The sequence below is a fragment of the Marispirochaeta aestuarii genome, from assembly GCF_002087085.1.
Lineage (GTDB): Bacteria > Spirochaetota > Spirochaetia > JC444 > Marispirochaetaceae > Marispirochaeta > Marispirochaeta aestuarii.
In genome coordinates this window covers 57672-163418 of sequence record NZ_MWQY01000012.1, presented here as the reverse complement: position 1 = coordinate 163418, position 105747 = coordinate 57672, and the positions used below count along the sequence as shown (strand labels likewise).

At 51.7% G+C, this 105747-nt stretch carries 95 protein-coding genes and 2 pseudogenes (1 of these 97 cut by a window edge); 29 read left to right on the top strand and 68 right to left on the bottom strand.

Translation table 11 applies throughout. From position 1 onward, the window contains the following. From B4O97_RS19520 to B4O97_RS12285, 3 genes and pseudogenes are all read left to right on the top strand, one after another. A pseudogene (locus tag B4O97_RS19520) lies at positions 1-311 on the top strand (hypothetical protein); the annotation flags it as partial. Between the two features lie 122 nt (positions 312-433). Next, positions 434-1582, top strand: coding sequence for an ABC transporter substrate-binding protein (locus B4O97_RS12290; protein WP_083051201.1), 1149 nt, complete (start codon positions 434-436; stop codon positions 1580-1582). After that, positions 1579-3531: a sensor histidine kinase gene (locus B4O97_RS12285; RefSeq protein WP_083051200.1), complete on the top strand. Its 1953-nt coding sequence runs from the start codon at positions 1579-1581 to the stop codon at positions 3529-3531. The genes B4O97_RS12290 and B4O97_RS12285 overlap by 4 nt, the downstream gene beginning before the upstream one ends. A 54-nt stretch (positions 3532-3585) precedes the next feature. On the opposite strand, the gene B4O97_RS12280 is transcribed toward B4O97_RS12285, so the two are convergent. The 8 genes from B4O97_RS12280 to B4O97_RS12245 form a co-directional block, all read right to left on the bottom strand. Then, on the bottom strand, positions 3586-4896 hold the full coding sequence (locus B4O97_RS12280; protein ID WP_083051198.1) for a TRAP transporter large permease: 1311 nt from the start codon (positions 4894-4896) through the stop codon (positions 3586-3588). After that, the gene (locus tag B4O97_RS12275) at positions 4889-5437 is read right to left on the bottom strand and encodes a TRAP transporter small permease (RefSeq protein ID WP_233143041.1); all 549 of its coding nucleotides are present in this window, start codon (positions 5435-5437) and stop codon (positions 4889-4891) included. Before B4O97_RS12275 ends, B4O97_RS12280 begins: the two co-directional genes overlap by 8 nt. Before the next feature lie 123 nt (positions 5438-5560). Then, on the bottom strand, positions 5561-6571 hold the full coding sequence (locus B4O97_RS12270; protein ID WP_083051196.1) for a TRAP transporter substrate-binding protein: 1011 nt from the start codon (positions 6569-6571) through the stop codon (positions 5561-5563). 174 nt (positions 6572-6745) lie between these two features. After that, complete coding sequence (locus B4O97_RS12265) at positions 6746-8272, bottom strand: response regulator (protein WP_083051195.1); 1527 nt, start codon at positions 8270-8272, stop codon at positions 6746-6748. Further along, positions 8257-9768 (bottom strand): sensor histidine kinase, encoded by a 1512-nt coding sequence (locus B4O97_RS12260; RefSeq protein ID WP_083051193.1) that lies wholly within the window; start codon positions 9766-9768, stop codon positions 8257-8259. The genes B4O97_RS12265 and B4O97_RS12260 overlap by 16 nt, the downstream gene beginning before the upstream one ends. Before the next feature lie 7 nt (positions 9769-9775). Then, positions 9776-10219, bottom strand: coding sequence for a sensor histidine kinase (locus B4O97_RS12255; RefSeq protein WP_083051191.1), 444 nt, complete (start codon positions 10217-10219; stop codon positions 9776-9778). A 48-nt stretch (positions 10220-10267) separates the two neighbouring features. After that, positions 10268-11803, bottom strand: a complete 1536-nt coding sequence (locus tag B4O97_RS12250; protein WP_083051190.1) for a monomeric [FeFe] hydrogenase — start codon at positions 11801-11803, stop codon at positions 10268-10270. A 3-nt stretch (positions 11804-11806) separates the two neighbouring features. Further along, complete coding sequence (locus B4O97_RS12245; RefSeq protein WP_143305671.1) at positions 11807-12091, bottom strand: thioredoxin domain-containing protein; 285 nt, start codon at positions 12089-12091, stop codon at positions 11807-11809. Positions 12092-12463: 372 nt separating this feature from the next. On the opposite strand from B4O97_RS12245, the gene B4O97_RS12240 reads away from it, so the two are divergent. From B4O97_RS12240 to B4O97_RS12230, 3 genes are all read left to right on the top strand, one after another. Then, positions 12464-14485, top strand: a complete 2022-nt coding sequence (locus B4O97_RS12240; protein WP_083051187.1) for a copper-translocating P-type ATPase — start codon at positions 12464-12466, stop codon at positions 14483-14485. Positions 14486-14547: 62 nt separating this feature from the next. After that, positions 14548-15246: a response regulator transcription factor gene (locus B4O97_RS12235; protein WP_083051185.1), complete on the top strand. Its 699-nt coding sequence runs from the start codon at positions 14548-14550 to the stop codon at positions 15244-15246. Beyond that, on the top strand, positions 15243-16364 hold the full coding sequence (locus B4O97_RS12230; RefSeq protein ID WP_083051183.1) for a sensor histidine kinase: 1122 nt from the start codon (positions 15243-15245) through the stop codon (positions 16362-16364). The genes B4O97_RS12235 and B4O97_RS12230 overlap by 4 nt, the downstream gene beginning before the upstream one ends. A gap of 69 nt (positions 16365-16433) precedes the next feature. On the opposite strand, the gene ptsP is transcribed toward B4O97_RS12230, so the two are convergent. The 3 genes from ptsP to B4O97_RS12215 all read right to left on the bottom strand — a co-directional run bounded on the left by ptsP (position 16434) and on the right by B4O97_RS12215 (position 19620). After that, positions 16434-18359: a phosphoenolpyruvate--protein phosphotransferase gene (gene ptsP, locus B4O97_RS12225; RefSeq protein WP_083051181.1), complete on the bottom strand. Its 1926-nt coding sequence runs from the start codon at positions 18357-18359 to the stop codon at positions 16434-16436. A gap of 37 nt (positions 18360-18396) precedes the next feature. Next, the gene (locus B4O97_RS12220) at positions 18397-19017 is read right to left on the bottom strand and encodes a class I SAM-dependent methyltransferase (protein ID WP_083051180.1); all 621 of its coding nucleotides are present in this window, start codon (positions 19015-19017) and stop codon (positions 18397-18399) included. Between the two features lie 72 nt (positions 19018-19089). Beyond that, a complete protein-coding gene (locus B4O97_RS12215; protein WP_143305668.1) occupies positions 19090-19620 on the bottom strand; it encodes an SHOCT domain-containing protein in 531 nt (176 codons plus the stop codon). Positions 19621-19914: 294 nt separating this feature from the next. Between B4O97_RS12215 and B4O97_RS12210 the strand changes: the two genes are divergently transcribed. Genes B4O97_RS12210 through B4O97_RS12195 form a run of 4 tightly spaced genes read left to right on the top strand, consistent with a single transcriptional unit; the run spans position 19915 to position 29633 of the window. Then, positions 19915-24321 (top strand): acyl-CoA dehydratase activase, encoded by a 4407-nt coding sequence (locus B4O97_RS12210; protein ID WP_083051176.1) that lies wholly within the window; start codon positions 19915-19917, stop codon positions 24319-24321. Then, entirely contained in the window at positions 24287-27691 is a 3405-nt protein-coding gene (locus B4O97_RS12205) for an alpha-amylase family glycosyl hydrolase (protein WP_083051174.1), read from the top strand. Before B4O97_RS12210 ends, B4O97_RS12205 begins: the two co-directional genes overlap by 35 nt. Before the next feature lie 19 nt (positions 27692-27710). Further along, on the top strand, positions 27711-28358 hold the full coding sequence (locus tag B4O97_RS12200; RefSeq protein ID WP_083051173.1) for a hypothetical protein: 648 nt from the start codon (positions 27711-27713) through the stop codon (positions 28356-28358). A gap of 48 nt (positions 28359-28406) precedes the next feature. After that, positions 28407-29633: a dicarboxylate/amino acid:cation symporter gene (locus B4O97_RS12195; RefSeq protein WP_083051171.1), complete on the top strand. Its 1227-nt coding sequence runs from the start codon at positions 28407-28409 to the stop codon at positions 29631-29633. A 13-nt stretch (positions 29634-29646) separates the two neighbouring features. Here B4O97_RS12195 and B4O97_RS12190 read toward each other — a convergent pair whose 3' ends face one another. Further along, positions 29647-30321, bottom strand: a complete 675-nt coding sequence (locus tag B4O97_RS12190) for a hypothetical protein (protein WP_083051169.1) — start codon at positions 30319-30321, stop codon at positions 29647-29649. Between the two features lie 69 nt (positions 30322-30390). After that, positions 30391-31083 carry a DUF2259 domain-containing protein gene (locus tag B4O97_RS12185; protein ID WP_096348887.1) on the bottom strand — a complete coding sequence of 231 codons (693 nt, stop codon included), beginning with the start codon at positions 31081-31083 and terminating at the stop codon, positions 30391-30393. A 108-nt stretch (positions 31084-31191) separates the two neighbouring features. Between B4O97_RS12185 and B4O97_RS12180 the strand changes: the two genes are divergently transcribed. After that, the gene (locus tag B4O97_RS12180) at positions 31192-31995 is read left to right on the top strand and encodes a hypothetical protein (RefSeq protein ID WP_083051165.1); all 804 of its coding nucleotides are present in this window, start codon (positions 31192-31194) and stop codon (positions 31993-31995) included. 1 nt (position 31996) lies between these two features. On the opposite strand, the gene B4O97_RS12175 is transcribed toward B4O97_RS12180, so the two are convergent. The 10 genes from B4O97_RS12175 to B4O97_RS12130 all read right to left on the bottom strand — a co-directional run bounded on the left by B4O97_RS12175 (position 31997) and on the right by B4O97_RS12130 (position 43540). Beyond that, positions 31997-32539 carry a diacylglycerol/polyprenol kinase family protein gene (locus tag B4O97_RS12175; RefSeq protein WP_233143040.1) on the bottom strand — a complete coding sequence of 181 codons (543 nt, stop codon included), beginning with the start codon at positions 32537-32539 and terminating at the stop codon, positions 31997-31999. Between the two features lie 303 nt (positions 32540-32842). After that, positions 32843-35080, bottom strand: a complete 2238-nt coding sequence (locus B4O97_RS12170) for a methyl-accepting chemotaxis protein (protein ID WP_083051164.1) — start codon at positions 35078-35080, stop codon at positions 32843-32845. A 21-nt stretch (positions 35081-35101) separates the two neighbouring features. Beyond that, positions 35102-35635 carry a chemotaxis protein CheW gene (locus B4O97_RS12165; RefSeq protein ID WP_233143038.1) on the bottom strand — a complete coding sequence of 178 codons (534 nt, stop codon included), beginning with the start codon at positions 35633-35635 and terminating at the stop codon, positions 35102-35104. 83 nt (positions 35636-35718) lie between these two features. Continuing rightward, complete coding sequence (locus B4O97_RS12160; protein ID WP_083051162.1) at positions 35719-36234, bottom strand: Fur family transcriptional regulator; 516 nt, start codon at positions 36232-36234, stop codon at positions 35719-35721. Positions 36235-36305: 71 nt separating this feature from the next. After that, positions 36306-36671, bottom strand: coding sequence for a response regulator (locus B4O97_RS12155; RefSeq protein WP_083051160.1), 366 nt, complete (start codon positions 36669-36671; stop codon positions 36306-36308). A gap of 209 nt (positions 36672-36880) precedes the next feature. Further along, positions 36881-37849, bottom strand: a complete 969-nt coding sequence (locus tag B4O97_RS12150) for a sigma-70 family RNA polymerase sigma factor (RefSeq protein WP_332890544.1) — start codon at positions 37847-37849, stop codon at positions 36881-36883. Between the two features lie 138 nt (positions 37850-37987). Then, positions 37988-38932 (bottom strand): prolipoprotein diacylglyceryl transferase, encoded by a 945-nt coding sequence (gene lgt / locus B4O97_RS12145; RefSeq protein WP_233143036.1) that lies wholly within the window; start codon positions 38930-38932, stop codon positions 37988-37990. A 4-nt stretch (positions 38933-38936) separates the two neighbouring features. Beyond that, positions 38937-41891: a flagellar assembly protein A gene (locus B4O97_RS12140; protein WP_083051158.1), complete on the bottom strand. Its 2955-nt coding sequence runs from the start codon at positions 41889-41891 to the stop codon at positions 38937-38939. A gap of 32 nt (positions 41892-41923) precedes the next feature. Beyond that, the gene (locus B4O97_RS12135) at positions 41924-43066 is read right to left on the bottom strand and encodes a P-loop NTPase (RefSeq protein ID WP_083051157.1); all 1143 of its coding nucleotides are present in this window, start codon (positions 43064-43066) and stop codon (positions 41924-41926) included. Continuing rightward, positions 43067-43540, bottom strand: a complete 474-nt coding sequence (locus tag B4O97_RS12130) for a hypothetical protein (RefSeq protein ID WP_083051155.1) — start codon at positions 43538-43540, stop codon at positions 43067-43069. A 137-nt stretch (positions 43541-43677) separates the two neighbouring features. Here B4O97_RS12130 and B4O97_RS12125 point away from each other — a divergent pair, with 137 nt between their 5' ends. The 4 genes from B4O97_RS12125 to B4O97_RS12110 are packed head-to-tail and all read left to right on the top strand — an operon-like array spanning position 43678 to position 46983. Then, positions 43678-45087 (top strand): S41 family peptidase, encoded by a 1410-nt coding sequence (locus B4O97_RS12125; RefSeq protein ID WP_083051153.1) that lies wholly within the window; start codon positions 43678-43680, stop codon positions 45085-45087. Positions 45088-45089: 2 nt separating this feature from the next. Continuing rightward, on the top strand, positions 45090-45494 hold the full coding sequence (locus tag B4O97_RS12120) for a secondary thiamine-phosphate synthase enzyme YjbQ (protein ID WP_083051151.1): 405 nt from the start codon (positions 45090-45092) through the stop codon (positions 45492-45494). Then, positions 45494-46264, top strand: coding sequence for an RsmE family RNA methyltransferase (locus B4O97_RS12115; protein ID WP_083051149.1), 771 nt, complete (start codon positions 45494-45496; stop codon positions 46262-46264). Before B4O97_RS12120 ends, B4O97_RS12115 begins: the two co-directional genes overlap by 1 nt. Continuing rightward, on the top strand, positions 46231-46983 hold the full coding sequence (locus B4O97_RS12110) for a WecB/TagA/CpsF family glycosyltransferase (protein WP_083051147.1): 753 nt from the start codon (positions 46231-46233) through the stop codon (positions 46981-46983). The genes B4O97_RS12115 and B4O97_RS12110 overlap by 34 nt, the downstream gene beginning before the upstream one ends. On the opposite strand, the gene B4O97_RS12105 is transcribed toward B4O97_RS12110, so the two are convergent. After that, positions 46970-47413, bottom strand: coding sequence for an FxsA family protein (locus tag B4O97_RS12105; protein ID WP_083051146.1), 444 nt, complete (start codon positions 47411-47413; stop codon positions 46970-46972). The genes B4O97_RS12110 and B4O97_RS12105 overlap by 14 nt on opposite strands. A 110-nt stretch (positions 47414-47523) precedes the next feature. On the opposite strand from B4O97_RS12105, the gene B4O97_RS12100 reads away from it, so the two are divergent. Further along, complete coding sequence (locus B4O97_RS12100; RefSeq protein ID WP_158084277.1) at positions 47524-48621, top strand: sigma-54 dependent transcriptional regulator; 1098 nt, start codon at positions 47524-47526, stop codon at positions 48619-48621. Between the two features lie 27 nt (positions 48622-48648). Here the strand turns inward: B4O97_RS12100 and B4O97_RS12095 are convergent, their stop codons facing one another. Then, positions 48649-49125: a hypothetical protein gene (locus tag B4O97_RS12095; protein WP_083051143.1), complete on the bottom strand. Its 477-nt coding sequence runs from the start codon at positions 49123-49125 to the stop codon at positions 48649-48651. A gap of 227 nt (positions 49126-49352) precedes the next feature. Here B4O97_RS12095 and B4O97_RS12090 point away from each other — a divergent pair, with 227 nt between their 5' ends. The 5 genes from B4O97_RS12090 to B4O97_RS12070 all read left to right on the top strand — a co-directional run bounded on the left by B4O97_RS12090 (position 49353) and on the right by B4O97_RS12070 (position 54035). Continuing rightward, positions 49353-49904 (top strand): anti-sigma factor antagonist, encoded by a 552-nt coding sequence (locus B4O97_RS12090; protein WP_083051141.1) that lies wholly within the window; start codon positions 49353-49355, stop codon positions 49902-49904. 73 nt (positions 49905-49977) lie between these two features. Further along, positions 49978-50664, top strand: coding sequence for a response regulator transcription factor (locus B4O97_RS12085; RefSeq protein WP_083051140.1), 687 nt, complete (start codon positions 49978-49980; stop codon positions 50662-50664). 317 nt (positions 50665-50981) lie between these two features. Further along, a complete protein-coding gene (locus tag B4O97_RS12080; protein ID WP_143305666.1) occupies positions 50982-51923 on the top strand; it encodes a hypothetical protein in 942 nt (313 codons plus the stop codon). Then, positions 51920-53641, top strand: coding sequence for a hypothetical protein (locus B4O97_RS12075; protein ID WP_083051137.1), 1722 nt, complete (start codon positions 51920-51922; stop codon positions 53639-53641). The genes B4O97_RS12080 and B4O97_RS12075 overlap by 4 nt, the downstream gene beginning before the upstream one ends. After that, complete coding sequence (locus tag B4O97_RS12070; protein ID WP_083051135.1) at positions 53628-54035, top strand: J domain-containing protein; 408 nt, start codon at positions 53628-53630, stop codon at positions 54033-54035. Before B4O97_RS12075 ends, B4O97_RS12070 begins: the two co-directional genes overlap by 14 nt. Here the strand turns inward: B4O97_RS12070 and murA are convergent. Both murA and B4O97_RS12060 read right to left on the bottom strand, forming a co-directional pair. Then, positions 54032-55315, bottom strand: a complete 1284-nt coding sequence (gene murA / locus B4O97_RS12065; protein ID WP_083051134.1) for a UDP-N-acetylglucosamine 1-carboxyvinyltransferase — start codon at positions 55313-55315, stop codon at positions 54032-54034. The genes B4O97_RS12070 and murA overlap by 4 nt on opposite strands. Before the next feature lie 32 nt (positions 55316-55347). Next, positions 55348-56427, bottom strand: coding sequence for a hypothetical protein (locus B4O97_RS12060; RefSeq protein WP_083051132.1), 1080 nt, complete (start codon positions 56425-56427; stop codon positions 55348-55350). 203 nt (positions 56428-56630) lie between these two features. Here B4O97_RS12060 and B4O97_RS12055 point away from each other — a divergent pair, with 203 nt between their 5' ends. Next, entirely contained in the window at positions 56631-58019 is a 1389-nt protein-coding gene (locus B4O97_RS12055; protein ID WP_083051130.1) for an aspartate kinase, read from the top strand. Next, positions 58019-59338, top strand: a complete 1320-nt coding sequence (gene thrC / locus B4O97_RS12050) for a threonine synthase (RefSeq protein ID WP_233143034.1) — start codon at positions 58019-58021, stop codon at positions 59336-59338. The genes B4O97_RS12055 and thrC overlap by 1 nt, the downstream gene beginning before the upstream one ends. A gap of 465 nt (positions 59339-59803) precedes the next feature. On the opposite strand, the gene B4O97_RS12045 is transcribed toward thrC, so the two are convergent. The 12 genes from B4O97_RS12045 to B4O97_RS19335 form a co-directional block, all read right to left on the bottom strand. Beyond that, a complete protein-coding gene (locus B4O97_RS12045) occupies positions 59804-60889 on the bottom strand; it encodes an HD domain-containing protein (protein ID WP_083051128.1) in 1086 nt (361 codons plus the stop codon). A 52-nt stretch (positions 60890-60941) separates the two neighbouring features. Continuing rightward, positions 60942-61151, bottom strand: a complete 210-nt coding sequence (locus B4O97_RS12040; protein WP_083051127.1) for a YgaP family membrane protein — start codon at positions 61149-61151, stop codon at positions 60942-60944. A gap of 64 nt (positions 61152-61215) precedes the next feature. After that, positions 61216-62055, bottom strand: a complete 840-nt coding sequence (locus tag B4O97_RS12035) for an energy-coupling factor ABC transporter ATP-binding protein (protein WP_083051125.1) — start codon at positions 62053-62055, stop codon at positions 61216-61218. Further along, the gene (locus B4O97_RS12030; protein ID WP_198947076.1) at positions 62056-62934 is read right to left on the bottom strand and encodes an energy-coupling factor ABC transporter ATP-binding protein; all 879 of its coding nucleotides are present in this window, start codon (positions 62932-62934) and stop codon (positions 62056-62058) included. Continuing rightward, a complete protein-coding gene (locus B4O97_RS12025) occupies positions 62913-63662 on the bottom strand; it encodes an energy-coupling factor transporter transmembrane component T (protein WP_083051122.1) in 750 nt (249 codons plus the stop codon). Before B4O97_RS12025 ends, B4O97_RS12030 begins: the two co-directional genes overlap by 22 nt. Positions 63663-63754: 92 nt before the next feature. After that, complete coding sequence (locus B4O97_RS12020) at positions 63755-64342, bottom strand: ECF transporter S component (protein ID WP_158084276.1); 588 nt, start codon at positions 64340-64342, stop codon at positions 63755-63757. 19 nt (positions 64343-64361) lie between these two features. After that, on the bottom strand, positions 64362-65369 hold the full coding sequence (locus B4O97_RS12015) for a nucleoside hydrolase (RefSeq protein ID WP_158084275.1): 1008 nt from the start codon (positions 65367-65369) through the stop codon (positions 64362-64364). Beyond that, the gene (gene rbsK / locus B4O97_RS12010; RefSeq protein ID WP_158084274.1) at positions 65369-66286 is read right to left on the bottom strand and encodes a ribokinase; all 918 of its coding nucleotides are present in this window, start codon (positions 66284-66286) and stop codon (positions 65369-65371) included. The genes B4O97_RS12015 and rbsK overlap by 1 nt, the downstream gene beginning before the upstream one ends. Before the next feature lies 1 nt (position 66287). Then, positions 66288-67292: a LacI family DNA-binding transcriptional regulator gene (locus tag B4O97_RS12005; RefSeq protein WP_083051116.1), complete on the bottom strand. Its 1005-nt coding sequence runs from the start codon at positions 67290-67292 to the stop codon at positions 66288-66290. 121 nt (positions 67293-67413) lie between these two features. After that, positions 67414-69159: a hypothetical protein gene (locus tag B4O97_RS12000; protein ID WP_083051114.1), complete on the bottom strand. Its 1746-nt coding sequence runs from the start codon at positions 69157-69159 to the stop codon at positions 67414-67416. A gap of 12 nt (positions 69160-69171) precedes the next feature. Beyond that, positions 69172-70836 (bottom strand): hypothetical protein, encoded by a 1665-nt coding sequence (locus B4O97_RS11995; RefSeq protein WP_083051113.1) that lies wholly within the window; start codon positions 70834-70836, stop codon positions 69172-69174. Between the two features lie 91 nt (positions 70837-70927). Continuing rightward, positions 70928-72103: a right-handed parallel beta-helix repeat-containing protein gene (locus tag B4O97_RS19335; protein WP_158084273.1), complete on the bottom strand. Its 1176-nt coding sequence runs from the start codon at positions 72101-72103 to the stop codon at positions 70928-70930. 22 nt (positions 72104-72125) lie between these two features. Between B4O97_RS19335 and B4O97_RS11985 the strand changes: the two genes are divergently transcribed. Next, entirely contained in the window at positions 72126-73250 is a 1125-nt protein-coding gene (locus tag B4O97_RS11985) for a glycosyltransferase family 4 protein (protein WP_158084272.1), read from the top strand. Between the two features lie 3 nt (positions 73251-73253). Continuing rightward, positions 73254-74339 carry an MraY family glycosyltransferase gene (locus B4O97_RS11980; RefSeq protein WP_083051108.1) on the top strand — a complete coding sequence of 362 codons (1086 nt, stop codon included), beginning with the start codon at positions 73254-73256 and terminating at the stop codon, positions 74337-74339. A 4-nt stretch (positions 74340-74343) separates the two neighbouring features. On the opposite strand, the gene B4O97_RS11975 is transcribed toward B4O97_RS11980, so the two are convergent. The 3 genes from B4O97_RS11975 to B4O97_RS11965 all read right to left on the bottom strand — a co-directional run bounded on the left by B4O97_RS11975 (position 74344) and on the right by B4O97_RS11965 (position 76018). Beyond that, on the bottom strand, positions 74344-74739 hold the full coding sequence (locus tag B4O97_RS11975; RefSeq protein ID WP_083051106.1) for a type II toxin-antitoxin system VapC family toxin: 396 nt from the start codon (positions 74737-74739) through the stop codon (positions 74344-74346). Next, the gene (locus tag B4O97_RS11970; RefSeq protein WP_083051105.1) at positions 74736-74981 is read right to left on the bottom strand and encodes a FitA-like ribbon-helix-helix domain-containing protein; all 246 of its coding nucleotides are present in this window, start codon (positions 74979-74981) and stop codon (positions 74736-74738) included. Before B4O97_RS11970 ends, B4O97_RS11975 begins: the two co-directional genes overlap by 4 nt. 65 nt (positions 74982-75046) lie before the next feature. After that, positions 75047-76018 (bottom strand): GDP-mannose 4,6-dehydratase, encoded by a 972-nt coding sequence (locus B4O97_RS11965; RefSeq protein ID WP_083051103.1) that lies wholly within the window; start codon positions 76016-76018, stop codon positions 75047-75049. 339 nt (positions 76019-76357) lie between these two features. Here B4O97_RS11965 and B4O97_RS11960 point away from each other — a divergent pair, with 339 nt between their 5' ends. Both B4O97_RS11960 and B4O97_RS11955 read left to right on the top strand, forming a co-directional pair. Further along, positions 76358-76654: a BrnT family toxin gene (locus tag B4O97_RS11960; RefSeq protein WP_083051102.1), complete on the top strand. Its 297-nt coding sequence runs from the start codon at positions 76358-76360 to the stop codon at positions 76652-76654. Beyond that, positions 76644-76934 carry a CopG family antitoxin gene (locus B4O97_RS11955; RefSeq protein WP_083051100.1) on the top strand — a complete coding sequence of 97 codons (291 nt, stop codon included), beginning with the start codon at positions 76644-76646 and terminating at the stop codon, positions 76932-76934. Before B4O97_RS11960 ends, B4O97_RS11955 begins: the two co-directional genes overlap by 11 nt. 11 nt (positions 76935-76945) lie before the next feature. Here B4O97_RS11955 and B4O97_RS11950 read toward each other — a convergent pair whose 3' ends face one another. Then, positions 76946-77629, bottom strand: coding sequence for an AAA family ATPase (locus B4O97_RS11950; protein WP_083051099.1), 684 nt, complete (start codon positions 77627-77629; stop codon positions 76946-76948). Between the two features lie 51 nt (positions 77630-77680). Here B4O97_RS11950 and B4O97_RS19515 point away from each other — a divergent pair, with 51 nt between their 5' ends. Further along, positions 77681-77827 (top strand): hypothetical protein, encoded by a 147-nt coding sequence (locus tag B4O97_RS19515; RefSeq protein ID WP_158084271.1) that lies wholly within the window; start codon positions 77681-77683, stop codon positions 77825-77827. Between the two features lie 38 nt (positions 77828-77865). Here the strand turns inward: B4O97_RS19515 and B4O97_RS11945 are convergent, their stop codons facing one another. The 7 genes from B4O97_RS11945 to B4O97_RS11915 are packed head-to-tail and all read right to left on the bottom strand — an operon-like array spanning position 77866 to position 86122. Then, entirely contained in the window at positions 77866-78723 is an 858-nt protein-coding gene (locus B4O97_RS11945; protein ID WP_083051097.1) for a glycosyltransferase family 2 protein, read from the bottom strand. A 25-nt stretch (positions 78724-78748) separates the two neighbouring features. Then, the gene (locus B4O97_RS11940) at positions 78749-79804 is read right to left on the bottom strand and encodes a phytase (protein WP_083051096.1); all 1056 of its coding nucleotides are present in this window, start codon (positions 79802-79804) and stop codon (positions 78749-78751) included. An 8-nt stretch (positions 79805-79812) separates the two neighbouring features. Beyond that, on the bottom strand, positions 79813-80907 hold the full coding sequence (locus B4O97_RS11935) for a hypothetical protein (protein ID WP_083051094.1): 1095 nt from the start codon (positions 80905-80907) through the stop codon (positions 79813-79815). After that, on the bottom strand, positions 80907-82850 hold the full coding sequence (locus B4O97_RS11930) for a hypothetical protein (RefSeq protein ID WP_083051093.1): 1944 nt from the start codon (positions 82848-82850) through the stop codon (positions 80907-80909). The genes B4O97_RS11935 and B4O97_RS11930 overlap by 1 nt, the downstream gene beginning before the upstream one ends. Continuing rightward, positions 82847-84079 carry a hypothetical protein gene (locus tag B4O97_RS11925; RefSeq protein ID WP_083051091.1) on the bottom strand — a complete coding sequence of 411 codons (1233 nt, stop codon included), beginning with the start codon at positions 84077-84079 and terminating at the stop codon, positions 82847-82849. The genes B4O97_RS11930 and B4O97_RS11925 overlap by 4 nt, the downstream gene beginning before the upstream one ends. Continuing rightward, positions 84072-85238, bottom strand: a complete 1167-nt coding sequence (locus B4O97_RS11920) for an acylneuraminate cytidylyltransferase (RefSeq protein WP_083051090.1) — start codon at positions 85236-85238, stop codon at positions 84072-84074. Before B4O97_RS11920 ends, B4O97_RS11925 begins: the two co-directional genes overlap by 8 nt. A gap of 2 nt (positions 85239-85240) precedes the next feature. Further along, positions 85241-86122, bottom strand: coding sequence for an N-acetylneuraminate synthase family protein (locus B4O97_RS11915; RefSeq protein ID WP_083051088.1), 882 nt, complete (start codon positions 86120-86122; stop codon positions 85241-85243). Between the two features lie 93 nt (positions 86123-86215). Here B4O97_RS11915 and B4O97_RS11910 point away from each other — a divergent pair, with 93 nt between their 5' ends. After that, complete coding sequence (locus B4O97_RS11910) at positions 86216-87298, top strand: hypothetical protein (RefSeq protein WP_143305664.1); 1083 nt, start codon at positions 86216-86218, stop codon at positions 87296-87298. 5 nt (positions 87299-87303) lie between these two features. Here B4O97_RS11910 and B4O97_RS11905 read toward each other — a convergent pair whose 3' ends face one another. From B4O97_RS11905 to B4O97_RS11820, 18 genes and pseudogenes are all read right to left on the bottom strand, one after another. After that, a complete protein-coding gene (locus tag B4O97_RS11905) occupies positions 87304-87825 on the bottom strand; it encodes an acyltransferase (RefSeq protein WP_198947074.1) in 522 nt (173 codons plus the stop codon). Beyond that, complete coding sequence (locus B4O97_RS11900) at positions 87822-88703, bottom strand: hypothetical protein (protein ID WP_143305662.1); 882 nt, start codon at positions 88701-88703, stop codon at positions 87822-87824. The genes B4O97_RS11905 and B4O97_RS11900 overlap by 4 nt, the downstream gene beginning before the upstream one ends. Continuing rightward, entirely contained in the window at positions 88693-89871 is a 1179-nt protein-coding gene (locus B4O97_RS11895; protein ID WP_083051084.1) for a glycosyltransferase, read from the bottom strand. The genes B4O97_RS11900 and B4O97_RS11895 overlap by 11 nt, the downstream gene beginning before the upstream one ends. A gap of 4 nt (positions 89872-89875) precedes the next feature. Beyond that, positions 89876-90856 (bottom strand): glycosyltransferase, encoded by a 981-nt coding sequence (locus tag B4O97_RS11890; RefSeq protein ID WP_083051082.1) that lies wholly within the window; start codon positions 90854-90856, stop codon positions 89876-89878. A gap of 76 nt (positions 90857-90932) precedes the next feature. Then, on the bottom strand, positions 90933-92054 hold the full coding sequence (gene wecB, locus B4O97_RS11885) for a non-hydrolyzing UDP-N-acetylglucosamine 2-epimerase (RefSeq protein WP_083051080.1): 1122 nt from the start codon (positions 92052-92054) through the stop codon (positions 90933-90935). Then, positions 92051-92920, bottom strand: a complete 870-nt coding sequence (locus tag B4O97_RS11880; protein ID WP_083051079.1) for a dTDP-4-dehydrorhamnose reductase family protein — start codon at positions 92918-92920, stop codon at positions 92051-92053. Before B4O97_RS11880 ends, wecB begins: the two co-directional genes overlap by 4 nt. Further along, positions 92920-93930, bottom strand: coding sequence for a polysaccharide biosynthesis protein (locus tag B4O97_RS11875; RefSeq protein WP_332890499.1), 1011 nt, complete (start codon positions 93928-93930; stop codon positions 92920-92922). The genes B4O97_RS11880 and B4O97_RS11875 overlap by 1 nt, the downstream gene beginning before the upstream one ends. After that, entirely contained in the window at positions 93920-95113 is a 1194-nt protein-coding gene (locus tag B4O97_RS11870; protein WP_083051076.1) for a glycosyltransferase, read from the bottom strand. Before B4O97_RS11870 ends, B4O97_RS11875 begins: the two co-directional genes overlap by 11 nt. A 925-nt stretch (positions 95114-96038) precedes the next feature. Further along, positions 96039-96722: a glycosyltransferase family 2 protein gene (locus B4O97_RS11865; protein ID WP_083051074.1), complete on the bottom strand. Its 684-nt coding sequence runs from the start codon at positions 96720-96722 to the stop codon at positions 96039-96041. Between the two features lie 175 nt (positions 96723-96897). Beyond that, positions 96898-98685: an ABC transporter ATP-binding protein gene (locus B4O97_RS11860; RefSeq protein WP_083051073.1), complete on the bottom strand. Its 1788-nt coding sequence runs from the start codon at positions 98683-98685 to the stop codon at positions 96898-96900. Between the two features lie 160 nt (positions 98686-98845). Further along, positions 98846-98989, bottom strand: a pseudogene (locus B4O97_RS19830) (DUF2283 domain-containing protein); the annotation flags it as partial. A 229-nt stretch (positions 98990-99218) separates the two neighbouring features. Further along, the gene (locus B4O97_RS11850) at positions 99219-99551 is read right to left on the bottom strand and encodes a hypothetical protein (RefSeq protein WP_083051071.1); all 333 of its coding nucleotides are present in this window, start codon (positions 99549-99551) and stop codon (positions 99219-99221) included. A gap of 148 nt (positions 99552-99699) precedes the next feature. After that, positions 99700-100434 (bottom strand): ABC transporter ATP-binding protein, encoded by a 735-nt coding sequence (locus B4O97_RS11845; protein WP_083051070.1) that lies wholly within the window; start codon positions 100432-100434, stop codon positions 99700-99702. A 14-nt stretch (positions 100435-100448) separates the two neighbouring features. After that, positions 100449-101750: a hypothetical protein gene (locus B4O97_RS11840; RefSeq protein WP_083051068.1), complete on the bottom strand. Its 1302-nt coding sequence runs from the start codon at positions 101748-101750 to the stop codon at positions 100449-100451. A gap of 3 nt (positions 101751-101753) precedes the next feature. Then, positions 101754-102557, bottom strand: a complete 804-nt coding sequence (locus B4O97_RS11835) for an outer membrane lipoprotein-sorting protein (protein WP_083051066.1) — start codon at positions 102555-102557, stop codon at positions 101754-101756. Positions 102558-102577: 20 nt separating this feature from the next. Then, entirely contained in the window at positions 102578-103885 is a 1308-nt protein-coding gene (locus B4O97_RS11830; protein WP_083051065.1) for an ABC transporter permease, read from the bottom strand. Beyond that, positions 103882-105375: an ABC transporter permease gene (locus B4O97_RS11825; RefSeq protein ID WP_083051063.1), complete on the bottom strand. Its 1494-nt coding sequence runs from the start codon at positions 105373-105375 to the stop codon at positions 103882-103884. The genes B4O97_RS11830 and B4O97_RS11825 overlap by 4 nt, the downstream gene beginning before the upstream one ends. A gap of 21 nt (positions 105376-105396) precedes the next feature. Next, positions 105397-105747 carry the 3' portion of a hypothetical protein gene (locus tag B4O97_RS11820; protein WP_083051062.1) on the bottom strand. It continues 285 nt past the right edge of the window, so only the last 351 of its 636 coding nucleotides appear in the window; its start codon lies off the right edge, out of view; it ends in the stop codon at positions 105397-105399.

The following is a 105747-nucleotide window of genomic DNA, read 5'->3' as shown; positions in this document are numbered from 1 at the left end:
CCCGGGAGACGGTTCAGTTCGCCCGGAACGCGAACAACTGCATGGAGCGGCTTGCAGTCTATCGGCTGTATCACAATTACATCAAGCCGTATCGGATCGGGAAGAGAGAGGAGAGCAGAAAGACCCATGCAGAGTGGGCAGGTATTCCAGCTCAACCTATCGCATCTGAGATGAAGACTGTATTTACCCGGCGCCGTTTTTTCTCAAGGAGCAGATGGCTCTCAAGCAGCGATATCGTAATCTGGCTTCGAGGAATCAGTACACCCATGAAACAGATGGCAGAATACCTTCCCGCCTATTCATGGGCGTAAGATATCCCCACGGTCAGGAACACTAAACCTTCTTTCTCCCGAAAAATTTGCTTCCTTGCCGGCGACAGACTACCATAAAAACTAAGAACACGTTGGTTAACGTGTAAAGAGGTCTGTATTTCATGAAAAGAGAACCTCAGGCAGCAGTGGGTTCAGCCATTCACAGATTACTATTTCTCATGCCCATGATGCTTCTCGTCGGCCTTCTTCTTCAGTCATGTACCGGGGAGGCCTACAAACTCGGCCTCATAAGCGGACTTTCCGGAGGTAACGCCGATTCCGGCGAGGCAGGCCGTAACGGGGCTCTCCTGGCCGTGGAAGAAGCCAACCGTATGGGCGGCGTAAAGGGCCGCCACATAGACCTCCTGATACGGGATGACGGTCATAACCGGATAATGGCTATAACCGCAGCCCAGGACCTGGTGAATCAGCGGGTGGAAGCCATTATCGGGGCTTTCAGCACCACCATGACCGAAGCGGTAATGACTGTTACCGAACACGCAGGGATGCTGGTATTTACCCCCACCTCCTCGGCTTTGCAACTGGTCGGAAAAGATGACAATCTTTTTCGTCTCTGTTCCAGTACAACGGAGAACGCGGAGGATTATGCCGATTTCATGGTCCGCAGGCGGGACTATTCCACTACTACCATTGCCTTTGATCTCCAGAATTTCTCCTTTTCGCAGAACTGGGTCGCTGAATTCGAGAAGGCCTACTCCCGCCTGGGGGGAGAAATTAAAGCACAATCATCCTTTAATTCTCTGGTCCTGACCGGCTATAACGATCTTGTAGAAGAATTGCTGGCACCGGAACCGGAAGCCGTCCTTCTTGTAGCCAATTCGGTTGATGTCGCCAGGCTCGCTCAGCAGATACGTAAAGTGGATATCAGTACCCCGATAATTGCCGTGGAGTGGGCGGGGACCCAGCAGCTTATAGAACTGGGAGGAAAAGCCGTTGAGGGAGTCGAGGTCCTCCAGATCTTCGACAAGTTCGGCACCCAGGAGAGATTTCTTCGCTTTATCGACGAGTATCGTAAAAGATTCAAGATAGAACCAAACTTCTCCGGCGTTATAGCCTACGAAACCGTCCAGGTCATTCTGGTAGCGGAAAAAAATCGCAGACAGGGTGAATCACTGAAAGAGGCAATACTGCGGAACAGTCCCTACCAGGGGCTTCAGCAGGAGTTCATAATTAATGAATACGGTGATACCCGCAGGGACTCTTCCTTCGTTATTATCCGAAACCAGAAATTCGAGAAATCCCCCTTATGAAAATCCGTCCCTACACCTTTCGCTGGTTCATCTTCTGGCTGATTATTTCTTCCTCCATAATAACCCTTCTGATTTCCGGAACTATAATTTTTCTGCTGCGACAGTCCACCTTCGCGGCGGAAAATATGGAGAGAGCCAGACAGGAATCCAAAATACTGGTCAGGCGAACCGAGGGACTGCTGGCCGGGATAGAAGAGAGCATCGGAATCCTGACTCAGGCCAGTCTGAGAATGGATACCGAAGACTTCGCCGATCTGCTGCAGGCCGTACTGCCGCAGCATGAAAGCATCCGGGTCATCTATTTTCTGGACGGAAACGGACAGACCTATGCTGTACATGCAAAGGATCATCGAAACCCTCTGCACGAGGATTTCATCGGAATCGACTTCTCCTACAGTTCTCTCTATTCAGCTCTGCAGAACTCAAATCAATCAGTGTGGAGCGACAAGTTCATCTCCGTTTTATCCGGCGACACTTCTGTGGGAGTGGGCATACGGATGGAAAACCATACTGCCATAGCCGAAATCTCTCTGGAAGCCCTGCTGTCAACGGTAGAGATCGCGGCAGAGAGCTCCGTGCGCCTGTGGGTGGTTGATAAACGTGGTGAACTGATCGTCGATACAGACAACGAATTCAGTACCGGAATTACAAATGTGCTGGGGAACAGAGCGATTCAGCAGGCTCTCGACAGTCAACAGCTTCCTGTTACCGTTACAGTAAACGGAAAAAACTATTATCCCGCTGCGGACATTTCAGAAAAGCTGGGATGGATTTTTATGAACCTTATACCGGCGGGCCTCGACAACAGGTATATCAGGAACACCCTTATAGATATAATCTTTCTTTCGATCTCGTACCTCGTTTTAGCACTCCTTTTGTCTCCCCTCTGGTCATACCGGCTGAATACCCAGGTAATGCACCTGATGCAGCAGTCCCAGAAAATCGCCGAAGGACACCATTACACGCCCCAGAAAGACTGGATGATCCGGGAATTCCATGAGCTTTCTGAAAGCCAGAAAATAATGGCTGACAAGATTTTCGACCGGGAAAAATCCCTGATACGCCTGAACCAGAAACTGGAAGACCGGGTACAGGAGAGAACCCGGGCCCTGGAAAACAGCAACCGGGAATTGCAGGAAACCCTGGAGAATATGAACCGGATGCAGGAAATACTGATCCAGACCGAGAAACAGGCGGCCCTGGGTCGACTCGTTGCCGGTGTGGCCCATGAATTGAATACCCCCATCGGGAATGCAATCATGTCAATCTCAAGCCTTAAGGCAGAGACACACGAACTTGGGAGGGAGGTGTCGTCAGGGCTTAGGCGCTCCACCCTGGAACGTTTTCTCCGTTACTGCGACGAGGGACTCGATATCGCCGAACGTAATGTTTCCAGGGCTGCGGAGCTTATTAACAGTTTCAAGCATGTGGCCAGTGATCAGACAAGTTCTGTACGCAGAAAATTTTTTCTGGATACCATGATTCACGATGTACTTCTGACCATGAATCCGATGATCAGGCACAGCAGACACAGGATGGAAACAGATCTGGAACAGGAGGTCGAGATGGACAGTTATCCCGGCTCTCTGGGACAGATACTAACAAACCTGATCACCAACGCACTGGCCCACGCCTGGGATGACGACGACAGTGGCAGCATCTGGATCAAAGCAGGAAGGATTTCCGAACCCCCCGGAGAAGAAATTCCCATGGTGCAAATCTCAGTTCAGGACAACGGAAAGGGTATTCCTGCAGAGATTCGGAAAAAGATTTTTGATCCTTTTTTTACCACCCGCCTGGGCCGGGGAGGAACAGGGCTGGGACTGAATATCGCCTACAACAGCGCCCGGAACATCCTGGGGGGAACCCTGAACTGCGAAAGTACCGAGGGAGAAGGTACTGTTTTCAAGCTGAAAATTCCTGTGGTGGCGCCTCTCCTCCAGGGATAAAAAAAACCCCGGCCGTCTGCTGACCGGGGTTATGCTGAAAGTATCTGCAGGTTTTTACCCCGCCGTCATGGGCATCAGCACATTGGGGACCAGCATGACCAGGTCCGGCAGGAAGGTGACCATCAACAGAACGATAATCATCATAATATAGAAGGGCAGCATCGCTTTGGTGGCCTCTTCCATGGAGACCCGGCCCACGGCACAGCCGACGAAGAGGGCGGAACCAACTGGCGGCGTACAGAGACCGATTCCCAGGTTCAGCATCAGCATGATCCCGAAGTGTACCGGATTCATCCCCAGGGCACCCACCACAACGGGATACAGTATCGGGGTTGTTATCAGGATCAGCGGGGCCATATCCATGATCATCCCCAACAGGAGCAGCAGCAGGTTGATCAGCAGGAGCAGGGCAACCTTGTTCTGGGTTATTCCCAGAAGAGCCTCCGTTGCCTTTGCAGGGATCTTAAGGTAAGCCATCAGGTAACCGAAGGCGCTGGCTGCGGCAATGAGGCTCATGACCATGGCCAGGGTCTTCAGGGATGAGTAGAGTATCCGCTTGAACTCAGAAAGCTTGATCTCCTTATAGACAAAGAAGGTAATAATAAAGGCGTATACAACCGCTATGGCCGCTGATTCGGTGGCGGTGAATACCCCGCTGATTACCCCTCCTATGATGATTACCGCCGTCAGGAGCCCGAGGAGGGCGTCCTTGGTAATTATCAGGGCCTCTTTCAGGGAGTATCTCTCCTCCTTGGGATAATTCCGTTTAACCGCAATAATCCAGCTTATGATCATCAGGGCGACACCCAGGAGTACACCGGGAATGAAGCCTCCCAGAAAGAGCCTTCCGATGGAGACCCCCCCTGCGGCAAGGCTGTAGATAATCATGTTGTGACTGGGGGGAATAATGATTCCCTGGCAGGCGCTGGTTACAGTAACCGCCGTGGAATAGTCGGCATCATAGCCCTTCTGCTTCATCATGGGAATCATGATCGTTCCGATGGACGAGACATCCGCCACAGCGGAGCCGGAAATCCCCCCGAAAAACATGCTCGCCAGTACGTTTACCTGGGCCAGTCCGCCCCTGAGGCGGCCTATCAGCAGGTTGGAAAACTGGATCAGTCTGCGGGAGATACCCCCCTGCCCCATGATCTCTCCTGCCAGAATAAAGAAGGGAATCGCCAGCAGGGAAAAGGAGTTAACCCCCTGAACCATGCGCTGGATTATAGCCATCAGGGGAATATTCAGATATAGGGCGGTAACAATGGAGGCACAGGCAAGGGTAAAGGTAATCGAAACCCGGAGAACCAGGAGAACACCGAAGATTCCCAGCAGGAGGCCGATGGCAACACTGGTATCACCCATTTTTGCCCCCCTTCAGTATCCTGCCCAGGGAGACGGTCCCAAGCAGATAACCGTCCACCGCCTTATCGTCCGTATCGATACCCAGAAGATCCGTCAGACCTTCGTACATCAGAAAAACCGCGCATACCGGCATTATTATATAGAGCCAGCCTGCGGGAACATGGGATGCCGGCAGTATGGAGCGCATCGTAAAGGCAACCAAGGGAATCCCCCAGCGCAGAAAAATAAAACCGACAAAGATGATTACACAATCGTTGATCTTCCTCAGAATCATATCCACCAGAGGTGGAAGCTTGTTTTCCGGGAGCAGGGTTATATGAATATGAAGATTCTGCTTGACCCCCAGCACCATGGCGATAAAGCTGAACCAGACCGCCATCAGAAGCCCGAGTTCCTCCGACCACTGCAGACCGGAGCTGAAACCGTAGCGCAGTACAACATTGGCAAAGATCGTCAATACCATTACCACCAGCAGAATCTTGGCGAATACCACCAGAAGTATGTGAAGAAGGTTAAAAAACCTCACTATACCTTGCAGCATTTTTCCTCCTGAAAATCGTAAAACTCTGCTCCCGGAAGACAGAACGGAAAGGAGAAAAAATCTTCGCCCCACCCCCATTCAAGAGGCGGGACGAAGATGTTCCGTTCACTGTTCCTGGGAGCCTTATTTGACTGCCCGGATCTTCTTGACGACTTCCTGCAGCTCGGGGCTCAGGGCATTGTACATGGGCTGCATAGCTGCCTGCCAGGCAGAGTTGTCCTTGATCTCGGTAATAACATTACCGGCGGCGCGGATCTTCTCTTCCGCGACCTTTACATAGTCCGCCCACTGCTGGCGCTGGTAATCCATGGAATCCCAGGCTGCCTCCCGAATGATCTCCTGATCCTCCGCGGAGAGCTTGTCCATGCTGATCTTGCTGGCAATGATAATCTCCGGAACCCGGGTATGGGCGTCCAGGGTATAGTACTTCGCCACCTCATAATGGCTGGTGGAATAGTAGCTGGGCCAGTTGTTTTCGGCTCCGTCGATTACACCGGTCTGAAGTCCGGAGTATACCTCGCCGAAGGGCATGGGGGTGGCAACGGCACCCAGGGCGTTAACCATATTCACCATGATGTCCGCCTGCTGGACCCGGATCTTCATCCCCTTAAGATCTGCGGGAGTCTTTACCTCCCGTTTGGAGTTGTAGAAGCTGCGGGCGCCGGATTCAAACCATCCAAGGCCGACAAAGTTGGCGGGCTCAAGGCTCTCCAGGAACTCTTTGCCGATATCGCTCTTCAGGACCTTCCACATGTGCTCTGCGTTCCGGTACAGATAGGGCATCTGCAGGGCATCGAAGTTGGGTGAGAATGCCGACAAGGGAGAAATGCTGACCCGGGTAAAATCGATAGCCCCGAACTGAACCTGTTCGATTACCGGTTTTTCCTCTCCAAGCTGGGATGACGGATAGACCTCGATGGTAATTCGTCCGTTGGTGCGTTCCTTTACCAGGTCCGCAAAGTAGAAATCCCCTTTGGTTGTGGGATAATCCGCTGCGTGGGTTTCTGCCAGACGCAGTACAATGGGTTTCTGGGCTTCCGCAGCCCCTCCAGAACCTTCCTGTCCTCCGCCGGCAAACAGGGTCCCGGCTGCGGTCAAGAGTACGATCAGAACTAAAACCAGATTCTTTTTCATGGTTACCTCCTGAAAAAATGGGTTTATGATTTTATTATAGGAGGACCATGAGAATCCGGGGTAAAGACAATCATCTTATTCAAGGACATTTCGATTCCGTGAATACCTCTGTTCGTTCTGTCAAGAAATCCAGAATCTGGATTATACAATCTTTATCGGACAATTCTGCCATAATTATCCGCTTTTCCCGGACAAACGGTATTCCCTGGGACTCACTCCCGTTTCCCGGCGGAAGACCCGGGAAAAATAGTTCGGGTCTCGGTATCCTGCTGCTTCAGCGATCTGTCCGATGTTCATACTGACATCACTGAGGAGCAGTCTCCTGGCTTCGTCTATTCTGAGACGGGTCAGAAAATCCAGGATACTCGTTCCCAGCTCCTGCCGAAAAAGCCGGGAAAGATGGGAAGGCGAGTGTCCTGCCTCCCCGGCGATGGTCTCCACCGAAAGCTCCTCCCGGAACCTCTGCCTCATGACATCAATGGCAAAGCGTACCGCCGGGTGCCCGATTTCAGCCTGACGTCGCACCCCGTCCCTCAGGCAGCGCAGCATCTCCCGTAAAACGGCCTCCCTCTCCTCATCTGTGGTCTCCCGCAAAGATACCCGGGCACAGGAAGGCAGCTCCAGGCTGGGAAAACGACGGGACAGGTCGTGCCTCAGGACCGCCAGGATCTCATCCAGTTTGTCCAGGGCCGTATCCTTCTCCGGCAGGGAGTCCATCCATCGAAAGACCATACCCACGGCCTGGTTCAGATTGGACTCTTCCCCCCTTTCGATATTCTGCAGCAGGGTCTCCTTGATATTGAGGCTCGAGATTCCTGTCCTTCCTCCATCGGCAGCCACAGCCCGGGCAAGCCGGCGTTCAAGATCACTGAAATCCCTGATTCCTTCCTCGATTGTAAGGGTCCCCCGCAGGGATACCTGCTCCTGTACGGAGCGTTCCAGATCCTCCACAATCTCCGGAGAAAAGAAGGTCTCCGCCTCTGTTCCGCCGACCAGCAGCATCAGAATCTCGCTGTCCAGCCTGCCGGGAATACAGTGGATTCCCGCCTTTTCCGCCTCCCTGCGGAGAAGCTGTTCGCAGCGGGAGAGCAGGACCTCCGAGTGCTTTTCCCGGTCCACCCGCATGGGGTAGCTCTTAAGATCAACCTTGAGAACGGCGATTTCCATCCTCGGAGATTCTATTCCCAGCAGGGTGATAAAATCAGCAAGCTTGCGGGTATCAAGGAAACCCGTTGCCAGCTGTGCGGACAGCTCGATTTCTCGGGCCCGTATCATGCCTTGCAGGGCTTCCAGAGTCCGGTCCAGCTTCTTTTTTTCCTGGTCCTCCTCCCGGAGTCGGCGGGCCAGAAGAGTCAGCAGTTCCAGAACCCGTTCATCCTCCACCGGTTTGACCAGAAAATCCTCAGCCCCCAGACGCAGGGCCTCCCGGGCATAATCGAAAGTATCAAAGGCGGTCAAGAATACGATTTTGCATGCCGGCAGCAGTTCCTTCAGCCGCCGTGCCGCCTCAACGCCGTTGATCCCCGGCATCTTTATATCCAGAAAGGCGATATCCGGCTTTTCCTTTTCTGCAATTTCAATGGCTTCCCTGCCGTTTACAGCTTCGATAATGTTTCCGATCTCCGCAGTACCCCGGCGAATAATGTACTTCAGGGCTTCCCGCTCCAGCCTCTCATCGTCAGCTATCAGAAGGGTATACATCCCTCGCCTCCCTTTTTATCCGCCGGTATGCTTATGGTGACCGTGGTGCCGACCCCTTTCTCGCTGGTAACCAGAAAATCCTCGCGACCGCCGTAGAACAACGCGAGCCGTTCCCTGACATTGGAAATACCGATGCCCGCCCCGTCTCTTTCGCGGGACGCGTGGATCATTCCCTCGGTTTCTTCACTGTCCATGCCGCATCCCGTATCCCGGACCTGTATCTCTATTCTTTTCCTGCGACGTTGTACTTCAACAAAGATTTCACCTCCCTCCTCCCGGGGTTCAATACCGTGTTTCACGGCATTCTCAACCAGCGGCTGGAGAGTAAACGCAGGAACATAGATTTCTTCCGTACGAACGGAGGACTCAATACTGTAGCGCAGCCGATCTCCGTAGCGGTACTGCTGAATCGAAAGGTACTCCCGCAGTATGGTAAGTTCTTCCGCCAGACTGATCCGTTTGCGGGGGTCCCGCAGATGGTAGCGGAAAAGGGTCGCCAGAGACTTTATAAGTCCGCTGGTCCCCTCGGCCCCTTCAAACATGGCCGTCCTGGAGATGGTATTCAAGGCGTTAAAGAGAAAATGGGGATTGATCTGGGACTGGAGCCCCATAAAACGCGCCTCCTGCAGGGAACGCTGCATCCTCTCCATGGAGATCTCTTCTTCGTGAAGCCGCCGTTCCAGATCCGCCTTCTCCTTAAGGCCCTCCACCATCTGCCTGATACTCCGGCTCATGGCGTTGAAGGAGGAAAAGAGGGTACCCACTTCGTCCGCACGCTCCACGGGAAGAATCTCGACCTCCAGGTCCCCACCGGCGATCCGGGAGGAGAGTTCCGCCAGGCGGTGTATGGGACGGGATATTGAGTTGGAAAAGAGTACCGCGAAAAGAAAGAAGGCCCCACCCACCACGGCTGTGGAAATAAAGGAGAGAATCCGCACATTATTGGCCCGGGCGGCAAGTACGGCATAGGTCTGGCTTCCGGCATTGAGGTTGATATTGAGCAGGATTTCCGTGTAACCGGAAACATAATCATAAACCCTCCGGGCATCCACATAGGCACGGTAGTAATTGCTGTCACCGCTGTCCAGCATACGGATCGCATACCCGGCACGTCGAAAAAACTCCGTCATTCCCCGTTCGATTGCCGTCAGCTGAAACTCCGCCTGCAGCCCCGTGTTCGCCTTCAGCTTCATCTGGTGAAAGAACTGCCACAGGGTAGGAATGGAGGAAAAATAGAGTTCCTGCTGCCCCTGCGCCCGATCCCTGAGATAGCGGAAAAAGGATTCGTGGCTGCTCACCCAGGCCAGGCGGTACTCCTGGATATCGTAATAGACTGAAAGCTTCTCATCGAAAACCTTTATATAGCGGAAAGCGGTAAGGCTGACGCTCAGGTTTATGACGAGGATCATCAATATCATGGCCACATAAAAGGAAAGCATTTTGTTCCGGATGTTCAGGGCCCGCCAGGGCCAGCGAAAGCTGAAAGGATTTTTCATGGGAGCCTCACAGGGGGTAGCTCATTTGGACCGGCTCTCCCGGACCGGGGCCGTCACTGACAAGAATTGAGCAGCTCTTTTCCTCCGGAATCGCTTCTATCCGGATCCAGAAACCCTCTTCTCTGCCTGTACGGCAGGCGACCTGTTCCTCCACATGACGCAGAAGTTCTCCCCGGGGAACCAGGATTGATTCGACCCCCGAGGTAAGGAAGTCCCAGGAACAGTCGACACCATACCGGGGCTTGACCAGCCTCAGACACAGCTCCACCGCCCGCAATTCCGCCGACAGTTCCACCGGCTCGCCCTCGCTTCTTCTGCGGTACCGATACAGCTCCGCCATCATGGCAGCGATTCCGCGGGTCTCCCAGGCATTCTCCAGAGCAGCCAGGCGGGCCAGGGAGTTCAGGTCCGAAACAATCTGGTTTATAATCTCATCTTCGCTGCCCGGCATGCAAGGTTTCCCTCCGAATAGTATACTGGAATTCTCTTCCTGGACGGATTACGGATTACCGACTGAAGGTTCCTCATCACAAAGGGGAAAATGAAAGGATGCGGATTCGGCAAACCTGGTAACCTGCCGCGCCGCCTGCTTTAGAGATGACAGCGTCCCCGGACCGCCGACACATCCGCCGGGACACGCCATTCCCTCTATGAGGTCCGGGCTTCTCTCTCCGCGCTTGATTCTTTCCAGCATCGCCCTGCATTCCTGCAGGGTATCGGCTCGTTCAAACTGAATATCGGTTATCCCATGGCTTTTTTCAGCTGTACGGATAATAGCTTCGCCGACACCTCCTGCATTCGCATATCCCCGGCCCAGGACACTGGCATCATCCACGGGCATCTCCCTCGCAAGGGAAAGCAAATCGATACTGAAAGTCACAAACAAAGCCGCCAGTTCCTCGAAGGTCAGGACATGATCAACGTATCCGGCAACTTCTTCGCTCATGGCTTCATCTTTTTTGGCGATACAGGGTCCGATAAAAATAACCTTTGCATCCGCATCCCGTTCCTTGATCTTTTTTGCAGTTTCCACCATTGGGGTGTAACTGTCTGCAATATTCTCCGCCAGGTCCGGATAATATGCCCGTGCCGCCTTGACCCACGAAGGGCAGCAAGAGGTCCCCAGAAACCCGCTCTGCTTTTTTCGGTACCTGTCTGCAAGCAGAATCGTGTCGCAATCCGCACCGTAGGCGACTTCCATAATCTTGTCGAATCCAAGCTTGCTGATCCCTGCGAAAATCATCTCGGGAGAAACCTTGCTTCCGAACTGTCCAGGAAAAGAAGGCGCAACAATGGCATACAATTTACTTTGACTGCTTTTACGGAGCAGACTGATAACCACCTGAACAATCTCCGATTTTTCCGCTATTGCGGCAAAAGGACAGGAGACAATGCACAACCCGCAGCTGACGCAGGTTGCATGATTTATCCGGGCAAAACCTTCGTCGTCGGAATCAATCGCATCCACACCGCAGGCTTCGGCGCAGGGACGCACCATCCTCGTGATTGCCGCATAGGGGCAGACCTGAACACATTTCATACATTTAATGCACTTTTCCTGATCGATAACGGCCTTACTTTCCGGGAACGAGATGGCGTTCCGGGGGCAGACAATGGAACAGGGATGGGCCATGCAGGCCTGGCATTTATCGGTAACAAGAACCACGTCTTCAGGACATTTTTCACAAGCGGCACGAATAACATGCACCAACGGGGCATCGATCACTTTCCTATCGGTGAAGGCTTTTTCGATTCCCCGCGAAACTGGGATGTTATCCCGCTCTTCAATCAGCGCCAACCCGAATGCCAGCCGTATTCGCTGCCGGATTATAGACAGCTCCCGGTAGGAGCAGCAGCGATAGGTCGGTTTACCCATTTCGATAACTTTGAAAGGGATTTCTTCGATTGCAGCAGGTTCTTTCCCTTCCAGAACAAATCCGGCGATTTCCATAAGCAGGCGACGGCGTAAATCCGTAACGGGTGTATAGATCCCCCGCATTCGCTCGAAAACACGCTTTACACCAATCTCTTTCATGCTTCAGGCCTTAATCTTTTTCATCGCGATACGCCGATGGACTTCGTCGAGGATTACTTCCGGGCGTGCCTCCAGAAAATAGTCACCATCTATCCGAACCACCGGAGATCTGCGGGAATGATCACACATATCGTTCTGGCACGAAATCTCATGAATGGTACATTTTTCACGGATTTCTTTATCTGCAACAAGGGCTTCCATGAGCTGCGATGCACCGCGGAACGCACAATTCGTTCCTATGCAGACTGAGACTTCCATCAGTTTGGTTTTCTTCTGCGAATCGCTCATATTATCCCCCCGACAGGAACCGACATGCAGGAAAAGCCCTCCCGGTGCCAGTTTTGAATCTAATCTTGCCTTCATGTAAATCATGGGGGGAAAAAATATACACGTCAAGAGCGCGTATTACCATATTATGGTGGATAATGATTTTTCTTGAATACCCCGGGGGGGTATAGTATATTCTTATAAGAATGATCATAAAATCATCGACGTAACGGATTCGTTAGATCTTTACGCCAGAGATTTTTACCTTTGAAGCGGAGTCTCTGCCGGGCAGAGCATGCGGCTCATTCTTGCAGGTCTGTTCTTTTCCGTCGGATATGCGTTTATATGTAACCGTTCCGGGGATTCCCGCTGCGCAAAACACGGAGGATTTTTATGGCCACAACCGACCATCACGAACATCATGAACACCAGAGTCATCACGACCACAACGAACACCACCGCATGATGATACGGGACTTCAGGAGGCGCTTCTATGTTACCCTTGTTCTTACCGTCCCGATCCTGGCCCTTTCGAAACTTATTCAACAGCTGCTGGGATTTTCCTTCGGGTTCGCAGGGTCGGACTACGTAGTTTTCACACTGGCAACGGTTATCTTCTTCTATGGAGGACGTCCATTCCTCTCAGGTCTGATCAGCGAATTAAAGGCGAAAAATCCCGGCATGATGACTCTTATCGGGTTGGCTATTTCAGTCGCCTACGTCTACAGCGCGGCGGTGACCTTCGGCCTGCAAGGGTCGCCTTTTTACTGGGAACTTGCAACCCTGATAGCAATCATGCTGGCGGGACACTGGATCGAGATGGCATCGGTCCTGAGCGCCTCGTCCTCCCTGGAAAAACTGGCACAGCTCATGCCGAGCGAAGCTCACCGTAAAAAAGGCGACGAAACGGAAGACGTTCCTTTATCAGAAATCCAAAAAGGGGACGTGCTGCTGATCAAACCAGGAGAAAAGATTCCCTCCGACGGCGAGGTCGTCAGGGGCGAAAGCTACATCGACGAATCGATGCTGACCGGGGAATCCAGGCCCGTCAAAAAGCAGACCGGCGACACCCTGATCGGCGGTTCGATCAACGGCGACGGATCTCTGGAGCTTCGGGTCGAAGGCGCCGGCGAGGATTCGTACCTTTCCAAGGTCATCAACATGGTACGCGAGGCCCAGGCAGCAAAATCCAAAACCCAGGCCCTCTCCGACCGGGCGGCCTTCTGGCTTACCATTGTCGCCATAAGCGTGGGGGCCGTTACCCTTGCCGCCTGGCTTATCGCCGGAATGGATTTGCAGTTCTCAATCGCACGCATGGCCACGGTCATGATCATTACCTGCCCCCATGCCCTCGGCCTGGCGATTCCTCTTGTTGTCTCCGTTTCCACCTCGAAATCTGCCCAGAATGGTCTTCTGATACGCAACCGGACAGCCTTCGAAAACGCCCGCAGAATAAGCACCCTGGTATTCGACAAAACCGGAACCCTGACCAACGGGACCTTCGAAGTAACCGCCGTCAACGTTCACAGCGACAGTTACACCGAAGAGCAGATTGTCTCCTTCGCCGCCAGCCTGGAAGGGCATTCCGAGCACCCTATCGGCAAGGGAATTGTTCAGAAAGCCACGACCATGGGGATCAAGCCTGAGTCGGCGGATAATTTCGAAGCCATCAAGGGAAAAGGGGTCTCCGGTATCGTTTCCGGAAAGCAGATAGAGGTAGTCAGCCCCGGATACCTGAAGGAGCAGAATCTTGCGATTCCGGAAGGTGCGGAAGCCAAAGGGGGGGTTACCAGGGTGTTCGTTCTTGTGGACAACACCATTGCGGGATCTCTGGCCCTTTCCGATACCATCCGTCCCGAATCCTACAAAGCGGTGCAGGCCCTGCAGAAACGGGGCATAAAGTGCTGGATGCTTACTGGAGATAACACTGCTACAGCGAAGGCAGTTGCAGAGGAACTGGGAATGGACGGCTTCTTTGCGGAGGTTCTGCCGGACCAGAAACAGGAGAAGATAAAGGAACTGCAGAAAAAGGGAGAATACGTCGCCATGACCGGCGACGGCGTTAACGACTCACCAGCGTTGGCACAGGCCCAAGTGGGTATTGCGGTCGGCTCGGGAACGGATGTCGCGGCTTCCACGGCGGACATTATTCTTGTCAATTCCAATCCCTTGGACATTACCGCCCTGATCCTTTTCGGTAGAGCAACCTATCAAAAAATGGTGCAGAACCTGATCTGGGCAACCGGGTACAACGTCGTGGCTATTCCTCTGGCAGCAGGTGTTCTCTACAACGCAGGCATCGTGCTCTCTCCCGAAGTCGGCGCGATCCTCATGTCCCTCTCCACGGTTATCGTCGCTATCAACGCCCGGCTCCTGCGGGTCAAAAAAGAGGAGCTGGAGGAGGCCACCGCGTGAAGTTTCGCACCCGGCGGCCGGTAGACGGAGTCAATTTCTCCTGAGCGGGGATGAGTAACGCTATGAAGACGGAAAAGCGGGTACTGGTTGTCGACGACGAGTCGGCAATCAGGAAATCCCTGCGGGCGTACCTGGAAAACGAGGGGTATGAGGTAGAGGAAGTTTCCCACGGCAACGAGGTTCTTCCTGCAATGCGCAGGTTCACGCCCTCGGTAATAATTCTGGATGTCATGCTCCCCGGGATCGACGGCATAGAGGTGCTCCGCCGCATACGGCAGGAATCTTCCGTCATGGTTCTGATGCTGAGCGCCCGGGGAGACGAAACGGACCGGCTCCTCGGACTGCGGATGGGTGCCGATGATTATGTTGTCAAACCCTTCAGTCCACGGGAAGTGGCAGCCCGGGTAACGGTACTCCAGCGCCGTGAACGGCATTCGACCAGCGAGGGGGACCGGTCAATCCGGTTCTCCCGGATTACCATCGATCCGGCGGGGCGAAAAGTATGGAAGGACGACCGGCTGCTGCAGCTGACACCGATCGAATTCGATCTGCTGCATGTCCTGGCAACCAACCACGACAGAGTGCTCAGCCGGGACCAGCTCATCGAGCATGTGTGGAAGGACGACTATTACATCGATGAGCGTGTTGTGGATGTTCACATCCGGCGCCTGCGGCAGAAAATAGAGGATAATCCGGCCTCCGCCGGCATTGTCGTGACGGTGCGCAGCGCCGGATACCGTTTTGAGGCGGCAAACGCATGAAAATCAGGAAACCCGTACCTCACCTGCTGGGCTGGAAGCTCTTCCTTTCGCACATTCTGATCGTTGTTGTCGGCAGCCTGGTTCTGGTAGTTACATCCCGGATTCAGGCGCCCAACGCGTTTCTGCACCACATGGAACACATGCGGATCCTTCTGGGACCGGATAATGCAATGGCGGAGGACCTGCGCAGAAATTTTCTGGCGGCAAGCAATGAGATTCTTCTCATTTCCGGGGTTGTAGCCTCTGTTGCCGCGGTACTGGCAAGCAGTTTCATTGCCTGGAGGATCGTCAGCCCCATCCGGTCCCTGATGGAAGCAAGCAAACGCATAGCGGACGGCAATTACAGCGACAGGATACAGACCAAATGGAATGACGAGCTGGGCGAACTGGCCCTGAGTTTTAACCAGATGGCGGAAATCCTGGAAGGAACCGAGCGCCGACGTACGGAGCTGATCGGGAACCTCGCCCATGAGCTCAAGACACCCCTGACGGGAATCCGCAGCATGATGGAGGGGCTTATCGACGGGGTGCTTTCTCCGGATACCGAAACCTTCCTCGATGTCCAGCGAGAAACATCCCGGCTGCAGCGCCTGACCGAGGAACTGAGCCAGCTCTCGAAGGCGGAAGCGGGGATTATTCAGCTAGATCTCGAGCAGACCAATCCGGCGGAGCTCATACGTCGTACCGTATCCCGGCTGGAATCCCAGTTTGAAGACAAAGGCGTGCAGCTTGTCGTGGAAGTATCCCACAACCTGCCACATATCAGGATGGACAGTGAACGGGTACTGCAGATCCTGATCAACCTGCTCGGCAACGCGCTGCAATACACAAACCAGGGTGGAGTTGTACGGCTCAAATGCAGCCTCCTCAACTCTCATCTCCGGTTCTCAATCCAGGATACCGGCATAGGAATTGCGCCGGAACATCTGCCGCATCTCTTCGACCGCTTCTACCGGGTCGATTCTTCCCGGGCCCGGGCCCACGGAGGCAGCGGAATCGGATTGACCATCGCGATCCACCTGGCCCGCGCCCACGGCGGCACTATTACCGCAGACAGCCGGGGGCCCGGCTTCGGCAGCACCTTTACCTTAACCCTTCCCATAGATTCAGATTCCTGATGAGTCCGGAACAACTCGTCATCGTTCATCCGGAGAAAGCAAATCCTCAAGGTCGATTTCTTGCATGAATTAGCGTATATACCTTTCAGGTTTACGGGAAAACTGCTCTAAACATTCCGGCGAACAAAAAAAGTACGTCTCCCTGTCCGTAGTAAACGAGTATAGATTTTCCTGCCTGTGGACTACCATTCCACAAACAGGATCAATGAATCCTGTCCCCCGATTACTGTGGTCGAGAGGCTTCAAGCGATCAGAACCTCCCGATTCGTCCAAGATCGCGTGTACCTCCTCGATTGAGGATGCGGACACACAACGGGCGGCAATATTCTCCAACCCGTCGCTTGAACCTTCAGGCACGGAAAGCCGGACAGAATTAACGGCATGGAAGTCGACACTGAGATCCCTGAACCCCATACCGTAAAGTACAGGAACAAGATACGGATCCGCTGCAATCTCTCCACAGAGAGTAATCTGCTTCCCGGATTCCGATGCAGCGTCAGCAATATATTTCAGCATCCGAAGAGCTGACGGATGCTCGGGTTGGTAGTAATTACTCACATTAATATTACCGCGATCAACTGCAAAATGGTACTGCAACAGATCATTGGTACCGACGCTGATGAAATCCAGCCGTTCCAGTAGATCTTTCAGAATCCATACAGCGGAAGGAACTTCAATCAATACTCCCTGTTTAACGTCATGACGATACGCCGTTCCCTGTTGCTTCATTTCTTCCATCGCAGACGCCAGCAGTTCCTGCAGATATTTGAGCTCCTCAACTGTTTCTATCATCGGGAAAAGAATACGAAGATCAGAACACTCAATACCGGCTCGAAGAATTGCCCGGACCTGATTCATGAAAAGCTCCGGATGAAAGCGATACAGTCGGTGGGCCCGCAGTCCCAGAAAAGGATTATCCTGTGGTCCCAGTGAAAAATACGGTACGGTCTTGTCGCCACCGATATCAAACATGCGGATAGTAACGGGATAACGCTTCCACCGTCTGCAGAGCTGTAGATAGACTGCGTACTGTTCTTCTTCGCTGGGGAATCCTGACAATCGCTCGGTAAGCAGAGACTCACTCCGAAAGAGCCCGATTCCCGCTATAGTATCGCCATGTAACGATTCCGGGGGATGTGAATCCGTATCAACAAGATTGAGCCATATATTCAGGGGCGAGTCGATATATGCTTCATCCGTCGCAGTTGCGGATGCCAGTGCAGCTGACGAAATGTCGTCTTCGTCGGCATGTATCACCAGTCGACCGTTTTCCACATCCACCACGACTATTGCGCCCATCGCTTCATACAGCTTTTCAATACCATTGACTCTAAGTACGGGTATCCCGAATGCTTTCGCCATGATGGCAGCGTGGGAAAATCCTGTTCCGGACTCAACGATAATCGCCGCAACACCGGCGTTTCGAGCCTCCACAACATTCGATACAAAGAGTTCTGGAAAAACAAGCACCAGGGAGGCGTTTCTTACCGGGACGGGCAATTCCCGGATTTGCTCAATTCCGGATAATCGAGACTTAAGACGCTGCATCAGATCCTCAACATCAGCGGATCGTTCACGTATCAGGGCATTATCCGATTCCAGCAGGCGATCTTTCATTTCTCCGAATACACAGACCACCGCTTCCTCTGCAGACTCTCCGTACTCCTCAATTCGGTGCATGAGTCTGGACTTTATTCCTTCGTCCTCAAGCATCAGAACATGCGTATCGAGTATTTTCGACTCCGACTCGAAACCTTCCCGGTTCAGTATTTCCGCCATGGAACGAACTTCATCCCCAAGCAGGGCAATTTCCGTCTCAATGCTATACTTCTCTTCTTCTGCACCGGATGTAGTCGATGTAAACTTTTTTTCCTTCGAGAAGCCTTCAGGTCCGGAAACGCCGGAAACAAGAATGCCGGCCACGGAAGGCCCGCCTGCAATGTCGGTACCTGCAAGAACATAACGTTGTGGTTGCTTCAGTAGGTTGTCATTCATAGTATCGTATATCCTTCCGCACCGGGGTACGAAGAACTCATGCGCCCGGACGGGCAATTATCTGTTTGACGATATCGCGCCACAGGTTTGTTACCTCTATGTGCTGAAAACCGGCCTGCAGCAGATTATCCACAGTCCGGCGGTTTATGTTGGCTCCATACAGATAGAGGGGAAGGGGGTTCAGGAAATCCATAAGGGGACCCATAACAGGTCCCTCACTCCTGACATGCTCGAGCATGAGGACTCTCCCGTCGGGCCTGCAGACTCTCTGCAACTCCCGCAGCCCGTTTACCGGTAGCGGCACCGAGCAGAAAACACAGGTACTGACTATTGTGTCAAAGCTGTTATCCTCAAAGGAAAGCTCTTCCGCGTTCATTTCAATGAGGGTCACGTTATCCAGACCCTGACTCTCCACCCGGGACCGGGCTCGTTCAATCATTTCGCGGCTGAAATCGATTCCCGTTACCGATACATCGGGCGGATAATAGGGAAGATTCTTGCCGGTGCCGACGCCGACTTCCAGAACACGGCCGGCAGCCTTGGTCAGAAGCTGCACTCTCCATGCCACAAAACTGGCTTCCATGGGGCGCTCAAGCAGATCGTACAGGGGCGCTATGCGGTCATATCGGCGTTGTATACGTTCCTGATCGGATTTCATACAGGGTGCTCCGGTAATGAAAAAAGCCGGGGGTTACGTGGCTGATGCGCGTTACCCCCGGCAGGAGGGGCATTATTGCAGATCCTTGAGCATCTGCTGATACTGTTCCCGGGTAATCTCTCCGGCGGCATAGCGCCGCTTGAGGATGTCCTCGGGCGAATTGTAGGGGTTGGAATAATTCTCTACCCCCGAATTGCTCATCAGGCCCCAGCCGCGGCCTATGCCGCCGCCCATCATGCCGCCTCCCATCATACCGTAACCCCCCATACCAGAAGCACCATAGCCGCCGGTAAGATACTGGAAAGCCATCCACCGGTGTGCAGAGTCCAGCGAATCGGAGCCTTCTCCGCCCATCATCCGGTCCATCCATTCGTGCTGCGCTCCACTGCCGACATGACTGGCCATTACAGCGTCACCAAGTTCGAGCATCAGGTTGTCAGGAACCTTTTCCGGATTTATGTTTTCGGTCATGGTCAGTCCCAGGACGTCCCTGATTTCAGACTCCACATCCGCAATGCTCTGATCATGGGTATCAGAATCGCCCCAGACGGCTACGGAAACAAGAATAAACACGGCAAAAAAAACAAAAAAGTAGCGTTTCATACTTACTATCCTCCAGAACACATCTTTCATCCGGGATTCTTCCTCCCGGTGTTCAAGTACAATCTAAGGAATATTTATGAAGCAAATCTGAAGCCTGTATTACATTTATGTTACAAATTTTTTCATTAGTATTCTCACGTCTGACCCTCTGCATAATAGACTGACAGATAGAATCTGCCATACTTTTTATTCCGGAAAACGTTGCCGGAGAATCCTGCATTACCGCGGAATCAGACCCGACTGCTCGACAAAAACCGGAATAATTACTATCATCGGCAGGCAAGAGGAAAAACAATGTCCCGTTCTCAAATTTGGGCCGGACTTGATGTCGGATCCACTACCCTTAAAATTGCCCTTGTCGACCCTGAAACAAAAGAACTTCTCCACGCCGTATACCGTCGTCACGGGGCCAAGCAGGCTGCCTGCGCCAGGGAACTGCTGGCAGAAGCCCATGCGCTCTTTCCTGGAGCCGATTTCAACGTGGCCGTCTGCGGATCCGGCGGGCGGATCATCGCCAAGGCCGTAAACGGACACTACATTCAGGAGGTGGTGGCCAACTCCCTGGCCATACGGGAATTCTTTCCCCGGACCAGGGTCGCCATTGAACTGGGCGGACAGGACGCGAAGGTCGTTTTTTTCCACCACGACGAGAACACCGGCAGGCTGATGGCCTCGGACATGCGCATGAACGGCTCCTGTGCCGGCGGTACCGGAGCCTTTATTGACGAAGTCGCCTCCCTGTTAAAGATTACCTCCACGGAATTCAACAGTTACGCCGAACGGGGAAAGACGGTTTACCCCATTTCCGGGCGCTGCGGGGTATTTGCCAAGACCGATATTCAGCCCCTTTTGAACCAGGGGGTATCCAAAGAGGACATCGCCCTCTCAACCTTTCACGCCATTGCCAAACAGACCATCGGCGGTCTCGCCCAGGGTATGGAGATCGTCCCGCCCGTTATATTCGAGGGCGGTCCCCTGACCTTTAATCCGGTGCTGATCCGGGTTTTTGCCGAACGTCTCGGACTCAAGGAGCACGAGATCATTCTGCCGGAGCGGCCGGAGGTGATTGTAGCCTACGGCACCGCCCTCTCGGTGGGAATCATGTTCGGAGATGATGAAAACCGCTACCAGGAGATCGAGGCCATGAAGGCTCTGGCCCGTCCCCAGGGAGAATACGCCGACAAACGGGATTTCGAGGCGGTTCCCTTCTTCTCCTCCCCTGAAGAGAAGGAAAAATTCCACCGGAGATATCCTCTCACAGCCTTCAGAAGCCCAGCCCATCCCGCGGGAACGGAGCTTTCCGTATATCTGGGTATAGATGCAGGATCCACAACCTCGAAGTTCGTCCTTCTGAACGAAGAGGAAGAGGTGGTCTACCGCTTCTATTCCGGCAATAACGGAGATCCCCTGACGGTAGTACAGCAGGGATTGCTTGACTGCTATCGTCACTTTGAAGCCCAGGGAGTCAAGCTCAGGGTCCTCGGCGCCGGCAGCACCGGCTACGGAGAAGGGCTCTTCGCCGCCGCCTTCAAGGCGGATTATCACACCGTGGAAACCGTGGCCCATGCAGAAGCCGCCCTCCACTACCAGCCGGAGGCGAGTTTCATTCTCGACATCGGCGGCCAGGACATGAAGGCAATCTCCCTCACCGGCGGAATCGTCACCGGCATCGTCCTCAATGAGGCCTGTTCCGCCGGCTGCGGCTCCTTCGTGGAAACCTATGCCAACTCCCTGGAGATCCCGGTGGAGGAGATCGCGGAAAAGGCCTTTTCCTCCTCCGCCCCTGCCAAACTCGGCTCCCGCTGCACAATATTCATGAACTCCTCGATAATCACGGAACAGAAGAACGGCAAGACCCCGGAGGATATTATGGCGGGTCTCTGCAAGTCGATTATCGAGAACGTTTTTACCAAGGTCATCCGGGTATCAAACCTGGACGCCCTGGGAGACTCGGTGGTGGTTCAGGGCGGGACCTTCAAGAACGACGCGGTTCTGCGGGCCTTTGAGCAGTACTCGGGCAAGCGGATAACCCGGGCCCCTTTCCCCGGAGAGATGGGTGCCATCGGTATTGCCCTGCTGACAAAGAAGCAGAATCTTTCCGGAAAAAGCAGATTTATCGGACAGGAGGGCCTTGCCAACTTCTCCTTTACCAAGGAACCGGGGCACATCTGCCCCTTCTGTTCCAATAACTGCAGCCGGACCCTGGTCAGCTTTGCTGACGGATCGAGGTTTATAACCGGAAACCGCTGCGAACGGGGACAGATAATCGGGGACGTAAAAGATCCCGGAGTCAGGGAAAAACTCAAGGCCGCCAGTCAAAAACTGGACACCGTTCCAGACATGATGCGCAGAAGGCGGGAGCTCCTTTTTGCTGATTACAAAACCCGGGAGCTCAGCCCTCCCAAGAATTATACCATCGGCCTTCCACGGGTTCTGGAGTTCTGGCACAGCATGCCCTTCTGGCGGAGCCTATTCAGTTCCCTGGGTTTCAAGGTGCAAATTTCCCGGGAGAGCACCCGTAAACTCTATGAAGCGGGACTGCGCTATGTTCCCTCGGATACCGCCTGTTTTCCCGGCAAGGTAGCCCACGGCCACCTGATGGACCTGATTGAAAAAGGGGTGGACCGCATCTTCATGCCCATGATGCTGCGGATGGAGTCGGAAAACAAAAGCGCCGTCTCCAACTACCTCTGTTCCGTGGTCCAGGGCTATCCCCTGATCCTCAAGGAGAGCCACGAACCGGCCATCCTCCACGGAATCCCCATGGATACCCCGGCCTTCCACTGGTACGACCTCCGGTCCCGGGACAGGCAGCTGGCGGACTACTTTGCCTCCACCTACAACATCCCGCGACAGGTGCTCAAGCAGGCCATTGCCGAAGCAGACAGGGCCCAGGGCGAGTTCAGGCAGACCCTGCAGAACGAAGGCAGGGAGATTATCCGCAGCAGCGAAGAAAAAGGGGATTTCGCCGTGGTACTGGCGGGAAGACCCTACCATAACGATTTTCTGGTCAACCACGACCTCTCCCGCTTTTTCACCCGCCACGGAATCCCCGTCCTCACCGTGGACAGCCTGCCCGGCTTCAACGAGGTGGATCTTTCGGGGGTACGGGGTGAGACGGCAATCAATTTTCACGTGCGCATGTTCGAAGCCGCCCTGATTGCCGCGGAACATCCCGCCCTGGAACTGGTTCAGATCGTCAGTTTCGGCTGCGGGCATGACGCGGTTATCTCCGACGAGATCATACGTATCATGAAGGCGGGAGGGAACAAGGATCCCCTGGTGCTGAAACTGGACGAAAGCGATGTACCAGGCCCCCTGAACATCCGGATCAAATCCTTTGTCGAAACGGTCCGGGCAAAACGGGTGCGGACAGGAAAAAATACGGCCACACACAAGCTTCCGGACCCCTTTCCAGCCAAGTACACCAGGGGACATCGGAGCGAAAAAACGATCCTGGTTCCCAACCTCTCCCCCACCTTTACCCGGCTCACCGCCGCGGTACTCCGCAGAGAAGGATACAGAGCCATCCCCATGGAACTTGCCGGCGAGCGGGCAGTGGAACTGGGAAAAAAATATGTCCACAACGATATGTGTTTTCCCGCCCAGTTGAATATCGGAGAAGCCCTGGCCCATATCGAGGCCTCGGGTCGTCCCGACGATTTCGCCCTGGGCCTGGCCCATTTCGAATGCGACTGTCGACTGGCCCAGTACGCGACGGTGGCACGGAAAGCCCTGGACGACGCCGGGTACCCGCAGGTACCCATTATAACCACCGGAAAGGATAAAAAGGGGATACACCCGGGACTCAAACTCGGCATTAGCTTCCAGTACCGCATGCTCTGGGCCATCCTTATCGGTGACAGCCTGGACGGCATGGCCCGGCGCCTTCGACCCTATGAACAGAATTCCGGCGAAACCGACAGGACCCACAGGTACTGGCTGGAACGTGTCCAACAGGGCTTTGAACGGGGAACCAGGGCCGCCCTGGAGGAGTACCGGTCGGCTGTGACGGCCTTTAACCGCATTCCCCTTGTGGAGGGGGAGCGGAAGCCCAGGGTATTTGTCATCGGAGAGATCCTTATCAACTACCACCCCGTTTCCAACGCCCACATCGAGGAGTACCTGGAGAAAAACGGCATGGAGGTAGTCATGCCCCCCATGATCGACGTATTCAAGAAGGACGCCTCCACGGTTCGGCAGTCCATGCGCCGCTTTCACGTGCGCTTTCCTTTTCTCGAAGCCCTGGAATCCATCGCCACTGACAATCTGATAGACTGGGGTATCAGCCTTATGGAAGGGATCAACCGGAGCTTTCGCTTCTTTGAAACCAGGGAAAGGTACGATGATCTTGCAGTGCACATCGACGGTCTCGTAGACCCGGTCTTCAACTCGGGGAAGGGCTGGCTGATTCCGGCTGACATAATCGATCAGAGTATGCGGGGGGTCAACTCCTTCGTTATAATCCAGCCCTTCGGCTGTCTGCCGAACCACATTACCGGCCGGGGAATAATCAAATCGGTAAAAAAGAAGCTCCCCCACATTCAGGTTCTCTCCCTCGACTTTGATCCGGATACCAGTCTTGCCAACGTGGAGAACAGGCTGCAGATGCTGATAATAAACGCACGAGAGCTGGAAAAACGGAGCCCAGGAGTACCAAGTTATCATGATAATCAACAAGCAATCCCGCAAGACCTATAAACTGGGGAGTCCCCTCCTGGACTCCGCAGGGCGGCCGGATCTTTCGAGTTTTCACGCCGTCCGCTCCATCTGCCACCTGGTAAACTCCTCCCGGGGAGACGAAATCGATCCGGAAAAAATACTCAGAGCCGGAGAGCTTTACGGACTGGGAATGCTGGAGAAAATCTACCGGCTTATCCTAAGAAAACAGGCCGGAGAGGGAGATACCCTTTCGGAAAAGGGTATCCGGAGGATCCTTCCGGATTCCGGAGATGAACGGCAGCTCCGGGAACTGACGGAGCTGGTGAACAGGGAGTTTCCCGCCGAGCCCGACGGTCCCCGGGAGACCCATGAACTGTTGGCGGACCTGATCCTTCTGCGTCTGAGCAACGAGAATCCCGCGGCGGAGAGGGTTCGGGAACTCATCGATGACACTCAACTTACCCGGAACAGCGCCTACGCCGGCCTGATAAATGCAGCGGATACCCTGTTCATTCCTCCCGCCCAGGCTGAATCCGGAGAATCCCTGCTGCAGATGCTGCGCCGTCCCCTGACTCTCCATCCCCGTTCGGTGCGGGAACAGCTCATCTACATCCGGGAGAACTGGAGCGACCTTGTCAGCGAGCTGACCATTCCCCTTTTGAGCAGCCTCGACTTTCTGGCGGAGGAGGAGCGACCCTGGTTCGGCGGCGGACCGGGGGAACAGCACCCCTACTCCTATTCAGAGGGAGACTTCGAGGGCTTCAGTCCCGACCAGGCCTGGATGCCCATGGTGGTGATGATAGCCAAAAACACCCTGGTCTGGCTGCACCAGCTCTCCGTCAAATACGGCAGGAACTACACACACCTGGACGACATCCCCGATCAGGAGCTTTCCCTTCTTGCGGAGCGGGGCTTTACCGCCCTCTGGCTTATCGGTATCTGGGAACGCAGCGGAGCCTCCAAACGGATCAAGCACCTCTTCGGCAATACCCAGGCCGAGGCCTCCGCCTACTCCCTGAAAGCGTACCGCATAAGTCCCGAACTGGGAGGAGAAAAAGCCCTGGAGGCGCTGCGCATAAAGGCAGCCAGGTTCGGCCTTCGCCTTGCCAGCGACATGGTTCCCAACCATACCGGTATAGACGCTGACTGGATCTATGAACACCCGGAGTACTACCTCCAGGTACCGGTATCACCCTATCCCTCCTACAGCTTCTCCGGGGAGAACCTCGCATCCCGTGAAGGGTACACAACCTGTCTGGAGGACCACTACTTCGATCACAGCGATGCTGCGGTGGTCTTCAAACACGTGGAGGATTCCACAGGCCGGGTTCGCTATATCTACCATGGAAACGACGGCACCCACATGCCCTGGAACGACACAGCCCAGCTCAACTACCTGAATCCCGGGGTCCGGGAAGCGGTGGTGCAGACTATTCTCAAGGTAGCCGGGAATTTCCCCATAATCCGCTTTGATGCGGCCATGACCCTGGCCAGACAGCATATACGCCGGCTCTGGTTCCCGGAACCAGGCGAAGGAGGATCTATCCCGTCCCGGGCGGAGCATGCCCTCTCTCAGGCCGATTTTGAACGGGCCATTCCGGAGGAGTTCTGGCGGGAAGTTGTGGACCGGGTCGCCCGGGAGGTACCGGGAACTCTGCTGCTGGCGGAGGCCTTCTGGATGATGGAGGGGTATTTCGTGCGCAGCCTGGGCATGCACCGGGTGTACAACTCCGCATTCATGAACATGCTCAAAAACGAGGAAAACGATAAATACCGCAGCACCCTGAAGAACACCCTGGAGTTCGACCGGGAAATTCTCAAGCGCTTCGTCAACTTCATGAACAATCCCGACGAGGAAACCGCCCTGGCCCAGTACGGCAGCGGCGACAAATATTTCGGTATCTGCACCCTGCTGGTCACCATGCCGGGTCTCCCCATGTTCGGCCACGGCCAGATCGAGGGCTTCAGCGAAAAGTACGGCATGGAGTACAGCCGTGCCTACAAGGATGAAAGCCCGAATCAGGAGCTGATTGAACGCCACGAACAGGAGATTTTTCCCCTCCTCAAACGGCGGGCCCTGTTCGCTGAATCCGAAGAGTTCACCCTTTTCGACTTTATCGGGCCCAGCGGAGTCAACCAGAACGTCTTTGCCTATACCAACCGCTCAGGCGACGAAGTTGCCCTGGTGCTCTACAACAACAGCCTGGAGAGTGCCGCCGGAAGCATCCGGACCTCCGTTCCCTACCGGGACAAGGAACGGGACGGAGAGCTGCACAGGCGCAGCCTTGGAGAGGCCCTGGGAGTACCGGACAACCCCCGGCGCTGGCTCATCATGCGTCAGCATGCCACGGACCTGGAGTTTATACGGAACTGTCGTGATCTGGCCCGCCGGGGTCTTGACGCCGTGCTTCCGGGTTACGGCTGCCAGGTCTATCTCGATATGCGTATCGTTGCCGATGATCCCGATGGAAGCTACCGCAGTATAGCCGAGAAGCTGAAGGGTTCAGGCTGCTCCGGAATAGACCGGGAAATCCGGCTCATGCACATGAAACCCCTGCATCAGGAACTGGCCAGAACCCTGCGCCCGGAGATTATCGCCGTCTTTCAGGAGGCCATGTTCAACCAGAAAAAACCGGAAACCGGCTTTCTTGCCTCCTGGGCGGAGGATTACCGCAGTTTTCTCAGCACGGCATCGGATAAGAAACACCCGCCCCGGAACGTCATGCCCTCCGCCGCCCGGGCGGTACTGCAGATCGCGACCTTCGATCTCTCCTCCCGGGGAGACATCGAGGAAGAGCTGGCAGGTTTCAGGGGCTACCTTCAGCGGGGCCTCGAGATGCGCCCCGAAGCTCCATCGGTATTCGCCGCCTGGTGTCTTACCCACGGTTTGAGCGGGGCCTTCGGTGAGACCTCGAACCCCGGGGTTTCCCGTTCCCTCATCGACGACTGGCATCTTGGGACCCCCTTGAGGGATATCTTCAGCCATGCCGGTTTGAGCTGGCCCAAGGCGGATTATGCCGTGAGCCTTGTCAAGCTGCTTACCTCCTACCAGAACTGGCACCTCAGTGTTCGGGACCGGGATGGCAACCGCTACCTGGCGGAACTTCTTCATGAACAGGAGATACAGGATTTTCTGCTGGTTAACCGTTACAACAACATTCTCTGGTTCAACAAGGATCGCTTCGAGGATATGCTCTGGTGGTTCTTCTGCATTGCCGTCGTACAGCTGACCGAAAAACCGGGGGCCAAGGCCCATCCCCGGATCGACTCGCTCTTCAACACCCTGCATACCTGGCTCGAGTGTGAGGAACGCTCATCCTTCAGGCTCACACGGCTGATCGATCTCCTGAACAGGGAGGAGGGGGAGGAGAAAAAAATGGGTGATTCCTCCTTGAAAGACCACCCTTGAGGGGATAGTATCCTAAGCTATGGGAAAGACGACGCTTCTGATCTCACGACGCAATCCGTTCCCCTCCGTGCTGCTGGATTTTTTTCTGGACCGGGGCGACACTCTCTTTCTGGCCTCTCCGACACTGGAAGAAAACGCCGATGAGATTGAAGGCTACCGGCACCTGGCCTGGAATCCCCGGTCTCCCATCTCCGCCAGGAATACAATGCTGACCATCGAGAATGAGGCTGCCGTAATCGACGAAGCCTATCTTCTGTACGAACACGGCGAAGAGTCCCGGCCCCTGCACCAGGTTCCAGGCACAATTATCGACATCTCCATAGACACAGCCCTGCGGGGAGGGCTTTTTATCTGCAAGGAGATCCTGAACCACTTCGATACCCATTCCCGGGGAGACCTTACCCTGCTTCTTGCAGGTTATCCCTCTTCGGTGCGGCCGTCCCTCGAGTCAGCCATGGAGGGGGCCTTCCGGCAGATGGGCAGCGCCCTCTTCCAGGTCTACGGAGAGAGCAGGATCCGGATCCGGGGCTTCGAGGACCACCGGGAGAATGCCGAGGATTTTTACCGGGAGGTAACGGAAATTCTCAGGGCCAACGATGATAAACGCTGGGGAAAATGGATGCGTCCCGGAGAACGGGGAGGAATTTTCTCCCATTTTTCCCGCTGATACAACCGCATTGACGGTAATACATACTATAGGCTAAGGTCGAGGCACATGAAGATATGGATTAAGGTTCTCCTGGGGCTTGTCATCGGAGCATTTCTGGGGGGATATCTGCCGGAAGACGGGGCCGCTGAGTTCTTCCAGTATGCAGCGGAACTGGTTATTAATATTGGCTATTACGTATTGTTTCCCCTGGTCTTTTTCTCTTTAGCCGTGGGAATATTTGAACTGCGCAAGGAAAACATGACCCTGCGTGTTCTCGGCCGGGGAGTTCTGTATGGTCTGGCTGCAACATTTCTGCTGGTACTGATCGGCACAGCTTCCGTGGTACTCCTCGCTCCGGACCGCATACCTATTATCATTGAGCAGGAGTCGCCCTTCTCCGTCCCGGGAGTGGGAGAAATTCTCAAATCCATCTTTCCCCGGAATATCTTTACGGTATTCACCGGCGCCGGGAGCTTTCTTCTTCCCATCTATGTTTTTGCCCTCTTTCTGGGAATGAATTTCACCTTTGATCGCTCCATAAGCCGCCCGGTGGTGCAGCTTTTTGACGCCTTCTCGCGGATCCTCTATCACGGAAACAAATTCATCGTGGAAATCCTGGGTCTTGGAATGATCGCCCTGACGGCGAACATGGTTTTCACCGTGAACCGGATTCCCCAGTTCGAGCTTTTTGGTCAGCTGCTGCTGCTGCTTTCAATCAACGGGGTATTCATTCTCTTCGGAGTCTTTCCTCTGCTCCTCTACTTTCTGGGAGGCAGGGAGAACCCCTACAAGTGGCTCTACGGGATTATCACCCCCCTTGCTGCGGCAGCGGTCTCCGGGGACGCCTATTTTACCCTTATGAGTCTGATTCACCACGGCCGGGAAAACCTGGGAGTTTCCAGGAGGGTCGGTTCCGCGCTGTTTCCTCTCTACGCCATGTTCGGCAAGGCAGGAAGCGCCATGGTTACCGGTATTGCCTTTATCGTGATTCTTAAATCCTACTCATCCCTGGGACTTACCGTCTCTGCAGTCCTCTGGGTAATGCTTTTCTCCTTTCTGGTTTCCTTCCTGACCGGCCCCTTCCCGGGGAGCGCCGTTTTTATCGGTCTTGCCCTCCTCTGCTCATGGTATGGCAGAGGTATCGAAGAAGGATACCTGATCCTGCGACCAGTTCTGCCCCTTCTGATCAGCTACGGCGTGGTTCTGGATACGGCCACAGCCGCCTTTGCCGGACTTCTGGCGGCCAGACACGAAGATCAGCACCATGAGATCTTTCTGAAGGATTACGTTTAGGGTTCTGAAGGGTTCAGGAGCCGGAGTCCCCGCCGGAGGAGAGTCGAAAACGCAGGGCCGCATCAAAATAGATCAGACTCTGATCGGCCAGGGGATCCCCGTCCCAGAGATGAAAAACCGGCAGGAAAAAGCGCAATCCCGGCCTGAAGGAAATCTTTTCGTTTACCCCGATATCGAGGAATAAGCCCGCCTCGGGAAAGATAAACCTTCCGGCACCCATAAAATAGCTCAGCATGTCGCTGTGAGCAGCCTCTTCGCCCTCGGCGGTAAGCGTTGGAATACGTAGAAGCAGGCTTGGAGAAAGCACCGTGCCCCAGCTGATGCGTTCTGTCCAGGGAAAGGTGAACACAAAGGCGGGATTAAGCAGGAGGGAGACCACATACATCTCCCGGTGCTCTATCTGGGCAGGCCGCGGGCGGTCCCATTCCTGGAATCCGTAATTCAAGCCGAAAACATAAATTCCCGGGTCAAAGCTCAGGCGCTCGTTCAGGGGATAACTCAGGGCGGCCCCGATGGGGGTCAGCAGGGGATCAGGAGCACCGGTGGTCTCATCGTCGGCAGGTTCGTCTATCATCCAGAGAAGCCCGGAATGTACATCGAAAGCAGCCAGATCGAGAGCTTCACACGGAGCGGCCAGAACCAGGGAGAAGAGAACAACCGGCAGTATCAGCAGTGTACTGTTTTTCATAGATGGAGACCCCGAAAACAATATACCACCGATAGTCAGGCTTTTCATCCGTTAATGCTAACCACAGGATCAGCGGATCTTGACGGTTTCCACCATATAGCGGATATCGGAGCCCTCGCCGTCGAGCTCCTCTTTTTCGAGGATGAATACAAGGGAGCTTTCATCGGGAGAATAGCAGACCTGTTTTATTCTGTAGCGCTTTACCCCGGATCTGTAATAATCCGGAAGCCCGACAACATAGTCGCGGGTTTTTCCATTCGCGTCTTTCAGCTTAAGGTTTAAATGAAAGGCGGAGCGTACCGTTTTTCCTGACCCCTCACTCTTCTGAACCAGGTCCACGCTTACACTGCTGTTGCGCTCAAAATCCCGGAACTCAAGATGGGATTTCGGTTCCGCTCCGTTAATCAGCAGATAGACAATCCTGCCGGAACGGAGATGATCTATACCATACTCCTTGATGGTCTCCACGTTGTCCGCAAACAGGGTATACAGAGCACCGGAACCATCCTGTCCTGCGGAAACCTCCACCGGATAGATGCCCCGCATGCGGCCTTCCGGCACAAATTCGTTGGCATGCACATCCACCAGATACATATTGGCATAAGGATTTGAGGTTTTATCGTCAATTCCGTAGTAGCCGAAGAGAAAATAGCGGGAATTTACAGAAAACCCAAGATTGACATAGGTCGCCACGTCACCTGCCAGGCTCGGGACAACCAGCCCGACAAGCAGTAGCAACAGAATACAACCTCTTTTAAACATACCTTGTGCCTCCATACTACAAATATCGAACAAATTCCAAAAAAGTTGAGCAATAAGCATAGCAGGGTTTCGATTGATCAGCTGCCTGTTTTTCGTCACAATAGGGGTATGACCTTAAGTCTGCGAAACGCAATTATTCTTCTCGGAGCCGGGTTCAACCTGCTGCTCCTCGCCGGTTTCTGCCTGAGCCTTTCCCTTCTGGTACCCTTTCCGGCAGGGGTGACGGAGATTCGGGAGTTTCTTGGTACACTGGCTTCGGTCTATAACGCGGATCTGATTTTTCTGTTCATTCTGCAGCTGACATCCCTCATATCCAGCCTTGTTCTGTATAAACGTTTTCGCAAGACAGCATCACCGGAAATATTTTTCTTCATACTTTTTCTGCTGTCCATGGGAATTGAAGGGGCCAGGGTTTTTCCTCCGGCACTGCGGGAACTGCAGGTCCCCGTTTACCTGTATCAACTGGTAATCCGGCTTCTATATATGGCTCGTTTTTTCGGGATTTTCAGTCTCTTTACAGCCGGTCTGTTCGCCAACGGGATGCAGTACCAGAAGGTTTCCATAGCCTATGGGATTTCTCTGCTCACAGCCTTTACCCTCTCGTCCCTTTTGCCGGTTGCGGAAGCATCCCTGCAAACGGATACAGGCCTTGACCTTGTCACCATTGGCGATGTCAGCATAGTGATGATTACCCTGCGCATTCTGGCGGTAATCAATTTCCTCGTTGCATGGATCCGCAATAACAGCCGGGATTTCCTGTGGCTCGGTCTGGGAGGAAGCATTGTTCTCTTCGGATACGATCTTGCCCTTGGGAGTGAAGTCCTGTGGCTTCGCATAGTCGCAGCCGCCGGTATAATCGTCGGTATAAACCTGTTTTCCCGCAGAACCCATGAGATATATCTGTGGATATGAATCAGATCTGCATGTAGGCAAACAGTGCGGCCGTCGTGCCGGCAGTCAGGGGCAGCAGGATATTGTCCAGGTCCTTGAGAGGCAGCATTTCCACCAGGGTGGATACGAAGGCGACAGCCAGAGCCGTCTCTGCACTCGCTCCGACAACCCGGGCGGAGAGGAATATCGCGGCGAAACAGGCTGCACTCCCGGTAATTGTCTTGCCGCCGGTATGGGGAATCCGGATCCTTCCGAAAAGTTTTCCCACCAGACTGGCAAGGCCGTCACCAAAGGCAAGGGCAAATATCGCAATACTCGCAGCGGGAGCCGGGTACAGAAGCAGGGCCAGCATGGTGCCGATTCCCAGGGTCACCGGACCCAGAACAAACCTGCCCAGGTCACGTTCCCGGGAAGCCATGGCGGTCAGGCGGGAGATCAATACGACCCGAACGCCCATGCAGCGCAGCAGTTCCGCGTATGTATAAACAATCGTTCCCGCGGCAAGCAGGGCCAGGGTAATACCCTGATTCAGGGAAGCAGCGAAGGGTACCAGAGCCACAAGCATGTGAATACTTTTCCGCAGAACTTCCGTACGGACAGGAACGGGTATGGATGGAAAATAGTCTAATGGTAATGACAGGATGCCACTCTGCTGTAAATTATTCATATACTATAACTCTATGTTAACTCTGCAATATACATGCCAATTTATCAGGATTCAACAGAAATAATAAGTGTCTGTATTATAGACAGTTATTTGGTATCAACAGCAGTCATCCGGCTCTGTCGGCAAAAAGATATGATTTTTTAGAACCTGAAATTCTTAAATGACTACAGCCCCCTTGAAAAAGGGGGCCGCATATAACATCTAAAAACGATCGAAATCGTCATCGTCGAGTTTAATAACCTCCGATGGATCCACCGGTTTAATTCCCGTCTCCTCGACCTCGTAGCTGTCGTTGTAATTTCGCTTTGCTGCGCTCTGCCTGGATACCGGCTTGTGGGAAGATCTCCCTCCGCTACCATGATAGGTTTGAGCCTTGGGAGCCTCCAGCTGACGCACTGTGCGGGCCTCCAGGGTGAACTGGGCTATCATCTGCTGCAGATGCTGAGCCTGGGAGGCCAGCTCTTCCGCGGCGGAAGCGCTCTCCTCGGCGGAGGCGGTATTGGCCTGGGTTACCTGGTCGATCTGGTCCAGTCCCTCGGTTACCTGGCTGACAGCCTGAGCCTGTTCGCGGCTTGCCTGGGCAATCTCTTCAAGGAAGGTGGCGACCTTGCCGACGCCGCCGACAATCTCCTCCAGCTGAGATGCGGTGGCTTCAGCCGCGTGGTTGCCGCTCTCGATGCTCTCCACCGTCTTGTCCACAGAGACGGTCGTCTCCTTGACAGCCTCGGCAGCCCTGGCGGCAAGGTTTCGAACCTCCTCGGCAACAACGGCGAATCCTCGGCCGTATTTACCAGCCCGGGCTGCCTCTACATTGGCGTTCAGTGCCAGCAGGTTGATCTGGAAAGCGATGTCATCGATGATCTTGACGATCTTCTTGATCTCGTCGGAAGAGGCGTTGATCTCATCCATGGCGGTAATCAGCCCCTTCATCTGGCTGTTTCCGTTTTCGGCGTTTTCGGTAGCCTGTTTGGCCAGAGCATTCGCCTCCAGCGCATTCTTCGCATTCTGCTGGGACTGTCCGTTTACCTCGTTTACCGAAGAGGAAATTTCCTCCAGGGAGCTGGCCTGTTCGGTCGCGCCCTGGGAAAGGGACTGACTTGCCTGGGAAACCTGCTCGCTTCCGGAGGTTACCTGATCAATGGCTACATTGACCTGCCCCAGCAGGTCGTTCAGGGAGTTCCGCATTGTTTCGAGGGACCTTCCCAGGCCGTCTTTCTGGCTGGCAAGCTCCACCTTGCGGCTGAAGTCTCCTGCGGCGAAGTACTCGATCATCTCGGCCTTGTACTGCAGGGACTTGAGCATATCCCGCAGGGCGTCCGCAAGCTTACCTATTTCGTCCCGCTGGTATACATCGAGCTGAGCATCCAGATCTCCCTGGGCGATCTTACCGGCAAAGGCCACACCCTGAGAAAGGGCCCTGGTAATCATGCGGGTCAGAGCAAGGGCGATGACTACGGAAATCAGGATTACAAGTATTATGCCCGCCACTACAATGGTGAAGGTAAGATTTACCAGAGAGAGTGCCCGATCGGTACGCTCCGCCGTACCCTCGAGTCCTGCCCGGGCAGTATCCTGAGCCGCAGTAAGGGCATCATTTCCCGCTGCAATACGGCCCTCGTTCAGCTCTGCCAGCCGTTTATAGCTGGCGAGAATATTCTGCATCCCCCCTTTGTAGGTATCCGCCGCCACTTTTATATCATCCAGATCCTGCAGTTCCTGGGGTTCCACGGTTATTTCTCGGATTTCCGACAGCAGGGAGTCCATTGTATTGAAATTGGCCACCCCTCCATTGATTATTGCTGGATCGATATACAACTGCCCCCGGAAGTTGGAGATCCTGATGGCATTGCCCAATTCAATAATATTGTTAATCAAAGATATTTTACGGTAGCGCTCGTTCAGAGCACCGGAACCTGCTCCGGCGGCAATTTCCCGGCTGAGCTTGGAACTCTGCCCCATAAGAAAGTCCTCACAGTGCCCCATGAATTCCGCGGCAGCCTCGTCAAGAACAGTGCGCTCACCGGTAACGCCGGAAATAACCCTGTTGGTCTCCTCTGCCAGGTCCCGGTACTCCCCGAGCCGGGTTTTTGCTGTCGTCACACCGGCGGATAACTTCCTGAGGTACACAGACTCTTCTGCCAGGATTTCAGCCTCATCCAGGGCTTTAAACACAGCACGCTGTGCTTCGGCGGCCTCTTTCCAGTAGCTGTCCTGGAAGGTAAATCCGTATCCCCGCATGGCATACATGTACAGGAGGGTGTTTCGCTCCACGTCATTGGCAATTCTGACCTCAGGTACGTACTCCCGATTAAGGGCCGCCGAATCGGTCTGGATGGTCTTTACGTTCATAAGAATAATGGTAAGCGCGACAGCGATGAGCAGAATGATACTGCCGAATCCCACTGTCATCTTCATGGCCATCTTCATGTTCTTAAACATTTGCTGGAGTTCTCCCTTCTCTTATTTTTCGCTGCCAATGGACTCGAGCTTAAGATCCTCATCCTGTTCCAGAATCTTTTTAACATCCAGAAGGATCCGCACCTCTTCGTCTACCTTTCCAAGTCCCGATATATACCGGTCCCGGGCAGCATGTTTCTTGAAACTCGGCGGCGGGTCTATGTCGCTCTCGCGGATATCCTTTACCTCGGAAACGGTATCCACAATAAACCCGATGGAGGTATTCTCGACGTGAACAATTATAATGCAGGTCCGGTCGTCATACGCCCTGGGCTCCATCCCGAAACGCAGCCGCAGATCCATGACCGGAATCACCTTGCCCCGAAGATTGATCACACCTTTTATATAGTCCGGCATATCAGGAACCTCGGTGATCTTCTGAAGTTCGATGATATCCGTAACAACCATAATGTTTATGCCGTAAATTTCCTTGCCGATATTGAACAGAAGGTACTTGTTTTCCTGATACTGCTCGTCCTCGTCATCCACGAGGAACATGTCGTCGTCATCGATTTGCCTGTACTTCTCTTCTGCCACGATCTCCTCCCCTCTTTATCCAATGCATAAGACTCACCAAAGTATATTATATAGAGAACAGTCTATGCAAATATTTTATTAAATTATTCCAATTTATCCATGCCAGTGTCGGTACTGTTATCCGGTCGTTCCCGCTCCCGGCAGCTGGGACAGATGCCATAGTAATGTACGGAATGGCGCTGTATGGTAAAATCATGGGCCTTCTCCAGCCGGGCTTCTATTGAATGGAGGGTGTCCCGCTCTTCATCGGAAAAATCCGAATAGCGGATGACCCGGTAACAGCGGGAACAGATAAGAAGATGCTGATGTTTGGTCTCCTTCTTCTGCTCCCTGAGTTCGTAGCGAAACTTCCCATCACCGGGATCGATCTTGCTCACCAGGCCCATCTCAGTCAAAAGAATCAGGGTCCGGTAGATTGTGGCAAGTCCGACCCCGGGATGATCCTTGTGAACCCGCATGAAGATGTCTTCCGCACTGGCAAAGCCATCAAAGTCATCCAGAGCTTCCAGAATAACCTGGCGGGGTATGGTCATTCGAAGTCCCCGCTGGCGGAAGCGGGGGCCAAATTCTTCAAAACCGTGACGACGGTATCTCGGCATATCTCCAACCTCTGTATATATGTGTTAAAAAAAAATATAGCCGAAATCGGGACATATGGATACTCTTGATTTTACCCCACAACCTTTCGTACGGCTGCGAGCAGTTTGTCCGTGCTGAAGGGCTTTACGATCCAGCCGGTAGCCCCGGCGGCTTTTCCCTTTTCCATAACCGAATACTGGGACTCGGTGGTCAAAACCATAATCGGAACGAATTTAAAGGCGTCCTTTCCGCGGACCTCCTGGATGAGTTCAATGCCATTCATGTTGGGCATGTTCACATCGGTAATGATCAGATCCACTGTTCCGTTTTCCAGTTTTTCCAGGGCGTCAAGCCCGTCCTCTGCATCCAGGACCTGATACTCATTCTGTTCAAGGACAAACCGTATGCTCTGACGAATCGCTTTGGAATCGTCCACGATCAATATCTTCTTTGCCATAAGCAGGACATACTCCGTTTACGCTCACGGGGGAGCTTTAGGATTTACCGGGCCACAACTGGTCCGTTCCCAGGGTGGTTCCAAAAACACCTCTATATCTTGATATGTGGTGTTTTCAGAGTATCCCTTTAGTAAGTGTTGTCTATTTAACGGAAAATTTCAAAGGGATTTGACAAAAAAACGAAGACTTGTCGAATTTCTCCAGCCCTTTACAAAACTTCCCGCAGCTCCTGTATAGCGGAAAAGGTCCCCAGGGTTTCGATTGCCTTGTTCTGAATCTGCCGTACCCTCTCCCGGGTAATTCCCATACGGCTTCCGATTTCCTCCAGAGTCAGGGGCGCCTGACTGCCAAGACCGAAACGCAGCTCGAGGATCCTTCGTTCCCTGGAACTCAACTGGTCCAGCACCCGGTCGAGAATATCCCGCAGGGAATTGGAAAATACCGACTCGAAGGGCTCGGCATACTCGTCGCCCCGAACCAGGTCGGAGAGACTCGTGGCGTTGTCGTCATCCACGGTGGTATCCAGCGAGGCGGTATCAACGGTGTATTCCATGAACTGCTTGACCTTTTCCTCGGGAACATCCATATAATCGGCGAGTTCCTGAAGCTGCGGGTCACGCCCCAGTTCCTGGGTCAGATACTTGGAGACGGAAAAACACTTTCTGATGGAGTTCAGAACATGGACCGGAATCCTGATGGTCCGGCCTTTATCGGCTACCGCCTTTATGATCGCCTGTTGAATCCACCACGTGCCGTAGGTGGAGAATTTGCAGCCCCTGGTATAATCAAAGCGTTCAACCGCCTCGATGAGACCGATATTGCCTTCGTCGATAAGGTCCAGCAGGCTCAAACCCCGGTGCTGATACCTCTTCGCGATGGAGACCACAAGCCGCAGGTTAGATGTTATCATGCGGTTTTTCAGAAGCCCAAGCTCAGCCTCAAGGGAATTCCGAAGGGCACGATAATCCGCAGAATCAATAGTACCGCGGCTCAGATCATTATCCAGGCTTTTTATCTGTCCTCGAAGCTCCACGATGTCCTTCCCGAGCTTGAGTTCTTCAGCCTTACTGAGAAGGCGGTATCCGGCAATCTGCCGCAGATAGAGGGCCAGGGGATCGCTGTCGATGCCATAATAGTCATCATTCTCAATCCGGGAAACCTGTGCCGTATTCATCATGATCATGCTCCTGCGCAACCAAATTGGTCTGATCTCAGATCAATAATCACGCGGAAAGCACGAACCCGCAATCAGGGATTCTTGAGACTGTTTTTCGGGGATTCCCCTATCCTGGCATCGGGGAATCCCCGATAAGAATCAGGATTTCCGGGAGCGATGTCCGGCGAAAATCAGGACCCCTGCCCCGGCAAGAATCATCAGAGTGCACAGGAGCTGTCCCATGGTGAAATTCAGGAAACTTCCGGTCTGATAGATGGAATGGGGAGAACCCAGTTCGACTATAAAGCCCAGGTTGCTGTCGGGCTGCCTGAAGTATTCAATTACAAAGCGGACAGCCCCGTACCCTATCAGATACCACCCCATTATAAATCCGTTAAAACTCTTTCGCTTCCGGATGATGAACCAGAGAAAGAGCCAGAGAAGGACCCCCTCACCGAAAGCCTCGTACAGCTGGCTCGGGTGCCGGGGCAGATTTACGCCTCCCTCCGCTGCCAGACCCAGTTCGCGGCTCATGGCGGCCACCCAGTCGACGGAGAGGGGAAATTCCGGGGCCCCGGGAAAGACCATCCCCCAGGGGGCGCTGGTAACACGGCCGTAGAGCTCGGCGTTGATGAAGTTGCCCAGACGTCCGAAGGTATACCCCAGGGGGACAGCCAGGGCAATCCTGTCTGCCCAGAGCCAGGGAGAGAGCCCCCTGCGACGGCAAAAAAGGACTCCTCCGATGGTTCCGCCCAGCAGGCCGCCATGGTAGGACATCCCCTGAAGCCCCACAAAGCGCATGGATTCATCGAAGGGCCAGAAAATCAGCCATGGTTTGACCCAGTAGATACCGGAAGTATCATAAATCAGGGTAGAAACCAGGCGTCCACCCAGAAGCAGGCCGAGGATTATCCAGAAAAAGAGGTCCGCCACAATATCAGTGGAGAGTTTCGGCTCCTCCCTTCGAACCTGATACCGCACCAGGAGGTAGGCGGTCCCGAAGGCAAGGAGATACATGAGGCCGTACCAGCGAAAGGGCAGGCCGGGTAAAATGACCGGAGATATCCAGTCGGGAAACTGCAGATAGGCCAGCGGTAGTGACATAAACCTACTCCTCTTTACTGATCGGCTTTTTCTGGATCTTGCCCACCCTGGAATCGAAGAAAACCACGACCCCGGATTCGGCTTTGTCCACCTCGTAATAGCGGCCGTGGCTCTCGAACACCACCCCCGGATACAGGCTGCCCCGCACAACCACCTCGGAGGGGTAGTGTTCTTCATACTTTTCCCGCAGGGTAAAAAGACGCAGGCTGCGCTTTTCAATAAGCTTGATAAACTTCAGCTTTTCCTGCCGGGCCCGATGGAGTTTTTCCGTCTCCCCCGCCTTTTCCAGCCGGTTCAATATTGAATCCAGCTTTATTACCTTGTCCCGGGTCTGGGTAATCTCTTTCTCCTCCACCTGAATGCGGTCGGCTACCAGATAATCCTGGCCGAAGGAGACCTGGGTCTTTACACCGTTCGGGTTTCCCAGGTTCTGGACCTCCGCTCCCTGCCGGGTTTTGACTATTCCCCCGTTCAGGTTTCCCTTGTCGGTTTTCAAAACCAGTTTGCCGTTGCAGCGAAGGGAGGAACGCAGGCAGGAGTTCTTAACGACGATATCTCCCACGGCCATTACATGTCCCTGCTCGATAAAACCGGCATATACGTTCTTTTTCGACCGCAGCACGGCCTTTCCCCCTCCCTTGACCCCGTGCCCGATGTATATGGAGCCCTCTGAGGAAACCAGAGACGCATCCACGAGCCCTCCGATCTGCACGTCACCGGTGGAAAAGACAACGAAACCCGGCATTACCGAGCCTTTGATCTGGACCGGACCCGAGAACTTTATATTACCCGTCTTCATATCCACGTCACCGGCGATGGTATAGACATTGCGCACACTGATGAGGTTCTTTTCCCGGATAAGTTCTCCGGAAGCGGAAGCGTAAAATCGGGTTAGCCCGGCTTCCTCCTCCCGGACCTCGACATGCTCCCCCGCTTCCAGGGGAATCTGCTTCAGCTCGCGGGAGTTCAGGGTTTTACCGGTTACATCCCAGCCGGGTTCCGATTCCCCCTGGGGAACCCGCACCTCGGCGATCAAATCCCCCTCATTGACGGTGGTCATGCGGTCCTGGCTGCGATAATTCGCCTGCCCTTTCTTGTTTATGGTTACCCCTTTTCCACTGGCGAAGTCGATTTTAAAGTCTACCTCCACCCTGCCTGCATCCCGGGGGGCTCTTCCCCGCGCCACGACCATATCGCTTACAGCCTCTCCCCGGGAGGTCCGGGCACAGACCCGCGCACAGAGTTCCTCATCAATCCCCTGACTCACCCCGGCTTTCTTAAGGGCCTCCCGGATATCCTCCTCCGTGGCGGGAAAACCTGTCCCTTCCACAGGGCTGACCGTCAATACGGCCTTCATCCGGTCCTCGGAGAGTCGTACAGACACCGATGCGCTTTTATGAGGGTGATGACGCAGGTAGGTAGTACCATCCTGTTCGCCGATCTCCAGAACTCCGTCGGACTCGGCCACAATAAGGTTCTTCTCTATGCGCAGTCCCTCACAGACGTGAAGAGGCGCCTTCTTTCCGGCTGGAGCTTCGATCCTGGCACCGAAAACATCGGTTCCCGCCTCGCCGTTCTTCCCTTTGACTATCTCTCCCACGAGCTGCTCTGCCCGTACAAGGGCCATCTTTTCGACCTTCTCCGGGGGGAAGATGTTCCAGGATTCCAGGTCGATCAGCCCGTCCCTGCGCAGCTGTTCGGCCCGCCCGATAATGGCGGACATATCCGCCTGGGCCAGGGAAGTAACCTTTAACGAAAAACTCTCGTCATCGCCGGCAAGCGGGGCTTTTCCCTCCACCAGAACATAGTCCCGCATTTCAGCCTCTGGACCGCGGTAAAACTCCATGATAGCCGCCTGAACCGCAGGCTTATCCAGCCCCTTGAACCCTGCCTGGACAATGGCCGCGCCGACCTCTTTCAAAACCAGGGGCTTGCCACCTCCCCGGCGTTTGCGTATGGAAAGGTGTGCCTTCAGTTTATCCTCGGAGACCCGAACAGCGAACCAGCCGTCTTCATCCACGGAGATTCCCTGCTTTCTCAGGGCCGTTCCGGCTTTTACGGCTTCGGCAATCATGTTCTGGATATCCTGACTTGCCAGGAGCTTTTCCTTTGGATATCCCAGTTCCACGGCTGCGTGTACAATATCCTCCGCCGCGGGGGGAGCCGCATCCTTGAATCCGGGATTGAAGTCCAGATAACAGGTATTTCGGTCTTCTGAGAGGGAGACATCCCACTGATGCAGGGTATAGGGAACAAGATCTATCCAGTTATCTCCCCGGCGAAAGAAACCGGAATCTCCGGCAACCAAGGTTCCCTTCTCCAGGTGTATCCCCTGGCCGCAGAAAAAGGACCGGCTGTCGACTTTAGGAGGCAGTGCCTGACCGAAAACATTGACCCCCGGTGTCCCGGGCTTCCCGGGTTGAACGGTTCCTATGCGTGCATCCTTTTCACACCAGCCGAAAGCCAGAACGCGGGGATCGACATAAACCTTTTCCTGTTTTTCAAGCTTTTCTACAACTTCGACGGTCTTCTCTTTGACAGGCATAAAAGGAAGAAGCCCTTTTTTTCGGACCGTCCTGTGCCGTTTAACCTTTTCCGTCCTGGTCTGAAAAATTTCGGGAGGAGGGGCATTATCCAGCACGAGAGAAGCCTCGTATTTCAGATCCTCCGGGACCGGAAGATCCTCCCACTCATACCGCGCCGGTTCCGGATCCCGGGGGGCTTCCCCCAGGGCAAGCATTCCGGCTTCCGACTCCTCCCCTTCGGAAAAACGTGCAGCGGCTTCGGACAGGGCCTTATTGTCAATTCCCTGACGTATTCCCTGGGCAGTCAGAAAGTTCCTGAGATCCTCGGCAGAATATTCGGCACCTTCAGCCCGGGGGGTGAATCGTATACCGGCGGATAGTTTTGTTTCATCAACAATTAATTGAAAAGCTCCAGAATCTGCCTTCGCCGCCATTCTTCTCTCTTACCTGTCCCAGCCTGGCAGGATTAAAAATCCTGTCTGTCCTGCATCAGGCTTACTATCTTCTTTTTTAAAAGAGCATTCTCTTTACGCAGCTGGGAAATCTCATACTGCTGCGATTTGATGGTTTCCACCAGATCCCCATAGGAGAGGGCGCCGGAATTGAGCATCCCCTCCATCTCAAAAACCCTGGCGTCAAAATCTATTTCCGCCTCAAGTTCGGCGGTTAAATAGGAGTCATCCAGGGTCATATAGTCCAGGGGACCGGTGTTTTCCCCCTCCTGCTGCAGAATCTTGTCGGCAATACGATAGATGGCCTGGGAAAGGACCGTCTGAGGTTTATAGGCAATAATAGGCAGCCGGGAGTTCAGGGCTACATCCTGCAGATGATCACGGTAGATTATTCCCAGGTGTTCAAGATCCAGACCAAGGTACTCCTTGCAGGAGCGCCGGATCTTCTGTGCCCGGACACCCTCCTTGGGATCATCCAGCATGTTCATGATGAGACCGGGATGGAAAAGACTCATCTTGCGTTCGAAAACCTCAAATCCTTCCGGATCCTCGGCGCTCATCCGCTCAAGCAGCTTGGGGACATAGACCTTCTGCAGGGACTGCCCATCCTGCCGCAGTTTGTCCAGGTAGTCCCAGGCGGCGGAATTACGTTTGAAGGAGTTGCTCATGATCCGGAAAATGGCATTCTTCAGAAAAAGATAGGCGTTCAAGGTCGCCGTCAGGGTTGGAGCGGTAACCACAATTCCCTGCCCTGAGTAAAGGAAAAAATCGAGGATATTATTATTCGTTCCCGCCCCCAGGTCCATTATCAGGTAATCCGCGTCCAGGGACCCAAGGTCCTTCAGGAGCTTCCTTTTCTGGGAAGTCTTAATATTCGCAATACCGGGGATTTCTGCATCTCCGGGAATAAAACGCAGGTTTTCGTAACCTGAATCGATGACAACATCGTTAATCTTTTTTCCGGGATTCTCCAGATAGGTTCCTATGCCCTCCCGGACCGATCCCAGGCCCAGGACCAGGTGAATATTGGAGGCACCGAGGTCAAGATCCGCCAGCACGACCTGCTTTCCCGCCTGGGCCAGGGCGATGGACAGGTTCGTCGCAACCAGAGACTTGCCGACTCCGCCTTTACCGCTTGCTATTGGCAAAACCTGCATCTACTCCTCCTTGATTTCCACGATCGGCGGTTCGGGAATGCCCCTTTCTCCGGACCCGGAGAGGGACGTTTTAAATAATAACAGAAGGAAGAAGAAAAGCAAATCGGCGACAAGCAGAATCAGAATCGCAGGACCAAGGGATGCCGGGAGCCGCAGTGAAAGAAGAGCAGGAAATACCTGGGAGAGAAAGGTCCCCAGAACAGAAACGAGTCCCAGTAAAACAGCTTCAGTTAAAACCATCAGGCCCTTGCCCAGGGCAAGGATCATGCGGAGGCTTGAGTTGTCCGGCTCGAAAAAGAGGGCCAGGATCCCGACGGGGTAGATTGTTCCGGGAATACCCAGCAGAAACAGGAGAGCAGCGGTATCAAAAAAACCTTCCCGGTTGGCAAGTAACACAACCAGGTTGAAAACCAGCGCCAGGCGCAGGATTTCCCATACAAATTCACCGAGAAACAGCCAGGGACGTCGCATCATAGTATCGATTGTACGTACAGCACTTACGCCAGTCAAGTTGGACCAGTCAAGGTTGAAGGGCTAAGAGGCTTTCAGGAGGTGATTTTCTTTGCGATAATGGCTACACTATTCTATAGAGGATCTATAGAGGAGGCACCATGAAACTGAAACCTGTACTGCTGATCATGGCCACCGTCCTGGCGGTTTTTATCTCGTTTTCTGCCCTGTCAAACCCGGTTCTGACAGCGGAATCCCAGACCGAGAATACCCAGGAATACCTGAACATGTTCAATTTTCTGTTCAGATACGTACAGGATAACTACGTGGAGGAAATAGACCCGGAAACCCTCTACATGGGAGCCATCAAGGGACTTTTTGAAAGCCTCGACGATCCCTATTCGGTCTACCTGACGAAAAACGATATGCGGCTGCTCCGCAACACCACCACCGGACGCTTCGGCGGCGTAGGTCTGATCATATCCAAGCCGGATCCTTCCCTGGAGCTGGAACCCACCCCCCGGCGGCCCTATCCACAGTACGTCGAGGTTGTCTCGCCCATTGAAGGGGCCCCGGCGTACCGGGCCGGCATCCATGCCGGGGACCATATCACTGCCGTGGAAGGAGAATCCACCGAAGAACTGACCCTGGACGAGGTCGTGGACAAGCTGAAAGGCCCCCCGGGAACAGAGGTTAAGGTTAAGATCCTCAGACGGGATTCCATCAGTTTTGATGTTACCATTACCAGGGCGATTATCGAGGTTCCCACCATAAAGCAGGATATGATCGGCACTATCGCGTACCTCCGCATCGTCGACTGGACCCCCTATACCGACGACAGGGTACGGGAGGCCTTCGACTTCTTTGAAGAGCGGGGATACCGGTCCATTATCGTCGACGTCAGGGGAAACCCCGGCGGTCTGCTTGATTCCGTCGTCGATGTGGCGGACCTCTTTCTCGATTCCGGGACTATCGTAAGTACCCGTTCCCGGATTCCCAGCGAAAACAAGCGCTTTACCGCGGATTCTTCCACGGAAATCCCGGAGACGGTACCGGTAATTGTGCTGGTGGACAAGGGATCCGCATCTGCGTCGGAGATCTTTGCCGGTGCCATGAAGGATTCCGGCCGGGGATACCTGATCGGTGAAACCACCTACGGCAAGGGATCCGTTCAATGGGTCAGAGAGTTCGGAGAAACCGGATTCAAACTGACCATTGCCCGCTACTACACCCCGGCGGGTATCAGCGTGGATGAGGTCGGAGTAGAGCCGGATCTGGGTATACCCCCGGAAGAACTGAGTGAAGAGGAACAGGCGTCTCTGCAGCAGATATTCGAAAACAACACCATCGTTTCCTTTGTGGAGGAGAATCCCCGGGAAGACCCGGAGAAGGTAGACGCCTTTATCGACAGACTCCGGAACCAGGGGATCAGTCTCGATGAACGGGACATACGTTTTCTTGTCCGCAGCGAATACAACCGCCGCATGGATTTTCCTCCGGTCTACGACCTGGAGTTCGACAAGGTTCTTCAGCGGGCTGTGGAGATGCTCGAGTCCGGGGAGGTGCGGTAATTATGTCTTTTATCAATTTCAAGATAAAAACCACCGGGCAGACCGTATTCATGGATATCAGCAGCCAGGTAAAACGGATTGTCGCCGACGCAGGTCTCCGGGAGGGGATCTGCCTCGTCTACATCCCCCACACCACCTGCGGAGTTACGATAAACGAGGCCGCCGACCCCGACGTACAGCGGGACATGCTGATGGAACTGAACAGGATTGTCCCCTTTCAGGACGGCTACGCCCATGCGGAGGGCAATTCCGCAGCCCACATCAAGACCAGCATGATGGGCCCCAGCGTTTCGATTCCGGTACACGACGGCAGACTGACCCTGGGGACCTGGCAGGGAATCTATCTGACCGAGTTTGACGGTCCCCGGAACCGCTCGGTATTTGTACAGCTTATACCATCTGCCTGATGCGCCAGTTTGTGCTGCCCCCCTCCTGGTCCGGCGAGGAGGACCTCGTTCTGACCGGCGGGGAACACCATTATCTGAGCAGGGTGCTGCGCCTGAGTCCCGGAATCGAATTTCCGGCCCTCGACAGCGCCGGCAGACGCTTTGACTGCTGCATATTGTCCATGGACAGCGAAAGCACCTCTGTGAAGATTCGTCCGCAGAACAAAAAAGTACCGGAGGCGGACTTCCAGCTGAGTCTCATCCTTGGTATCCCCAGGGGGAAAAAGATGGACCAGGTTGTGCGGCAGGCAACGGAATGCGGTGTGCGCAGGATTGTCCCTTTTCTAAGTGATCATTCCAGCGTCAGGCTCGAGCCCGGGGACTTCCGGCGTAAACAGGAACGCTGGAAAAAAGTCGCCAGGGAAGCTCTGCAGCAGAGCGGAACAGGGATCCCCCCGGAAATACTGCTCCCCATAAGGCACAAAGACCTGAAAGCAACTACCAGGGACCTGGATACGGTCCTTTTTTTTCACGAGAAACCCCTGGGGGATTCTGGTCTGCACGGACTGTTGCAGAACACATCCGGCAGGATCGGGCTTCTGATCGGCCCTGAGGGCGGATTTTCCCATAAGGAACTGGAACTTTTCTCTTCCTTGCATTATGATTCGATCTACCTGGGAGACAGCGTACTCCGGGCCGAAACCGCGGCCATCTACGCTGTCGCGGCGGTACAGACTATTCTGCGGGAGTCAGGGAGATGGCAGTTAAAGTCGCCGGAACACGGCGCATAGATTTTCTTTCCGTACCGGTACACGATCTGCCGGAGGAGAACCTCGACGCTGCAGTCAGGGAGATGCTGGAACGGGGAGGAAAACACCAGATAGTTCTGGTGGAGACCTGGGACCTTATCCGGGCCCGGCACAGTCATGAGCGCGCCCGCATTCTCCAGGAAGCGAGCCTGGTTATCCCCGTTACCCGCGGAACAGGACGGGTATGCCGCTTTCTCAAACGGCCGGTACCCGCCACCTACATGCCCTTTGATTTTATTATCAAGCTTCTGGGCTGCCTGGAGCGTTACGGGAAATCGGTCTACCTTCTGGGGTCAACCCACGGTAATATCCAGATATCCACTTCAAACCTGCGTACCTCTTTTCCGGGTCTCAATATCGTGGGGCGCTGCGCGGGTCATTACAAGCGGCCGGCGGAGGAGAATATTCTTCTGGCCATTCGCAAGGCATCGCCGTCCCTGCTGCTTACCGGCCGGGGCATCAAGGGCCGGGAAAAATGGCTTCTGGAGAACCGTGACAGACTCTCGGAGGGAATATACATCTACTGCGGCGACTGTTTTGAAATTTTTGCCGGGAAAAAGAAAAGAATCTCCCGGGAATCCTGGGAGAAAGGCCGTTATGTGCTGCCCCTTCTCCTGAAACGCCCGTGGCGGACGCTGCGTGGATTCGCTTACCTTTTTTTCAGCTTCGCAATGCTCTCTGCCCGCATCAGGAAAGCTTGAGATACTCGTAGGCGCCTTTGATCCTCTCTCCGTAGACAGCCAGAAGTATCCTGCCGGCAAGCCTTTTGAGGAAACTCAGGAGTATCACAAGACCAAGGAAATCGGTAATAAAGCCCGGGAGCAACAGCAGAAGCCCCCCGGATATGACCCCCAGAAGACGGACGACAAGCTGCTCCGGAAATACCCCCGTCCGGATCTCCTTAAGGATACGGTTAAGAAGTCGCCGTACCATCAGCACGAGCCAGAAAAAGGCCAGAAAACCGGTTCCCGCTGTAACAGCCAGAACCAGGTCCAGAGAAAAGAGGGAAAAAGCCCGGGCATAGAGGCTTATTTCAGCGATAAAGAGCAGAGAAACTGCAAGAACAAGTAAAAAAAGCCGGTATATGGCGGCGCGGTCAAAGAGTCCGAGAAGCGGGCGTTCGGTGATCATCGTTTCTATTCTCGCGTGCAGCCAGCCTCCATGTCAATCAGAAAAACGCTGTGGACTGACCAATTACTTGCAAAATCCCGAGTTATGGTGTACTATGGATGCAATTAAAAATGTTGAAACTACTGATTATTACAGACAATACACTTACATCCTCCCTCATTGATGCCATGGTGCCTCCCTCTTCCTGTACCGAAGTGTGCCGCTCCATCGAGGATTGCCGGGGTCATGAATCCTTTAACACTGTCATTCTCGATCTCGGTATACGGGACTGGCAGAAAGTTCTCAAGGAAATCCGCAGAAAGGCATTTTCCCCGGCGATTCTGGCCCTGGCCCCCCGTTCGGAGGTAAACTCGATTGTACAGGCCCTGAAGCTGGGGGCCTATGACTGGCTTCCTGATCCGCCCCAACCCGGTACAATAACCAGGCTGTGCACGGAACTTTTATGCAGAAACACGGAACCCCTGTGTTGCGGCGAAAATTCGGTATTTGACGGCTTCCTCGGAGAAAGTACCGCAATCAGGCAGGTAAAACAGCTGATGGAAAAGTTCGCCGCCTCAAACCAGCCAGTATTACTGAGCGGCGAAAGCGGCACGGGAAAAGGGGTTGCGGCGGAGATTATTCACAAGCTTTCACCCCGCAGAGATGGACCTTTCTGCTTCCGGAACTGCGGCGCCATTCCCCCGGCCCTGATCGAGTCCGAGCTTTTCGGAACAAAAACCGGCTCCTACACGGGGGCCGTAGACCGGGCGGGCGGACTGGTACTCAGCAACGGAGGAAGTTTTTTCCTGGACGAAATCGGAGAACTCCCCATGGACCATCAGGCCAAACTGCTGCGGGTTATCGAGGAGGGGGTTTTTCACCCCCTGGGTTCGAACAGACCGGTTAGCGTGGATACGCGCTTTATCGCCGCCACCAACCGGGACCTGAAAGAAATGGTCACGGAAAAGTGCTTCAGGGAAGACCTCTTCTATCGCCTGAATATTCTCCCCATCCACATCCCTCCGCTGCGGGAACGAAAGGAGGACATTCCCCTCCTGACCTTCCACCTTCTCCGAAAAAAGGATAAACGCCTGGATCACCGGGCAATGGACCGTTTACTGGATTATGACTGGCCGGGAAACATTCGTCAGCTCAGCTCCTGTCTTACCCGGGCAGCGCTGATTGCAGAATCCGACCTGATACGGGGAGAAGACCTGCTGTTCAGCTGATACAGGAGGGGCCATGGGATTGAGGCACTATATCCGGCGCAGAAACATCACATTAATGACAGGAAAAACCCCCCTGTCCTCCCGCCGGAGATCAATAACCTCCCCGATAACCAGATAGCGGGTGTTTGTTTCGATCTCCCTGGGGTCCTGCCGGCGGCTTCGCCGTTCGGGTATCGTTCCGTAATACCGGGGTCCCTCGAGGCGAAGGTAGCTTTTATACATGGAGACGGCGCTTGTCCCGTGCCATTCTCCATCTATCAGCTCCAGTTCCCCGATAAAATCGGCCTCGTCTCCGTTGATTATCTTTCTGGCGGCGATGGTCCCGGTAAAGAGTACCAGTCGCTGATTATCCCGCAGCTCCTCAATAAGAGCCGGATCGGTGCTCACGGCCTTAAGGGAAGCCTCCAGATCCAGGATATCCGAAAGCGCCTGGAACGGAGTTTCCGCCGAAACAGAGATCCCGCATAAAGCAATCAGCAGTACAAGGAGAACAGATCGCAGCATAGGTTACTCCCCCTTTGCAATAATCTTACGTCCTTAGCTTATTACCGGTCAAGTAAGCAGTTAAGATGAAGCAGACTTTAGCCGATGAAAAGATTATAGGGATTCCCGGATAATACTGATAAATGTCTTGTAATTTCGGGAATATGTGGTAATAATTTGACAAAGAATGGAGAGCCCTATACTATTAGCATAGTCTGAGGAATTCCATTTCTGATGAAAGAGGTCACATGAGCAATAACGACATTGTAGCTGGTTTTGACGACGAAAAGGACGACAGCCTCAAGATCCGCCTGCAGAAAGTCGACTCCGTCGACGGATGTCTGGTGCTGTATCTTACAGGATATATCGACACCTATAATTCCAACTTCTTTCAAAAAAGAGTTACCCGGGCTGTAGAAAGCGGTTATACCAAGCTGATTTTTAACTGCGGTGGTCTCAACTATGTCTCCAGTACGGGAATTGGCTCGTTTACCGCATTTCTCAAGGCGGTAAAACCCCGGGGAGGCGATCTGGTCCTGCTGGAGATCCAGCCCAAGGTATACGAAGTTTTTCAGCTCCTCGGTTTCTCTCAGTTCTTTAACATCAAGGACAATCTCAACGAAGCGGTTGATTTTTTCAATTCCGATGGAAAGAGCGGTTCCACCGATGTTTTTCCGAAGATTTTCCAGTGCCCGATCTGCGGCAAGAAACTCAAGGCGACCAAATCGGGACGTTTTCGCTGCTCCGAGTGCAAAACCATTCTGGCCATCGACAATTCAGGGCAGGTATTTCTGGGATAGAGAAAAAACAGACCTGTTCTCCTGTTTTCTTGAATTTTATTGTAATGTTGAAAAAGTATATTTGTAAAAACCTGTGAAAGCTGATCAATCCGGACTTATCCCCGAAAAGAATGTATACACCTCTTTCTTCTCAGGAGTTTCCCAGGGAATTCTTGTCAATCTGGCGCCCCGGGAAGAAGAACTGGAGCTTCGACTGAATCTGTTTGCCCGCGAAAACAGAGGAATCGCCTTCTGCTTCAGTGATGAACCCCTCACAGACACACGGATAGATCTCTACTTAATTCCCCTCAGCTGCCTGTTCTGGCTGCGATCGGTTCCTTTCCTGACGGGAAAAGCTGTTTTTGTATATGGACCCGCCTACGGCCTTCCGGGCAGTTTTCTTGCCGGCTGCAGCGATTATCTCAAGGAACCCTGGGACGAGCGGGAACTGTTGACCAGAGCACAGCAGATTCGTAATGCCGTCAACCTCGATTACCCCTGGGGAGACCTGCGTCTGAGAAACAACGAATGTCTGGGTCCCGGGGGAAGTGCAATACTGAGTCCTGCGGAGGAAACGATACTGCGAACCCTGGTACGAAACCGGCAGAAGCGTGTGGAAAAGGAACTGCTGTCTTACCTGTTGTGGGGAGTCCACCGTGAAGAATCCCGGGCAATTGACATGCATATCGCAAAACTGCGGAAAAAAATGAAAGCAGCCCTCCCTCCGGAGGTTCGTACTGTCATCCTGACCTGCCGTCCCGGGGGCTATATGCTCCGCTGATCTGAATAGATTGTGGATAAGTTCTGAATAAGTTCCGGATAACAGCTAAATACATACAGCATAAGCATTTTGCTGAAAGCGTGCCTGTACAGGGCGAACACGGCAGGACAAATAAGTTCTTTCTGGATAATGAATTAAACCCATATCTTCAAAAACTCCATTGCAGTTCTGCACGCTATACAAAGAAATAGTAAATTTCTGTTCCCAAACCTTAGTAGATGTACCAGAAATCCAATGTGGATAAGTTGTGCGTATTACATTTTGAATGCTTGTCAGGGGGCGGTCCTCATGCTACGATTCGTTTCGAAGTGAGCATAGTGAAAGGGACAGTTCTTATTCCTGTAAAGTATCTTCTCATCTACCTGTTATGCGCTTTTATACTTACACTGGGCGTCTATGTGTACAGCTGGTGCGAAAACCCCATGCAGATTACCGGGATGCATGAACATGCCGGGCTTATTTTTCGCAGCCTGTACGCAGTACTGGTTCCTGCATCCCTTGTCGCTCTGGTAATTCTGATCCTGATGCTGCAGGGAGGCAAAGGTATTCCCTGGCTGATGTTCATCGCTCTCTGGCTGAGTTTTTCCGGCCTGCTTTTCCTGCAGATCGCGTACCTCCGTCCCTATCAGCCCCTGCCGCGACGGGTTTCTTCCCCGGTGGAGATCCCGGGAAAAATCCACTCCTACCGGGATGGGGCTGTCTACATCGAGAAATCCTTTACTCAGGGTGATCCTGGGGTAATTATGTCCGTTTCCGGTAATCTGAACCTGACGGCGGGGAAAATCCAGGAGGTCAGCGACAAAGTGGTGAGCCTGGGCAACATATCCCTTGATCGCATACCAAAAAATCCTTTCTTCAACGAGGCCCTGCAGACCCCGCCTGTTATCAGAGGAATATTTCAGGATTTTACGGTGATCAGCTCTTTTTTCGCCTACAGCTACAGCAGATCGTTATATCAGGCGGTGCTGGTTATTGCTTCCTTCGGCTTTCTGATATGCGCCTGCTGGATTTTTGGACGCTTTACCTCCTGGCCACTGTTGAATGCGGTCTATCTGCTCTTTGTCATGAGAATCGTTGTATTTCTCTCGGCCCTGCTGTTGGGATCTGAGGCTCAGGAGCTGTTCAAGGCATTTGTCCCGGAGCGCAGGTTAACCGATGTTATACACTACATCTTCACAGGAGCGGGAGCGGTGCTTGTTCTCTGGGACCTTATCTTCATTCCTTTCCGCCGCTTCCCCGAAAACGAGACGGGCAGATGAAAAACGTCGGTCGCCGCCTGCTTTTAATCATTCTGCTCTTCAACTTCCTTGCATATCTCGGTTTTTTTATCCTCGGTCTTATCCATTTTCCTGCCTCGGAACTTCTTCCCGGATACCTGTGGCAGTGGGTCTTCACCGAAGCCGGCATCAGGACAATTGAAGCATTCATGCCGGTTACAATTTCCGCAATCCTCCTCAGCTTCAGCTTCTTTTTCAAAGCCTCCGGAACCCCCAACTCATCCCTGAATTTCCACCGGATAACCGGAACTTCGCTTCTCATTTTTATCTTTCTTGTTGCGGTCTATACCATGTTCGCTGAAGGTTTTGCCCCCGGCCTCAGGGTACGTCTTGAAGAGTACAAAGGGAACACCCGCTTCGCCGAAGGCTCCCTGAAGGAGGGCGATCGTCTGTTCCTTCAGAACAGGCTCGAGGAAGCGCTGCCCTACTTCGATTATTATCTTTCCATCGATCCCGATAATGAAGAGGTATCGGCGCGCCGGGAAAAAGCCGCTGCCGCCCTGGAGCTTGATGAAGACGATGAAGGGCTTTCCAGGTCTGAGGAAACGGAAACCAGGCGCTCGGAGATGCTGAATCAGGATGCCGGGGAACTGACAGCTACAGCACAGGAGTACCTGGCCCGCAGGGATTATTACTCCGCCCACTATTACGCTGACATGGCAATGCAGCTCGATCCCCAGCGTGAAGATGCCCGACGGGTCGCCGCCGAGGCCTGGAACAGAATCAAGGAATCAGAATTCAGCAGAGAAGCAAAGGAATCGGGGGACCTGTTCCGCCGCAAACGCGAAGCGTACAGCCAGCTGAACCGGGGAAATACCATTGAGGCCTATTATCTCTTTACGGATCTGCTTAACGAGTATCCCCTGGACAGGGATATACAGACCTTCAGCTCAGAAGCTCTGAAACGGGTACGGCAGGAGACCTTTTTTATCGATGAGACCGATCACGTACGTCCCATCCCGGGGAGGCACAGGATCTTCTTTCTGAATAAATCGGAACCCGAGCTCCGGGAGTTTGTCTATTTCAACCGTTTTGTGTCCCTTGGAACCCTGGCCTATGCGTTTGATATCGAATTTCTCGGGATTTCACCCCGGGGAGACCTTATCTACCACTTTACAGTGCCCGCCGGAAAGATCATAGAATCCGACGGTACGCTTATCATGCTCAAATCAATACACCGGAACATTCCGGACCTTGTGTATGAACCGGTCTACCTGGAAGGCTCGCCCCGGGGAACCCCATCAACCCTGAAGCCTCTCTCTCCCTCGATTACAGAGATACCGGGCTACAGTATGACAGAATCCTCCCTTAAACTGCAGTACCTTCACGAGCTTCTTGCCCTGCGAAAGGGATACGAAGAGCGGGGATTTCACCCCGCTTCGGTGGAGAGTGAGCTTTTGATGAGGAGTATGCGGCCCTTCAGTCTGCTGATATTCGGTACCTTGAGCATCGCCATCGGCTGGGCCCTGCGGGCCCGTTTCGGTCGCCGATGGTATCATGTGCTGCTGCTTCCGGTGATTCCCGTTGTCGTTTTTATTCTGTCAGACCTGTATCTCTATGCCAGCCGGCTCCTGCAGTTATACCTGCTGCTTCAGAGCGGTTTCCTGCTGAGCCTCGTGGCGATGCTGTTTGTGCAGGCACTGCTCTTTACCGGTAGCCTTATTCTGCTTGCAGGACAAAGCACGAGTGATTCAGTATAAGCGCCTGGCCATTCTCCCCATATTACTGGTTGCTCTGATTTTTCTGATATCCGGATCGATTCTCTTCGGCCTGATTTTTACCCTGATACTGGGGCTTATGTACGCTGATTTTCTGCGCCGGGAGCTCACAGCTGCCCGGGAAAAAGCGCGGAGTAAACAGCATACACCGGAAAAAGAAGACCATACTGCCCGGGAAGAGGACTATAAAATCCTGGGACTCAAACCGGAAGCGAATCTCACGGAAGTACGAAGGGTCTACAAGAACCTGGCGTCCCAGTTTCATCCCGATACCGGGCTTTATCTGAGCGAGGCCCAGCGAAAAACCTCGGAGGAGGCATTCCTGAAAATCAGGGAAGCCCATGACAGAATCATAAACTCCCGCAGAAAAGATTAACGATTGGAAATACGCTCGATCCTCGCACCCAGATTCGCCAGGCGGTCACAGAGATTTTCGTATCCCCGTTCGATCTGGTAAACATTGTGTATCATGCTCGTCCCCTCCGCGCAGAGGGCGGCCAGAACCATGGCCATGCCGGCACGTACATCGGGAGAAATAAGGTCAGCACCCCGAAGACGGGACGGACCGGTAACAACAGCCCGGTGGGGATCGCAAAGCACAATCATTGCCCCCATGCCGATAAGCTTGTCCACGAAAAAGAGCCGTGATTCGAACATCTTCTCATGAACCAGCACCGTTCCTTCAACCTGGGTGGCAACGACGGTAATAATGCTGGTCAGGTCCGCAGGAAACCCCGGCCATGGAGCATCATCGATATGGGGAATCATACCCCCGAGATCGGGCATGACCCGCATATTCTGACCCGCCGGAACCCGGATGGTGCTGCCGTCGGTCTCCCAGTGGATTCCCAGTTTGTTAAAGGCGATTTTTGTCATGCGCAGGTGCTCGGGATTGGCATTCTGAATCTCGATCTCTCCCCGGGTAACCGCCGCAAGACCGATAAAGCTTCCCACCTCCATGAAGTCCGCGCCGATGGAAAAATCGGCACCTTTAAGCTTTTTAACCCCCTGGATGGTCAGGATGTTGGAACCGATTCCGCTGATTTTAGCCCCCATGGAGTTCAGCATGTTGCAGAGGTCCTGAACATGGGGCTCGGAAGCGGCGTTTCGGATTACCGTGGTGCCCTCCGCCGTTACCGATGCCATCAGGGCGTTTTCCGTTGCCGTAACCGAGGCCTCGTCCAGAAACAGATCCGCCCCCACCAGCTTGTTGGCGGTGAGCTTGAAGATTCCGTCCACCTCGACCCGCGCTCCCAGTTCCGAAAAAGCCATGAAGTGGGTATCCAGCCGCCTGCGGCCGATTACGTCTCCCCCGGGAGGAGGAAGCAGGACCTTTCCGGTCCGTGCCAGCAGGGAACCGGCAAAGAGAATCGAGGCCCTGATATCCCGGGCCTGGTCGGCGGGAACCTCAGACTTGGGAGTGTCGGCACAACAGACCGCCACAGTGCCGTTTCCCCGATGCTCCGCTTTTGCACCAAGGGTGTTCAATATCTGAAGCATTACCGAAACGTCTTCAATATCAGGAATGTTCCGTAAAATAACCGGCTGATCGGTCAGGAGACAGGCTGCAAGACAGGGCAAGGCGGCATTCTTGTTGCCGCTCGCTTTTATTGTCCCCTTTAAGGGGATATTCCCCTCTATTTTATAACTGTACATATTGAGAAATCTATCCTAGCCTTGGATGCTGTTCAAGGCTGCCGGGGAACGAAATTGAAAGGACGGTCCTTGAAGGGATTGGAATCCATCAGAAGACGAACGGTATAGCGGTAATCACGATCAGCGATAAAATGGACAGGCAGCTCCACCGAGTACTCCTTCGCAGCCACGTTAAAGGGATTCTCAAGAATATTCGGGAAGGCTACCCGCCGTATCGAGGCAAAGGCACCCCGATCCAGGGGAACGTGAACGGACATCTGCCTGTCCGGGGAGAATAATCGGTGAAAAGCCTCTTCAAAGGGAAGGGTCAGCAGCAGCGACTGTTTTTCCGGAGGCGCGACATAACGGGAGATAAAACGGTCAAAGCTGTGTTCCTCCAGCAGATCGGCAGCCCCCCGGAGATATTCATTAAGTCTTCTGACTATTGTGGTGGTCTGGTAGATGGAAAGACCCTTACCGTCCCAGCGATACCAGGATACAAAGGTCTCCTTGCCGGTTCCCTCTTCGTAAATTGCCTCGTACAGAAGAACATCATTAATGCCGTCTCCGTCCAGATCCCGCCGCTGTGCATAGGAAGCAGAGTTCTGGCGCAGTCTGATGGATTCAGCTTCCCGCTCATTGAGGAACAGGATAATTTCTTCTCCCCCTTCTCCGGTCTGGAACCCCACATTGAGCGCCACCGGTGCCGAGGCGCTGCCGAAAGGAGCTGCCGAGTAGCGATCGATAACCGGGAAATCCCCCAGCTCCGTTATATAGGCTAAAAACACCTTTCCTCTGTAGCCTTGTATGTTTGCCACATAGAAAAACTGCCGGGACTCCTGTTCGTACATGCGTGAAAGATCAGAAAGAACCGGAAACCGATACTCCCCGTCATTCTGTACACAGAGTACCGCACCATAGATCCTGCCATCCCGCTGCCATGTTTCCATCAGGGGCTTGCCGTTGTAATCCAGAACCGGTCGTATTTCGGAATTCAGAAGAGATGCAAAGCTCTGCAGGTCCTTTTCAGAAGGTATCTCTCCGGAAAGCTCCTCGGAACGATCCGCAGCATTCCCCGTGCCGGAGACCTGGTCCCCGCCTTGCCCTTCACTCAGCTCCTTATCCGTCTGCACAGGAACAGCTGGAACAACATTGGGGCCTGTACTGCAATGAATAAGGAGAAATGAGACGGTTATAATGCATATACCTGCTGAAAGCCGGTACAAAAGGCTCATACGATGCAAATCATACCAAGGAAGAAGGGTATGTGCCACTCTTTTTTTTTACCCGGTAATTTTGTATAGTCAGATCAAATCACTTATCAACAGGATTGCCCATGAAGGTCATGAAATTCGGCGGAAGTTCCGTCAAAGATGCAGAAAAGATTCAGCATGTAAGCGATATAGCCCGCAGGGCTGCTTCCTCGGAGCCAGTCGTCCTGGTTTTCTCCGCCATGAAAGGTATTACCGATATGCTGATCGACGCAGCGACATCAGCAGAAAAGGGCGATCCCGCCTATCGGCGACTGGTTGAGGAAATAAAAACCCGGCAGAAGGAAGCCATTGCCGCCCTTTTCGGTAACGATACTGCGAAAACCATTGAAAAGGAGATAGGAACCCTTCTCGACGAGCTATCCGACATACTCCACGGTGTTGAACTGGTCAGGGAATGTTCCGTCAGAACCATGGATATGATCATGAGCTTCGGTGAGCGAATAAACTGCAGACTGATTGCCTCGTATCTCAGCGCCAGCGGAACTCCGGCACAGTATGTTGACGCCCGCAGCATGATTGTCACCGATTCAAGCCACGGCAACGCAAAGGTCGATTTTGAAGCCAGTTATCCCCTGATCCGCCAGACCCTTTCAAAGGTGGAAGGTATTGCCGTCGTTACCGGCTTTATCGCCCGTACCGAGAAGGGCGTCACCACCACCCTCGGGCGCAACGGCTCAGACTACACCGCCTCCCTGGTGGGAGCCGCCATCGATGCCGACAGGGTGGAAATCTGGACCGATGTGGACGGCGTACTCTCAGCGGACCCCAGGCTCGTTCCGACGGCCTTTGTTCTGCCGGAGATATCCCTGGAAGACGCCATGGAGCTTTCCTATTTCGGGGCAGAGGTCATTCACCCCTACACCATGCTTCCCGCCGTGGACAAGAATATCTCCATCTATATTAAAAACACCCTGAATCCGGACGTTCCAGGGACCAGGATCGCAGCCGGAGCCAAAGGTGGATCAGCCCCCATTACCGGCATTGCCTCCATTGAAAATGTCGCCCTGATCAACATCGAAGGCGGCGGCATGCTCGGTCATCCCGGAGTCGCTTCCCGTGTTTTCAGTGCCCTGGCCCACGCAAAGGTAAACATCATCATGATATCCCAGGCCTCCTCGGAGCACAGCATCTGCATGGTCTGCCGTGAAAAAGAGGCAGCCCTTGCGGTAGCCGCGCTGAAAACCGAACTGGCGGAGGAACTGCGCTACAGAATGATCCAGAGCATCGAGCTTGTAAATGAACTGGAGATTATCGCCGTGGTGGGTGAGAACATGCGGGGTACCCCGGGAATTTCCGGCCGCCTTTTCAGTGCTCTCGGTCGGGCCAACATCAATGTTCTCGCTATAGCCCAGGGATCCTCGGAGCGAAATATCAGCTTTGTTATTCATCAGGAGAGCCGGAGCGCCGCACTCAATGCCGTGCATAAGGCATTTCTGGAGGAGGTACAGTAATGGCCATCGCCTTTGCCAGTACCCGGTCGCCGGATAAGAAGATCAGCTTCAAGGAGGCGGTATTCCGCGGCCTCGCTCCGGACGGAGGCTTGTACCATCCCGACACAGTCCCCGATCTGCGGGAACTCTTCCGCTCCTTTTCTCCTGATACCCCTTTTACCGAGATTGCAGGAAGAACCCTCCACACGCTGCTGCCCCAGGAGTTCAGCAGGGAGGAGGCCCAAGCCGTCTGCGAGCGTGCGTTTTCCTTTTCGCCGGTTCTGCGTAAGATGGACGAGGACCTCTCCATTCTGGAACTGTTTCACGGACCATCCTGCGCCTTCAAGGATTTCGGTGCGAGCTTTCTCGCCGCGGTTATGGATTCGATCCTCGCCGGAAGGGACGAGAGGGCAGTAATACTGACGGCCACCTCCGGGGATACCGGGAGTGCCGTAGCCCGGGCCTTTTACGGATCCTCCAATATCGATGTGGTGATTCTCTACCCCTCCGGCAGGGTCAGTCCCCTTCAGGAGAAACAGCTGACCACCCTGGGGGGCAACATCAGCGCCCTGGAGGTTAAAGGCTCCTTTGACGACTGTCAGCGCATGGTTAAAGAGGCCTTTGTGGACGGGGAGCTGATCGATCGTATTCTGTTGAGTTCCGCCAACTCCATCAACCTGGGTCGGCTTCTGCCCCAGTCCTTTTATTATATCTGGGCTGCCGCGCAGGTCTCCCGGAATGAGAGGCCCCTTCTGTTCTGCGTCCCCTCGGGGAATTTCGGCAACCTGACTGCGGGAGTTCTTGCCTGGAGCTGGGGTCTTGAGGTCGAACGTTTTATTGCCGCCACCAACGTAAACGATGTGGTCCCTGAGTATCTGGAATCCAGTATTTTTACCCCCCGTCCCTCGGTTCAGACCTACTCGAACGCCATGGACGTGGGTGATCCGAGCAATTTCGAACGCCTTCTGGCAATTTTCGGGGGAGACTGGGAAGAGATGAGCGCGGTCATTACCGGAGACACTGTTACCGACGCCGAGACCCTCGAGACCATTGCGAAGGTGGAAAAAGCGACCGGGGAATTCCTGTGCCCCCATACTGCCGTGGGATACCTGGCATCCAGACGCTTTCTTGAAGCCTACCGGGGAAACGAAAAACCGCAGATCATAAGCCTCGGGACAGCCGCTCCGGGAAAATTTACCGAGATCGTGGAGCAGGCCACAGCCAAAAAGCCCCCTGTACCTGAACAGCTGGCAGGGGTCATGGAGCTCGAGAAGAAATCGGTGATGGTGGAGAACAGCCTGGAAGCGTTGAAGGAGTATTTGCTGAAGAGCTTCGGGTAAGGTGCGAAAAGATACGCCGCAGAGACCGCAAAGGACGCAGAGTAACGCTGAGGATTAGGACTACGCAGAGGACGGTGAGGACGCAGAAGGGAGACGCGGAGGAATAAGGCCGCGCAGAGGTCGGTGAGGGCGCAGAGGGGGACGCGGAGTAGTTGTGACTGTGATTTACCTAAGTGCGTAACTCGCAAGGTTCAGGATCATCAGTTTCTACTTCTACACCCATCCTGGCCATCCTCCCCATCTTTGTTCCATACTTCCTCTGTGTTTCTCCGTGTTCTCAGCGACTCCATGGTTTTCTTACTGTCCATGTTTCTCGATTCGGAAAAAGAGATCCACTACAGGGAGAAGGGATCACGCAGAGGCCGCAGAGTAACGCAGAAGGGAGACGCGGAGTAGCAGCGAGAAATAAGGATATGGGCGCTTACTGTATCTTTCCCATCCTCCCCATACCTGTTCCAAATTCCCCTATTCAACGTAGAGTCTCAGCTGTTTTTTTCCTTCCGCAGTCCTGAAGGGGTTCTTCCGGTATTTCAGGAAGCTTCGGTAGGTGGTACAGGCTTCGTAGTATTTCTCCGGCCCGCGGAATGTGGAGGAGAGGTCGCAGCGGAAGAGCTCCAGAAGCTTCGGAAACCAGGGGGAGGACATGCTCCGTTCGGTCCGGTAGGTGGGAAGCCGGGGAATAAAGGCGGGCAGCATGTGTTCCCGGACCAGGAAAACCACCTCATCCTGCAGGTCTCTTTCAAATTCGAGGCGTTCCAGAAATCGCCTGGCGATCCCGGTTCCTATCTGAGCATGGCGGTCAAAGGTGTTTCCTTCGTTCCGTTTTGCCGCCGGTTTACCGGCGTCGTGAAGCAGGAGTCCGAGGGAGAGAGCAAGGTCGGTGTTTTTCCGGTACCGGAAGGTCTCCAGGGTGTGTTCCCAGGCGTTTCCCTCGGGATGATGCTCCTTGGCATGTTCGGTGGCATCCATACGGGCCAGTTCCGGCCAGTGGGTGGAAATAAACCCGGTGCGCATCAGGATATCCAGCCCCCGATGGGCGTATTTACCCTTAAGTATCCGGGACAAGAGCAAACGCTGTTCGTAAACTGAGATATGCTCCCAGTTGTAGTCCAGGCCTCTGTAAAACCTGTTTCGTGGATATTTGAATCGGGAATAGAGCAGAGCGCCTTCGATTACGGTCTGTTCATCGCAGCATACCTCGTCCAGCAGACGGGGTTCTCTGCGGCGGATGTCATAATAAATATTCAGAGGGTCCATAAAGACCCTTCGCCGTGGATCGTAATAGAGATTCTGAACCGAGAACGGCATTCTGGGAAAGGGTTCATCTTCGTCGATACAGCTGATCAAACAGGTATGCCCTTCATAACGGGCCACAGCGTCGCAGCCTTCTATACCTGGAAAATCGACATCGTCAAATTCCCGGGCAACATCCGTAAGGCTTCCCCTCAGAACAAGGTTCACCGGTTCGGACAGCTCTTTTCCGTAATAGAGCTCCAGAGCGCTTACAGAGCCGATAAATACCCCGGCAGGAAGGTTCTTGTAAAAATCCACAATAACCGCCTTTCAAGCTGAAGGGTGGTAGTACGTGCAGAAATATATCCCTTTATTCCCTCTTTTTTCCAGTGGTATCGATCTTAAGAAAGGTATACAGGGGACAAAAAGAAACAATACTTGTAAGAAGAAAAACCACAGCAATTATTCCCAGGATGATTGCGGCAGTCCCGCTGATCTGACCGGTAAAATAGAGAACGGCCACAAGCAGGGCAAGAATCGTTCGAATACTGCGGTCCAGGGTACCCATATTCTTTTTCATAGTAAGCCTCCAGAATGATTATTGTTCTTCTAATATACAAAGATCCTGAAGGCCGGGCGATATTTTACTGCGTTCTTTGATTACTGCAGAATTCCGCTTTTTCTCCCTCCGTCGCATGATCAAGAAAATCTTTCTTGCTGATTATGCGTCCCGGAAAACCAAGATTCCGGGCCAGATCGGCAATCCTCGGCTGCTTGAGGGAACATTTTTCAAGTACGTCAAAATCCCAGAACAGTTCTTCCCGTGGAGCATCGGCGACAATACGTTTGTCCGCCATGGCAATTACCCTCTGGAAATTTTCTATGACAAAACGCATATCGTGGGTAATTGTAATAATCGTTTTTCCCCGACCAACCAGCTCCTGAATGATATCCCTCTGACGGTGTAGACCATCAAGGTCCTGACCAGCTGTCGGTTCGTCGAGAATGATATATTTCGATCCCATGGCTATTACAACCGCGATGGTCACAAACTTGCGTAATGAAAAGGGCAGATCATAGGGATTCATGGACAGGTATTCCGATATACCGCAGAGTTCAGCAGCATCCCGGACAAGAGAGTCCAGTGTCTCGGCATCACACTTGTTATACCGCAATATGTAGGCGATCTCGTTGTACACTGTATTGTTGAAGATCTGATCCCCCGGATTCTGAAACACATACCCTACGAATTTGGATACCGCCGCTGTGCTCATACCGGCGATATCCTTTCCGTCGATCAGGATTCTTCCGGATGCCGGTCTCAGAAGGGCATTGAACATTTTTACCATGGTCGTCTTACCGGCCCCGTTCTGCCCCACAATCGCGACACTTTCTCCCGCACTGATATGCAGAGAAACATCCTCCACCGCAGTGTAACCGTCAGGATACGAAAAGGTGATATTTTCCGCCAGGATACCTTCCATTTAACTCACTTCCCCCATGCTGTCCCGAAAGAACCGTATTCCCTGTTCCATATTTACAGGCAGTCGATCTGTTTTCTTTTCTTTTAACTGAAGATACATATCGGCAACTTCCGCGATCTCCGGCATGGGGACCCCGTTGTTCAACAGGATTTTATCCGAGAGTACGGCATCCACCGTATCATCGATCAGTATGCCTTTATCATTCAGAAGAATTACCCTGTCCGCGTATTCGCTGATAAGGTCGATCTTGTGCTCAACAAGAATAATCGTTTTATTCTGTTCCTTCATGATTCTGATAATATCAAAGATTTCCTGAGTTCCCTGGGGGTCCAGTTGAGACGTCGGTTCATCGATGATGAGGATGTCCGGATTCATCACAAGAACGGATGCCAGCGCGACCCTTTGCCGCTGTCCTCCTGACAATTCAGCGGGATGCTTATCCTTCAAATCTCCGATTCTCAGGAGTTCGATAATATCCGTTACGCTTTTTCTCATTTCCTCTTTCGGCGTTCCCAGGTTCTCGAGACCGAAGGCGATCTCTTCAAATACAGTCTTCTTTACTCCGCTGATCTGAATAAAGGGATTCTGAAAAACAAAGCCGACCTCTCGCGCCAGGTCTCCGCTGCTGTAATCGGAGATCTTTCTTCCGTTGATGAGGACTTCACCGGAGAAATCACAGCCGTTCTGAAACTCCGGAATAAATCCACGCAGAATATTGCAGAGGGTGGTTTTTCCCCCACCGTTCGCACCGACAACTGCGAGGAATTCTCCGTGATCAACACAGAAGGATATATTCTTCAAAACAAAATCTTTGCCGATCGGATACCGGAACGACACATCTCGTATCTCCAGGGCCTTCATGCGAAATACCTCATCCATAGAAAGATTACAAAGGCCAGAAGGAAAACACCGCCGATCATATAGTCGACCGCTCCAGCCCTCGGTTCCACAAGAAATATCCGTTTTCCCTTTACGGAAAAAGCCCGGGATTCAAGGGTTATTACCCGGTCCTCGATTTCAGTGATCGAGGAGATTATCAGAGGACTGATAACCGGAATAAAGGCTTTTGTCCGTACCAGCACATTCCCCTCGGTCTCGATTCCCCTTGCCCTCTGGGCCTGCATGATGGTTTTGCTCCGTTTAATCAGATCAGGAACAATCTGAAGGGTGGATAAGAATATGTACGCAGCGGTATACGGCATACCGAGCTTGACGAGAGATACCATAAAATCCTCAAGGTCTGTGGTCTCGAAAAACAGCAGCAGCGCCCCGGCTATGCTGATTACCCGCGATATCAGTCTCAGGGCATCTCTGGCTCCCTCGGTCTTGATTTTTATTATCCAGAACGAGAACAGAATATCCTCCGAGGGATGAAACAATCCTTTTATAAGGAAGATGGTTATCGCAAGGAAAACAAGCATTCCGTACATCTTTACGAAGAAACTTTTTAACTTTCCGTCCGCCGCCGCCAGGATAAACAGCAGGGGCAGAACCACCACATAGCCAAAAAGATCCCATTGAATCAGGACCCCGGTAAGGGCGATGACCAGAGCTGCAGTCAGCTTGGATACGGGATACAATTTCGATAGACAGCTTTTCGAATTCAATTCAGATTCTCCCCAGGCTCCGCAAAAACATCAGCTGAACCTCAAGGCGTACACCCCTGGTTTCAGGTGCGCGCCTCGAGGAACCTCTACAATTATGATTTCTTTATTTGAATTTTATTCATTCCAAGAGGAAATTTTACCAGCGTACTTTCCGGTACGCTCTTTATGATGACAATGGCGACAATCAGCGAAAGAATTTTATCAACTGTCTCCGTAATTATTTTTGAAGAAAATACTGATTGCCAGATACCCTTGCCTGTCGCAAGGAAAAAGCCTGTGACAATGGAACTTCCGCTGCCATCAGCGCCGCCGAAAGCAATAACCGCAATGGGCGTGGCTGTGACTACGCCGGCAAGGGCAAGAACCAATCCTACAATACAAATCTGAATCCAGTTTGAGTAGAAATTATTCTTCGACGCCAGTCCCGCGATAAGACCGATAACACCGCTGACGGGAGCAAAATACAGCGAAACGGGGTTGACCGTCGCAGCCCGTACGGCATTGGTAAGCAGTCCGGTTATCATGCCCCCTATCGGCCCGGTCAATACACCTACCAGGACCGTGCCTATGGTATCCAGGAAAATAGGCAGGGCGAGCATTTGGGTTACCTGCCGACAAACCACATTGATGGCTATTCCGATTGGAATAATCAGCAGCGACATCATGCCAAGTTTTTTCATACGATTCTCTCCTTTATATTTATGTCCCCAGGACATGTTTCTCATAGAGTTGTGATACATCCTTGAATACTGTTTCAAAGAACCTCAATTTGTATCGATTCCGGTCAATTCCCATGTAAACAGAGGCGTTTCTCGGCAGATCCCGGAGATCCCTGTGATTATGAAGATCCACGAGGGTCTGTCCCCGGCACATACCTTCCGTTTCTATCCGAACGTTAACCCGGGGGAAGACGTCCCCCTCGCCGCAGAGTGAGGGATCAATGGCGATCATCATGGCTACCAGATCGTGTATTACACAACCGCACAGACGGAATCTTTCCCAGTACACACGGGTATACTGTTCCGTTATATCGTGGAAGAACTTTCCGAGACGTCCGCCTTCGAGTTTCAGAAAAAACAGATCATTCATGGAAAACGAGGTTTTCGTTGTAACATCAAGACCTATCATGTTGAGGCTGGTACTCTGGCCCTGTGCAAAGACGCGGGCCGCGGCTTCGGGATCAGCCCAGTAATTGAACTCCGCAACTACGGTCCTGTTTCCTTTTTCCACTCCTCCGCCCATGGACCATATGCACTTTACGTCCTGCAGCAGACCCGGCTGCCTTTCCATGGCCAGTGCAATATTCGTCAGAGGGCCAAGGGTGACGATTTCCACCTCCCCCGGATTCGAACGCACCGTCTCCGCAATGAAATCGGCTGCATGAACCGTCGAAAGCCCGGCAGGGTCCCCCGGAAGCGACACGCCGCCGAGTCCCCCCTTGCCATGGGTTTCCGTGGAATGCTCCACCGCGGTCTTTCCAAGGCGCAACTCATTCAGCGACACCGGGGCTCCGGCATGAACAGGACATCGGCTGTCCATCAGGGAGACCAGCCCGAGGGCGTTGTTCACGCATGAGTTGAGCTGATTGTTTCCTCCCACCACGGTAATGCCGAGAACTTCAAACTGTGAACAGGACAAGGCAGCTATGATTGCAAAGGCATCGTCGATTCCCGGATCGGTGTCGATTATTATTTTTCGTCTGTTCATCATGCATTTCCCCCAAAAGTCATTTCCATCTGCGATTCATCAGGATACGAGGTTATTGTACCGAAGCTGGATACACTGAAGGATGCGGCACGAACCGCGAATAAAACTGCATCATCAAGGCGATATCCTTGTGCCAGGGCTGCAGCAAGTGCGCCGTTGAAGCAGTCGCCGGCCCCGGTAGTATCAACAGCATTCACCGAAGGAGCCTGAACGCGACGGACGCCAGTACCGTTCAGGATTATCCCGGCACCTTCTGCCCCCAGGGTAACCACGACACAGGCCGTACCGTTTTTTACGAGGTCCGTCGACATGGCGGCGATATCTTTGCCTGCCGCAGAAGAGAGAATTGCAAGTTCCGTTTCGTTCGGCGTCAGTATGTCGATGCCCGAATAGACCTCCCGGGGGAGCTTTGCAGCGGGAGCCGGATTGAGGATGACAAAAGCGTTACGTTTTTTCGCATACTCTATTCCATACAGCAGCGACTCGCGGGGGATCTCCATCTGCATAAGCACGATCGTATTGGCGTCTATCCGGTCGTGCAGCAGCGTCTCCAGGAATTCCGGCGTTACGCAGGAATTCGCTCCCGAATCGACAACGATAGTATTCCTGCCTGCATCGTCAACCGTGATATATGCTTTTCCTGTCCTTTCCCGGTCGGATATCCCGATTCCTGAACAGTCAACTCCGCCGCCCTTAACCGCCTCCAGCATTTCGTTTCCCGCAGAGTCATTCCCCACGAACCCGATCATGGAAACCTCCCCTCCCAGCCTGGAAGCCGCGATGGCCTGGTTCGCGCCTTTTCCTCCGATTCCTTTTCGTACAGCCCTGGCTAGAACCGTTTCTCCTTCTACAGGCAAACGCCTGACGCTGATGGAAATGTCCTGGTTCAAACTGCCGACAACGACTATATTCTTCATCCTAAGCAGACTCTCTTGTAATGAATTCAGATTCGAGTGTAATGATCTTTTCCGGAACATCCTGCTCCGATTCAATGTTCTTTATCAGAAGCTCCATCGACCGCAGGCCGAGATCATAACTGGGCTGACGTACCGTTGTCAGTTTGGGATAGATAAGTTCCGAGACAAAGATGTCGTCAAACCCTATAACCGCAATATCCCCGGGAACCTGTAACCCCTTCTTCTGCAGTGCGCTTATAGCCCCCAAAGCGATAAGGTCATCGCCGCAGAAAAATGCATCGTAGGGAGATTCGGAGGAAATGATTTTCTCCGTTATCATAAAACCCCAGTTCTGTTCGAAACCTCCCTCAAAAACGTCCTTCTCACTGCAGGACAGCCCGTTTTCTTCCAGGGCTTTTCTGAATCCTTCAAGACGATCCGTAACCGTTTTACTGCTGAGGGGTCCGGCCAGAAAGGCAATTCTCCTTCTTCCGCGGCGAAGAAGATAGGAGACCGCTTCATACGCGCCTTTTTCGCTGTTCACGTATATTGAACCGCAGATATCCGGATAACCGGCCGTTCTGTCCACGTTTACAATCGGCAGATTGAAGATGCTGCTCTGCTCTTTCCGGCTGTCTCTTCGGGCGGCCGGAACAAGGATAATTCCGTCCATTTTTTCCGCGGCGAACTCATGAAGCTGCTGAAGTTCACTGTCGAAGTCTTCGTTTGTATTGGCGATCTGCAGTCGGTACCCCCTCTGTGCGGCGGCTTCCTGGCAGCCCAGGGCGATCTCGGTAAAAAAGGGGTTTCGCAAATCGGGTACCGCCATACCGACAAGACGGGTCTTTTGCTGGACCAGACTGCGTGCAATGGGATTGGGTATATAGTGCAGTTCCCGGGCGGCATCGATAACCCGCTTGCGGGTTTCCTCCCGGACCGGGAAATCCTGCTTCTTGTTGAGTATTTGTGAAACCGTTGTAATAGAAACACCCGCCAGACGGGCGACATCTTTTATGTTCGCAGCCACAGATCCTCCACTTTAACTAAAACGTTTTAGTAATCCGGTAAAATAATAAGCGGCGGCGGCCGCAACTAAAACGTTTTAGTGATTCTATCACAGGAACCCCGATCCGGCAAGGAAAATTTTCTCAGAACCTGTACTTTCCCGACAACCAGATCTGCAGGTCCCAGAAATCCTCCCGGGGATCGTGCAGGAAATTTTCAACGTGGATAAGGTTTACCCCGGTACTCACCGAGATGCTGTCCGGGAACCCCAGCATGGAGCCGTTCATCCCGCCCTCGAGGCCCAGAATGAGGGTCTGTATCGGATGGCTCCCCGACGGGGTCACATCCTGGGCGGCACCGTCCTCGTCGGTCCAGACTGTGGTTATGGTATTTTCCCCCTTTACGAAGAACTCGGCGCTGATCTTGGCGTCCCAGCTGCCGGGGACCATGTAACCGAACTCCCCGTAAAAGGTCATGGAATCCGGTCCTTTCTCGTAGCCCAGGGGCGTGATGACCAGGGCCTGGTGGCCGCCGAGGTAGTTGCTCAGAATTCGGCGCTGATACCAGAGGTTGATTCCGGAACGGTCGATGTAGTTGTAGGGGTCCAGCTTGACCCACTCCAGGCCGCCGAAAAGATAGCCCTCCGCAAGGGGTTTCTGCAGATCCAGCCCCGCCAGGTAACCCATGGCGGCGGGAACATCAGAGTAGGTGCCGCTTTGACGGTTGAAATAGAAGGCGATCTGGTCTCCCAGGAACTGTCCGTAGAGCCGAACTCCCGGCAGGGGCAGATAATCGGCCTCCAGGGTAATAAAGTAGTTGGCGCTGCCGGTCTGGTACCAGTTGTGAAAGGCCATCATGGGATTCAGGTAGCGGAACTGAAAGCTGGGATCCTGATACATGACCGCCTCGGTAAAGACCAGGCGCAGGTTGTCCCGGGGGAGGAACTCCAGCCTGTGGGCCAGAAAGTTGCGTACCGTCTCCTGGCTGGATACAGCATCGTTAAAAGAGTCGTTCTTGTTGTCGTAGACTGGAGCGATAAAGATCTCGTTCCCGGCGGTATACAACGTGCCGCCATCGCCTGCATCAATAATCCCATTGCCATTCGTGTCCACCCAGTCCCAGGCCGAGGTGTCCTGGCCCAGCAGCAGAAAAGTGAACTTGAAGCGGTTCCAGAAGCTAGTCAGCTCGATAAAATCGTGAACCGTACCGTTGGCCCCAAGCAGCAGGTTTCCCGTTTTGCCGCTTCCCCAGTTCAGGGTCTCCCGGGCAAAGCGGATGTTCCAGTGCTCCCCCCCGGCGGAGAGGGCGGTATGCAGGGGGTACATGCTTTCAAGATCGTTGAAGCCCAGGGGGAGGTTGCTGCCGCTCTCCTGCCTGTCCAGGACCGCAAAGTAGTCCTGGGAAAGACTCAGACTGGTCATGGCGTAGAAATTGTCCAGCAGGTAGAGCTCCACGGGAACAAAAAGCAAAGCTTCCCGCTCTCCGTACCCCCTGAGCCACTCCCTGTTCTCATCGTCACCCACAAAACCCAGGTAGCCCTCCAGCGCGATGCTCAACGAAGCATCGACGGCCAGGGCACCGTCGAATTCCGTGTAGACAGGATCTTTCTCTAAGTCTTTCCGGATCCCCGCAAGGATAGTCTTGGCCGCGGGGGAGAGCCGCCCGCCCTGATTATAGGCCCGGTCCAGCATGAGGAGGAACTCCGCCTCCGTCCAGGGGGCCGTATCCGAGGGCAGGGCCATTCCCAGCTCCCGGTAGACCATGCCCAGCTCCGCCACCAGGGAAGAATCATAGGGGATGATCGCCTGACGGTTCTGCCCGAACAGAGCAGCAGAAAACAACAGAAGAATTAAAGAGGCTGAATGCTTTATGCGAACTCCCGGCTGCATTGGTACAGTTTCCTAAAACTGGTACGAGTAGGCGAAACCGCCCATCAGGTAGTGGCTGGTTTCGTTGTCGCCCTTGACCGGGTAGCCGTCGTTCATCTTGTTCCGGATGTGCTCGAGGCGGTAGCCGAAGAGCAGCTTTATGGTGTGGGGATCTAGATCGAAGGTGTAGCCCAGGTCAAAGCCGGCGGTAAAGGTGTACTCAAGCTCATCCTGGGTAAGGAAGCGCAGGTCCTTGAAGGTATGCTCCTCGTTATCGTCGTAGCCGTCGTCGTATACGGATCCGTCGGTTACTCCATCTGAATTATAACCTTCCGCGGTGGGATTCCCGTGGCGGATCATGCGACCGATAAGCTTGACGTCCAGGCCGGGAAGGGGACGGGCGTTGTACTTCAGGGTAAGACGGTCGGAGTTGGGATCCAGCACCGGCCCCAGGGTGTCCCCGTAGCTGGTGTAATTCAGGTAGTTGGCGTTCTCCGCGAGCCACTTAGAGTATTTTACTGCATCATCACCCACAGTTTCCGGATAATCAGAAAAGCGCCCGCTTTTGTGGGAGTAGGTATAGGGCGTCACCGCCAGGTAGTCCAGGGACAGGCGGCGCAGATACCTGTGCATGGGGGTCCAGGTGAACTCGGTGTTGATGGCCGCCTTGAACATGGTGTTGAAGTCGAAGCGCAGAAAATCGTTGAAGTGGGCATCATCGATATAGATCACGGCGTTGAAGCCCGTCTGCCTGGGCAGATCCAGGGCCGCAGAAAAACCCATCCAGCTGTTGTCCTCGTAGCCCGCCAGGTTCTGGTTGTAGAAGAGAAAACTGAAGGGCACAAAATAGACCAGGTCAAAACGGTTTCCGTAGACGATGCTCTGCAGGAACTCGAATTCCGCCCATTCCACCGGACGGTAGGTATAGGTCTGCATGGCCATGCGCTTGTCGGAGAAGACCTCCTCGCCGTAGTAGTTGCTGGCGGTGAGCTCCATATAGGTCGTGGTCATGCCGAACTTTCCGCCCTCGTCCCAGACCACGTTGAAGGTGGGGGCGTAATGGGCGTAGCCTCCCAGGACGGCGCCGTTGTCGAAAACCGGACCGTAGGAGCTGCGGTGGATTCCCGCCTGAAAATAGAGGGAGTCGGTGCCGAAACTGAAGGAGTTGGTAAAGAGCTGCCGCAGGTCGATCTGGTGTCCCGCCACGGCCATCTCGGCATTGTCGTCGAAGCTGTCCAGCTCCCGGCCCTCCCCCGCAGGATAGTAGCCGTCCCCCTCGTACTTGCCGAAGGCTACCCAGCGGCCGTTCAGGGCGACATAGTCGCTGAACCAGGTGTTGTACTCGATACCGGCGCCGCCGAAGAGGTACTCCTCGGACTCGCTGCTTTTCAGCTGGGCTTTGCCGAACCAGACCCCGTCGATATCCCGTTCAGCCTCGAGGGCCGCCAGGTAGGCTTCCGCCTGCTGCCGGTCGGCCGCCGGGGTGGAAGAATGGGCGGTCACCTGCCTGAGAACGGCCACCAGCACCTGTGCCGGATAGGGCCGCAGGGAGGGTACCTCATCGATAAGCCCGGCTTCGTACCAGACCTGAATGTCATCGTATATATCGCCCAGAGGATCGGTAATATCCAGGGCAAAGACGGTAAAGGGGAGCAGTACCGCCATAAGAAAGATCGTATAAAAAGCAAGACGCCGCATACAGATGTCTCCTGTTATGAAAATCTTTTTTCCTGTTTCCGCATACTACAGAAAAAAAACTCTTTTTACCACTGACAGCCGGAGTACCGCCTTAGCGGATAATCCTGAAACTCTCCGAGCGCCCGGTAATGCCGAGACCGCGAACCCGGGTATTACTGAACTCCAGGCTGCCCCGTGCGCCGTTTCCAAGGCCGTGGACCCACAGGGAGAGGGGATTTCCCAGAATCAGGCTGTCCCGTATCAGGATCGACACGGGAGGATGGGTATCCAGCACATTCGGAAGATGCACCGTAAGGGCCGCTCCGGCGTTTTTCTCGAAGAGACAGGAATCAACGACACAATCGGTCAGACCGTACAGTCCGGAGTTGGGTTCGAAATCGATGGCCGCTCCCGGAGGAGTCCCGCCGGTATGGGATATATGAGTATATTCCATACGGAAACCGTCCACAGAGATAACCGAAACCCCCTGCCGATAGTTGTTCCGCAGCACAAGGTTCTTAAGCAGAATGTTCCGTGGAACCGGTCCGCCCCTTCTTTGTCCGATGTAGATCCCGTCACCCCCGGCGCTCTCGATGGAGAAGCCTTCAACACGGATATTCCGGGATTCCAGAATCGCAAGGGCATGCCGGTGCTGGGACCACTGGTAGGGTTCTTTGGTGTAATCAGACTTGCGCATGGCGATGCCGGCACCGTAGCCGGTCAAGCCAAGATCCTCCTTTCGATAAACACGCAGCAGGGTGTCCCGGGTCTCCCGGAAGTCCCCCTCCCTTGCCAGGAGCTCCGCCCCGGGTTCAAAAAGGATGTGCCGGGGGCCGTCTATTTCCAGGGGACCGGAAATCCACGGACCTTCCATGGCGGGAATAACAAGCAGTTCCACCGGTGCGGTCAAGGCTACTGCCAGGGCATCCGTGGCGTCCCCGGCATCAAAACCCCACCAGGCTGCACTGGCGGCCTTCAGTTCCCCCGCCTCCGCCGCCCGTGCCGCCTCCGGATCTTCAGATACAAGCGTCCCGGAATCAGGAAAAAACTTCTCAATAAGCCGGCGGGACTCCGCGGCGCCTTCTTCCCGGCGCCTGTCCATCTCTACAAGCAGGCGTTCCCGTTCAGGGATTCTCCCATCAGCCGTTTCACCGGCTCCCTCAGCGGCTCTGGTGTACAGCGTTGTCCGCGACCGGCCCCAGGTTTCTGTCGTACAGCCACCCAGAAACATCGGGAGCATGCAGAGCATCACCGCAGCAAAACCGACGGTCTTTGCCAATAGTGCCATTTTATGCAATAGTAACGGAATAATGGAGAAAGAGCACATAGTCATATCCTACAACGGCTGCTGGTACGTCTGGAACACCCGCAGGCCCCTTATCCAGGCCCTGCAGAATGCGGGCTACCGTTTAAGCGTCGTTGCTCCCCGGGACGATTACACCGAAAAGCTGATCGAAATGGGCCTGGGGTACCGGGATATAGAACTCGACGCCAAGGGAATCAATCCCCTCCGGGACCTGAAGACCCTGTCCCAGTACAAGCGGATCTACCGGGAACTCTCTCCTTCAATCATACTGCAGTATACGATAAAACCCAACATTTACGGTTCCATTGCAGCCAAAGGGCTGGGGATACCCGTCGTCAACAACATTACCGGCCTGGGAACCGTCTTCGAACGCCACGGGCCGCTGCAGGCGGCTGTACGCATGCTCTACCGTTACGCCTTCAGCCGGGCGGACATGATCTTTTTCCAGAACAGCGACGACCGCAGGCTCTTTCTTGACGGCAAACTCGTTCGTAAACATCAGACCGGGCGGCTTCCCGGCTCAGGGGTCAATCCCGATTACTTTGCACCCCGTCCTCGACCGGAGGGGCCCTTCTGCTTCCTCTTCGTCGGCCGGCTTCTGAAAGCCAAGGGGGTGGAAGATTTTATCGCCGCTGCGGAGAAGGTCAAAGCCCGGCATCCGGAGGTCCGATTTATGCTGGTCGGACCCTACGACAGCAGCGATCCCTGGGCGGCAGACAAGAAGCTCCTGAACTCCGCAGAGGAACGGGGCATCATAGAAGTCCCCGGCCCCACCGACGAGATCCGGGAGGCTCTGGCCCAGGCGGACTGCATGGTCCTGCCTTCCCGCTATCGTGAAGGGGTGCCCCGCTCACTCCTCGAAGCAGCTTCCATGGGAAAGCCCCTTATCGCCGCGGACTCCGTGGGGACCCGGGAACCGGTTATGGACGGAATCAACGGCTTCCTGTGCCGCCCCGGAGACACCGCGGATCTGGCGGACAAGATGGAAAAGATGCTGAATCTTTCAGACACGGAAATAGAGGCCATGGGAAAGGCCTCCAGGAAACTGGTAAAAGAAAACTTTGATGAGGCGATTGTAATAAACACCTACCTGCAAACTGTCGATGATATATTAAAAGGCAGAGGTTAAGCGATGCACGTTTTACTTACGGCGCCCCTTATGGCATTCCTGATTTCCCTGGCTTCCATGCCGCTTATTATGAAGCTCTCCCATCGGATGGGCTGGTACGACGACCAGGACCATCGCAAGATACATACCGGCGAGATATCACGCCTGGGCGGCCTGGGTTTTTTCAGCGCCTATATACTGACAATCCTTGTTTTTACCTTTGTTCTGGAGCGCCAGTTTCCTCTGCCGGACAACTGGGGATTCCGCTTTATCCTGGTAATTATAGCCGGCCTGCTGATTTTCCTCTTCGGAGTAGTCGATGATCTGCGGAATCTTCATGCCCGGAATAAAATCGTCATACAGCTGATTGCCGCCGTTCTGGTGCTGGCTGCCGATTTCACCTTCAAGCGGATAGCGATCCCGTTTTTTCCCGATTCCCTTAAGTTCGGACTTTTCCGTTATCCCCTGACCCTGATCTGGATCATCGGCATCATCAATGCCGTCAACATGATAGACGGTTCCGACGGTCTGGCAGGAGGCATAACCTCCATCGCTGCCATCAGCTTCGGTATCCTCTTCCTGACCAAGGAAAACTACCAGGCAGCCATGGGCAGCTTTATCCTGGCAGGGGCTGTCTGGGGTTTTCTGGTTTTCAACCTGCCCCCGGCAAAGCTCTTTATGGGGGACGGAGGAAGTCAGTTCCTCGGATTCATGGTGGCCGTTCTGCCCCTGATCGACCAGGGATCCGACCATGGCGAAAGCATTTCCCTGGCCCACGCCATGATAATTCTGGCGATACCCATCAGCGACACCATCGCCGCCGTCTGGCGCCGCCTGCGGGACAAAAAAAGCGTCTTTTCCCCGGATCGCTCGCACCTGCACCACAAACTGCTGAACCTTGGATTCAGCAGCCGCAGCCTGCTGGCTATTATTTACTCCCTGCAGATAGCCCTCTGCGTAATCGCCGTACCACTGACCAGCCACTCCCAGGAGGTGGGGGTATTCCTTTTTCTGTCCGCGGGATTAATCGTCACCCTCTTTTTTACCGTGATCCACTATACCCACAAGCATGTTCAGAAAAACAAGATACGGCGGGAAGAAGAGGAGTAGTTTTTTATACCACTTCGATTCCATTGTTTATGGCGATCTCTTTAAGCTTTTTGTCGAGAGTCATCAATATTGCGCCTTTTCGTCTGGCCAGGGTGAAATATAGAAGATCATAAATTGAATGATTCAATCGTATTCCTTCAATTAAGGCTTCTTCATTATTCTCGGCAATGTCTACATAGTCATCTATTAAATTGTCGCAGTATGATAATCTCCGAAATACTTCATCCCTTTTTAATAGCCCGGCGATATAGTATTTCCAGATCACGTTCCCCGTTTCTGCTTTATACAAATCGGAAGTAATAACCTTCGTGGCTTTTTCCAGAACAGCAGATAAAATTGCGGATTTCTCCCGTACCAATGCTATCTCAATTCCCGCACTGGCATCCAATACAACAATCATCTGCCTCGATCTTCCCGCAGCAAATCAGCCGGATCCGGAAAGGTGTCAGCATTCTCGACTTTATTGCTGCTAATCTCGTGTAAAATCCTTTTTCGTCTGGAGATTCTGCTTTCTTTGTAGGCCAGTGCCTGCTTCAATAAAACAATTGTTTCCTGAGCAATACTTCGATTATCCTGCTCGGCAACACGGGATAGTTTTTCATACAAATCTTCCGGAATGTCTCTGACCTGTAATAAGGGCATACGCTCCTCCTGTATGCAAAACTACTACATATTGCATACCATGTAAATATTAATAATTCCGCACGTCAATATCTCGTCCCGGAGTTCTCCCGGTACCACTTTATATACGCCTCTACCCCCCCGGCAAGCAGGGTCGAAGGATTGTAGCCGAAAGCTTTCCGGGCCTTTGACACGTCCGCAAAAGTACGCAGTACATCCCCGGGCTGCATGGGGAGCCGCTTTATCCTCGCCTTTTTCCCGAGGGCCTTTTCGATGGTCGCTACCAGATCGGACAGCGTGGTGGTATGGGATTCTCCCAGATTGAAGACTTCGTGGGTGCCTTCCTTCTGTTCCAGAAGCCATCGGACAGCCCCCTGAATACCGTCCAGGATATCGTCGATATAGGTGTAGTCCCTCTCAGTCGTTCCGTCGCCGTAAAAGGGGATCTCCTCGTCATGGTCGATCATGCGGGTAAACTTGGCGATAGCCAGGTCCGGCCGCTGCCCCCTGCCGTAGACGGTAAAAAAACGCAAAGAGGCGATGCGCATACCGTAGAGATGGCTGTAGGTGTGACAGATCAGCTCTCCCGCTTTTTTGGTGGCCGCGTAGGGAGAGATGGGATGGTCCACGAAGGAGCTCTCGGAAAAGGGGACTTCCTTCGTATTACCGTAGACCGAGGAGGAGGAGGCAAAGACGAAATCCCGGACTCCGGCTTTACGGGCGGCCTGCAGAAGGGAGATGGTGCCGTTTATATTGGTCTCGGCATAGCCCGCCGGGTTTTCTATGGAGGGACGAACCCCCGCCCTGGCCGCCAGGTGCACCACCAGATCCGGTTTTTCTTCCTGGAATATCCTCTCCATTTCTGAAGCATCGGTAATGTCCGCCTCATACAGGCGGAAGTTTGTGTGATCCTTCAAACCGACCAGGTTGCGCTCCTTGATCCGTCGATCGTAGAAGGGGTCGAAATTATCTATGCCGATTACTCTGTGACCGCCGATAAGGCGGCGGGACAGATTTGAGCCGATAAAACCGGCGGCCCCGGTAATGATGATTCGCATGCTTTATATCCTTGGGCTGGTGATCTGATGCTACATCATACGGAATAAAACGGCAGCCATCAACAGTGCGGGGAAACACAAAGAAAATATGGAACAGAGATGGGGAGAATAGGCAGGATAAAGCATGGCTACAGAGCGGCAGGGGGTACTGAGGAACAATAAGGGGATACTCTGTGGGCTTGGTGTCTCGGTGGTGGATCTCCTTATCCTTTTGATCCTGTATATCTTGTTCCGAATTTTGAAACAAAGAGGTGGTGGATAAAGAAGCATTCGGAAGCCAATAAGCAACTTTTACAACAGACATATTGACAAAAGGCACACTCGTTATTATTTTTACTCATGACCTTCGATTGGAATGATGAGAAAAATGAACAGCTGAAAGATAAACGCTCAATCTCCTTCGAAGAAATAATTTTATGTATAAGTGAAGGAAAGGTTGTCGATATTTTACAGCATCCAAATTCTGAGAGATACCCGGATCAAAAATTATATTTGATCAACCTCAACAATTACATTTATGTTGTGCCATATGTAAAGCATGAAAAAGAAGACGTGATTTTCTTGAAGACGATATTTCCCAGCAGGATATACACGAAAAAATATTTACCTTCAGGAGAGGAACAAAATGAAAGATAAGCATTTTGAACCATTAGATAGTGAAGAAAAAGAACTCATGGAATCAATAAAGAATGATGAGTTTGTTTCGATACGTAAAAACAGGGAAAAAGAGATAAGCGACGCTATGCAACGGGCACAAGCGACTCTCAAAAAGGACAAACGGATGAACATCCGTATATCCGAACGAGATCTCAAGAACCTGAAGATTCGCGCCCTTGAAGAGGGGATCCCTTATCAGACATTAGTCTCCATGGTTCTGCATAAATATCTTTCCGGAAAACTGAAAGAGACGGCATAAAGGATTTTTGGTCACCTGGAAGACTTGTACATTTGTACGATCTTCTCAACCACAGCATCCAGATCTTTATCAAGCGTTTTACTGTCCCCATTATTCCTCATCTCGATTATTCGCGCAGCTTCAAGAGGCGGCCTGTCTGTCAGGGATTCAAGAGCCTCGGCATAGCGTGAGAGCTGCTCAGCGGGATTCTCCTCCACCCGGCTCCCTGCGCCCGTGACCCGTTTACCGAGACGCCGGATTACTGTTTCCCGGTCGGCCCGGATGTGCAGCACAAGTTTCGGCACCGGCAGGGAAGCTAAAAAGCCCTGCGCCAGCGGTCGGGAAGCGGAAAAATGCACCGAAGCGCAGCCCTGGACGAGTCCCTGGTCAAGGAGCAAAACCCGGTTTTTCTGCGGGAACAGTACAAACAGGCCGCGGACGAAGAGGAGGTTGAACAGGGATTTTGCAAGGTTATTCAGGGAGGTCTGTCGGGTATGCGCCACCGCGAGGACAGTCCGGATAGTGTTGATGGGGTGCAGAAGAAGGAAGGCAAGAGCACAGGCGGATTTGGCGGCCAGGCGAGGCAATGGTCTGCCGTGGCCGATCCGGCGGGAGGGTTCCAGGGCGGGTATACCGGCGTTACGCAGGCGTTCTGCAAGCAGGACGGAAATGTGGGATTTACCGCAGCCTGGAAGCCCGATGAGTTCGATGATCATAAAATAGAGTATACATGAAAGGGGGAGGAATTTGGAACAAGGATGGGGAAGATGGGAAGGATAAGAGTTCGGGGAAGGAAGACGGCCACGGAGTCTCAGAGTGCACAGAGAGTTTTGGAAAGAAATTATATTAGAACAGGGCTAAACGGCCCGGATTTTATAGAGAAAAAGGCAACAGATTTCTTTTCCAGAAACTAAAGATCTCTGTGGGCTCCGTGTCTCTGTGGTGAATCTCCTTATTTCCTGTTTCCGTGACAGATCGGTACAATGCTCCGTAGCAGGGTGGCAAGGCCTCGCCTGTATTGCCGGGCAACAAGCAGCCACAGGGCCTGCTTGCGCAGGAAGATGCGGTGCAGCGGGGGGCGGGAGCAGAAATCGTCATGGTACTTCCTGTAATAGAGGTCGAAGGCGCGGATCTTGCTTTGCACATTTCCGGTAATGCGGCCCGAGGAGTGGATATACTTTACCGCCAGGGGTTCTTTTATATATTCGAAGGTATATTTCCTGGCCAGCCGCAGGTAGAGGTCAAGGTCCTGTCGGGCGGGCAGTTCCGGGTCGAACATGCCGACTTCCCGGAGGGCTGCGGCACGGCAGAGCATGGTGGAGAGTTTTGGAGCCCGTCCCTTATGCTTGACCAGAAGCTCGTCAAAAATGGCCCCGCGCAGGGCAGGTTCCACGATTTTTCTGGTATCCTTTGTTTCGTCCACCTCGTAAAACCCGGTATCCACGCTGCAGACATTCTTATCCAGAGAATCAAGAAGCTCCACCTGGGCCCTGAGCTTGCCGGCAAGCCACTGATCGTCGTCGTCCAGAAAAGCGATTAACTCTCCCTTTGCCTGTCGAATGCCCTCGTTTCGCGCCCCGGCGCCCCCCAGGGACTCTTTATTCTTTATGTGTACTATCGGTCCCTCAAGTGAGGAGATCAGCTCTTCTGTGGCCCTTCGGGTTTCGCTCTGCGGCGGGTTATCATCAATTACCAGAATCTCGTAATCCGTATAATCCTGGAGCAGTACGCTGTCCAGTGCCCGCTTGAGCTCGATCGGCCGTTTATAGGTGGGGATTATTACTGAAACCCGGGCTTGGGTGCTGTGCATTGATTCTATCCTTTGTTATCAATTTTTAATCAGAGAGACTGCGAAGGGGTTCTCCTGGAGCATTTGCGATCTGATCCCAGGCGTAATAATGGAAGGTCCTGTCTGTGGACATGGCGACGAACAGGCCGCCTGCATAAAGGGGGAAAACTGTAGTACTCCCGATTTCGTTGCCGTCGCTGTCTTCTGCCTGGACATCCACCCGCTTGATAAGGGGGTGGTGGTTTCCGTCAGCTGCAGTTCCTTCCCTGGGATAAATATTGAAGCTGTTCGCTTTCTGGTCAGAGACTATAATATACCCGGTACCATCACCCAGATCGTAGATTGAAATTCCTTCTGATTCTCTGGAAAAGTCCCGGAGACCGATCAGGGAAAGCTGTTCATCCGCATCAGGATGATCCGGGTCCGCGTGGTATTTTCTGACCCCCGCAAGTTCGTCGGAATAATAGATAAATCCCAGTTCATCATCCACGACAACGCTCTCTATCTGGGACCTGTCGCTGAAGAGGCCGAAGGAGCGTACATGAGCCGCGGTTACTATTCCGGCACCATCTACATCAAGCCGATACTGCCACAGATAGCTGCCGGAAGGACCGCCGTTTCTGCTGACGACGGCAAAAATTTCACCGTCACCGGGGCGTTTATACAATGAAATCCCCATACAGTTACGGTTGGATTCCCCGACGAACATGGGAATACCACCGTTATCGATGGGAATCATACCCGGCAGACTGTAGATCCGCAGCTGTTGGCGTCCACGTTCGGTAACAACAGCAATATCATAGTCGAACCCGGATGGATCCAGTCCGTACTCCACATCCACATTATTCGGCGTATCAAGGCCGGAAATTGTCAGGCCCGGTATTTCATTTCCCTGAATGTCGTAGACATACAGCGCCCCATCACCGCCTTTGTCGGTACCGAGGATAAGGCTGTTTCCAGGTGTTGCAGAATCAATCCATATCGCTGGATCATCGCTGTCGTGGGTAACCGGATCGGACACGTTGATCGGGCGGATGCCCGTCTCGTAGGAATAGAAACAGGAGGATAAGATCAGCACCGATACCAGAATAAGACTTCGCATAATGATTTTCAGAATTCCGATGTAAAATTCATGTAGGCCCCGCCGATGGCTGTCATGGGTGCAATGGAGTTGCTGCTCCAGCCGTATCCATCGGTGAATACATAGCCAAGGGTAAATTCGGCAACACCGACATCCGCAAAGACGGAAAGATCGAGTCCCTCAAAAATCGGGTCTCCGGCGGAAAGGGTCATATGATAACTTGTGGCTGCTTCCGCCCCGATTCCGCCATGGCTGATTCCCGCACCGCCTCCCAGCGCCCGCACAGCTTCAATTTCGTCCCCCTTATAGGAAACAGACGCATAGAGTTCGGTATCCTCGTTAAGGACCCTCCTGATTTCCGCACCAAGCCCGAAAACTGTTTCAAAGGCAGGAGTGTAAAGCCCGTAAATATCGGTAAAATCCGTTCCTTCAAGATTCGTATGGGCCACGGAGCCGCCGAAAGTCATCACCGAATCCTCGAGGGGTATCCGGTAAGCGGCATCGCAGACAAGGGTTGTACCTCTGCGATCGGGGTCAAGCCGTAGGCCGGCCTCAAAAGAGAGACCGGGAAGCATATCTACAGCTCCGGCAAAAAACTGAACCTGACGCCCGGAATCGACATTCACGACAGCCCCGTCAAGGCTGTCGACGCCGAGGTTCCACGATGAGGCGACAGACGCCTGAAAAACACCGGAAGTAACAGTCAAACCGATCCCCCAGTCTTTCTGCAGATCAGCCATCTCTGTCCCTATACCGGCATAGCCGACCAGGCCAAAATCCGAATACTCTTCCCCGCCGCCGTGTTCGTCATACCCGTTTTTCAGGATCAGATGTACGCCTGTAAATCCAAGGTATCCGCCGATATCGGTGCCAATTATTACTTTATTCCATTCCGCATCCATATCCAGACTGTCGGAATCCTTCTTCCCCAGTTCTGAATACAGGAAATTGTATTCATCAATATCCGCGTGAATTCCCAGCTCAAGCGAATCTATGTACAGATTATACTCATCATGGAAGTTATCGACCCATCCCCATTCGTTTTTCCAGGAAAAACCGAAGTCCGCCGCGTAAAGCGCGGAACACAGGAAAATTCCCATAAACGCAGCAGAAGCCTTCTTCATCAGGTATATCCCAGTATCTTTTTCCCTAAAGCAATAATCCTCGACCTGAGCGCCCGCCGGCCTTCCCTGATACGGCCCCGATTTTTCCGTACCGTCCTCATGGCCCAGGCGGGAAGAATAAAGAACACCCTGATAAGCGCCAACAGGGGTACTGGATAATCCCGTACGACACAGAACCTGGGAAGGGCTGTAGCGGAAAACCAGAAACGGTAGTAATTGTTCCTGCGGCTTGCAGTCATAACCGGAAGGTCCCCGGAAAAGCCGGGGGGTACCCGGTACCAGCAGTAGTTCCCTTTCAGGGACTGAGAGCTCCCTGTTTTGTTTGTCTCCTCCGGGTTCTCTGTCGGCTGCATAAACTCAAAATCGATAACCTTGAGTCCTTCTTCAGCATCCAGAATCAGGTTTTTCGGTTTAAAATCTATAAGCTCGTACCCTGCCCTGCGGTAATGCAGCAGGACGGCCCTTACCCGTTTTATAATCCCCAGAGGAAGCAGTCTGTCGTGGTTCAACACATCCCGGTACCGGGGCATGACAAACCAGGAGGGGCCTTTTTCCAGCACCGGAACTGTTTCCGGCAGTTCACGGCCCAGCTCTCTGGCCAGTATTTCGCGTTCCATAAAACATTCCCGCCCGGGCCGATAAACCTTGGCAATCGCCTGAGCGTCGCCGTACTCAACGAGGGAGACCCTGGCCCTCCTGGAATAGCCGTTCTGGTGACCGACAATCCTGAAGGGGATACTGACAGACCCGTGGATCTCTTTGAGGCGCCCGTCGATCTGTTCAACGGAAACATCCGGCAAAGCCGTTTGCAGGTATTCCAGTCCCTGCCGGGGATTATCCGCGGAATGGAGAATATTGCACTGAGTGGAGCGGGGCTGCAGGGCGTTTACGGCGTCCCTGATTCGGATTTTCGTGTCCCACAAGCGGCTGTTGGCAAGTCCCTTGTGTTTTGCGATCAGTTTATCGGAAGGCTCCAGGACAAAACTGTCGTTTACGGCAATACAGTGGGCAGGAACTCCTCCGCTTACCGGCCAGGGGCCCCGGTTCCAGTTGCCCCCCCGCAGGGTCCTGGCGGCGGTCTCCCGTGCGGGGCCCTCCAGGGGCCGGTCAAGGAGAGTTTCAAACCCCGCATCGAAGAGCATGGTTCTAACCAGGTCCAGGTACTGCACACCGCGTTCCCGGACAATGAACACCGAGAAACCCCGCCAATGATGCTCCATACCGGGGATATCCGCAAAGAACCTGTCATGCACCCAGAGGTTCCGGGCGGAGAGTTTTTCCAGTGCGTCCCTGGAGGGTTGCCAGCGCTGTTTTTCCAGAAAGCCGTCCAGGTCCTCCAGAGTCAGGGGTGGAAGATCAAGCTCTGCCGCACTGGCACAGCGGGAGAGGACGTCCGCGTAATCATGATCAACTGAAGCAGCATCCGGCACGCTCCGCCCGTGTTCCTTCGCAAGCTCCGAGGGCAGCCCCGCGTCATAGCCCTTGTGGTAGAGAACATGGTAGATCATGGATAGGCAGTGCCGCTTCGCATCGGGTACCCGGACAAGATCGTTCTGCCATACCGCTGTTTCAAGGAGCTCCAGGGCCAGGTGCTCCGGAAAATAGGCTATTCCCCGGAAGGAGCTCCCCGGAAGACCGCTTGCGGTATAGATATCGCAGGGGGTTCCCCAGGAGCGGGATCCCCGGAAAAGATCGTTCATTTTAGCAAGATCTTCATCGGCCACCAGAAGGTCGATGTCTTCCCCCGCTTCCACCCTCGGCAGGGATTCAAACCAGCGCAGTACGGAATAACTGACGTCCCGGTTTTTCAGTTCCCTGAAAAAACCCTCAACCCCCAGGCGGGGATGAATATAGCGACGTTTACCCTTTTTCCTGAGCATATCCCGCCTGATAAAATCCAGTACTCTTTCAATATAATGCCTGACGTGTCGCGCTGATTTCACCTAAGGGAGCCTCCGGCGAGTTCTTTGACGGCTTCCTGTTCCGCCCGGGGAGATGTTTCAAATTCGTCGGTATTCCAGCGTTCCCTGAATCCCCTGGATGAATAGAAAGCGTCTACAGAAGCGGGAAACTCCTTTACCTCTTCCCAGGGAATTACAATACCGTCTTTAACGTATCCGTGAAGGTCGTATTCGTAAGGGTCCAGTCCCCCAAGATAGACTACCGGTATGCCATGTAACAGGGCGTCGATAACAGCATGGGAGTTCACCGCAAAAGCCAGGTCAAGTTCTTCAAGGTATTCCGACAGGGGCTGACGCCAGTCGCAGATTTTTCCCCTGGAGATCCGGGAGAGTTTTTCCTCATTGAATCCTGGATGAGGACGGATGTGGAGGTTGTCTATACCTTGAAGGCGAAAAAGCTCCTCCAGCCATGCATCGAGTTTTGCCGTATCGATCTTAGCGTTCAGGAGCAGTCCGTAGCGACCCTTTCCCGGCTCCGGGACAGGAAGCTTACTATTCTTCAGTACCGGGACCGGCATGCGGACCGCAGACACCCCTGCAGCTTTATAGTCCCGGGCCTGCCGGGAAGTCCAGCAGAAAGCCGTATGTACGGAAAAGGGAAGCTGCCGCTGAAGGGTAACCCGGGCTACTGTAAAAGCCCCCAGGGGAACCCCCTCTTCCTGGGCAACGACTCCCAGGGCAAGCCTGTTTTGATCATTGGTGCGGGCGATCAGGACCGCTGTGGGGCGGTTTTTCTTAAACCAGGCCTTCCAGACAAGATAAAAATGAAACAGTCGCACCAGGCGTATGTATTCCGTTACATGCTGTACATTCGCCGCCTGGAAGGCTTCCTTAAGATACCCGCGACGCCGCAAAAGGGCGAGGTACACTCCGGCCAGGGAGGCCCTGCTTGTTGCGAACTGCTCCCGCTCATTTTTGTAGTCCCTGCCCCAGGCCATGGCGAGAGCATGGTCGATTACCCTGCTGGAGTGGTCCGCCAGAACCATGCCGCGGTACTGCCGCACCCGTTCCCGCCGGGGGATGGAAAAAAGAAGAAAAAGAAGGGCTCCGGGCCAGTGAAAGAAAAACAGCCGCCCCAGGACCTTCCCGTAGAAGGTCTTTTTCTGTATTTTAAGCCGCTCCGCCACGGGGAGATCGGAATTGCGGTTCTCCGATACCAGATATTCCGCGCAGGCTGCAAGGGGCGATTCTACTGTCCGGTCCTTATGCATCCGACCCGTCCAGAAGCAGATCGATAAACTCCCGCACCGCACCGTGCCCCCCGGGAAGGGATAGTACCCGGATACCGGGAATCCGTTTGACCGCAGGCAGCGCATCGGCCGGGCAGGCCGCAAAGCCCACGGCTCTGAGGAGCTCCGCGCAGTTTATATCGTCCCCGATATATGCGACAGAGGAGAGAGAAATCCCGAGCTTTTTGCAGAGCTCCTCCGCTGCGTTCAGTTTACCTCCGGCGGATACATCCTGCACCAGAAAATCCACTTTAAGCTTGTTGGCGCGGCGTTCCACGATCGCCGTGTTTTCGCTGGTCAGGATTCCGGTTTTTATGCCCCTGCTGCGCAGCAGCTCGAAACCCTTGCCGTCGTGGGTGTTGAATTTTTTCCATTCTCCACCGGCCTGATCATAGTACATACCTGCATCGGTAAGGGTGCCGTCTACGTCGCTCAGGAAAAGTTTAAGCTCCGGCTTTTCCTCTGAAATCCGTTCGGGAGAGTGCCTCCTCATTATGGATTCGGCGATGATCCAGTCGTCGGGCTCGTCGATTTCCACGGAGGTAAACTCCGGCATTTCATACACGGCGATCTTTCCGGAAAGCCGGTTTTTGTCCCACAGGATATTGCCGGCACGGTTGATGTAGAAGGCCCCGTTCTCCATAAGAAGTCCGTCGAACTCCTGCCTGCGGGGGCGATTCCGGTAATCGTAGTTAAGGGGAGTACCGTCTTCACGCCAGAAGAAACGCTTTGTACGCACGCAGGAGAGGAGACTGTCGCAGTCCGAGGTCCGGAAGTACTCCAGGGCACCGGCAAAGTCCTCCGTGCGGGTCAGAGGAGAGGTGGCCTGCACAAGAATGAACAGCTCCTCACTTTTCAGCGGATGGGCTTCAAGATACTCCAGCATTACCGCTTCGGTAGAGGCGGTATCCGTGGCGTTGGCGGCCTTCCTGCGGTAGACCTCCAGCTTCGAAAATCCGAAACCGGCGACGGCCTGTTCAATTGCGTCGGAATCGGTGGCAACAACAACATGATCAACCCCGTCGGCATGCTCAAGAGCCTGGAGGTTCCAGTAGACAAGGGGTTTGCTGCAGAAGGGTTTTATATTCTTCAAGGGGATCGACTTGCTCCCCCCCCGGACCGGGATAAACGCGACAGCCACGCCTAGCGTGCCCTCCATTTGAGTTTTTCCCGCTGTTCCACCTCGATGTCCAGAAGGCCGCCGTCTTTACGCCCCATGGACTTATACGTCGCATTCAGATCGCGCACCAGTCGCCGGAGACCGTCGGGCTCCAGGGATGCCGCATGGTCGGTCCCCTTCCAGGTACGATCCAGGGTAAAATGGCGCTCGATCCAGGTTGCCCCCAGAGCATAGGCAGCCACATCGATAGCGATACCCAGATGATGCCCGGAGAAGCCGAAGTCCCCTACACGTCCGCCGTAGCGTTGTATAAGGTCCGGAATATCCAGAAGCTTGACGTCCTCGAAAGGTACCGGGTAACCGGAGGTACAGGCATAGAGTACCAGGTCCTTCGCGCGTCCTTTTTTTTCGAACAAGGCGACCATATCGTCGACCTCTTCGGTGGTGGACATTCCCGTGGAGATATGGATCTGTCCGCCGTAGTTATCGCAGAGGTATTCCAGCATTGCCGTATAGTTATTCATGGCGGAAGGCACCTTGATCAGTTTCGGATCAAGAGATGCAATCTCCCGTGCGGAAGTCATGTCCCAAACAGAAGAGCTGTACACAACGCCGAACTCGTTACAATAGTCCATCAGTTCCCGATGCTGGTCCACCGTCAGTTCCAGGTACTCCCGGTGGGCGCCGTAGGTTTCTCCGTAGGCATGCATGGGGTTGGGATGGGGAGCGTTGTATTGTTCCTCGCTCAACAGCTCTCTGGGGGTGCGTTTCTGGAATTTAGCCACCGGTGCCTTGCAGAAGATGGCGGCCATCTTGATCAGTTCTTTGGCAATGTCCATTTCTCCCTTATGGTTACAACCGATTTCTGCGATTACGGTGGGGGGGGAGTAGGTTATATCTGTCATGTTCTTCTCCGATTAAAACGTCTATTGACAACAATTTACGCATTATGCATGCTTCATTTATAATTTCACACCAACAAGATAGATGGTTATATAATGCTGAGAATGCTTCGAAATTCTATATTGTACTTCTCGTTACTGTTGAAAAACAAAAGCAACATACCTTCTGATTCAGTCTACATAGAATTATTGGAGGTATCAACAGGAGCAATACGAAGGTTGTCCCATATTTACTACCTTTTTCGGGAAGCAGGGTATAGCTGCTTTGTACACATTCCTTTTTTCAATTTTATCCACAGAAAATATTTCTTTGGCATAACCCGTGATAAGGGTTTTGTACTTGTATCAAAATCATTCAAAAAAAAGAATACACTTATTGTTTCAGATACCCCAGCTGCTGTTTCCAACAAAACTGTCAGGATAAATTACAACATTTTTACGGATAAAGTAGATCCTGTGCGGGATATTTTCTATCCCATAGGTTTTCATCCCGATTTAATGTCAAAGGAAAATGAAAGCTTTGCCCGTTCGTTATCCGTAAAACATGAAAGAAAGATTGCTGCATTCTTTGCAGGAAATATTCTGGAGAGAAAGTATACGAACCGGCGGACAAAAGATTACTTCAATATTAATACACGGTACGAGATAATTGCAGCGATCAGGGACAATCTTTCATCAGACTATTCTTACTTTCCTGGATCATACGAAGACCTGCTGGAAAAAATGGAATCAGGTTATCTCAGAAACAAAGTAGTAATAATGGACACGCAGAAGGCAGGGATTCCACAGCACCAATGGTTACGCCTGCTGTCGGAAACCGACTATTTTATCTATACCCCGGGAATCCTGTATCCCTGGTGTCACAATCAGATCGAATCCATGGCTGCAGGTGCTGTTCCAATTACCCAGTTTCCGCATATTTTCCACCCCGAACTCCAGGATAAGGAAAACTGTTTTACCTGGCAGACTACACAGAATCTTGTTGACATCCTGAAAGAAATTGCAACCGGTAAAATAAATGCAAACCACACCTCGACCTTGAGGATGAACATCAATGCTTACTATGAAACAAACTATTCATTTGAATCTTTCGGAAAACGTATCGAAAGATTTTTAAATGAGGCAGATCGCGACAGCGTTCAGTTGTATATATGCGCCGGCGAGCATAGTATGGTGTGATTTCTTTATTTTAAGAATTTCTTTTCGTTTTTCAGCTTTGTAAAGTGTTCAGTATCCCGATATTTAAAAACCTTTGCAGGATGTCCGCCGGCAATAGCCATAGGGGGAATGTCGTTTACCACAACAGAGCCCGCCTGAATAATGCAACCTTCACCCAGGGTAACACCACCCAGGATTATTACGTATGATCCAATCCAGACAAAATCCTCTATTTGTATATCCCTTACAATAAAAGTGTTGTCAAATGGTATGGTAACTCCCTCATCATAATTATGAACATGTGTGATGATCTTGCAATCTCTTCCGGAATGAAAGTTATCGCCGATTGTTACCTTACCATGGCCGAATATCTTTAACTCATTGAACCCGCAATCGTTACCGATAAACGTATTTTTGGTAAGTTTTACAGGGAAATACACCTTTAAATTTTTCCCCACAGATCCGGCTTTACGGTAAGCAGCTCGAGTATACATAGAACACAGAATTTTCTTTTTAATTATCCTGATCTTCTTTATCATATTCTTCATTTAATATTCTTCCGCCTTATTTCTTCTACGACAGGATGCTCTTTCCATTCGTTAAAGGAATCTGGTTGGCGACTATAGAAGAAGTTATCAAAAACATGGAGCGCTGCTTCTTCACTATAGAGTCCGGAAACAACCTGAGGCCAGAATGCAACCTCTTCCCTTCTGACAAATCTACGTACTACGACAGGAATTCTCTCATACCCCAGATATGATAGGACTGGGGCTCGATGGTGCCCCCCATCTACCGCCCAGACATACTCAGGTCCTGCAAGATATACACTACCAGAAATTTGCCCCCGTGGCTGTTTCTTATATCCATATTCGCCTATGGATTCAGCAAGTCGACAAAACCGTTCTGCTTCCATTTTTAGTTTTTTATCAGAACATGAATTAATGTCACCAATCGATTCAAAAGAATTCATCAGGCCGTATTTCTTATTCTCTTTTCTTACCTTTTCAAGATGCTCGTTATACCTGCTTTCAACAGAACCTGTATCCCAAGGGTATATCATTCTTCGAGCTTCTGATTTTTCCGGAAAAACAGTAAACTCAGAGTTGAAAAATAATTTTTTATTCGGGTTATCTATTACAACGACCTTTGCGTAAAGCGCAAGGATCCCATAAAAAGATTCCTTATTCTTCCCATTTTGATTCCAATTATGAAGTGCCAGAATAATCGGCGAAAAACCCTCTCTGTCAAGATCAAACCAACCAAGATACCTGCCTTTTTTTACCGGTAATTCAACAGTAAATCTCGGTATTAGATTTGAGTAGAGGAACTCCCGAGGATCCTGCAGCACTGGTTCAGATTTTTCTCCGAGTTTCAAGGTATTCAATCGTTTTCTTACAGTCCCTAATATTTTTCTTTTAAGTTTCATCAGCATAATTACCAATAACATCAGAATAAATATCGAGAAGTGTTTCTGTTTGCTTTTCAGCAGTGTATTTTTCTAAGATATTAATTCGATCCGGATCTTTCAATTTAAAACTCTTATTATTATCTATTATTTCATTAACAGCCTTCGCTATACTCATCTCGTCCTTCTGAGGAATGATTTTTGCCCATTTCGATGAAGTAAAATTAACGACTTCCGGCATTCCACCGGTATTTGTTACAATTACCGGCAAACCAACTGCTAATGCTTCAAGAATAACTATCCCAAAGGACTCTTCCTGTCCGGTCTTCTCGTAAATTATCGATGGCTGAACATAAATATGATGATTTGATAAAATCTCAGGCAGTTTATCGTGTGATACGGAACCCAAAAAATGTACATTCTCATCAATTCCCAAGTCATGCACAAGGTTCTTGAGCTTACTAAGATTGATACCATCTCCGACAATACTCAGCTGTATATTTTTGATATTCCGTTTTAAAACCGGTACAGCCCGAATCAAATACTCATGTCCTTTGACATCAATCAGTCTCCCGATACTGATTATTCTGAGGGGACCATCAGCGTATGGTAACTCCCGTTCAGCGTTGAGAAATTTTTCATTTACAGTGTTGTAGACTATTTTTATGTTTTCACGCGGTAGTCCTAATTCAATTGCTTTTGAAGCTAAAAACTGTGAATTAGCCAGAAATATGCAACCTCGATTCGCTGCCGAAATCAATACCTCTCTATACTTTTTCTTGGATGCAAAGTTCTTTGTTATGTCCGTTCCATGAATACTTACTACTGTTTTAATGGCAAACTCTACAGAATCGTCAGCAATGAATGCTTTATATGCGGAATTACCAAAATGAGCATGAAATATATCATAATCATTTTTTTTATTAAGTTCCCTTCTCAGGGCACGAATGTTCGGTGCGACGATACGTTTACAGCCGATTTTTCTCAATATTTTATACATTAACCGTTCCATTAATGTATTTGATTTTATTATCTTAACATCCTTATACGGGCGTTCTTTTTCCTGACTACGTTTATACGTCAGAACTGTGTTGTCGACATGATCTATCTTATCCAATCGTAATAGCAAATCATAAATAAAGGATTGCGATATTGAAGAGAACTTTGGAATGAAATGGAGGATTTTCATTCAGTTATCTTTTCTTACTTACAGATTTCAAGAAGATTTTGATTATTTCTTTCATCGCTTTTCTCTTTTCATAGAAAAAAGGATATATCTTTGTATATATACAGCTGGGGACTGTCAATAATCGCTGCCTAAAACCTGTTCTTATCCTTAGACCTCTTTCAAAACAATACAAATAAACTTCAGACAGTCCCTGTTTATAAAATGATCTGGCAATCGTGAAGAAATCACCGGACCCTTTAGGAAAGTTTTTTTGAAGTACTTCATCCGTCATTGATGTTAAAGCTCTTTTTAACAGAACAATTTTCTCTTTTCTGCGAAGTTCTTTTTTTTGTTGAGAATCCTGTCCACCGTGTCGCCTTTTTGCGCCAGATGTTATCTGATAATAAGAAAATGTATAGCCGTTATTGAGCATCCTGAACCACATATCGTAATCCTGGACTGTTCGAAGCGATTCATCAAATTCCCCACACCTATCAAAAGCTTTCCTGGGAATGAGCAAGGAACAACCTCCTATAAATTTCTTAACTAATAATTCTCTATAAAACTTAGAGTTATCAAATTTACGTTGAAATGCGGGCCGAATAACAATATTGTTCTCATCTACCATATCTTCATTCGAAAATACAATAACTTTATTGTTTTCCAGACTCGTCACGTAAGAGATTTGATCTTCAAGCTTATTTGGATAATAAAAATCATCATGACTAAGCCACGAAATATATTCTCCGGTTGATTTTTCTATTCCCAGGTTTAATGCAGATGCGACGCCGCCATTTTCCTTCTCATAGTACATAATATTGGGAACGAATGACTCAGCATCTTTTCTGGTAGCGCCGTTGTCATTCGATCCATCATTGATTACGATGATTTCCTTTTCTGTGTAATTCTGTCCTATAGCGCTGTCAATAGCCTGCTTAAGAAAATTTGAACCGTTATATACGGGAATCAGTATAGATACTTTAGGTTTTATAGCAATCGATGCCATTCATCTTCCTCTGTTATGTTTGCTGGTTTACTGGAGAATATATATCCTGTCTGGAAGCTTGATCATTGACCGAAATTCACACTTTTAGCCACGATTTCCTATTGATATATGAGGTATAGCTAAGAATTATTTTAACTACTTTTTCTGAAATATTCTTCTGAGCATAGTCCGGAATACTGTTGAGTTGAACTTCTGTTCTATCGACTTGTCGTCGCGCAATGTTTATGCCGATTTTAATTAACTTCGGATCAAAGCCGGTCATGGTTACAGCTGCTTTTTCCATCCCCTCATGTCTCTCATGTGTCTCCCTCAAGTTCAAAGCAGGGATATTCAGAATTGCAGATTCTTCCGTTATCGTTCCACTATCAGATAAAACACAATATGCATGCTTTTGCAGCGCTACATATTCTGTAAAACATAGAGGTTTAGAGGCTATGATTCTGTCATTCAGCATAAGGCCATGCTCTTTCAATTTCTTTTCTGTCCTCGGATGTACAGAAAAAAGAATCGGAAACGGGTAATCAACTAAAACACTCTCTATAGCAGACATCAAATCATTTAGCTTGTCTTTACTGTCGACATTTTCTTCCCGATGCGCACTTAATACAAAATAGTGATCAGGTTTGAGACCGAATTTTTCAAGCACTTTAGCCTGGTTAATCTTATCTTTATAGCATTCAAGGACCTCGAACATTGGACTTCCGATATTGAACACTCTATCCATCGGTAATCCCTCACGAAGTAAATTCTGCTTGGCGATTTCACTATACGTCAAATTAATATCCGCTGTATGGTCTACGATTCTCCTGTTTATTTCTTCCGGTACGCGTTGGTCAAAACATCTATTCCCGGCTTCAAAATGAAAAATAGGGATTTTCCTTCTTTTTGCCGGAATAACGGATAAAGCACTGTTTGTATCCCCTAGAACAAGGAGTGCATCAGGTGCCTCTTTTTCCATAACTTCATCAGACTTTGATATTATCAAGCCTAATGTTTCAGCAAGAGTATTTCCCACGGCGTTTAAATAGTAATCGGGCGGATCTAACTCGAGATCTTTATAAAAAATCTCGCCAAGCTCATAAGAATAGTTTTGGCCAGTATGTACAAAAACACAATCAAAAGTCTCTCGAAGAAGAATAATGACTCTGGATAAACGGATTATTTCAGGTCGGGTGCCGACAATTACCATTACTTTCATCTGGATGTAAAATACTCCTTATATAACTGCTTATATTCCTGCATCCATAAATATAAATCATCAAACTGTCTATTATAAGGATTTGGCTCTATATTTTCTGGTGCGCTATGAATCAGTCGCTTGTCAACTTTAGGTTCATCTACCGGGGCAATATTTAACCCACGATGAAATTTCTTATTCACGATCGATAGCAAATCAAATTTAGAAATACCCTCAGTCACGGATATTTGTTGAATACCGGATATACTTATTTTTTCTTTGACAATAATTTCGATAATTCGTGCGAGTTCCAGAGTAGTCACCCCGGACCACAGCGCCCTTGTATAGCCGTTTATTGTACCTTTCTGTGTAAAAAACCAGTGCAACAAACCTGTTCCATGATGACCAAGTTCAGGGCCGACAATTGAAGTTCTTATTGTTAAATGATCTCCATAATCAATCTCTCCGAGACTCTTTGTTTTCCCGTAGAAATCGAATGCGTCTTTACAATCATCTATTTTATATGGACCTGCAGTTCCGGAAAAGACACAATCTGTGCTTAAATGAATGAACTTTATATTCCTGTTCTCACAAATCTTAGACAAACGATGAGGAAGAAGAGTATTTACTGTAATAGCTGAGACATGATCATTCTCTGATTCTTTAACCAGAACACCAATGCAATTAATAATTACATCCGGGCGGGTTTCATCTAATACACCAGCTAATTCAGTGTCACTGACAATATCGCATAAAAATGTTTTGGGAGTAAGTTTTTTTCTGGGTCCGCAATCGAACACTACAAATTCAGCTTTCTGTCCCAAATATTTTGTTATTACATGACCAGCCATGCCAGACGAGCCGAGAACGAGAATACGATTACTCACTATGCCTGTTCCTCTAAGTTTCCAAGTTTTTTTAACAATTTCAGCACACCTTGAACGTCCAAGCGGTGAGTGTTATGCGAGGTGTATTCCTGTATTTGCTGTACACTTGAATCACCTTCGGAAAAATATTGAGAATAATTCAGATCTCGATTATCAGGGAGTATTCGGAAATAATCTCCTTTATCAACAGACCTTACCATTTCTTCTTTTGTCACCAGCGTTTCAAACACCTTCTCTCCATGTCTGGTTCCAATAATATTTTTTTCTACAGTAATATCTTTATATGCCATTATCGCATCAGCAAGATCATTTATAGTACACGCGGGGGCTTTCTGTACAAACAAATCTCCGGATTTTCCATGTTTGTATGCATATAATACCAGATCAACAGCATCATCCAGGGACATTAAAAACCTGGTCATTGAAGGATCTGTTATGGTAACAGGTTTTTTATTCTCTATCTGTTTAGAAAACAATGGTATAACCGAACCACGGGACGCCATAACATTTCCATATCGGGTAATGCATAATATCGGGCCATTTTTAGGATCAATACTTCGACTTCGTGCAATTACATTCTTTTCCATCAATGCCTTACTCATACCCATCGCATTGATAGGATATGCCGCCTTGTCTGTACTTAAAAACACCGCACGTTTTACCCCCGCGGCCATACACGCAGTAATAACATTGTCACTTCCAATGATATTTGTTTTCACCGCTTCGATTGGAAAAAACTCGCAGGAGGGAACCTGTTTTAACGCTGCAGCATGAAAAACATAATCCACACCAATAAATGCATCTTTGATTGAATTATAATCTCTTACATCTCCAATATAAAACCTTAACTTGTCATTGTCGTACTTCTTTCGCATATCATCCTGTTTTTTTTCATCGCGAGAGAGAATACGAATTTCTTTAATATTTGAATCCAAGAAACGCTTTAAAACAGCATTTCCAAAAGAACCGGTTCCACCGGTTATCATTAAAGTATTTTGATTAAACATCATAGCTTTCCTTTCCAATATCTGCTTTTATTTTATCATAAATTCCCAATGTTTTTCTTCGAACAAGGTCATAGTTTAAACGATTTTTTGCAATTACTAAATTTTTTTCTGCAGCGTTATCTACTAACGAGTCGTTAAATATAGCTACTCTAACTTTATTTGATATCTTAATTAAATCTTCGGGGGGAACGATGAAACCTGTTACACCATTATTTATCCATTCGTTTGCAGTAGATGTATCAGACTGTATTGGAAAGGTTCCCATTACCATTGATTCTAATAAAGAAGTACTAATTGCATCGCTAATGCTTAACCCTATATATATTCTTGCCCGCGAATAGAGACTTAACATTTCATTATAATTATTAATATAAGGTAACACATTAACCTTAATTCCAGTATCATGTTCAAATAATTCAGCCGCGATTTTTATATCATATCCATCAGGATTACTAAAAATATTTATAGTGTATCCACTTAGGTGCTCAGATATCATCTTTAGTGCGGCTAATGCGAACAGCGCTCGTCCAGCCCACCCCTGATACCCTTTCACCATTATTTCCTTTCTTTCACTAGTTTTTACCCTGGATCTGCACTCTAGCAAATTATATAGATGGAATCCTCCTGTATTAGGAAAAGGAGCAAAAACATGTCCACTAAATCCGTACTGTCTCGCGAGAGTATTATCTCGGTAACTTTCAGATGAATAATAATCGCAATTAGCTAATACATGGCGTATAGATTGTACGTGATCAGTGAGTCTTCCGAAAAGATATATATCACTTCCCCAATTCGTATGGATCCATTTAGGAAACCTAAAATGACCATACCAATTAGATTTTACAGCATTTACAAGATACCCACTATGTTGTGTTTCAAGACTGTGGATGATATCCGGTTTAATTTTTAGTATTACTTTTCTTAATTGATCTTCGACATAAAATCGATTTGTTTTTCCATAAAAATGATAATATATCCGTAAAAATAATTTTCTAAATAAATTATTTTTACGATATTTAATCTGCCAAGGAATATGAAAAATAACATTTTTCCTTTTTAGTAATGGGTGTATTCTATCTGTATTTATTGAAGGAAAAACATGCACACAAAGTGATGTTCCTCTTAGTTGTTCAATCCAACGTGCCGTATGAATACTATTAGTCATAGCAACAAATAATATTTTCAATTGAAGTTTCCTTTTCGGTTTTCCAAAATAAAATTCAGAAATAATCTACAATTCAATAAAAGAGGACTAAAATAACCTGTAATACTCAGATCCCCAGTTTATCTGTTAATTGAAGTTTCTTTTCTATTTGAAATTGATGACAAATACATACTACGGTAAAGCGAATAACAATTCTTGTACAAACAAAGACATCACGGACTATTAACCAAGCACATCCCTTACAATTATAGCGCTTCCTTATAGGTTACGATATTGTAGACCATCAGCTCTTTCATATCTGCACACCTTAGCAAGTTTTCTCGGAAGAAAATTCGGTAGATCCGGTTCCCGATTTCTTCAAACCCGACATTCTTGCAATCCAGCGCCGTCGTTAGAAAGATTCAGGCGGTTCTTCACCTTCTGATTGCTCCGTTGAGCCTGACTTATTTCGCAATCACGCCCTTCGGATATTTCTATTCTATAATCATTTTCGGGAATTTTCTATTTAAAATTTCATACACTGAAGTCATCATTTTTAGATTCAGACCCGATATATACTGAGCATTTTTACTTTGAACAGCATCAGATACTCTACTATTATCCATTTCAGCATCTCAAAAGGAGGGGCAGAGTCTCCTATGAACTGAGATAGAAGATTGTAGTAATCTTTGGCACTGTTAACTCTCTTTAAGGATTGGTTTGGTTTGGTTGCTTAACCCAATCAGAGGAAATGTTAGCTTATTTTAGTTATCTAAACTGCGAACGTTCTTGGACTGGATCGGAGAAAAAAACACCAATTTCAGTAGCATAGAGATATTTATTTAGCGACAACTGTCAGATGAATACTATTTCTGTACACATTTTGTGCACTTTATCAAGAGAAATCCTAACAAACTAACTATTCTAAGAGTATTTATTTTTTATGGAACCTTATTTATAGTGTAATTTATTTCCACCAACTAAATACTTTTTTTATTTTTCTTTCATTAACTATATCATATTCTTTTAAAACTACCTCAAAATGCGCTTTATAAGTAACTAGTGGAATTGTACAAAGAAAACTTTCTTCCCAATTTTTTAATTTTCCTCGATCAAAACATTCAACTGTATTTTTTTCTTCATCAGATATTTTTACAATTATTTTTTTATTACGATGATCAATTTTATACTTGCGACTAAAGAACTCGGCACTTTTTTTATGTTTCCATAAAGTTGTTACATTCAATAAATAATTTATTTCCTCATTTATATAGGAACCTATATTATTTTTTTTTAATCTGATATAATAATCATTATCCTCATAACCGCCGTCAGAAAATCTTTCATCTAGCAATCCTACCTTAGAAAGAACTATTTTATCTACCAAGAAAAAACCCATTCTGTATAGTGCAACAAATCCAAATCCATCCTTATGCAAGTTTAGCATTTTATCGATGTTGTCTGGATTAGGCCTTGCTTTATCATTAGCAATAATGAAAAAACTTTGATCATTTTCTCTAAATATTTTGTTGCATAGCGCCGCAAATGAAGAAAAACCATTTCCATTGATATACTCTGTTTCAAATGGTTTTACAGATTGTGCTAATTCTTCATAATATTGAGGTCGAATTGATGGACAAAATATTTTCATAAACCCTCCTGGATTCAGTAGTGCATAGTACTTTTGAACAACGTTCGATTTAGTAATTTATATGACAATTAATAATCTATCTCACTAAATAGAGAATAATTATTACGCATAGGTCTTATTCATTTATATCTAAGAGAAAATATTGGTACGGTGATACTCTTCAATTAAGCAATAATCACTTAGAAAAATATGGATTTCGCTGAATCAGCTCGGCATGTGTCCCGGCATCGATTATATTACCTTGATCCAGTAAATATATGGTATTGCACTTTTCCAGGGTACTCAGTCGATGGGCTATCATAATAATTGTTTTGGTCCCCATCAGTAAATCTATAGCCTCCATAACAGCTTCTTCTGTATGCACATCCAGGGCACTGGTTGCTTCATCAAGGATCAGCACATCCGGATTACGGTACAGTGCGCGTGCGATTCCAACCCTCTGCCGCTGACCGCCGCTTAAGCGAACGCCCCGCTCACCTATTTCCGTGTCATATCCCTGCGCAAGTTCAGTCTCAATAAAATCGTCAAGCTGTGCCATATGAGCCGCGCGTTTTACCGCCTCCATGTCAATTTCATTACGACGGATTCCAAACGCAATATTCGAGGCTATGCTGTCGTTGCTCAGGTATATTGTCTGCGGTACGTAACCCAGATTTTTTTGCCAGTTACGAAGATTATCTTCATTTATTTCTGTATTATCAACGAGCAGACGGCCTTTCCCGGGTCTATGCAGCCCGAGAATAATATCTATAAGTGTCGTCTTTCCCGAACCGGTTTTACCGGCGAACCCAACCAGGGTATTTTTGGATATTGTCAGGTTAATCTGCCGTAATACAGGCTTATCCGCCTCAGGGTATGTAAACTCCAGGTTATCTAAGCGTAAATCCTGTGAAAAAGGCAGTTCTTTAATCAAACCTGTTGGAAGAATTTCTCCTTCTTTTATATCATTAAACTCATTCAGGATTTTATCGGCGGTACCGACTCCATAGCGTAGTTTCGTCAGAGCTTTGAACAATCCCTGTACGGCTGGGATCAATCGGTACCCTGCATATGCATACAACGAAACAGTCGCTGCTATATCGGAGAAATCTCCAGATTTGACCATTGTAACCAGTACAAATATCATTATCGCGGAGAATGCAATTGCTTCCAGTGTAAACTTGGGAACATCGCTTATTACTTCGTTCTTTGAAACACTCCAGGCAAGTTTTCTGGAGGGAGGAGAAAATTCATTCAAAAAAACATTTTCTACACCAAGTATTTTTACCTCTTTGATCCCCCAGAAGGCTTCGCTCACAATCCTTGACAGGGCTACGCTCATTTCAAAACGCTCGACTCCCAGCCTTTTTACCAGCTTGCGAACACCGAGATAGATAAGCCCATATACAAATACGATAGCGCCAAACATTATGGCTGTACCACCAGGGTTTACGACAAACAGAAACAACGTGAGCATTAACACCTGAATAGCCATGGAAATAAGTTCCACGAACTGAATCAAGGTCCCCTGGATCATTTGAGCAATTTCAGCAGTAATGTTTCGAATAAAATCGTAACTGTTCCTCTGTAGAAAATACGGATACCGTTGACTCAGATATCCCTTCATAAGCTTAAGAGCAAGTGTATGACGGCGCATATTTGTAAAACGCACCTTAATATAGTGGTAAAATGCTTTGCTGACGTTAGTCAGCAACATAAAGATTAAGACACCAACTCCCAAGACAATGAGAAACGAGGTTTCATTACTAAATCTGAAAAAATTGTAAGCCCAGCTCAAGTATTCGTTGTTGTGAATAATATCCGGGTTCGCGGCAACTGAAATAAAGGGCATAATACTGCCTACGCCGATAATCTGTATCATCGACATGAAGACAGCACCTGCAAATACAAACATCAGGCTTCGCTTTTCTCGCGGCTCTAAGAGATTAATAACCGCCCCAATATGTCCAAATGGTGATTTCATATATGGTTATGTTTTCCTTTCATTTTTTATGGAACAAAGATTCACATAATCGGAAGAATTAGCCACGGATGCACAAAGGGCACAGCGTTTTTCACAGGATACAACAGTTAGTATAGAGTCCTTTCCATCCTCTCTATCTTTGTTTCAAAACGCTGGTATCCTATGCTATTTTCGAATCGATCTCTTCATAACTGATTGATTTTAGAATTCCCGAATGCTTGGCATGTTCAATGGTCATGTTCACCAAATTCCCATCTGCATCAATATATATGCTTTCACTTATCTCTCTTGTTTCTTCGATTACATTGGAAGAAAACTAACAAGCGCCGTGTCTGTATCAGAAAAATATTTAATCTTCATATCCAGCATACCCGAAACCTTTTACCAGAAGATCCTTTCTATCTTGTCTATCTTTGTTCCAAAACCCTTCAGAGTCCACTCTGTGGTTCTCCTCTCCGAGCCCTCGGAGCCTCTGTGGAAAAAGAATTCTTCTCTATCCTTCCCATCATCCCCATCTTTGTTCCAACACCACGTCAGAAAAAGTTGAACACCCCCATAAGGGCCGCCGTCAGGGTAAAGCCCAACCCCATCATCCACTGCATGCTGGTGAAGCGTACGTCCATCTGCTTCTGTATGGCTTCAAAACGAGCGTCCATGGATTCAAAACGCCTGTCCATGGCCTCAAAGCGGGTTTCCATGATCTGTCGCTGGGCTTTCAGTTCCTCTTCGATCCTGATCGACCGTTCCATAAGGCCAGTGTCCCGTTCGCTGCGGACGTTCCCCATCCATTCAGCCAGATGCAGCCGCACATAATCGCCGATTTTCTGCAGTTCTTCAGGACCAATGGTCATTGCCGGATCTCCCACCTAAAACTCCTCGAATTGTTCATTCCTTATACAACCCGAAGAATCATTTCCTGATTTCAAATATACCTGAATTTATTCCGAGAGAACTACTAAATAGCCCCAGTAGTTTCCTCTCCGCACCCTCAGCGCCTCGGCAATAAAACTCCGCTTACCGCCGCAGTTCTTCGGTAACCTCGCCGTCGTGCAGGCGTATGACATGGTCTGCTATATCCACGATTGTAGGGTCGTGGGTCGAGAATATGAAGGTTGTGGACAGCTCGGCGTTTATGCTTTTCATAAGCTCGATAATGGCTGTACCGGTCTTCGAATCCAGGTTTGCCGTGGGTTCATCCGCCAGGACTATGGAGGGTTTTGTAACCAGGGCTCGGGCGATTGCCACCCGCTGCCTCTGGCCGCCGGAGAGCTCGTTGGGCCGGTGTTTACGCCACTCCGTAAGCCCCACCTGCTCAATAAGGTAGTCCGCGTATTCCCGGCGTTCCGCTTTGGGCGGGGGTTTGGGCCCCAGCAGCAGGGGAAACTCCACGTTCTCGTAGATGTTCAGCACCGGCATCAGGTTAAAGGACTGAAAAATAAAACCGATGGCCCTGTGACGGAGCCGTGTTATCTCGCTGTCGCTCAAGGAGGAGGTATCGTGTCCAACGACCTTTACCTCCCCGCGGCTGGGTACGTCGATGCAGCCGATAAGGTTCAGCAGCGTCGATTTTCCGCTGCCGCTGGGCCCGGCGATGGTTGCAAAATCACCCTCTTTTATACTGAGGTCCACCCCCTTTATGGCGGGAACCTCGGTCTTTCCCAGGTGGTATATCTTCCAGACGCTGCTCAGCTCCGTGGCCGGGGCTGCGTTTTTACTCTTTTCCTTTACCTGATTCTCGGGATTATTCATGAATTACACCCTTTTTAGAATGAATAACTGAAACTCAACGAGATCAGAAAACTCACCACATTATCCACCGGAATACGGGCATCATCGGATTCCAGGGGGACCTCGTCCTCTTCCACCTGCTCGACAAGCTCCTCCCGGTAATACGAACCCGGCGCTCCGTAGATAACCGGAACGCCCAGGGTCAGCCGCAGGTTGGGGGCGACTTTTCCGCTCATGGCAAGCACCACTTCTCCCGACTCGTCCTGAAAGGCATGCTTCCAGGTAAAACCTGGCTGCCACTTGTTGCCGAATATCTTCGGCGGTTTTATTCCCAGGCCGGCATAATGCCCGCTGTAATCAATAATCTCGGAGTCGAACCAGTACTCTCCCAGAATAGTCCAGCTCTGATTCGGACTCTGCCAGATGATCTGTCCCAGAGCATCCCAGCAGTCAGCGGGCTCTAGCTCTTCCGGCGTTTTCCAGTGCTGTACAAAGTCGCCGGCCACGGCAAAGGGTCCAAGACCGAAAGAGAGGGAGGCCGCAGTAGCCAGATCGCCTTCTTCATCATCCTTCATCTTGTAATGCCCGGAGAAACCCAGAAAAAACGAACCTCTGCTCATGGCCCACTGACCGGCGTACGCGAAGGCCCGGGGATCGGTATTGTCAAAATCCTCGCTGATCCATCTGGCCTTGCTGTAGACCACAGCTTCCGCGGTTCCCGGACCCACGGGAGCAGATCCCCGTACGCCCACGCCTTCGTCCAGACGATATACAAGGTCGGCGGGATTCTCCAGCAGAAGGGCCTGCCCCCAGGTAAGCTCCTGCTTTCCGACCCGGAAGAAAAAGGTATTGTTCAGGGTATAATCAATAAACAGTTCGCTGATATAGGGATTCTTGAACTCCAGGGTATCGGCATCAAGGGAGGTTTCCAGGCTGCCGTGAAACCTTAGATGAGGTTCCGGCCTGGCATCCACGGTTATGGCCGAGGTTGTGGAATAAAATCCGGAAAAGCGGGTCAGTTCCTGGGTACTCCGACCGTCGGCCTCATTGCTCCCGGGCCATTCGATCAGTCCTATACCGAGACCGACACCGGCATTGACGACTCCCCGTATATCCGGAGGAGCGGTGGTCAGCTCTTCAAGGTCTATCCCTGCCGGCTCTTCCTCTTTTGGGGCATTCTCGTCAGGGTCCCACACCTCTTCGGGGTCCATATCGAAGAGGTCATCGATATTTACGCTCTCCTGCTCCTGGTCATTCTGCTGGGAATACAGGAGGGGGGCGGAAAAAAAACAGACTCCAACAACAATAAGGCCTAAGGTTACAATGCGCCGTCCCACGGATCAGTTACTGACCCGTTCGATGTAGGCCTTGGTAAAGACCATATCAGGAAGCTCCTGGAAGGAAGGTTTCGCCACGGAGATAAGGGTCCGGTAATTCTTGAACTGCCCGTTGACCTCCCGTCCCCGCAGCTCATCCTGAATTACGATACGGACGGGAACATATCTGTCCCGTATGCGGGTATAATCCAGAATGGCGGTGGTCCGCATGTGCCGGCCGGAAAGGCTGTAGTCTTCCGTCTTCCGTACAAGATTGTCCTGGTCAATCCAGATCTTCATCTTCGGGTAGCTCACTTCATCCGTCAGGGCTTCAAGGTCGTACACATCCGTATGGTAGGCACCGAGTTTCTCGGTACTGTGGGCGATAATACGGTAGTCCTGTGCAAGGGTTGATTTGGTAAAGTCCGAATTCCGGGCGTTGCTGTTCTGAAACCGGTCCCTTGCGCTGGTTACGGTAAACCTGCGGGGAACCGGGTCGTAGAGCCAGAGCATGTCGCCCTGCCGGAGGTAGCCCTTTCCCTTGTCGCTGTCCGGTTCCATTACGATGATGGTGTAGGTATTCTGCCGGTCACGCCTGAAAATCGTCGTTTTTGTGCGGCTTGTCCCCTGGCCGGGTTTATCGTCGATGATCGTGTATTCTCCGGAAAAATCGTACTCCTCGTAGCTGACAAGGGCGTCCACCATGCTGAGGATCCGGCGGCTCTCTTCCAGGCTGAAGGAGTTTCCAAAGACCTGGAAAGCTCCTCCGAGAAAGAATATGCCCGCTACCAGGATTAATCCGATTCTGTTTCTATTCATTATACTCATACAAGTACTCCATTCTGCTGCTATTTCTGGTGACTCAGGGCTTCGACGGGGCTCATCTGACCTGCCTTCAGGGCCGCCCGCAGGCTTCCGAGAACACAGGCCCCGATAACGAGCAGGGAAATCGACGCCACCGCCCAGGGAGGCATCAGCCATTCCAGCCGTCCCCGGGTGAGAAAAAGGGTAGTTACAAGATTTGCAGGAAATCGCAAGACCTGATGCACAAGCTCAAGTACGGCGGTCCCCAGAAGAAGACCGAGCAGGACGCTGCCAAGTCCCAGAAAACCCGCTTCCGCAAGAAAGGTCAGCACAGCCCGCTCACGCTGCATTCCCAGGGCCCGCAGGGTTCCGATTTCCCTGGTCCGTTCCCAGACAATCATGGAAAAGGTGTTTCCCACCCCCACCACAACAATACATAAAAACATGAGAATGACAAGACCGGCGATCATGGTCATGGCGTTCAGAAGGTCATCGATCTCCGCAAGCTGAGCCCCGACGCTCACAACGCCGTAGCTTCTCTGACCGTGATCCTTACGGGACTGATCGCTGTATTCATCCCGGGTTTTTATTACCCCGAAGGTGGGGAGGGATTTTTCAAGCTCCCCCACAAGGGCCCGGGCTGCGGAATCCTCGGTCCTGAGGGGATCTTCAAGATAGACCCCGATCTCGTTTATCTCGTCCGCCGGAACCTCCCGAAGTCGGTTAAGGGTCTTTCGGTGCACATATATCTGGTAGCCGAAAAAGGAGGATTCTGAAAAGATTCCGGAGACAATCAGTTCCGCCGTGTTGGTCCGGCCCCGGTCGCTCTCTATGGAAACCAGCAGCTCGTCACCCACGTCGATGTTCAGCTTCTCCGCAGTGGCGGTGGATATCAGTATCGCCGACTCATCTTCAACGGCAGGTACACCGCCGGAGAAAAAGTCAAATCCCCTGAGAACAGGCGCTTCAAGTTCCCACTCAACACCAACCATACGACGCTGATTAATATAGTACCCGGAAAAGAAAAGTTCTATGTTCTTCCTGTCATAATAACTGCTTCGCCGGGAGTAGGTCTTAAGGGAAAAGCCCCGCTCCTCGAGGGCATGGACCGCTTCCACCACCTTTTCAGGCTCTTCGATAACCGAATCCCCGTCGCCGATGTAGCCCAGCACAACGATGTTGCCGGAAAAATAGCGGCTGGCCTTCTGGTAGAGTCCGTCCCTCAGGCCCAGTACCACACCCATTAAAACAAGCAGAACAGCGGTAATCAGAACCAGCGCGATCAGCAGGACCCGGTAGCGTTTGAGATTACGGGTAAAATTACGCCAGGCGGCAAAAATAAGTCCCTTCATTTCGACATCGCCTCCACCGGATCTATGCTCAGGGCACGTTTCAGAGGATAGATCATCGACAGCAGGGTCAGGACCAGGGCAACGAACAGGTGACCGCCCACGAGACCCGGGGTAACATTGCCGCGGACAGGATCTCCGCCGAAGAGTATCCGGATATAGGGATTGTCCACCACGATCCCCAGGGCATTCAGCAGTTCGACAGCTATTCGTCCCAGGGCTATGCCGACCAGGGCGCTCCCGAAAACAACCACCAGGGTCTCGATAAAGATCATCACGGATATACGCGGCCGGCTGGCTCCCATGGCCCGCAGGGTGCCGATTTCTCCGGTCCGTTCCAGCACCGAAAGCAACAGGGCGTTGGTGGTAATGATTACCGCCCCCAGGGAGACGAACATGAGGCCTATATTCAGCATGAGCTGGAGAAACTGAGCCAGCAGGGCGGTTCCGCCGACGCTTTTGCTCCAGTCCCGTACCAGATATCCCCTGTCCGGGTTGAATCCCTCGCCGCTCAGCCGGGACATTACCGCTTTTGCATCTCCGGGCTTATACAGAGAGACAAGCAGAAAGTTCCAGGCTCCGTCGTCTTTTGACTCCGATACGCCGGGAATATCGACAGGCACTGAAGTCTCCGGCTGTTCAGCGGCATCACCGGCCAGCAGAGCCGCGGGATCGATGGCCCCGGAATCCCCTTCATCGACCGGGCTTTCCGTCTGCTCTCCAAAAAAGGCGTCATCGCCGCCCCCGCCGAAAAGGCTGTCGAGGTCGGAGGCCAGGGCCGACTGATCCTCCCGGGAAAAATCCTCCGTATCCACGGAGCTGTAGAGGTATCCGTTCAGGGCCCGGGCGGTATTGGAATCCACCAGGACCACGCTGTCCAGCATGGAGTCCCGCACGGGGTAGCTCATGAGCCCGGTAACGGGGACCTCCCGCAGGGTAAAGCTCCTTCCCAGCCCGGAGGCCAGAAGAACGCTTTTACCGACGATCTCTTCCATTCTGCCGAGGGCGCTCTGTTTCTGCAGCACGATACCCGGTTTGCCCGCTTCGGGAAAGGATCCCTCCTCCAGACGCAGGCCGGGTACAAGCTCAGGGTAATCGGTAAAATCAACCCCGAAAACGGTGGAATCCTGGGAACTGCCCTCAAACTGTATCCGTGCTCCGGAAGTTATCAAGCCGGCGGTGGCCCTGATTTCCGGCCAGGAGGCGACGAGTTCCTGCATTTCGGGAAAATCGATCAGCGTCGGGGGAATAAGGTACTGTCCCACCAGGAGCTGGTCGGAGCCGAAGACGGTAAAGTTGTCCTCCGCCACGGGACCAACGGTAAAATCCCCCGTAATGTTCCGGGCATAGACCCGATACAGGGATTCCACCGTTGTGTTGAGTACCGCGTTTCCGATAACCAGCAGGCAGAAAATAAGGACCAGACTGAAGATCATCGGTCCCAGGCGCCTTATATTGCGTATCACATTGCGGAAGGCTAGAGAAAAGAGCATTGAATGTCCTTTTGATTATACTTACTCAGAAAAATCTCTCCGTTCCCTGATGGGATCTATCCGCCAGCGTTTGGGCCGGGGAAATCCCTGTACCCAGATGGCGATCTTCCGTTCTTCGTAGAGGTTCAGTGCCTCGAGCTCCAGGGACATGAACAGGTACCTGACCTTGACGCCGAAGCCTCCGCGGTACCAGCCTTCTTCAAGGCCCGTAAAACCGAAGTGCTCGGAAAGGTAAAAATCCCCCAGCTCAAGAAAATCGGAGTGTTTTTCAAAGAGAAAAACCTCCATGGCCGCCTGATTTTTCTGAAGAACAGACCCTATCTCGATATGATCGATCTTCTCCACCGGCAGCAGCGTATTTACCCGCCTTCC

Bases quoted from the DNA above. Each gene is read 5' to 3' on its own strand.
- B4O97_RS12290 (WP_083051201.1), top strand. From the start codon at position 434: ATGAAAAGAGAACCTCAGGCAGCAGTGGGTTCAGCCATTCACAGATTA.
- B4O97_RS12285 (WP_083051200.1), top strand. From the start codon at position 1,579: ATGAAAATCCGTCCCTACACCTTTCGCTGGTTCATCTTCTGGCTGATT.
- B4O97_RS12280 (WP_083051198.1), bottom strand. From the start codon at position 4,896: ATGGGTGATACCAGTGTTGCCATCGGCCTCCTGCTGGGAATCTTCGGT.
- B4O97_RS12275 (WP_233143041.1), bottom strand. From the start codon at position 5,437: ATGCTGCAAGGTATAGTGAGGTTTTTTAACCTTCTTCACATACTTCTG.
- B4O97_RS12270 (WP_083051196.1), bottom strand. From the start codon at position 6,571: ATGAAAAAGAATCTGGTTTTAGTTCTGATCGTACTCTTGACCGCAGCC.
- B4O97_RS12265 (WP_083051195.1), bottom strand. From the start codon at position 8,272: ATGTATACCCTTCTGATAGCTGACGATGAGAGGCTGGAGCGGGAAGCC.
- B4O97_RS12260 (WP_083051193.1), bottom strand. From the start codon at position 9,768: ATGAAAAATCCTTTCAGCTTTCGCTGGCCCTGGCGGGCCCTGAACATC.
- B4O97_RS12255 (WP_083051191.1), bottom strand. From the start codon at position 10,219: ATGCCGGGCAGCGAAGATGAGATTATAAACCAGATTGTTTCGGACCTG.
- B4O97_RS12250 (WP_083051190.1), bottom strand. From the start codon at position 11,803: ATGAAAGAGATTGGTGTAAAGCGTGTTTTCGAGCGAATGCGGGGGATC.
- B4O97_RS12245 (WP_143305671.1), bottom strand. From the start codon at position 12,091: ATGAGCGATTCGCAGAAGAAAACCAAACTGATGGAAGTCTCAGTCTGC.
- B4O97_RS12240 (WP_083051187.1), top strand. From the start codon at position 12,464: ATGGCCACAACCGACCATCACGAACATCATGAACACCAGAGTCATCAC.
- B4O97_RS12235 (WP_083051185.1), top strand. From the start codon at position 14,548: ATGAAGACGGAAAAGCGGGTACTGGTTGTCGACGACGAGTCGGCAATC.
- B4O97_RS12230 (WP_083051183.1), top strand. From the start codon at position 15,243: ATGAAAATCAGGAAACCCGTACCTCACCTGCTGGGCTGGAAGCTCTTC.
- ptsP (WP_083051181.1), bottom strand. From the start codon at position 18,359: ATGAATGACAACCTACTGAAGCAACCACAACGTTATGTTCTTGCAGGT.
- B4O97_RS12220 (WP_083051180.1), bottom strand. From the start codon at position 19,017: ATGAAATCCGATCAGGAACGTATACAACGCCGATATGACCGCATAGCG.
- B4O97_RS12215 (WP_143305668.1), bottom strand. From the start codon at position 19,620: ATGAAACGCTACTTTTTTGTTTTTTTTGCCGTGTTTATTCTTGTTTCC.
- B4O97_RS12210 (WP_083051176.1), top strand. From the start codon at position 19,915: ATGTCCCGTTCTCAAATTTGGGCCGGACTTGATGTCGGATCCACTACC.
- B4O97_RS12205 (WP_083051174.1), top strand. From the start codon at position 24,287: ATGATAATCAACAAGCAATCCCGCAAGACCTATAAACTGGGGAGTCCC.
- B4O97_RS12200 (WP_083051173.1), top strand. From the start codon at position 27,711: ATGGGAAAGACGACGCTTCTGATCTCACGACGCAATCCGTTCCCCTCC.
- B4O97_RS12195 (WP_083051171.1), top strand. From the start codon at position 28,407: ATGAAGATATGGATTAAGGTTCTCCTGGGGCTTGTCATCGGAGCATTT.
- B4O97_RS12190 (WP_083051169.1), bottom strand. From the start codon at position 30,321: ATGAAAAACAGTACACTGCTGATACTGCCGGTTGTTCTCTTCTCCCTG.
- B4O97_RS12185 (WP_096348887.1), bottom strand. From the start codon at position 31,083: ATGTTTAAAAGAGGTTGTATTCTGTTGCTACTGCTTGTCGGGCTGGTT.
- B4O97_RS12180 (WP_083051165.1), top strand. From the start codon at position 31,192: ATGACCTTAAGTCTGCGAAACGCAATTATTCTTCTCGGAGCCGGGTTC.
- B4O97_RS12175 (WP_233143040.1), bottom strand. From the start codon at position 32,539: ATGCTTGTGGCTCTGGTACCCTTCGCTGCTTCCCTGAATCAGGGTATT.
- B4O97_RS12170 (WP_083051164.1), bottom strand. From the start codon at position 35,080: ATGTTTAAGAACATGAAGATGGCCATGAAGATGACAGTGGGATTCGGC.
- B4O97_RS12160 (WP_083051162.1), bottom strand. From the start codon at position 36,234: ATGCCGAGATACCGTCGTCACGGTTTTGAAGAATTTGGCCCCCGCTTC.
- B4O97_RS12155 (WP_083051160.1), bottom strand. From the start codon at position 36,671: ATGGCAAAGAAGATATTGATCGTGGACGATTCCAAAGCGATTCGTCAG.
- B4O97_RS12150 (WP_332890544.1), bottom strand. From the start codon at position 37,849: ATGATGAATACGGCACAGGTTTCCCGGATTGAGAATGATGACTATTAT.
- lgt (WP_233143036.1), bottom strand. From the start codon at position 38,932: ATGTCACTACCGCTGGCCTATCTGCAGTTTCCCGACTGGATATCTCCG.
- B4O97_RS12140 (WP_083051158.1), bottom strand. From the start codon at position 41,891: ATGGCGGCGAAGGCAGATTCTGGAGCTTTTCAATTAATTGTTGATGAA.
- B4O97_RS12135 (WP_083051157.1), bottom strand. From the start codon at position 43,066: ATGCAGGTTTTGCCAATAGCAAGCGGTAAAGGCGGAGTCGGCAAGTCT.
- B4O97_RS12130 (WP_083051155.1), bottom strand. From the start codon at position 43,540: ATGATGCGACGTCCCTGGCTGTTTCTCGGTGAATTTGTATGGGAAATC.
- B4O97_RS12125 (WP_083051153.1), top strand. From the start codon at position 43,678: ATGAAACTGAAACCTGTACTGCTGATCATGGCCACCGTCCTGGCGGTT.
- B4O97_RS12120 (WP_083051151.1), top strand. From the start codon at position 45,090: ATGTCTTTTATCAATTTCAAGATAAAAACCACCGGGCAGACCGTATTC.
- B4O97_RS12115 (WP_083051149.1), top strand. From the start codon at position 45,494: ATGCGCCAGTTTGTGCTGCCCCCCTCCTGGTCCGGCGAGGAGGACCTC.
- B4O97_RS12110 (WP_083051147.1), top strand. From the start codon at position 46,231: ATGGCAGTTAAAGTCGCCGGAACACGGCGCATAGATTTTCTTTCCGTA.
- B4O97_RS12105 (WP_083051146.1), bottom strand. From the start codon at position 47,413: ATGATCACCGAACGCCCGCTTCTCGGACTCTTTGACCGCGCCGCCATA.
- B4O97_RS12100 (WP_158084277.1), top strand. From the start codon at position 47,524: ATGTTGAAACTACTGATTATTACAGACAATACACTTACATCCTCCCTC.
- B4O97_RS12095 (WP_083051143.1), bottom strand. From the start codon at position 49,125: ATGCTGCGATCTGTTCTCCTTGTACTGCTGATTGCTTTATGCGGGATC.
- B4O97_RS12090 (WP_083051141.1), top strand. From the start codon at position 49,353: ATGAGCAATAACGACATTGTAGCTGGTTTTGACGACGAAAAGGACGAC.
- B4O97_RS12075 (WP_083051137.1), top strand. From the start codon at position 51,920: ATGAAAAACGTCGGTCGCCGCCTGCTTTTAATCATTCTGCTCTTCAAC.
- murA (WP_083051134.1), bottom strand. From the start codon at position 55,315: ATGTACAGTTATAAAATAGAGGGGAATATCCCCTTAAAGGGGACAATA.
- B4O97_RS12055 (WP_083051130.1), top strand. From the start codon at position 56,631: ATGAAGGTCATGAAATTCGGCGGAAGTTCCGTCAAAGATGCAGAAAAG.
- thrC (WP_233143034.1), top strand. From the start codon at position 58,019: ATGGCCATCGCCTTTGCCAGTACCCGGTCGCCGGATAAGAAGATCAGC.
- B4O97_RS12040 (WP_083051127.1), bottom strand. From the start codon at position 61,151: ATGAAAAAGAATATGGGTACCCTGGACCGCAGTATTCGAACGATTCTT.
- B4O97_RS12035 (WP_083051125.1), bottom strand. From the start codon at position 62,055: ATGGAAGGTATCCTGGCGGAAAATATCACCTTTTCGTATCCTGACGGT.
- B4O97_RS12030 (WP_198947076.1), bottom strand. From the start codon at position 62,934: ATGGATGAGGTATTTCGCATGAAGGCCCTGGAGATACGAGATGTGTCG.
- B4O97_RS12020 (WP_158084276.1), bottom strand. From the start codon at position 64,342: ATGAAAAAACTTGGCATGATGTCGCTGCTGATTATTCCAATCGGAATA.
- B4O97_RS12015 (WP_158084275.1), bottom strand. From the start codon at position 65,369: ATGAACAGACGAAAAATAATAATCGACACCGATCCGGGAATCGACGAT.
- rbsK (WP_158084274.1), bottom strand. From the start codon at position 66,286: ATGAAGAATATAGTCGTTGTCGGCAGTTTGAACCAGGACATTTCCATC.
- B4O97_RS12000 (WP_083051114.1), bottom strand. From the start codon at position 69,159: ATGCAGCCGGGAGTTCGCATAAAGCATTCAGCCTCTTTAATTCTTCTG.
- B4O97_RS11995 (WP_083051113.1), bottom strand. From the start codon at position 70,836: ATGCGGCGTCTTGCTTTTTATACGATCTTTCTTATGGCGGTACTGCTC.
- B4O97_RS19335 (WP_158084273.1), bottom strand. From the start codon at position 72,103: ATGGCACTATTGGCAAAGACCGTCGGTTTTGCTGCGGTGATGCTCTGC.
- B4O97_RS11985 (WP_158084272.1), top strand. From the start codon at position 72,126: ATGGAGAAAGAGCACATAGTCATATCCTACAACGGCTGCTGGTACGTC.
- B4O97_RS11980 (WP_083051108.1), top strand. From the start codon at position 73,254: ATGCACGTTTTACTTACGGCGCCCCTTATGGCATTCCTGATTTCCCTG.
- B4O97_RS11975 (WP_083051106.1), bottom strand. From the start codon at position 74,739: ATGATTGTTGTATTGGATGCCAGTGCGGGAATTGAGATAGCATTGGTA.
- B4O97_RS11970 (WP_083051105.1), bottom strand. From the start codon at position 74,981: ATGCCCTTATTACAGGTCAGAGACATTCCGGAAGATTTGTATGAAAAA.
- B4O97_RS11965 (WP_083051103.1), bottom strand. From the start codon at position 76,018: ATGCGAATCATCATTACCGGGGCCGCCGGTTTTATCGGCTCAAATCTG.
- B4O97_RS11960 (WP_083051102.1), top strand. From the start codon at position 76,358: ATGACCTTCGATTGGAATGATGAGAAAAATGAACAGCTGAAAGATAAA.
- B4O97_RS11955 (WP_083051100.1), top strand. From the start codon at position 76,644: ATGAAAGATAAGCATTTTGAACCATTAGATAGTGAAGAAAAAGAACTC.
- B4O97_RS11950 (WP_083051099.1), bottom strand. From the start codon at position 77,629: ATGATCATCGAACTCATCGGGCTTCCAGGCTGCGGTAAATCCCACATT.
- B4O97_RS19515 (WP_158084271.1), top strand. From the start codon at position 77,681: ATGGGAAGGATAAGAGTTCGGGGAAGGAAGACGGCCACGGAGTCTCAG.
- B4O97_RS11945 (WP_083051097.1), bottom strand. From the start codon at position 78,723: ATGCACAGCACCCAAGCCCGGGTTTCAGTAATAATCCCCACCTATAAA.
- B4O97_RS11940 (WP_083051096.1), bottom strand. From the start codon at position 79,804: ATGCGAAGTCTTATTCTGGTATCGGTGCTGATCTTATCCTCCTGTTTC.
- B4O97_RS11935 (WP_083051094.1), bottom strand. From the start codon at position 80,907: ATGAAGAAGGCTTCTGCTGCGTTTATGGGAATTTTCCTGTGTTCCGCG.
- B4O97_RS11925 (WP_083051091.1), bottom strand. From the start codon at position 84,079: ATGCATAAGGACCGGACAGTAGAATCGCCCCTTGCAGCCTGCGCGGAA.
- B4O97_RS11915 (WP_083051088.1), bottom strand. From the start codon at position 86,122: ATGACAGATATAACCTACTCCCCCCCCACCGTAATCGCAGAAATCGGT.
- B4O97_RS11910 (WP_143305664.1), top strand. From the start codon at position 86,216: ATGCTGAGAATGCTTCGAAATTCTATATTGTACTTCTCGTTACTGTTG.
- B4O97_RS11905 (WP_198947074.1), bottom strand. From the start codon at position 87,825: ATGAAGAATATGATAAAGAAGATCAGGATAATTAAAAAGAAAATTCTG.
- B4O97_RS11900 (WP_143305662.1), bottom strand. From the start codon at position 88,703: ATGAAACTTAAAAGAAAAATATTAGGGACTGTAAGAAAACGATTGAAT.
- B4O97_RS11895 (WP_083051084.1), bottom strand. From the start codon at position 89,871: ATGAAAATCCTCCATTTCATTCCAAAGTTCTCTTCAATATCGCAATCC.
- B4O97_RS11890 (WP_083051082.1), bottom strand. From the start codon at position 90,856: ATGGCATCGATTGCTATAAAACCTAAAGTATCTATACTGATTCCCGTA.
- wecB (WP_083051080.1), bottom strand. From the start codon at position 92,054: ATGAAAGTAATGGTAATTGTCGGCACCCGACCTGAAATAATCCGTTTA.
- B4O97_RS11875 (WP_332890499.1), bottom strand. From the start codon at position 93,930: ATGATGTTTAATCAAAATACTTTAATGATAACCGGTGGAACCGGTTCT.
- B4O97_RS11865 (WP_083051074.1), bottom strand. From the start codon at position 96,722: ATGAAAATATTTTGTCCATCAATTCGACCTCAATATTATGAAGAATTA.
- B4O97_RS11860 (WP_083051073.1), bottom strand. From the start codon at position 98,685: ATGAAATCACCATTTGGACATATTGGGGCGGTTATTAATCTCTTAGAG.
- B4O97_RS11845 (WP_083051070.1), bottom strand. From the start codon at position 100,434: ATGAATAATCCCGAGAATCAGGTAAAGGAAAAGAGTAAAAACGCAGCC.
- B4O97_RS11835 (WP_083051066.1), bottom strand. From the start codon at position 102,557: ATGAGTATAATGAATAGAAACAGAATCGGATTAATCCTGGTAGCGGGC.
- B4O97_RS11830 (WP_083051065.1), bottom strand. From the start codon at position 103,885: ATGAAGGGACTTATTTTTGCCGCCTGGCGTAATTTTACCCGTAATCTC.
- B4O97_RS11825 (WP_083051063.1), bottom strand. From the start codon at position 105,375: ATGCTCTTTTCTCTAGCCTTCCGCAATGTGATACGCAATATAAGGCGC.